General features: G+C 41.5%; 92 protein-coding genes, 1 tRNA gene and 1 other RNA gene (1 of these 94 only partly in view). 51 read left to right on the top strand and 43 right to left on the bottom strand.

Annotation, left to right across the window (positions count from 1 at the left end; genetic code table 11):
* Positions 1-156 carry the end of a DUF6503 family protein gene (locus AC6JAD_RS17205; RefSeq protein ID WP_461305122.1) on the top strand. It extends 591 nt beyond the left edge of the window, so the window shows 156 of its 747 coding nt (coding positions 592-747); its start codon lies off the left edge, out of view; it ends in the stop codon at positions 154-156.
* A gap of 332 nt (positions 157-488) precedes the next feature.
* Here the strand turns inward: AC6JAD_RS17205 and AC6JAD_RS17200 are convergent, their stop codons facing one another.
* Complete coding sequence (locus AC6JAD_RS17200) at positions 489-2,225, bottom strand: redoxin domain-containing protein (RefSeq protein WP_461305121.1); 1,737 nt, start codon at positions 2,223-2,225, stop codon at positions 489-491.
* A 132-nt stretch (positions 2,226-2,357) separates the two neighbouring features.
* Positions 2,358-4,958, bottom strand: a complete 2,601-nt coding sequence (gene clpB, locus AC6JAD_RS17195) for an ATP-dependent chaperone ClpB (protein WP_461305199.1) — start codon at positions 4,956-4,958, stop codon at positions 2,358-2,360.
* Between the two features lie 171 nt (positions 4,959-5,129).
* Between clpB and ytxJ the strand changes: the two genes are divergently transcribed.
* Both ytxJ and AC6JAD_RS17185 read left to right on the top strand, forming a co-directional pair.
* Positions 5,130-5,522 (top strand): bacillithiol system redox-active protein YtxJ, encoded by a 393-nt coding sequence (ytxJ, locus tag AC6JAD_RS17190; RefSeq protein WP_461305120.1) that lies wholly within the window; start codon positions 5,130-5,132, stop codon positions 5,520-5,522.
* A gap of 37 nt (positions 5,523-5,559) precedes the next feature.
* The gene (locus tag AC6JAD_RS17185; RefSeq protein WP_461305119.1) at positions 5,560-6,225 is read left to right on the top strand and encodes an NADase-type glycan-binding domain-containing protein; all 666 of its coding nucleotides are present in this window, start codon (positions 5,560-5,562) and stop codon (positions 6,223-6,225) included.
* A 217-nt stretch (positions 6,226-6,442) separates the two neighbouring features.
* Here the strand turns inward: AC6JAD_RS17185 and AC6JAD_RS17180 are convergent, their stop codons facing one another.
* From AC6JAD_RS17180 to fahA, 3 genes are all read right to left on the bottom strand, one after another.
* Positions 6,443-12,499 carry an FIDD domain-containing protein gene (locus AC6JAD_RS17180; protein WP_497865799.1) on the bottom strand — a complete coding sequence of 2,019 codons (6,057 nt, stop codon included), beginning with the start codon at positions 12,497-12,499 and terminating at the stop codon, positions 6,443-6,445.
* 151 nt (positions 12,500-12,650) lie between these two features.
* The gene (locus AC6JAD_RS17175) at positions 12,651-13,832 is read right to left on the bottom strand and encodes a hypothetical protein (RefSeq protein WP_461303722.1); all 1,182 of its coding nucleotides are present in this window, start codon (positions 13,830-13,832) and stop codon (positions 12,651-12,653) included.
* 49 nt (positions 13,833-13,881) lie between these two features.
* Positions 13,882-15,162 carry a fumarylacetoacetase gene (fahA, locus tag AC6JAD_RS17170; RefSeq protein ID WP_461303723.1) on the bottom strand — a complete coding sequence of 427 codons (1,281 nt, stop codon included), beginning with the start codon at positions 15,160-15,162 and terminating at the stop codon, positions 13,882-13,884.
* A 104-nt stretch (positions 15,163-15,266) separates the two neighbouring features.
* On the opposite strand from fahA, the gene glyA reads away from it, so the two are divergent.
* The 3 genes from glyA to AC6JAD_RS17155 all read left to right on the top strand — a co-directional run bounded on the left by glyA (position 15,267) and on the right by AC6JAD_RS17155 (position 19,646).
* The gene (gene glyA / locus AC6JAD_RS17165) at positions 15,267-16,541 is read left to right on the top strand and encodes a serine hydroxymethyltransferase (RefSeq protein WP_461304009.1); all 1,275 of its coding nucleotides are present in this window, start codon (positions 15,267-15,269) and stop codon (positions 16,539-16,541) included.
* Positions 16,542-16,550: 9 nt separating this feature from the next.
* Positions 16,551-17,825 (top strand): hypothetical protein, encoded by a 1,275-nt coding sequence (locus tag AC6JAD_RS17160; RefSeq protein WP_461303724.1) that lies wholly within the window; start codon positions 16,551-16,553, stop codon positions 17,823-17,825.
* A gap of 90 nt (positions 17,826-17,915) precedes the next feature.
* Positions 17,916-19,646, top strand: coding sequence for an FG-GAP-like repeat-containing protein (locus tag AC6JAD_RS17155; RefSeq protein ID WP_461303725.1), 1,731 nt, complete (start codon positions 17,916-17,918; stop codon positions 19,644-19,646).
* Here AC6JAD_RS17155 and AC6JAD_RS17150 read toward each other — a convergent pair.
* The gene (locus tag AC6JAD_RS17150) at positions 19,635-19,793 is read right to left on the bottom strand and encodes a hypothetical protein (protein WP_461303726.1); all 159 of its coding nucleotides are present in this window, start codon (positions 19,791-19,793) and stop codon (positions 19,635-19,637) included. The two genes, AC6JAD_RS17155 and AC6JAD_RS17150, sit on opposite strands and share 12 nt — an antisense overlap.
* A gap of 112 nt (positions 19,794-19,905) precedes the next feature.
* On the opposite strand from AC6JAD_RS17150, the gene AC6JAD_RS17145 reads away from it, so the two are divergent.
* The gene (locus AC6JAD_RS17145; RefSeq protein ID WP_461303727.1) at positions 19,906-20,427 is read left to right on the top strand and encodes a GNAT family N-acetyltransferase; all 522 of its coding nucleotides are present in this window, start codon (positions 19,906-19,908) and stop codon (positions 20,425-20,427) included.
* Between the two features lie 34 nt (positions 20,428-20,461).
* Here AC6JAD_RS17145 and AC6JAD_RS17140 read toward each other — a convergent pair whose 3' ends face one another.
* The 3 genes from AC6JAD_RS17140 to AC6JAD_RS17130 all read right to left on the bottom strand — a co-directional run bounded on the left by AC6JAD_RS17140 (position 20,462) and on the right by AC6JAD_RS17130 (position 24,466).
* The gene (locus AC6JAD_RS17140) at positions 20,462-22,006 is read right to left on the bottom strand and encodes a hypothetical protein (protein ID WP_461303728.1); all 1,545 of its coding nucleotides are present in this window, start codon (positions 22,004-22,006) and stop codon (positions 20,462-20,464) included.
* Between the two features lie 147 nt (positions 22,007-22,153).
* On the bottom strand, positions 22,154-23,314 hold the full coding sequence (locus AC6JAD_RS17135; RefSeq protein ID WP_461303729.1) for a carboxypeptidase-like regulatory domain-containing protein: 1,161 nt from the start codon (positions 23,312-23,314) through the stop codon (positions 22,154-22,156).
* A gap of 108 nt (positions 23,315-23,422) precedes the next feature.
* Positions 23,423-24,466, bottom strand: a complete 1,044-nt coding sequence (locus AC6JAD_RS17130; protein ID WP_461303730.1) for a glutaminyl-peptide cyclotransferase — start codon at positions 24,464-24,466, stop codon at positions 23,423-23,425.
* A gap of 89 nt (positions 24,467-24,555) precedes the next feature.
* Here AC6JAD_RS17130 and ffs point away from each other — a divergent pair.
* From ffs to fsa, 3 genes are all read left to right on the top strand, one after another.
* Positions 24,556-24,654: signal recognition particle sRNA small type (ffs, locus tag AC6JAD_RS17125), an RNA gene on the top strand.
* Between the two features lie 84 nt (positions 24,655-24,738).
* A complete protein-coding gene (locus AC6JAD_RS17120) occupies positions 24,739-25,548 on the top strand; it encodes an SDR family oxidoreductase (protein WP_461303731.1) in 810 nt (269 codons plus the stop codon).
* A gap of 101 nt (positions 25,549-25,649) precedes the next feature.
* Entirely contained in the window at positions 25,650-26,303 is a 654-nt protein-coding gene (fsa, locus tag AC6JAD_RS17115; RefSeq protein ID WP_461303732.1) for a fructose-6-phosphate aldolase, read from the top strand.
* Between the two features lie 47 nt (positions 26,304-26,350).
* Here the strand turns inward: fsa and AC6JAD_RS17110 are convergent, their stop codons facing one another.
* On the bottom strand, positions 26,351-27,763 hold the full coding sequence (locus tag AC6JAD_RS17110) for a TlpA family protein disulfide reductase (protein ID WP_461303733.1): 1,413 nt from the start codon (positions 27,761-27,763) through the stop codon (positions 26,351-26,353).
* Between the two features lie 163 nt (positions 27,764-27,926).
* On the opposite strand from AC6JAD_RS17110, the gene AC6JAD_RS17105 reads away from it, so the two are divergent.
* Positions 27,927-29,552 carry an ABC-F family ATP-binding cassette domain-containing protein gene (locus AC6JAD_RS17105; protein ID WP_461303734.1) on the top strand — a complete coding sequence of 542 codons (1,626 nt, stop codon included), beginning with the start codon at positions 27,927-27,929 and terminating at the stop codon, positions 29,550-29,552.
* Between the two features lie 18 nt (positions 29,553-29,570).
* On the opposite strand, the gene AC6JAD_RS17100 is transcribed toward AC6JAD_RS17105, so the two are convergent.
* Both AC6JAD_RS17100 and pheT read right to left on the bottom strand, forming a co-directional pair.
* Positions 29,571-30,290, bottom strand: a complete 720-nt coding sequence (locus AC6JAD_RS17100) for a hypothetical protein (RefSeq protein ID WP_461303735.1) — start codon at positions 30,288-30,290, stop codon at positions 29,571-29,573.
* Positions 30,291-30,356: 66 nt separating this feature from the next.
* Positions 30,357-32,783, bottom strand: coding sequence for a phenylalanine--tRNA ligase subunit beta (gene pheT, locus AC6JAD_RS17095; protein WP_461303736.1), 2,427 nt, complete (start codon positions 32,781-32,783; stop codon positions 30,357-30,359).
* A 107-nt stretch (positions 32,784-32,890) separates the two neighbouring features.
* Here pheT and AC6JAD_RS17090 point away from each other — a divergent pair, with 107 nt between their 5' ends.
* The 4 genes from AC6JAD_RS17090 (at position 32,891) to AC6JAD_RS17075 (ending at position 36,424) form a co-directional block, all read left to right on the top strand.
* A complete protein-coding gene (locus AC6JAD_RS17090; protein WP_461303737.1) occupies positions 32,891-33,094 on the top strand; it encodes a hypothetical protein in 204 nt (67 codons plus the stop codon).
* Positions 33,095-33,107: 13 nt separating this feature from the next.
* Complete coding sequence (locus AC6JAD_RS17085) at positions 33,108-33,923, top strand: hypothetical protein (protein ID WP_461303738.1); 816 nt, start codon at positions 33,108-33,110, stop codon at positions 33,921-33,923.
* An 86-nt stretch (positions 33,924-34,009) separates the two neighbouring features.
* Positions 34,010-35,221 carry a peroxiredoxin family protein gene (locus AC6JAD_RS17080; protein WP_461303739.1) on the top strand — a complete coding sequence of 404 codons (1,212 nt, stop codon included), beginning with the start codon at positions 34,010-34,012 and terminating at the stop codon, positions 35,219-35,221.
* Between the two features lie 96 nt (positions 35,222-35,317).
* On the top strand, positions 35,318-36,424 hold the full coding sequence (locus AC6JAD_RS17075; RefSeq protein ID WP_461303740.1) for a DUF2911 domain-containing protein: 1,107 nt from the start codon (positions 35,318-35,320) through the stop codon (positions 36,422-36,424).
* A gap of 46 nt (positions 36,425-36,470) precedes the next feature.
* Here AC6JAD_RS17075 and AC6JAD_RS17070 read toward each other — a convergent pair whose 3' ends face one another.
* Together AC6JAD_RS17070 and recG are read right to left on the bottom strand one after the other, a co-directional pair.
* Positions 36,471-37,064 (bottom strand): phosphatase PAP2 family protein, encoded by a 594-nt coding sequence (locus AC6JAD_RS17070; protein ID WP_461303741.1) that lies wholly within the window; start codon positions 37,062-37,064, stop codon positions 36,471-36,473.
* 115 nt (positions 37,065-37,179) lie between these two features.
* The gene (recG, locus tag AC6JAD_RS17065; protein WP_461303742.1) at positions 37,180-39,285 is read right to left on the bottom strand and encodes an ATP-dependent DNA helicase RecG; all 2,106 of its coding nucleotides are present in this window, start codon (positions 39,283-39,285) and stop codon (positions 37,180-37,182) included.
* Between the two features lie 46 nt (positions 39,286-39,331).
* On the opposite strand from recG, the gene AC6JAD_RS17060 reads away from it, so the two are divergent.
* Positions 39,332-41,380, top strand: coding sequence for a M1 family metallopeptidase (locus tag AC6JAD_RS17060; protein WP_461303743.1), 2,049 nt, complete (start codon positions 39,332-39,334; stop codon positions 41,378-41,380).
* Positions 41,381-41,462: 82 nt separating this feature from the next.
* Here AC6JAD_RS17060 and AC6JAD_RS17055 read toward each other — a convergent pair whose 3' ends face one another.
* The gene (locus AC6JAD_RS17055; RefSeq protein ID WP_461303744.1) at positions 41,463-43,484 is read right to left on the bottom strand and encodes a T9SS type A sorting domain-containing protein; all 2,022 of its coding nucleotides are present in this window, start codon (positions 43,482-43,484) and stop codon (positions 41,463-41,465) included.
* Between AC6JAD_RS17055 and AC6JAD_RS17050 the strand changes: the two genes are divergently transcribed.
* The 5 genes from AC6JAD_RS17050 (at position 43,483) to AC6JAD_RS17030 (ending at position 46,497) form a co-directional block, all read left to right on the top strand.
* Entirely contained in the window at positions 43,483-43,662 is a 180-nt protein-coding gene (locus AC6JAD_RS17050) for a hypothetical protein (protein WP_461303745.1), read from the top strand. The genes AC6JAD_RS17055 and AC6JAD_RS17050 overlap by 2 nt on opposite strands.
* 70 nt (positions 43,663-43,732) lie before the next feature.
* A complete protein-coding gene (locus AC6JAD_RS17045; protein ID WP_461303746.1) occupies positions 43,733-44,440 on the top strand; it encodes a hypothetical protein in 708 nt (235 codons plus the stop codon).
* Positions 44,441-44,453: 13 nt separating this feature from the next.
* Positions 44,454-45,125 (top strand): hypothetical protein, encoded by a 672-nt coding sequence (locus tag AC6JAD_RS17040; protein WP_461303747.1) that lies wholly within the window; start codon positions 44,454-44,456, stop codon positions 45,123-45,125.
* Positions 45,098-45,865 carry a sensor histidine kinase gene (locus AC6JAD_RS17035; RefSeq protein ID WP_461303748.1) on the top strand — a complete coding sequence of 256 codons (768 nt, stop codon included), beginning with the start codon at positions 45,098-45,100 and terminating at the stop codon, positions 45,863-45,865. The genes AC6JAD_RS17040 and AC6JAD_RS17035 overlap by 28 nt, the downstream gene beginning before the upstream one ends.
* Complete coding sequence (locus tag AC6JAD_RS17030; protein ID WP_461303749.1) at positions 45,862-46,497, top strand: response regulator; 636 nt, start codon at positions 45,862-45,864, stop codon at positions 46,495-46,497. The genes AC6JAD_RS17035 and AC6JAD_RS17030 overlap by 4 nt, the downstream gene beginning before the upstream one ends.
* Here AC6JAD_RS17030 and AC6JAD_RS17025 read toward each other — a convergent pair.
* From AC6JAD_RS17025 to AC6JAD_RS17015, 3 genes are read right to left on the bottom strand one after another with little or no spacing between them, the layout of a single operon-like run.
* Entirely contained in the window at positions 46,494-47,021 is a 528-nt protein-coding gene (locus tag AC6JAD_RS17025; RefSeq protein WP_461303750.1) for a DUF7935 family protein, read from the bottom strand. The two genes, AC6JAD_RS17030 and AC6JAD_RS17025, sit on opposite strands and share 4 nt — an antisense overlap.
* Before the next feature lie 17 nt (positions 47,022-47,038).
* Positions 47,039-48,616: an FMN-binding glutamate synthase family protein gene (locus AC6JAD_RS17020; RefSeq protein WP_461303751.1), complete on the bottom strand. Its 1,578-nt coding sequence runs from the start codon at positions 48,614-48,616 to the stop codon at positions 47,039-47,041.
* A gap of 15 nt (positions 48,617-48,631) precedes the next feature.
* On the bottom strand, positions 48,632-49,915 hold the full coding sequence (locus AC6JAD_RS17015) for an amidohydrolase (protein WP_461303752.1): 1,284 nt from the start codon (positions 49,913-49,915) through the stop codon (positions 48,632-48,634).
* A gap of 206 nt (positions 49,916-50,121) precedes the next feature.
* Between AC6JAD_RS17015 and AC6JAD_RS17010 the strand changes: the two genes are divergently transcribed.
* A complete protein-coding gene (locus AC6JAD_RS17010) occupies positions 50,122-52,440 on the top strand; it encodes an ATP-dependent helicase (protein WP_461303753.1) in 2,319 nt (772 codons plus the stop codon).
* Here the strand turns inward: AC6JAD_RS17010 and AC6JAD_RS17005 are convergent.
* Both AC6JAD_RS17005 and AC6JAD_RS17000 read right to left on the bottom strand, forming a co-directional pair.
* Positions 52,437-52,769 carry a hypothetical protein gene (locus AC6JAD_RS17005; RefSeq protein ID WP_461303754.1) on the bottom strand — a complete coding sequence of 111 codons (333 nt, stop codon included), beginning with the start codon at positions 52,767-52,769 and terminating at the stop codon, positions 52,437-52,439. The genes AC6JAD_RS17010 and AC6JAD_RS17005 overlap by 4 nt on opposite strands.
* A 17-nt stretch (positions 52,770-52,786) precedes the next feature.
* Positions 52,787-53,668: an alpha/beta hydrolase fold domain-containing protein gene (locus AC6JAD_RS17000; RefSeq protein ID WP_461303755.1), complete on the bottom strand. Its 882-nt coding sequence runs from the start codon at positions 53,666-53,668 to the stop codon at positions 52,787-52,789.
* Positions 53,669-53,785: 117 nt separating this feature from the next.
* On the opposite strand from AC6JAD_RS17000, the gene AC6JAD_RS16995 reads away from it, so the two are divergent.
* Together AC6JAD_RS16995 and AC6JAD_RS16990 are read left to right on the top strand one after the other, a co-directional pair.
* Positions 53,786-54,403, top strand: a complete 618-nt coding sequence (locus tag AC6JAD_RS16995) for an L-threonylcarbamoyladenylate synthase (protein WP_461303756.1) — start codon at positions 53,786-53,788, stop codon at positions 54,401-54,403.
* Positions 54,404-54,505: 102 nt separating this feature from the next.
* Positions 54,506-54,886, top strand: coding sequence for a phage tail sheath C-terminal domain-containing protein (locus tag AC6JAD_RS16990; RefSeq protein ID WP_461303757.1), 381 nt, complete (start codon positions 54,506-54,508; stop codon positions 54,884-54,886).
* A gap of 9 nt (positions 54,887-54,895) precedes the next feature.
* Here AC6JAD_RS16990 and AC6JAD_RS16985 read toward each other — a convergent pair whose 3' ends face one another.
* The 4 genes from AC6JAD_RS16985 to AC6JAD_RS16970 all read right to left on the bottom strand — a co-directional run bounded on the left by AC6JAD_RS16985 (position 54,896) and on the right by AC6JAD_RS16970 (position 57,838).
* Positions 54,896-55,309: a hypothetical protein gene (locus AC6JAD_RS16985; RefSeq protein ID WP_461303758.1), complete on the bottom strand. Its 414-nt coding sequence runs from the start codon at positions 55,307-55,309 to the stop codon at positions 54,896-54,898.
* A 100-nt stretch (positions 55,310-55,409) separates the two neighbouring features.
* Complete coding sequence (locus AC6JAD_RS16980) at positions 55,410-56,300, bottom strand: OmpA/MotB family protein (RefSeq protein ID WP_461303759.1); 891 nt, start codon at positions 56,298-56,300, stop codon at positions 55,410-55,412.
* Positions 56,301-56,382: 82 nt separating this feature from the next.
* A complete protein-coding gene (locus AC6JAD_RS16975) occupies positions 56,383-57,375 on the bottom strand; it encodes a glycosyltransferase family 2 protein (protein ID WP_461303760.1) in 993 nt (330 codons plus the stop codon).
* Positions 57,376-57,394: 19 nt separating this feature from the next.
* Positions 57,395-57,838, bottom strand: coding sequence for a type I restriction enzyme HsdR N-terminal domain-containing protein (locus AC6JAD_RS16970; protein ID WP_461303761.1), 444 nt, complete (start codon positions 57,836-57,838; stop codon positions 57,395-57,397).
* A 119-nt stretch (positions 57,839-57,957) separates the two neighbouring features.
* On the opposite strand from AC6JAD_RS16970, the gene holA reads away from it, so the two are divergent.
* Positions 57,958-58,962 carry a DNA polymerase III subunit delta gene (gene holA, locus AC6JAD_RS16965; protein ID WP_461303762.1) on the top strand — a complete coding sequence of 335 codons (1,005 nt, stop codon included), beginning with the start codon at positions 57,958-57,960 and terminating at the stop codon, positions 58,960-58,962.
* Between the two features lie 149 nt (positions 58,963-59,111).
* Here the strand turns inward: holA and AC6JAD_RS16960 are convergent, their stop codons facing one another.
* On the bottom strand, positions 59,112-59,486 hold the full coding sequence (locus AC6JAD_RS16960) for a DoxX family protein (RefSeq protein WP_461303763.1): 375 nt from the start codon (positions 59,484-59,486) through the stop codon (positions 59,112-59,114).
* Positions 59,487-59,697: 211 nt separating this feature from the next.
* On the opposite strand from AC6JAD_RS16960, the gene AC6JAD_RS16955 reads away from it, so the two are divergent.
* From AC6JAD_RS16955 to AC6JAD_RS16915, 9 genes are all read left to right on the top strand, one after another.
* A complete protein-coding gene (locus AC6JAD_RS16955) occupies positions 59,698-62,487 on the top strand; it encodes a choice-of-anchor I family protein (RefSeq protein ID WP_461303764.1) in 2,790 nt (929 codons plus the stop codon).
* An 86-nt stretch (positions 62,488-62,573) separates the two neighbouring features.
* Positions 62,574-63,530 carry a 1,4-dihydroxy-2-naphthoate octaprenyltransferase gene (menA, locus tag AC6JAD_RS16950; protein ID WP_461303765.1) on the top strand — a complete coding sequence of 319 codons (957 nt, stop codon included), beginning with the start codon at positions 62,574-62,576 and terminating at the stop codon, positions 63,528-63,530.
* Positions 63,531-63,608: 78 nt separating this feature from the next.
* Positions 63,609-64,289, top strand: a complete 681-nt coding sequence (locus tag AC6JAD_RS16945; RefSeq protein WP_461303766.1) for a metal-dependent hydrolase — start codon at positions 63,609-63,611, stop codon at positions 64,287-64,289.
* Between the two features lie 22 nt (positions 64,290-64,311).
* On the top strand, positions 64,312-65,352 hold the full coding sequence (locus tag AC6JAD_RS16940; protein WP_461303767.1) for an o-succinylbenzoate synthase: 1,041 nt from the start codon (positions 64,312-64,314) through the stop codon (positions 65,350-65,352).
* Positions 65,353-65,395: 43 nt separating this feature from the next.
* Positions 65,396-66,358, top strand: a complete 963-nt coding sequence (locus AC6JAD_RS16935) for a CPBP family intramembrane glutamic endopeptidase (protein ID WP_461303768.1) — start codon at positions 65,396-65,398, stop codon at positions 66,356-66,358.
* 11 nt (positions 66,359-66,369) lie between these two features.
* Positions 66,370-67,446: an AMP-binding protein gene (locus tag AC6JAD_RS16930; RefSeq protein WP_461303769.1), complete on the top strand. Its 1,077-nt coding sequence runs from the start codon at positions 66,370-66,372 to the stop codon at positions 67,444-67,446.
* 290 nt (positions 67,447-67,736) lie between these two features.
* A complete protein-coding gene (locus AC6JAD_RS16925; protein ID WP_461303770.1) occupies positions 67,737-69,872 on the top strand; it encodes a vWA domain-containing protein in 2,136 nt (711 codons plus the stop codon).
* A 161-nt stretch (positions 69,873-70,033) separates the two neighbouring features.
* The gene (locus AC6JAD_RS16920) at positions 70,034-70,774 is read left to right on the top strand and encodes a TonB-dependent receptor plug domain-containing protein (RefSeq protein WP_461303771.1); all 741 of its coding nucleotides are present in this window, start codon (positions 70,034-70,036) and stop codon (positions 70,772-70,774) included.
* 114 nt (positions 70,775-70,888) lie between these two features.
* Complete coding sequence (locus tag AC6JAD_RS16915) at positions 70,889-72,202, top strand: M24 family metallopeptidase (RefSeq protein WP_461303772.1); 1,314 nt, start codon at positions 70,889-70,891, stop codon at positions 72,200-72,202.
* On the opposite strand, the gene AC6JAD_RS16910 is transcribed toward AC6JAD_RS16915, so the two are convergent.
* The 5 genes from AC6JAD_RS16910 to AC6JAD_RS16890 form a co-directional block, all read right to left on the bottom strand.
* Positions 72,203-72,625, bottom strand: a complete 423-nt coding sequence (locus AC6JAD_RS16910; RefSeq protein WP_461303773.1) for a DoxX family protein — start codon at positions 72,623-72,625, stop codon at positions 72,203-72,205. It abuts the gene before it with no gap.
* Between the two features lie 57 nt (positions 72,626-72,682).
* On the bottom strand, positions 72,683-73,969 hold the full coding sequence (locus AC6JAD_RS16905; RefSeq protein WP_461303774.1) for an MFS transporter: 1,287 nt from the start codon (positions 73,967-73,969) through the stop codon (positions 72,683-72,685).
* Between the two features lie 101 nt (positions 73,970-74,070).
* Positions 74,071-77,325: a hypothetical protein gene (locus tag AC6JAD_RS16900; protein WP_461303775.1), complete on the bottom strand. Its 3,255-nt coding sequence runs from the start codon at positions 77,323-77,325 to the stop codon at positions 74,071-74,073.
* 117 nt (positions 77,326-77,442) lie between these two features.
* Complete coding sequence (locus AC6JAD_RS16895) at positions 77,443-77,847, bottom strand: VOC family protein (protein ID WP_461303776.1); 405 nt, start codon at positions 77,845-77,847, stop codon at positions 77,443-77,445.
* A gap of 558 nt (positions 77,848-78,405) precedes the next feature.
* Complete coding sequence (locus tag AC6JAD_RS16890) at positions 78,406-80,034, bottom strand: acyl-CoA carboxylase subunit beta (protein ID WP_461303777.1); 1,629 nt, start codon at positions 80,032-80,034, stop codon at positions 78,406-78,408.
* Positions 80,035-80,252: 218 nt separating this feature from the next.
* Between AC6JAD_RS16890 and AC6JAD_RS16885 the strand changes: the two genes are divergently transcribed.
* The 3 genes from AC6JAD_RS16885 to AC6JAD_RS16875 are packed head-to-tail and all read left to right on the top strand — an operon-like array spanning position 80,253 to position 82,843.
* On the top strand, positions 80,253-80,429 hold the full coding sequence (locus tag AC6JAD_RS16885; RefSeq protein ID WP_461304010.1) for a CAL67264 family membrane protein: 177 nt from the start codon (positions 80,253-80,255) through the stop codon (positions 80,427-80,429).
* 30 nt (positions 80,430-80,459) lie between these two features.
* Positions 80,460-82,151: an energy-dependent translational throttle protein EttA gene (gene ettA, locus AC6JAD_RS16880; protein ID WP_497865781.1), complete on the top strand. Its 1,692-nt coding sequence runs from the start codon at positions 80,460-80,462 to the stop codon at positions 82,149-82,151.
* Entirely contained in the window at positions 82,151-82,843 is a 693-nt protein-coding gene (locus AC6JAD_RS16875; RefSeq protein WP_461303779.1) for an HAD family hydrolase, read from the top strand. The genes ettA and AC6JAD_RS16875 overlap by 1 nt, the downstream gene beginning before the upstream one ends.
* A 34-nt stretch (positions 82,844-82,877) precedes the next feature.
* Here AC6JAD_RS16875 and AC6JAD_RS16870 read toward each other — a convergent pair whose 3' ends face one another.
* Positions 82,878-83,582 (bottom strand): phytanoyl-CoA dioxygenase family protein, encoded by a 705-nt coding sequence (locus AC6JAD_RS16870; protein WP_461303780.1) that lies wholly within the window; start codon positions 83,580-83,582, stop codon positions 82,878-82,880.
* A complete protein-coding gene (locus tag AC6JAD_RS16865) occupies positions 83,583-86,129 on the bottom strand; it encodes a VPS10 domain-containing protein (RefSeq protein ID WP_461303781.1) in 2,547 nt (848 codons plus the stop codon). It abuts the gene before it with no gap.
* A 159-nt stretch (positions 86,130-86,288) separates the two neighbouring features.
* Between AC6JAD_RS16865 and AC6JAD_RS16860 the strand changes: the two genes are divergently transcribed.
* Together AC6JAD_RS16860 and AC6JAD_RS16855 are read left to right on the top strand one after the other, a co-directional pair.
* Positions 86,289-88,319, top strand: a complete 2,031-nt coding sequence (locus AC6JAD_RS16860; protein WP_461303782.1) for a prolyl oligopeptidase family serine peptidase — start codon at positions 86,289-86,291, stop codon at positions 88,317-88,319.
* A 2-nt stretch (positions 88,320-88,321) separates the two neighbouring features.
* The gene (locus tag AC6JAD_RS16855) at positions 88,322-88,834 is read left to right on the top strand and encodes a hypothetical protein (RefSeq protein ID WP_461303783.1); all 513 of its coding nucleotides are present in this window, start codon (positions 88,322-88,324) and stop codon (positions 88,832-88,834) included.
* On the opposite strand, the gene AC6JAD_RS16850 is transcribed toward AC6JAD_RS16855, so the two are convergent.
* From AC6JAD_RS16850 to hutI, 4 genes are all read right to left on the bottom strand, one after another.
* Positions 88,828-89,625, bottom strand: coding sequence for an MBL fold metallo-hydrolase (locus AC6JAD_RS16850; protein WP_461303784.1), 798 nt, complete (start codon positions 89,623-89,625; stop codon positions 88,828-88,830). The genes AC6JAD_RS16855 and AC6JAD_RS16850 overlap by 7 nt on opposite strands.
* A gap of 49 nt (positions 89,626-89,674) precedes the next feature.
* Positions 89,675-90,613, bottom strand: a complete 939-nt coding sequence (locus AC6JAD_RS16845; protein WP_461303785.1) for a bifunctional helix-turn-helix transcriptional regulator/GNAT family N-acetyltransferase — start codon at positions 90,611-90,613, stop codon at positions 89,675-89,677.
* A 137-nt stretch (positions 90,614-90,750) separates the two neighbouring features.
* Entirely contained in the window at positions 90,751-92,442 is a 1,692-nt protein-coding gene (ftcD, locus tag AC6JAD_RS16840; protein WP_461303786.1) for a glutamate formimidoyltransferase, read from the bottom strand.
* A 73-nt stretch (positions 92,443-92,515) separates the two neighbouring features.
* A complete protein-coding gene (gene hutI / locus AC6JAD_RS16835) occupies positions 92,516-93,751 on the bottom strand; it encodes an imidazolonepropionase (protein ID WP_461303787.1) in 1,236 nt (411 codons plus the stop codon).
* A gap of 62 nt (positions 93,752-93,813) precedes the next feature.
* Between hutI and AC6JAD_RS16830 the strand changes: the two genes are divergently transcribed.
* From AC6JAD_RS16830 to AC6JAD_RS16815, 4 genes are all read left to right on the top strand, one after another.
* Positions 93,814-94,986: a trans-sulfuration enzyme family protein gene (locus tag AC6JAD_RS16830; protein WP_461303788.1), complete on the top strand. Its 1,173-nt coding sequence runs from the start codon at positions 93,814-93,816 to the stop codon at positions 94,984-94,986.
* Complete coding sequence (gene bshB1 / locus AC6JAD_RS16825) at positions 94,983-95,699, top strand: bacillithiol biosynthesis deacetylase BshB1 (protein ID WP_461303789.1); 717 nt, start codon at positions 94,983-94,985, stop codon at positions 95,697-95,699. Before AC6JAD_RS16830 ends, bshB1 begins: the two co-directional genes overlap by 4 nt.
* Positions 95,700-95,775: 76 nt before the next feature.
* Positions 95,776-95,851 (top strand) — tRNA-His (locus tag AC6JAD_RS16820).
* Between the two features lie 202 nt (positions 95,852-96,053).
* Positions 96,054-97,019, top strand: a complete 966-nt coding sequence (locus AC6JAD_RS16815) for a LamG-like jellyroll fold domain-containing protein (protein ID WP_461303790.1) — start codon at positions 96,054-96,056, stop codon at positions 97,017-97,019.
* A 238-nt stretch (positions 97,020-97,257) separates the two neighbouring features.
* Here AC6JAD_RS16815 and AC6JAD_RS16810 read toward each other — a convergent pair whose 3' ends face one another.
* The gene (locus AC6JAD_RS16810; RefSeq protein ID WP_461303791.1) at positions 97,258-98,271 is read right to left on the bottom strand and encodes a M28 family metallopeptidase; all 1,014 of its coding nucleotides are present in this window, start codon (positions 98,269-98,271) and stop codon (positions 97,258-97,260) included.
* Between the two features lie 291 nt (positions 98,272-98,562).
* Between AC6JAD_RS16810 and AC6JAD_RS16805 the strand changes: the two genes are divergently transcribed.
* From AC6JAD_RS16805 to AC6JAD_RS16785, 5 genes are all read left to right on the top strand, one after another.
* Positions 98,563-102,294: a T9SS type A sorting domain-containing protein gene (locus AC6JAD_RS16805; protein ID WP_461303792.1), complete on the top strand. Its 3,732-nt coding sequence runs from the start codon at positions 98,563-98,565 to the stop codon at positions 102,292-102,294.
* A 146-nt stretch (positions 102,295-102,440) separates the two neighbouring features.
* On the top strand, positions 102,441-102,746 hold the full coding sequence (locus AC6JAD_RS16800; protein WP_461303793.1) for a hypothetical protein: 306 nt from the start codon (positions 102,441-102,443) through the stop codon (positions 102,744-102,746).
* 64 nt (positions 102,747-102,810) lie between these two features.
* The gene (locus AC6JAD_RS16795) at positions 102,811-104,358 is read left to right on the top strand and encodes a SulP family inorganic anion transporter (RefSeq protein WP_461303794.1); all 1,548 of its coding nucleotides are present in this window, start codon (positions 102,811-102,813) and stop codon (positions 104,356-104,358) included.
* 1 nt (position 104,359) lies between these two features.
* Positions 104,360-105,175 (top strand): universal stress protein, encoded by an 816-nt coding sequence (locus AC6JAD_RS16790; RefSeq protein ID WP_461303795.1) that lies wholly within the window; start codon positions 104,360-104,362, stop codon positions 105,173-105,175.
* Positions 105,176-105,178: 3 nt separating this feature from the next.
* Positions 105,179-105,805 (top strand): carbonic anhydrase family protein, encoded by a 627-nt coding sequence (locus AC6JAD_RS16785; RefSeq protein WP_461303796.1) that lies wholly within the window; start codon positions 105,179-105,181, stop codon positions 105,803-105,805.
* A gap of 171 nt (positions 105,806-105,976) precedes the next feature.
* Here the strand turns inward: AC6JAD_RS16785 and AC6JAD_RS16780 are convergent, their stop codons facing one another.
* The 6 genes from AC6JAD_RS16780 to AC6JAD_RS16755 all read right to left on the bottom strand — a co-directional run bounded on the left by AC6JAD_RS16780 (position 105,977) and on the right by AC6JAD_RS16755 (position 112,111).
* A complete protein-coding gene (locus tag AC6JAD_RS16780) occupies positions 105,977-108,196 on the bottom strand; it encodes a TonB-dependent receptor (protein ID WP_461303797.1) in 2,220 nt (739 codons plus the stop codon).
* Positions 108,197-108,362: 166 nt separating this feature from the next.
* Positions 108,363-108,788, bottom strand: a complete 426-nt coding sequence (locus AC6JAD_RS16775; protein WP_461303798.1) for a hypothetical protein — start codon at positions 108,786-108,788, stop codon at positions 108,363-108,365.
* 80 nt (positions 108,789-108,868) lie between these two features.
* Positions 108,869-109,606, bottom strand: a complete 738-nt coding sequence (locus AC6JAD_RS16770; RefSeq protein WP_461303799.1) for a LytR/AlgR family response regulator transcription factor — start codon at positions 109,604-109,606, stop codon at positions 108,869-108,871.
* A gap of 1 nt (position 109,607) precedes the next feature.
* Complete coding sequence (locus tag AC6JAD_RS16765) at positions 109,608-110,639, bottom strand: sensor histidine kinase (RefSeq protein WP_461303800.1); 1,032 nt, start codon at positions 110,637-110,639, stop codon at positions 109,608-109,610.
* A gap of 26 nt (positions 110,640-110,665) precedes the next feature.
* Positions 110,666-111,013, bottom strand: a complete 348-nt coding sequence (locus tag AC6JAD_RS16760; RefSeq protein WP_461303801.1) for a DUF4907 domain-containing protein — start codon at positions 111,011-111,013, stop codon at positions 110,666-110,668.
* Positions 111,014-111,121: 108 nt separating this feature from the next.
* A complete protein-coding gene (locus tag AC6JAD_RS16755) occupies positions 111,122-112,111 on the bottom strand; it encodes a Kelch repeat-containing protein (RefSeq protein WP_461303802.1) in 990 nt (329 codons plus the stop codon).
* Positions 112,112-112,398: 287 nt separating this feature from the next.
* Between AC6JAD_RS16755 and AC6JAD_RS16750 the strand changes: the two genes are divergently transcribed.
* From AC6JAD_RS16750 to AC6JAD_RS16740, 3 genes are read left to right on the top strand one after another with little or no spacing between them, the layout of a single operon-like run.
* Positions 112,399-113,712, top strand: coding sequence for a DUF4270 family protein (locus AC6JAD_RS16750; RefSeq protein ID WP_461303803.1), 1,314 nt, complete (start codon positions 112,399-112,401; stop codon positions 113,710-113,712).
* Entirely contained in the window at positions 113,693-114,946 is a 1,254-nt protein-coding gene (gene bamG / locus AC6JAD_RS16745) for a BamG family beta-barrel-assembly machinery protein (RefSeq protein ID WP_461303804.1), read from the top strand. The genes AC6JAD_RS16750 and bamG overlap by 20 nt, the downstream gene beginning before the upstream one ends.
* 15 nt (positions 114,947-114,961) lie before the next feature.
* Positions 114,962-115,324 carry a hypothetical protein gene (locus tag AC6JAD_RS16740; protein WP_461303805.1) on the top strand — a complete coding sequence of 121 codons (363 nt, stop codon included), beginning with the start codon at positions 114,962-114,964 and terminating at the stop codon, positions 115,322-115,324.
* Positions 115,325-115,343: the final 19 nt, after the last annotated feature.

Genomic DNA, 115,343 nt, shown 5'->3' with positions numbered 1-115,343 from the left:
GTAAACGGTATTCGATTTGTGGACTACAACAATTATAAACCCAAATCCCTCAAAATTCAACTAACCCAGCTTGACTCCCTATTTCAGGCTAATGAATTGAAGTTACTTTCCAAGATTGAAACAGAAGAGGTAAGGGTGCAGCTACAGAAGGGGTAAAGAAAGAAATTTCCAACATTTAAAACCAAACCTTGACTTTTTACGTATATGTAAATGAGTTTGAGTTAGTTGTTTTGTGTTGGTTGTTTTTTGTAAGAAACCCTCTTTTGTGCCATACAAAGGAGGGTTTTGTCAATTAAAGATACTGTGTTAGGGTCAAGGCGGTATAGGTTACCATAAATGTTGAAATGCAAAGTATATAGACACCTAAAGCAGTATTTCGTTTTGTTTGTACGTTGGTTTTCATGATTTTGATTTTTTGATTGATACACTATTAAGACGATACTCTATATCGTTTTGTTACATAAAAACCGTAAAATTTTGAAAATCAGCTATTCATCAAGTGTGTAATTCATAAATCCAATGAGCATTTCGTCCGTACTTTGAATACCATAGTGCAATTCTTGGGAAGGATCTGGATTTAATGGATTTTGTGAACTATTGTCGTAGGTTCCTTCAACCACAAGTACAGTATTCTTAGGCAAGGAAATGGGTTCCTTCAATTTATAGATAAGTTGCCAATTAAAATTATAGTCGGGTACAGAAACCAAGGTTTGGGTAATTCCGGAAGGAAGTTCCGCCATGATTTTAATACTTTTTCCGCGATAATGCATATGCGGCCCCAAAAAGTGAATTTTAATGTCCTTGGTAATAGTATCCCTAGCCACTACTTTAGTGTCTTTTGAATACGGAAGAATGGTAAATTCAGCATTATACGGAGCAATAGAGTAGAATTCTTTAGTTGGCGGTGTTTCATGAAAATAGAGACCAATCTGCGTTTCGTCCTCTTCGGGCTTCCCGGTAGTGGTATAATGAATTTGAATGTTGAGGGAACTGTCCTTTTCCAAAAACACACCGGTATCTTCAGGAAATAGGGTAGATTCATCCCCACCTGTACCTACAGCCACATAATTGTCAATCCATGGGACGGCGGGCCTATTTACAATAGGGTTTTTTTTGTTCGAGCCTTTTTCAGCAATTACAAAGTGATGAACTACTTTGGGGTTTCCAGGCTTCATGGCAATACCCTTAATCCAAACATCACTATCGAGATCCAAACCAAACTCTTGGTAGCGATAGGGGATGACCCCTGTGGCTGGAATGCTTTCTTTCTTCAATGTTATGATCTTGTCTGGAGTACCCATAGACCAGATACTTGTATCGGGAACTATCTGGGTTAATGGATCTTCCCCCAACCCTTGTTGCATCCCCGAATCTATCCAGCGTACTACCTTTCTCGCCAATGAATCCGGTAAGGCAAAACTATTGGTGAAACTGCCAATGGTAGGATCTGCCTTCCAAGGGGGCATGCGCTTGCTGAACAATACTTCCTTAATCATTTCGGACCAACCCACAATAGTGGGATAGTCTTTCATTTGCCACGGTGCAATTCCGCCATCCTTATGGCAACGAACACAATGATTTTGAAGAATAGGAGCGATGTCTTGCGTGTATGTAAGAGAATCCTCTTTTTGTGTTTTCGAAAGCCTGGTCACTTTACATCCTTTGGTAACTTCAAAGGTTTTGGTGATTGGTTTGTTCGATCGGATAGAGGAGAGGGCATCCCTTAGGTAGGTTACGGTGGGGGCGTTTTTCTGACCTTCAAAATCCAAGCGATTATTAATAGGACCTCGATACAGGACTTCCCGAGTGGTAGGATGCAATACAATAGCCTCTGCAGTAGTGTTAATATCTAGCACATCCGTCAATAGTTGATTGGAATCCAGTAGTACAGGCACCGTAAAACTATAGTCTTTCGCCTCTTTTTGGACCGTTTCTTGGCTATCCTGAATGTTTGCGTTTAGCATGAAAAAAGTGAAAGATTCCTGAAATTCTTCTACAATCTTATGAAAATCGGTAAGGCCATTCCTTACTATAGGACAACCATTGCCTTGCACGAATAATACAATTGCCTTACTATCATTATAACGTGAAAAACGATGAAACCCTCCCTGTGCATCGTAGAAGGCGTAGTCGTTTTTTCGACTGTCTGAAATTGGGTGCGGAGTTTCCTTGCAAGCACTGAAACACCCCAATAGGACTGTGATTATAAGTAGTAAACGAATCATGATGCGAAAGTACTAAAAGCTAGAGAATCTGCTTCGAAAAAAAACCACCCAAAACCAAGCGGTCTCGGGTGGTCAACCAACCAAATATGAGGGTTTTCTGAGTCGATAGCTTCAAGGGAACCCTCCGCCCTTTTAATTGTTTACCAAATCATTTTGGTTTCTAAAGACTAAATGATCATCAAAGTTGTCCAGCAGAATGATACTATCAACGGTTACTTTTCCAGAAAGAATTTCCTTAGAAAGTGCATTCAGTACTTCTCTTTGAATGACCCGTTTCACTGGTCGCGCTCCATATTGGGGATCGAATCCTTTCTCCGCCAAATAGGCAATAGCCTCTTGTGTTGCGTCCAGGGTTATGTTCTGTTTGGCCAACATTTTGGTCACTCCTCTCAATTGAAGCCCCACAATACTGGTAATGTCTTCTTTTGATAACGGCGTAAACATGATTATATCATCTATTCGGTTCAAAAATTCTGGTCGAACAGCCTGTTTTAACACTCCCAGCACTTCTACTTTGGCCGCTTCCATGGCTGTATCCATATCCTTCATGGTCTCAAATTTCTCTTGTATGATATGGCTTCCCATGTTACTGGTCATGATAATTATAGTGTTTTTGAAATCGGCAACACGCCCTTTATTATCTGTTAGTCGTCCTTCATCCAGTACTTGTAACAAAATATTGAAAGTATCTGGGTGTGCTTTTTCAATTTCATCCAATAAAACCACCGAATAGGGCTTCCTTCTAACGGCTTCCGTCAACTGTCCCCCTTCATCATAACCCACATATCCTGGGGGGGCACCTACCAATCTGCTCACACTGTGTCGTTCTTGGTATTCGCTCATATCGATCCGGGTCATGGCATTCTCATCATCGAATAGATATTCCGCCAAAGCCTTGGCCAATTCCGTTTTACCAACCCCGGTAGTTCCAAGGAATAAGAAAGAACCAATGGGTTTTTTCACATCCTGCAACCCTGCGCGACTTCGTCGTATGGCATCACTCACAGCAACTATTCCTTCCTGTTGTCCTACCACTCTTTTGTGTAGTTCGGCTTCTAGATTAAGTAGCTTTTCCCGTTCACTTTGCAGCATTTTGGTAACAGGAATCCCTGTCCACTTTGCGACAACTTCCGCAATATCTTCGTGCGTTACTTCTTCTTTTATCAAGGCAGTTCCCTGTTGTTTCTGTAGCTCATCCTGAAACTGTTCCAGTGCTTGCTGAGCGTCCTTTATTTTTCCATACCGAATCTCCGCCACTTTGCCGTAATCGCCATCGCGTTCTGCTTGATCTGCCTCTAACTTGAAGGTTTCAATATCTTTTTTAGCATTCTGGATATTTTCGACTACTTCCTTTTCGCTCTTCCACTTCGCATTAAGTTCATTTCGCTCTTCTTTTAAGTTGGCCAGCTCAGCACCAAGTGATTTTAACTTATCCGAATCTTTTTCCCTTTTAATAGCTTCAATTTCGATTTCCAATTGCATAATCTTACGATCCAGGACATCTAGTTCTTCCGGTTTGGAATTGATCTCCATACGCAGTTTTGAAGCTGCCTCATCCATTAAGTCAATGGCCTTGTCCGGTAAGAAGCGATTGGTAATATAGCGTTGCGATAGTTCTACTGCTGCTATAATGGCGTCATCCTTTATGCGCACCTTGTGATGGGTTTCGTATTTCTCCTTAATTCCACGCAAAATTGAAATAGCGCTTTCGGTATCGGGTTCATCCACTAGGACTTTTTGAAAACGGCGTTCTAGCGCCTTGTCTTTTTCAAAGTACTTCTGGTACTCGTCCAAGGTAGTTGCCCCTATAGCACGTAATTCGCCTCGAGCCAATGCTGGTTTAAGAATATTTGCGGCATCCATAGCACCTTGCCCACCACCAGCTCCTACAAGGGTGTGGATCTCGTCAATGAACAACACGATATCACCATCGCTGGTGGTCACTTCCTTAATGACAGCCTTTAATCGTTCTTCGAATTCCCCTTTAAATTTTGCACCTGCGATAAGAGCTCCCATATCTAATGAAAAGACCTCTTTGCTCTTTAGGTTTTCGGGAACATCGCCAGCGATAATACGATGAGCTAAACCTTCTGCAATAGCCGTCTTACCAGTTCCTGGTTCACCTACCAGCATTGGATTGTTCTTGGTACGACGTGAAAGAATTTGAAGGATCCTTCGTATCTCTTCATCCCTACCAATCACTGGATCCAATTTACCATCACGGGCTAATTGATTTAGGTTACGGGAATATTTGTTCAATGAGTTATAGGTGTCTTCTGCGCTTTGTGATGTCACATTTTCTCCTTTCCGCAGTTCTTCTATGGCGGCTCGAAGTGCTTTTTCCGTAACCCCTTGATCTTTTAGTGTTTGGGCTATGGTGCTTTTCGATTTAAAGATGGCTAACAGCAAGTGCTCCACCGACACATATTCATCGTTCATTTTCTTGGCCTGAATACTGGCCTCATTCATGGCTTTTCCTGCATTCTGGGATAACATAAGTTGTCCGCCTGAAACCTTTGGATAGGATTCCAATTGTTTATCTAACACTTCCTTTAGAAGGTCGACATTAACATCCAATTTTTTCAACAAAAAAGGTGTTACGTTTTCATCGACAATAAAGATTCCCTTGAGTATGTGTTCGTTCTCTATTTGTTGATGTCCGAAACCTTGAGCCAATTGTTGGGCTTCTTGTATGGCTTCCTGACTTTTTATAGTAAAATTATTAAAGTTCATAGGTTCATTTTGGTTGTTATTGGTCAAAATGCAGGCCATGTTTAAAACAAGTCATTTTGACCGTTTTAGATGGTTTTTATCCGCCAAAATGGCGGTTTTTGTAAGGTTTTTTATCATTTTACGAAGAATATGTTGTAATTAGATATTATATATTTGACGAAAATTTAAGCTATGGGACTATTTGGTCTATTCAGTGGGAGTAAAGAAAACCACGACAAAGAGGAAAAACAGCTTCCTTGGAAAGCATTAACTACAGTTGAGCAGCTTACACAGATTGTCCAAGAATCAAAGACAAGACCGGTAGCTATTTTTAAACACTCTACGAGATGTGGTATTAGCCGAATGGTACTTCGGAATTTTGAAGGGACCTATGAAGTAGATCCCGAACAGATGCATTTGTACTATCTAGATTTATTAGCTTACAGAAATGTTTCTGATGAGGTAGGCTTTAAGTTTCAGGTGTTGCACCAAAGCCCTCAGTTGATCGTTATTAAAAACGGGGTCGCTGTCGCCCATGCTTCCCATCATGGGATACGGGCGGAAGAATTGGTTAATTTTGTTTGACAACCATAGGTTTATCCTTTAGTAAAATACAGTTGCTATGAAAACACTTCTCGCTTTAATTCTTTTTAGTGTATGTTCTTTATCTTATGCACAAGATATTATCGAACTGGAAGCGAAACAGGAAAAAGATGCTGATTTTTTCGATTATGAGGACTATACAATTGAAAATGGTAAACCTGTGCCATTAGGGGAGCTTGTGTTTTTGAAAGGTTGTAGTTGGTATTGCGGAGGGAGTGTTGATACTATTTCTGCTTCTTCGGAATTGAAAGGGAGCGGGGCAATAGATTACGAACCAGGAAATGCACATGATTTTGATGAAAAAACAGCTTGGGTTGAAGGTGTTGAAGGCAATGGTGTTGGTGAATACATTGAATATCAATTTGACTTTAATAAAGCTCCTATTTATAATACTAACTTAGGAATCAATAAACTGATTATCGCCAACGGATACAAGAAAAATAGATTGACTTGGGAAAACAATGCGAGAATTAAACAATTGCTCGTATATGTAAACGATCAACCTAAATTCCTAGTTAATTTAAAAGATTCCTTTGAAATTCAGACAGTAGAATTTGAAACGATAAAATTCTTTAATGATAGAACCCTGCGTTTAAAATTTGAAATTAAAGATGTGTATGAAGGAACGAAATACAAAGACACGGCTTTAAGTTTACTTATGTTTGATGGTGTAGGAGTTCATTAAAACATAAAAATCCCCGAAAAGTTGCTTATTCAAGAACTGAACAGGGCAGCAATCCATCCCTATATACGGTTGGTTTAACGGATACCGCTGCGGTGGATACCGTATTTTCCAATTTCCTGTTGACCCTGGGCATCGACCTTTAGGGGCCAATGCCCCGTGGCAAACCAAAAAGCCCCCTTTCTGGGGGCTTTTTATCGTTCGGGCGCGTTGGCCTGTGCTATCGTTTTAGGGTAAAGTGCCCTGTGAACTCTTTCCTTGCCTCGTCCTCTGTGTACTCCACCCTGAACCAGTAATCGCTCGAGGGCAGCGGGTTCCCGTTATAGGTACCGTCCCAGCCCGGCCCCAACGGGCTGATCTGCTTGAGAAGCTTACCGAAGCGGTCAAATATATAAATTTTTGCCGTAGGGTCGCCACTGGCGATCCCTATGATGTTCCATGTGTCGTGGAAGCCGTCCTGGTTCGGGGTCACGAACCTGGGGTAGTCTATCACCCCCACCTCGACCGTCACGCTACCGCAGCCGTTGGTGTCCCGTATGGTCACCGTGTGCGGCCCCGGCTCCACGCCGGTGAAGGTATGGGCCACCTCGCCCGCCCCCTCGAAGGGGCCGTCGTCGAGCTGGTACTCGTAGCTGCCCTCGCCCGTGGCGGTGGCCTCGATCATGTGCTCGCCGTCGAAGGCGTTGCTGGTCACGTCCACCGTGTACTCCTGTGGGGGGGAGGACAGTACCACCGTGGTGGTGGCCGTCGTGCTGCAGCCCGACTCCACCTCGGTGATGGTCACCTCGTAGCTGCCGCCCTCGGTGGCCAGCAGGAAGGGCTCAACGGCATTGGGGAGCACCTCCCCGTTGACCGTCCATGAGAATATGTAAAGTGCCGGGTCGAGGCCCGTGTCTATCAGCGGGGGGGACGGGTCGCCCGATTCCTCCGGGATGGCCACCCCGTTGTCAACGCAGAGCCTGTACTCCTCCTCGAGCTCCACGGTGGGGAGCCGCTCCACAGAGAGCAGTACCTCCACCACGGCGAAACAGGCGTCGGGGTCCTCAGGGTCCGCCTGGTTGGTCACCCGGGCGTAGATCACCTGGGGGTTGACCACGTTGGCGTACACGTCGGGAAGGGGATCGGTCCCCGCCTCGGCGTTCTCGAGCGTCTCGTGGTAGGTCAGTACGTAGACCGCCGGGTCCTGGCCCGCAAGTATCTCCGCCGCCAGCGCGTCGGCCTCGCCGTCGAGCTCCGTCGGGCTGGCGGGGTCGCTGTGCAGGGTAAAGGCGCCCACACCGTCGTTATCGCCGGTGTTGTCGCATATCTCGTAGGGCAGCGCGGGCTCCATGGCCGTGGCCGCCTCCTTGACCTCAAGGTCGAAGCTCAGGGACACCTCCCCGCTGTCGGGGTCCTCCTGGCTCGCGGCGAAACAGCCCGTGGCCGTGTCGGTCACCCTGATGTAGATCGTCTGTGGGTTGGACTCGTTGGCAAAGGCCGAGGGGTCCAGTATCGGCGAGGCGCCCGACTGGGCGTCCGCCAGGGAACGGTAGTAGGCCACCCCGAAAAGCAGCGGGTCCTGGCCGTTGAGCGCCTCCGCGTCCCGCTGGGTCAGGTCGAACACCGCAACGCCGTCGGCCGCGAACTCGCAGGCCACAAGGTCGCTGACATCACCGCTGCCGTCGGGCAGCGGGTTGACCACCAGCTCCAGTACCACCACCGTGTAGCAGGGGAGCTCCCCGGGGGGGACGTCCCTGGTCACGCGGGCGTAGACCGCCTGGCCGCCCGGCACCGTGTTCTGGTAGGCCGTGGGGTCCGCTATGGCATCCAATGGGTCGCCCACCTCGGCAAGGTCCGCGCCCTCGTAGTACAGTATGCCCACGTCGGGCTCACCGTTGATGATCTCGTCGTCCTTGGACGTCAGGTCGAACACCGAGAGGCCGTCGAAGGGCGATACGTCGATGTCCGGGTCCCCGTCGCCGTCGCACACCTCAAGGGGCTCGGGCTCGCTGGGGGTAGGGTTCGGGAGGACCCTAAGGGTCAGGTCCGTGCGGGCCTCGCAGCCGGGGCCCGTGAAGACGCTCACGAATATGTCCTGTGGGTTCACCGGCTGCCCGTCGGGGTCCACGTTGCGGTGGGACGTCGGGTCCGCGATGGCGATCCCCGCATCCTGGTCCGAGGCGCTCAGGTAGTACGATACGGAGTAGCTGCCGTTGCCCCCGGTGATCGCGTCGTTGTTCAGGGTAAGGTCGAAGGTCGATATGCCGTCGTCCAGCGTGCTGCCCCCCTGGTCGTCATCGCACTCGGCCATCTCGAAGGGGCCGGTGCCCAGCACGGGCAGCGGGTTCACAACCAGGTCGAAGGGCGTCGCAAGGTAGCAGCCCGTAAGGCCGTTCTCGGCACGGGCCCAGACCGTCTGTGGGCTAGAAAGGTTCGTGTAGGCGCCCGGGAGGGGGATCGCGTTGGTCCCAAGGTCCGCATCGAGGGCGCTCTCGTAATAGGTCACCTCCAGAAAGTCGGCAGGGCTGTCCTGGGTGGCCAGCACCGGGGCGCTGTTGAGCGTCAGGTCGAACACCGCAAAACCGTCCCCGTCGTCATCGCACACCTCCATCGGGGAGAGGAACGACCCGGGGTCCGGAGGGTTGGGCAACAGCTCCACGCGCAGCTCCATGGCCACGATCGTGAAACAGGGGTTCACCCCAGGGGGGGTGTCCCGCACCACCCGTGCGTACACCACCTGGCTGAAGGGCACTATGTTGGAGTAAGGGCTCACCAGCACATCCGCGGGGTCCGCCACCTGGGCGTCCACCAGTGTCTCGTAGTAGCTCACCGTGACGTCCGCCTCGCCGTTGGCGATCTCGGCGTCCTTGGAGGCAAGGTCGAAGGCGTTGAAGAACCCGTCGTTGTCGTCGTCGCAGGCGATCAGGGGCTCCGGCTCGATGGCGCCCGGGTTGGGCTCCACGTTGATGAAAAAGCTGCTGCTGGCAGTGCAGCCCTCGGTGCTGCGCACCGTGGCGAAGACCTCCTGCTGGGGGGAGGCCGTGTTCTGGTAGGCCGTGGGGTCCGCTATGGGGATGCCCGCGGCAAGGTCGGCAGCACTGGCGTAGTACTCCACCACAAGGGTGTCGTCGCCAAGGTCGATCAGCGGGCCGTTGGGCGTGAGGTCGAAGGTCGAAAGGCCGTCGTCAAGGGTACTGCCGCCCACCTCGTCGTCGCACTCGAAAAGGTCGGCACCCGTGCCGATGGCAGGGAACTCACCAACGACCAGCTCGAAGGCCGTCACACGGACGCAGCCCGTGACAAGGCTCTCAAGGCGAACCCAGACCGTCTGGCCCGTGCTCGGGAAGGCGTCCGCAGGGTCGATCGCGTTCACCCCGGCCTGCGCGTCGCCCTCAAGGGTGTGGTAGGTGATCGGGGCAAAGCCGGAGGCGTCCTGAACACCAAGGACCGAAGCGTCCTGGAGCGTAAGGTCGAAGACCGCCTGGCCGCTGCCGTCAGTGTCGCACGAAAGGAAAGGGTCCTGGAAATCCCCGTCAGGCACGTCAGGAAGGGCGATCACGTTAAGCGTAAGCTCAACGATCGAATAGCACCCCAGGGTGGCAGGGGGGACGTCACGGGTGACCCGTGCGTACACCACCTGTACATTGGGCGTGATGTTGGTATAGGGGCTCACGATCTCGGTGCCGGCCACCGCATCGATGGCGCCCTGCAGCGTCTCGTAGTACAGTACATTCACATCCGGCTCGCCGTTGATGATCTGGGCGTCGCGGTCCGTAAGGACAAAGCCGCCGACGATACCGTCGTCATCGTCGTCGCAAAGCTCCAACGGGTCGGGGAACGCATTGGGGGTAGGGTTAGGAAGCACCGTAAGGGTTAAGGTAACAATACGCTTACATCCAAATTCGGTGGTCACACGACCGATCACGGTCTGCGGCGTAGAGATATTTTGATACATTGTAGGATCGGGTATGGGATTATCCATGGCCTCATCTGCCAATGTTACAAACCACTCAACCGAAAGGGTGGGGTCTCCAAGTGTCGCGCCATCATTTTGTGTCGTCAAATCGAAAGTAGAAATTTCGTCGTCAGGGGCACTGCCATTTAACTCATCGTCGCACAGCATCATTTCGAATGGACCTGTTTCTGGAGGTAAAGGATCTACGATCAATTCCAGTTCCACGATATCGTAACATCCACTGGCACCATTTGGATTCGGCGGACTTGTACTGGTATCATTACCCACCATTAAAATGTATATGGTTTGAGGGTTGGAGGTATTGAAATAATTGTCCGGAGTAGCAATGGCTTGTGAAAAGTCTGGTGTTGTTATGGCCAGATCCCCAGCTATAATTGCCTCGGTCTCGTCTTCATAATAGTAAATATCGTATTCAGAGGTAGAAAGTGTTCCATAGACTTCCATTTCAACCACGGTTAAGTCAAAAATGGTGAATCCATCTTCAGTCCCATCGTCATCACACAAACGCAATGGTTCTGCTGGTTCTGTCGGTACTGGGCGATCCCTAACTTCGAGGGCCATCGGAACAATTTCAAAACACGTACTTATGGTGCTTTCAACCAAGGCCCATACACCACCTGTTCCATAGAGCGGATCTGTGGGGTCCGTAATGGGTTCGTCCAAGTAAATATCATCATTTGTATAAGGACTGGTAAGAGGTAGTTGTCCTAACTGCGCATCGATAAGGGTACCATGCCATGTTACAACCAAATCTGGATTATTCACAGTAATTACACCGTCAGCATCCGTTAAGGTAAACTCGGCAAATCCATCGTTATCTGCATCACAAACAACCAATGGTGGTGGATTGGAATTAATTGGAGCTGGAGGTAAGAAGCTAACATCTATCTCATCTTGAATGAAACAAAGACCCTTAGAGCCCTCAACTGCATAGGTACCCGCAACTGTTACAGAAAGTGTTGGACCGTCCTCACCTGGGATTGGAACACCGTTAAAGAACCAAACAAACGTAAAATTCTGATCTACAATACCTGTATTTAAAATAACTGGGGTTCCTTCACAGCCCACAATATCATCACCTAGGAAAAAATCAGATTCGGTCTGATTAATCTCAATACTAAATTCATTATTGTCTTCATTGGTTTCGGCAACAATTCCAGTACCGTCGCCAATATCATCTACCACTGCCCTCAAGTTGAAAATATTTGGAGTTGCCAACGGAATACTTAAGGTGATAGCACCAGCTTCTGATCCACCAATAGGAATTTCGCTATTGGTTTGTGATTGTCCCACTAGGACCGCATCTGCATAAAACGCTATAGGTGTGTTGGCTGGTAGTGGAGCCGTACTATTGGTATTGTATACTACGTAAGTAATATCTAAATCATTATTGTCGCAAATGACGCCTACATTTTGAATTTCGATGGTAGCATCTGGAATTTCGGAGTTTACGCTCGTAATGATATTATTCACCATTACAAAATCCTGACCAGAAGTAAGGTTTATTGTAATACTGGTATCTCCTTGCGTGACCACATCTTCAATGTCGTACACATCCATATCCATGTTATACAATTGATTAGATCCCGTATAACTATTGGTTCCGTTAAATGCATTATTCGCAGGATTTAGTGGAGGATTGCTTATAAGGTTTCCATTGATAAGCAATGTTTCATTTACTGCTAAACCGGCGTCTCCTTCCCATGCCAAGAAACCAATTTTGGCCAAATCTTCTGTAGTTACGTCGATGTTGTTCAGAATAATTTCCAGAGTAGGGTTGTTGGCCGAAACAAATTCAAGACCGTCGAATAGGCTTATTTGGTTCAGGGTTAATGATAAATCCTGAAAGATCACAATGATGCTCCATCCACCATAATTCGTACCGCCACCACAGTAATTGCCAATAACTCCAGTTAAATCCAATTCGGAAAGGGTATAGGTTCCTGGGCCTGTATTACCAACGATATCCGAAACGTCGGCATAAGCTGAAAAATAATCCAGTCCAGTACCTGCGGTCAAACTAAAAGTTCGTTGTGCGACTACTTCTTGTCCATTCAGTTCTACATTAAAATCTCCAGTTCCGGAACCGGACCAATAAAGGTGTGCAGAAATAAACGCTTCACCGGGTCCTAAACTATAATCGGCACTGCTTTCCGTAAGAATGGCACATGCGCCGCCCGCCCCATTCTCTTCGGTATTAAGTGTGTTACCGAAAGCGATAAAATCATATCTTCCGTTAAATTGCTGAAATACATCTACATTTTGCGCACTTAGTTGCATGGCACCAAGCGCCAAAAATAGAAGGGTTAGTCTCTTTATCATAGCTAGAGTAGGGTATTATTAAATGGTTGATTTCAAATAAATGTATTGATTTTATTTGATAAAGGCCCGAAGATCAAAAAAAATTCAATAAAACATGAGATTTCGATGAGATATTTGCCAAAACAAAAAAAATCCCCAAAAAGGGGATTTTTTATCTCAATGAGTTCTGTTTCAGTATGTCTTTTAACCGAATTTTTATGTCGGTTCCAGCATCCAACACCATTTGTTCATTGCTTGGAAAGGGAATAAAATCGTACTCTAAAAACTCTAGGTCTTCGTCTGTAAGTGCTCTTTCATCACCTCGAAATTTGGCAAACTCATTTTCAAAAACAAACTCTGTTGCCAAAGGATGCCTTCCCATATCCCTTGCTTGCATTAGGTTCCTGTAATGAACATCGCCACCTACCAAAACACTTTTCGTCTGCGTTGTATACATTACCCTTGCTGTAACCGTAATATAGTTTGGAATTTTAATATCGTTACCCAAACTATCTTTCATGACATTACCATCTCTGTCCAATTGGTATCTCCAACCATCTTCAATCTTCTTCTTTCTACGGTATTCTTTTTCTGAAATACGCTCTGGTGAAATTGCTATTTCTTCAAAATTCATTCGGATACCAAACTGATAATCGATATCGCCCCGCTGTTTTTCATGATATTGGGTCCAAAAATCATCCAAATCATAGGTATTGAAGTCCAAAAGGTCCCTTTCCAATCTTCCCGGAATAATCTGTCCACTTCTATTTCTGAGTTCCACGTGAACGAAATCGGTACCTAAAAACCTGGATTCCTCCTTCAGTCTTCTAACGTCCCTGTAATTCTCCTGTAATTCCTCTATTTCACAATAGATGTGATATGCGGTACGGGCATCGAGGGTGGTGTTTCGATTCAAGTATTGAGCAGCTTCATCGTAGCTATAGGCTATATAGTTTTCCTTGGCTTCAATAATATCACCTGAATAATCCATTAATTTAAACCGTGCCTGCTTTCCTTCCGAGTTTGTTAATGGCAATAATGGACGCAATAGATTTTGGCGTTCTTCCAAATCGAGATAACGGAAAAATATCTCTTTGCTATTTGAAGGTTGATTGTCCTTTTCCAAAAACTTGATTCGACGCTCATCGTTATCTACCGCTTTGTCGAATGCTTCTTGGAGCAAAACAATATGCACATCATTTTTGGAAGAAATTTTTCCTTTCTTCAACTTTTTGACCGCCAAGTATATGGCCTGGTCATAATTGCCCTCCGCTAAAAATTTCTGGTTGCGCTTTACACTATTACAACCCAATAGCATACTAGCTGCCAACACTAAAGTAATAGTTGTTCTCATAACAAATGGGTTTGGTTATGATAAGGGAAATACAAGGGTTATGCCAAAGTTACAATTTTCTGGCAGGCAGGACTTTACCACTGCAATTGCCAAACCCAATTCTCACTTCGTCGTTTTGGCAATAACCCCTTAGGGTAACCGTATCATTATCGTTAATGAACTTCCTTTCGGATCCATCTTTCAAAACAATTGGATTTTGTCCACGCCAAGTAAGTTCGAGCATGGATCCAAAACTATCTTTTGTCGGACCGGAAATAGTTCCACTTCCCATCATATCGCCACTACGAACATTACAGCCATTTACTGTATGATGTGCCAATTGCTGCGCCATAGACCAATACATATATTTAAAATTGGACTTTGCAACTATGTTTTCTTCACCCCCTTCTGGCTGAATAATTGCCTGTAGATGGATATCGAAATTTTTTGGCCCAGTTTGTTGTAAATAGGGCAGGGGTTTTGGGTCTTGTGCAGGCCCTTCGACCCTAAAGGATTCCAATGCATCCAATGTTACGATCCATGGAGAAATTGTGGAAGCAAAGTTTTTTCCTAGGAATGGTCCCAGAGGTACATATTCCCATGCTTGAATATCCCTTGCGCTCCAATCATTAAAGAGTACCAAACCAAATATGTTGTCTTCGGCTTCCTCTATTGGGACGTGTTTGCCCAAATGATTTGTAGCTGTGGTAATGAATGCCATTTCCAATTCGAAGTCCAATAATTTAGAAGGTCCAAAACCGGGGACTCCATCATCGCCGGGCTTGGTCTGTCCTACGGGTCTTCTTACAGGTGTTCCAGAGGGGATTATGGAAGAGCTTCTTCCATGGTAGCCGATCGGAATTCGAAGCCAGTTGGGGAGCAGGGCATTTTCGGGATCACGAAAAAGGGACCCCACATTGGTTGCATGTTCTTTGCTGGCATAGAAGTCGGTATAATCACCCACATCTACTGGCAATTGCATTTCAATTTCATCCAACCTAAAAAGGACTTTCTTTCTATGCTCTTTATCATCACGCAATCCGGGGGAAGTATGTAGGAAAATGTCTGAAATCCTATTGCGCACCAAACGCCAAGTTTTACGGCCGTCTGCAATAAAGTCGTTCAAGGAATCCTGAAGGAAAATATCATCGGTTAGATCAATTCCCTTGAAATATCCTAATTGGTGCATAGCGCCCAAATCTATAGCAGTATCCCCAATGCGGGTGCCAATAGTAATTACGTCATCACGGGTTAGAAATACCCCAAAAGGGATGTTTTGTATAGGGAAATCGCTATTCTCAGGAACATCGATCCATGATTTGCGAGTGGGGTCATTTGCGGTAAGTGGCATAGTGCGATTTTTTGTTAGTAAATATGTGAATCAAATATATAATTTCTGAGCAACTAACCCCAAGCTTTTACTATTTTTGATTCGAAATTAACGTAAGAAAAATGATTCCAAAAGACGAACAAATTTTTGAACTAATTGAAGCCGAAAAAGAGAGGCAATTAAATGGTCTTGAATTGATCGCATCCGAGAATTTTGTGAGTGATCAAGTCATGGAAGCCCAAGGATCTGTGTTGACCAATAAATACGCTGAGGGATATCCAGGAAAAAGGTATTATGGAGGTTGTGAAGTAGTAGATGAAGTAGAGCAAATTGCCATTGACCGTGCCAAAGCCCTTTTTGGTGCCGAATACGCCAATGTGCAACCACATAGTGGATCGCAAGCAAACACAGCGGTTTTTGCGGCTTGCCTAAAGCCGGGCGATAAGTTCTTGGGGTTCGATCTTGCACATGGAGGACACTTAACCCATGGTTCCCCTGTTAATTTTTCAGGATTACTGTATACACCGGTGTTTTATGGGGTAGAAGAAGAAACAGGACGTTTAAACTATGATACTATTGAGGAAATAGCGATAAGGGAACAACCAAAATTGATCATTGCAGGGGCTTCTGCATATTCCCGCGAAATAGACTATAAAAGATTTCGTGAGATAGCCGATAAGGTTGGAGCCATACTCATGGCAGATATCGCACATCCTGCCGGACTTATTGCCAAAGGCATTATTAGCGATCCTATACCACATTGTCACGTGGTGACAACTACTACACATAAGACGCTACGAGGCCCAAGGGGTGGACTCATATTGATAGGTAAGGATTTTGAAAACCCTTTCGGATTAACACTTAAAAATGGTAATCTTAAAAAGATGTCCATGCTGTTGAACAGTGCAATTTTCCCAGGGAATCAGGGAGGTCCACTAGAGCATGTAATTGCAGCAAAAGCCATAGCTTTTGGAGAAGCGTTAACCGATGATTTCCTGCACTACATGATTCAGGTAAAAAAGAATGCAGCTGTAATGGCACAGGCGTTTGTAGATAAAGGATATAAGATCATTAGCGGAGGTACCGATAACCACATGATGCTTATCGATCTTAGAAATAAAGACCTTTCTGGTAAACAGGCTGAAGAAGCCCTGGGAAAGGCAGATATTACCGTAAACAAAAATATGGTTCCGTTTGATGATAAATCACCCTTTGTAACCAGTGGAATTCGAATTGGAACTGCTGCGGTTACAACCCGTGGATTAGAGGAGAACGATATGCTGCAAATTGTTGAATTGATTGATGAGGCCATTATGAATCATGAAAACGATGCACAATTGGAGGCTATTGGGGGAAAAGTGAATGAGATGATGGCCGGGAGACCTTTGTTTAAAAATTAATTCTACTTCATGCTTACACGCCTACTATACCTACTGCCATTTATTTTACTATTGGCTTGTTCAAGTAATGATGATAGTCCCACCGAAATGGAACAGGAAATGGAAGAGGAGGAGGAAATGCTTCAGACCTACTCGTTTGGCATGAATGTTTCTGCCGATTACTTGGGTGATGCCGAAACAGCCAAAGTTTTTGTGAGTAACATTGCAGGAGTTGTTGTTTTTGAGGCAGAAATAGTCAATGGTGAAATGTATGATTTCTCTTTCGAAGCAGCCGAAAATCAACAGTTCGACTTTACATTATACCGGCTGCTAAGTACGGCAGGCGTCGGCCTCTATAGGGTCACTACTTTTGAAAACTTTGTTTTTTCCGACTATACCTTGGATAGAAAGGATGTTCCAGAAAGCTTGGAAGACGTGTCCTTGGACTATTTCAATTTCGGACAACCAGACCCATCGGAATCATCCCTGTTTTATTCCCAAACCAGTGGCTCTTATAGCTCAGATGCTGGCGGTACCATTTCTGTGAATGGTGAAATGGTTAGAAATGGTGGTAGTTTTTATATGGCCGTAAGAAACGATACGGAATCCTTTCCGAGACATTTTTGGGAAGAATCGGTTTCCGAAAACATTAGTGTATCAGATGATTACAATAATTTACCCTTTGCCGATGATATACTATCTATTTCTTATCCCACCAATGAAAGTGCACGTGCTATCGTAATGGGGCATAAGAATTATGATACCAATAGCGGAGCCAATGTTCTACGTGACCAAATCAGTAATTCCGAAGTGGTGAGTATGAACGTATTTATGAAAGATAACCTCTTCGATTTTTATGAAGTGGTTTGTTCCTACTCCTCGGGTAACCGAAATTATAGCTATGAGGAATTAAGTGAGGGTCTTAATTTTGAAATCAGCAATCCCAGTTTTGATTTTTCCGTACAGGACAATGGCATTAACAGTTTTTCGGCAAGTACGTCGGGAAACTATGATACGTTTGGAGCCAGTTATCGATTTACGGATGACGTTTCATTTAATGTGAGCTATACCATTGTAGGGGAGGCTAATCCCAATATCGGTTTTACAAAATCGGCCCTTTTCGATGCTATATTTTCCGATATACTTCTTATTGGCTCAGAGAGTTTGGAGTCCATTGGATTTGGGTTGTCTGGTAATAATTCGGTGTCGTCCTATCAAGAAGCCATTCAGGACAATTTAAGCGTGTCAATCAATACAGATGTTCTAGGGCATATCGAGCAGTCTGTTTCCGAAGTGTTTCAGTAACAAGCCTTTGTGCCGATTTCTTTAGTTTTTGTACATTTAACTATACGAAACCTATAGGGTTTTGGTTTTGTCGAACTAACCATTTGTAAGATGCGAGTAATTTATGTCATACCCATTTTATTGATTTGTTGTATTTCTTCCATTCATGGCCAAATACTTTTTCAGGAAAACACTACTTCCATAGGCCTTGATAATGTTACGTATGGTTCTGGATTACTTGGAGGGGGTATCTCCTTTTTTGATTTTGATGGTGATGATTGGGATGATATCACAGTAAGTTCGGGCGCTGGATCACCCGTACGTTTTTTCAGAAACACAGGGGGTTCATTTCAAGAGGTTTTTCTACTTAACTCCGACCCACTTTTTGAAACAAAAACGGTACAATGGGTAGATTTCGATAATGATGGGGATTACGATTTTTTTGCTTCAGGGAATACTGATAGCAATCGTTTGTATGAGAATACCGGAAATTTGAATTTGGTAGATATCACTACTTCCGCGGGGCTAATAACTACCGATCATAGAACCTTTGGAGCTTCATGGGGTGATTACAATAAGGATGGCTTGCTAGATCTTTTTATTAGTTCCAGGAACACAGAAAATCTTACAATACCCAATATCTTATACAGGAATAATGGAAATGGCACCTTTACCAATGTAAATGCCAGTGCAGGAATTTCGGGCGAAAATCATTTTTCATTTTGTGCTGCCTTTTTCGATTACAACAACGATGGCTGGCAGGATATTGTTATTGCCAATGATAAGGATCCGAAAAACCTTTTATACCATAATAACGGCGATGATACTTTTACCGAAGTTGGGCAGCAAACCAACACTAATGTTGTGATGGATGCCATGAGTACAGCAATTGGCGATCCCAATAAAGACGGATGGCAGGATTTTTATGTCACAAATACTCCAGCGGGGAATGCCTTTTTCGAAAACAATGGAGATGGAACCTTTACGGATATTGCTTCGCCTAATGGTACGTTGTTCGAATCGGTTGGATGGGGCGCGGTGTTTCTTGATGGCGACAATGACACAAATCTCGATCTGTATGTAAGTGGAATGTTAGATGGTACCACCGGAATGCTACCATCCGCTTTTTATGAAAATGATGGCAACGGAAACTATACGATCCCAACAGATGCTGGATTTGAAAATGATACTGCTCAGAGTTATGGAAATGCCATTGGAGATTTGGATAATGATGGATATCCAGATATCGCAGTTCTCAATTATGCCCCAGATAATATTTTCTTATGGCAAAACGATTGCCCTGCCGGTAACAATTGGTTTAAAGTAAAACTGCAGGGAACGGAGAGTAATAGCATGGGGATTGGTTCTACCGTTGAGATCATGGTAAACGGTGAAAAACAATTTAATTATACCTTATGTGGAGAAGGGTATTTGGGCCAGAATTCGGCCTATGAGTTCTTCGGAATTGGAACAGCCACCGAAATTGAATATGTAAAAGTCACTTGGTTGAGCGGTATTGAGGATATGATCGAGAATCCTGATATAAACCAAGCGATTACCATTATAGAAGGGAGCACATTAGCATCTGAAACTTTTCAAGAGGAAGACGGAGTTGTTGTTTATCCCAATCCCATGTCATACAGTGCGACCCTAAAGGTTGGATATCATTGGATAGGTGCCCAGGTTACGATTTCAGATATTACAGGTAGAACAATTTTCACTACCAGCCTAACATCTGAAGAAACCCAATTGAAATTAAATCAATATCCTTCAGGAATCTATTTTATACATGCCATTAATGGGAAAACCACTTTTACCAAAAAATTGGTCTTAGATAAATAGGAATCCGTCGAAATTTTCGTCAACTGGGAAACCCATTTCATCGTACATGTCTTCCAAGCTTTTTTTGAACGCAGCTTCATCGTAGTATGCTGGTTTCTTTTTTGGTTTGATTACCGGTCCATCTACTGGGGTCATTTCTAAATTCATTTTTGCATATTTTAAATTGGTGATTACAAAGCTATGCGCATACCTAACTGTAATCAAGAGGTTTAAACCGTAAAGTGAAAGGGGATTTTTCCTGTATTCCAAACATGAAAAAATGTATATTCGTAGTTCTATGATGCTAACAACCCAACGTCTTATACTAAAACAAATCACGATCGCCGACGCACCTTTTTATGTGAAGCTATTCAACTCCGAAGGTTGGCTTACGTATATAGGTGACCGTAAAGTTCATACGGTAACAGATGCCGAGGCATATATTGAAAAGAACTACTTACCGAGTTATGAAACCCACGGCTATGGCTCTTACACAGTAAATTTAAATGAGACAGGGGAAACGATCGGGGCATGTGGTTTATACAAACGTGATAATTTGGAGCATCCAGACATTGGTTTTGCGTTTCTACCAGAGTTTATCGGAAAAGGGTACGGGTTTGAAGCTGCCAGTGCTATTATGAATTATGCCAAAGAGGAATTGGGTATCACTACGGTATTGGGCTTTACTGTAGATTATAATGCATCCTCTATTGCGCTTCTAAAGAAACTGGGACTTAGGGAAACAGGAACCTTCAAGTTTAAGGATGACCCTGAAGAATTACTGTTATTTTCTAACGAATAATTTTGATTTCAACAACTGGAAAACGGTTTCAGGATTAGGGTAAATCCCCTCCATCATCAGGAAACACAGTGGCTTCATATGCACCAGCATCTGGCGTATTGCCATCTCGAGTAGTTCCGTTAAGATCTACACCAGGGGCCACACCACCTAACCCAATTCCTTCTGCACCAGAAGACCCTTCTCCAATATTGAAATTGTTCAGGTTGGTATTCTGAAATACAGGATCTACATTTAAAATACTATTGGTATAAAAAGTAGCGTTCGAGAAGTCATAATTGGGATCATCTTCAAAATCTCCCTGTGGATCCTCAAAACGGAACAGTGTATTGGTAAGGTTAAAATTAAATTCCTTGCTAGGGTCTTCTCCGCGGAAAATGCCCAGCTCCCTTTGTTCATTTCCATAAATGATACAATTGGTGAAATTGGCCTCAATTAAATCAGCTTCTTCAAAACCAGGAATAAAATTATCTATTTGCACGGTAGGGAATGACCTAAAACTGTTGGTCCAGTAATTGGCGAACGTACTATGATTAAAATTATATACACCGCCTAGCGAACATGCTAGGGAAGACTGACCGCTATTGTTGATTACCATATTATTTCCGGTAACCACTGCATTCCTTCCCAATAACCCTACATTCGAGCTATTGTAAATCTGAACGTTATTGAGGGTAACATCGGAAGTCTGATCTACCAATAACCCTACAATGCCATTTTTAATGGTCGTATGATTAAAGATGTTGTTTGTGCTACCAATGGTTAACCATATCGTACCCCATTGTCCTGGGATATCTGAAAAGTCCGGTTCTAAACGGTCCCCTTCAATAATAATTTCATTCTCCAATAATTCTGGATCGGTACTCGGGGCGCCTAAAGCTTGTATAGATCCCTGATTAGCCACCAATATCCCACTATCCCTGTGAAAGTGAATTCTTGCGCCAGCATCTATGGTAAGGGTTTCATTATTGGGAACAGCTGCATAACCATAGATAACATAAGGTTTTTCGTTCGTGAAATTGAGTTCATCGCCTTCCAAAACAAAACCTTCGATGGTTACATCTTCGCCATTTTCATCCTGGCCCAAAACGATGGTTCCTACCATTCCGTCAGCATCTAAATCTGGAAAAAGAAATACGGCATCCTGAACCAAAGTAACTAACTCTACATTTTGCTGATTTCCTCCAGAATCGAACTGAATCTGGTCTGTATATAAAAACTGCAAGTCATTGGTCTGATCTGCAATGTCTACTGTAGTCTCAACAAATATGAAAATACTATCATTAGCCAATACCTGAACATCTTCGAACACTTTTCCAGCCAATCCGTCCACATTCAAGCGATAATTGGAATCCTCGCCTCGCCCCAAACGAACCGTGGGAATGCTAATATCCTCATCGCTTCGGTTATATACCCTTAAGTTATAGGTACTAGATCCAATATCCGTAAAAACAGTATCGAGGTAAACAGTATCTTGTGAAAACTCTAAATTTCCGGAAGAAGCAACAGTTTCAAAGTCGTTTCGGCACGAACTCCATAACACAATAGCACAAAGTAATGCTAGGCCGTAAAGGTATCTCATCTATATAGTTATAAATTCTCAGTAAAAATATAACTTTTTATGTTGTGGATTATTGTAAAGTGAAGTTTTAAAAAAGACAGCAGCAGTAGCAGTGGCTTTGATCCCTCCTCGCACCAACTGCTACTACACACCAAACGGTACTGTCCATTATTTTTTACGCCTGCGTTCCCTTTTTAATTTTCGGGCTTCCTTTGCGCGTTCCATTTGTATTTTTTTGAAGGCATTTTCCTTGGCAGCGTATTCCCTGCGTTTTTGCTGGTTATCCCATTGCTCGTTATCCCAAGATGCTTCTCTTTCCAGTGGGCTTTCAACCACCTCCCTTTCGCTAATTGTCGCCACCATTCCTACTGTAACCATACCACCAAGTACCATGTTTTCATCCGGATCCATTGAAAAACTGATTTCATTGGGAATGTTTGATAATGTGACCTCTCGGGTTACGTAGCTTATGTATGAGAACACCAAAGTTTGATTTGCGTCGACTTCAATGGTATAATTTCCGTCGAAATCGGTAATTGTGCCCTCAGAGGTTCCTTTAACCATAACATTGACTCCGGGAAATGGATAGTCCATCTCATCGGTAATGGTTCCATTAATTATAATTATCGTGCTGTCCTGTTTTTTCTCAGTAATTTCCTCAGTTACCTTAACAGGAGCAATTTTTCCAACGATATATGGCCTTATAAGGATTTCTTCAGTTGCTGGCACTTCCCCATTTAATAGTGCATGTACCACACTGTTTTTAGTGCCCACGGTTACTTCGTATGGGATTTTATCTTCATAAATAAAGGATAGGGTAGAACCGCTAGGGCATTGTAACGTATAGTTACCATCAAAATCGGTCCATGCACTGATGCTGGTTTCCAAAACCATTACCTCTACTGCCGGCAATGGTGTTCCAAATTCGTCCGTTACCTGCCCAGTGATAGTTACGATCGACTTTTCTGTGTGGGCATTGATGGATAGATCGATTCCTGGTGTGTTGTGTAGGGATACCCCACCTTGGGCTTTTGTTTCCTGAGGACTCAGAATACTTAATGGTAATAGAAGTGAAGCTGCATACGGGAGTATACTATTTTTGGATTTTCGCGCTAAAGCAATGGGTCTGTTCAATTGGGTCTTTTGAAAACGGCCACATAGTTTTTCCCCGTTTTGAAGTCTTTTGAACAGGGCTTCATCGCTTGTTTGTGTAAAATCGATCACCTCTTTCGTACAGACCTTGCAAAACCTTCCTTTTTCAGTAGCGGTCATTTTGCCCCAATCTTCATGACAAGGTTCTGGGATGGAAATGGTGATCGATTTTTTCATAATGACTAGTGTTTTGTTACTTCAAACCACCAACAAATTATGTAAATAAAAAATGACCGTTGAGTGAACGGTCATTATCATTGAGTGAACAATATGTTTCGAAAAGGTTTACTTTTCTACCACTTCTATTTTAAATAGTTTATCCCAGTTTTTTCCAGTGACATATAGAATATTGGGCTCGTCATTATATGCGATACCATTAAGAACATCTAACTGGCTGTGTTGTGTAACTTGTTCTTGCAATCCTTTCATATTAATGACTCCTTCTACAGCACCGTTTGAAGGGTTTACAATGGCTATGGCATCTTTCTGATAGATATTGGCATAGATTTTACCTTCTACCCATTCCAATTCGTTTACTTGGTCAATCTTACTTTGATGAGTGTAGATTTCTATAAATCCTTCCTCTGCAAGGGTGTTGCTGTTAAGGGTCCAGATTCTTTGCGTCCCGTCACTTTTAAAAATGGTATTGCCATCATTGCATAATCCCCAACCTTCCTTACTAGTTCCGTATACAAAGGTTCCTGTTTCATTCATGGTTCCTAGATCATAGATAAACCCTGTATTCTCCTGCCAAGTGAGTTGATAAATCTTGTCGTTTAAAATTGTGAGCCCTTCTCCAAAATACTGATCACTTAACTCCTTTTTCTCCAATACTTCTCCAGTTACAAAATTGGTTTTACGCAAGGAGGACTTTTTACGTTGTCCTGTGCTTTCATAGAGGGTGTCGTTTTCGAATTCTAACCCTTGGGTGTATGCATTCATGTCATGAGGGTAGCTTTCCAATATCTTATAAGTATATAGTTTTGGGGTCTGGGTTGCCGTAACCGTGAAGTCCTTTACAAGGGTGTATGTTTCGCCATCTGAAGTAACAATTGCCTCCAATAGATGTAAACCCATACGCTGACCTGTAAGCGGAATCTGGTTATTGGTTAACGAAATGGCTTTCCCATTCAGTTTATATGCAACACTTTCAATCTGCTTATCCCTTTTTGGGCTCAAGGAAATGGTAACAACATCTTCTTGTTTAAAAGATTTCTTAGAATTGGTGATGGAGAGATTAAAAAGCTGATTTGGATCCTTAATGTCTTCACCACAGCTTATCATTAACCCTAGTAATAAAGTGCAAATGAACAGTTTGTGCATTTTCATTGATTATGTAATTTTTTGGGCAAGATAGCCCATAAATAATTGATAGCAAAAATGCTTGTGTGAACATTAAAATGGGCGTATATTTGCACCGGCAAGTCCTACACAACTAGCTCCCGTTGAATCCCCCAGGGTGGGAACGCAGCAAGGGTATTCGGTCGTAGCAGTGTGATGTAGGTAGCTTGCCATTTTTTTATGGGCATAATCGAACATAAGACCCCTTCGATTTGGAATCCTAATATCTCCTTAGCATCTTTGTCCCCAAGTTTTTAACTATGCCAAAAGTTGTATTGATTACAGGAGGCTCCTCCGGAATAGGAAAAGCCATTGGAGAATACCTTCATGAGAAGGGATATACTGTATACGGGACCAGTAGAAACCCTTCCAAATACACAGCATCCCTCCCCTTTAACCTGTTAGCCCTCGATGTGACCAAAGAAGAAACCATAGAGAGCACTGTGAAGACCATTGTAGATAAAGAAGGTAGGATAGATGTATTGGTGAACAATGCGGGCGTAGGAATTACGGGCCCTATTGAAGAAACTCCAACAGATGAGATACGCAAGGCCTTCGAGACTAATTTTTATGGACCTCTTGGTGTCATAAAAGCAGTTCTACCCACGATGAGGGATCATGATGGTGGCCATATTATCAATATTACTTCTATAGCGGGATATATGGGGTTACCGTACAGGGGAATTTACAGTGCCACCAAAGGAGCTCTGGAATTGATAACGGAAGCCTACCGAATGGAAGTGAATCAATTCGGAATCCAGATGACGAATGTGGCACCGGGTGATTTCGCTACCAATATTGCCCAAGGTAGATTCCATGCACCGGTATTAGAAGACTCGCCGTATAAAGAAGCCTATGGTAACACCCTTGATATGATGAATGACCATGTGGACGGGGGCAGTGATCCAAACATTATGGCCCGAAAGATACATTCCATCATAGAGACTTCTTCCCCAAAAATACACTACAAAGTTGGTGCTTTTCTACAGAAATTTTCCATTGTACTCAAGCGAATTCTACCAGATAAAGTGTATGAGCGCATGCTTATGAACCACTATAAGTTGAAGTAGTCCCTTATTAACATTTTTATGTTATAAATTTTGCATGGATTGGTTCATGAAGGCTAATTAGTTATGTATTTTTGTCCCGACAAAAACATAAATCCTATACTATGAAATTCTTCATCGATACTGCTAACCTTGATCAAATTCGCGATGCACAAGACCTTGGAGTGCTAGACGGTGTTACCACTAATCCTTCCCTAATGGCGAAAGAGGGTATTACAGGACGCGAGAACATTTTGAAGCACTATGTGGATATTTGCAATATTGTGGATGGTGATGTTTCTGCTGAGGTAATTGCTACCGATTTTGATGGCATGGTAAAGGAAGGCGAAGAGCTTGCCGGATTGCACGAACAAATTGTGGTGAAGCTTCCTATGATTAAAGCAGGGGTAAAGGCAGCGAAATATTTTAGCGACAAAGGCATAAAAACCAATGTAACTTTGGTGTTCTCGGCGGGTCAAGCCATACTGGCAGCTAAAGCCGGAGCTACTTATGTTTCTCCATTTATTGGCCGTCTCGACGACATCTCTACCGATGGTTTAAACCTCATTGCAGAAATTCGTCATATCTATGATAACTACGGGTTCGACACAGAGATATTGGCTGCATCTGTTCGCCATACCATGCATGTGATCGATTGTGCCAAGATCGGGGCCGATGTAATGACTGGACCACTTTCTTCCATTGAAGGGTTACTAAAACATCCGTTAACCGATATTGGTTTAGAGAAATTCCTTGCAGACTACCGCAAAGGGAACTAAAGAAAAGAAGATAGACGATATGAAAAAGCCCCTGTTCAGGGGCTTTTTTATTTGTTTAGGTAGCTCAATAGCTGGTTTTCTATCCCTACATCAAAGATATTGGTATTACCATCCAAAATCTTACCTCGAGGGTCCAGTATCATGGCTTTGTTTACAGAGTTGATAACCAATTTCATTTCGGCTTCATCGAAATTCTCGAACTGGTATTCGGTGACTTCATTATAGCCAGAACTTTTCACGGTTTTTAGCCACTTCTTAAAATGAGTATCAATGTTGATCCCTATGAAGTTAAATTCAGGGTACTTCGATTTTAACTCGCTTGCCCTAAAATGAATCTTTTTATAATGTTTTATCGATTTATTGGACCAGAAGTAAATAACCGTAGGCTTTACCAAGGTGCTATGAAGGTCTTTTACGGTGTTGTCCGTGGTTAATAGTTTTAAATTGGGAATGGTATGCCCAGGCGTTAGTTTGATGGTGGCATCGGCCAAGAGGGCGATTTCCTTTTTATCCCCTTCGTGCGAACTAAACGTATTAAACTGATCCAGGATAATTCGTTCGTTGCTTTCATCTTCGGCATTTACAAAATAGCGGTGCGCATTTGTACGCAATAAACTATTTCGAAGGGAATCATTTACAACAAGACTATCAATCAGGATGTTTTTATGGTAATTATGTAAAAACCCATTTCTATTAAAATTCCCTTTATCCTTGTACATGTCATAAGCCAAATTGTCTAAATGAAAGCTTAAGAAACGATAGTACGGATAATAACTTCGCAGGTGTTCATTGCCGTAGTCTATATCCTTCCTGTATTCCAAAAAGTTGTCGGGAATCTCAAAACTTTCACCAAACATCTTCTTACGGGCATTTGCCGAAATATAAAGCTCTTTTTTTGCAGATAGGCTATAGCTTATGGCTGCTTCTGCAATTTCTTCAAAACCTCGAGAAGGTTTCTTGTAATTCAAGAAATCCTCGTACAAAGCCGCCCTAGTACTTTTAATAGAATCCAATTTTTCTTCGAACAAAGCAGGTTCCAGTAAATACAGTGCAGGTAAAGAGTCCGCTACTTCCTCATTCAATAAGAAAAGCTCCATGAGGAAATTATTATGGTGCGAACCTTTCCCTGTGTAGGAGAGAGATTCGTCGAACTCAAGTGTGTTAACGCGTAACATCAAACTGTCATTTGGCTCGACGTAAAGCGTTTGATATTCGTAATGGCTTATAAAATAAATACCGGGATCTACTTGCTCCATTTTATAGAGAAAGAAGTTGTTCTCATCCAATGGCACCGTGTCTATGATCATTCGGTTGCGACCAATAATCACATAATCCTTTTTAGGATTTACGATTTCTCCACCAATCCATGCCGTCCCACATGCGTTAGACGGGTTTTGTTTACAGGAAAAGGTGCACAAGGCAATGAGGGGGAGTAGTAGTATTTTTTTTATCAGATGCAAAGTATTTTCGATTCTTGGTGACAAAAATAACGTCTCTGACGACGTTTGCTGTTAATTACTAGTTAAAAGATTTTTGAATAAACTGTTAACTTCATTTGGCTTTCGTTTCTTCAATAGCAGTTATTTAGCTACTTTTGCGCAAAATTTATAAACTACATATCCTATGCTTTCAGTATCCAATTTATCGGTTCAGTTTGGGAAACGGGTGTTGTTCGACGAAGTGAACACACAATTCGTTCAGGGCAATTGTTATGGTATTATCGGTGCCAATGGAGCAGGAAAGTCTACTTTCCTAAAAATTATCGCTGGGAAGCAAGATCCAACTTCGGGTCATGTGCATTTGGAATCGGGTAAGAGAATGTCTGTGTTAGAACAAAATCACAATGCATACGACGACTTTTCTGTGTTGGATACAGTAGTTAGGGGAAATAAGGAGCTGTATGCCATAAAAACCCAAATTGATGCCTTGTATGCTGATTATACAGATGAAAATGCCGAGAAAATAGGGGAGTTACAGGTACAGTTTGAAGAAATGGACGGATGGAATGCAGATAGTGATGCTGCTGCAATGCTTTCCAACTTGGGTATTAAAGAAGATTTGCATTATGCCATGATGGGCGACCTGGATGGGAAACAAAAGGTACGTGTGCTATTGGCGCAAGCACTTTTTGGAAACCCGGATGTGCTTATTATGGATGAGCCAACGAACGACTTGGATTATGAAACCATCTCTTGGTTGGAGACCTTTTTAGCTAACTATGACAATTGCGTCATAGTAGTTTCTCACGACCGTCACTTTCTGGATGCTGTTTGTACACATATAAGTGATATCGACTTTGGGAAAATCAACCATTTTAGCGGAAACTATACATTCTGGTACGAGAGTAGTCAATTGGCTGCTAGGCAACGTGCAAAACAGAATAAAAAAGCCGAAGAGAAAAAGAAGGAATTGGAGGAGTTTATTAGACGTTTTTCTGCCAATGTGGCCAAATCTAAACAAGCTACCAGTAGAAAGAAGATGATCGAAAAGCTCAATGTTTCAGATATCAAGCCTTCAAGTAGACGTTACCCTGCAATTATTTTTGAAAGGGAAAGGGAAGCTGGGGATCAGATTTTAAATATTGAAGGATTAGCCTCTAGTTTAGAAGGGGAAACGCTTTTTAGGGATGTGGATATTAACCTTGCGAAAGGGGATAAGGTAGTTTTGTTTTCAAGGGATTCCCGTGCAACTACGGCGTTCTATGAGATCATTAATGGAAACCTAAACGCAGATGCAGGTAATTACCAATGGGGTGTAACCACCAACCAGAGTTATTTGCCATTGGATAATAGCAATTTCTTTGAAAATGAAATGAGCTTGGTTGATTGGTTGCGTCAATGGGCGAAAACCGAAGAAGAAAAAGAAGAAGTGTACCTACGTGGATTCTTGGGTAAAATGCTTTTTAGCGGTGAGGAAGCCTTGAAACAATCGAATGTACTTTCCGGTGGGGAGAAGGTAAGATGCATGTTGAGTAGAATGATGATGATGCGTGCCAATGTGGTAATGTTGGATGAGCCGACCAATCACTTGGACCTAGAATCAATTACCGCTTTTAATAATTCCTTGAAAAACTTTAAGGGAACGGTTATTTTTACCACGCATGACCATGAGTTTGCACAAACCGTGGGTAATAGGGTGATCGAACTCACACCGAATGGTGTCATTGATCGCTATACTACATTCGATGAATACATGAGCGATAAAAAGATCAAGGAACTTAGGGAGAAAATGTACGGGGTAACTGTATAGACATTTGCCTATCCAGTATTATCCATTGTAATAACGACTATCCCAAATAGCCGTATTGAAGTTCTTTCCTTTGGCAAACCCATAAAAAAGAACGGTTCCTCCCACAGCTTTAAACATAAATAGAAACATCAGTAAATATTCTGTTTGGGTTACGACCCCTTTTGTGAACGCCTGCATAGGTGTTATAGCTGTAAGGAGAATACTCACCAAAAAAATGGTAAAAATCAAGTTTTCAAAAGTCTTATAAGGCCACATGAGCCACCTTCTCAACGGATGTAGATCATTACCCCATTTATGAATAAGGTAATGGTAGCCGTTTCCAATAGGTGCAAATAACAAAGGGTCGTCAGCATTTTCCAATTTCAATAATTTGGCCGGAGCCATAATTTTAAGTCCCTCTAAAGAAATACGATGTTCCTTCTCTAGCTGCCTAATTTCTGAAACGGCCTCTTCGGGAATAATACCTTTGAAAAAGTGCGATCCTAAAAAACGAAGTCGATAATCGACACATAGTTTTTTAATATCGTTAATGTGGAAGATTCGGTCCGCATCTAGTAGATCAATGGAGAAATCATTTTCTTTGGAAGGGGAGAATTGTGATAGTTTTTCTTTTACATGTTCCCGTTCGATATCATTTTCTTCGAAAATGGCTTTTACTTCCTGAAGGATTTGCTCAGAAGTCCTCTGCTTGTTACGATGTTGAATAAGTTTATGCTCAATATCTATTTTGGATAGCATAGCGCAATTTTTTTCATAAAAATACGAACTGCACTTTACTAATCCAACATTTTAACAGCTAGACGATTAACGAAGTTGAGCTCCAAAATCCTTTTCAAAACGCTGCTGGAGTTTTCCCATGATCTTATCGATTTGCTTATCGGTAAGTGTCTTGCGTTCATCCAAGAGCGTAAAGCTTAAAGCGTAGCTCTTCTTGCCTTTGGGAAGGTTTTTACCTGTGTACACATCGAAAAGGGATACTTCCTTCAACAGTTGCTTTTCCGTTTGTAGTGCGGCGGTTTGAAGTGCTTCAAACGTCACTTCGTTGTCCAAAAGTAAGGCAAAATCACGTTTCACTTTCGGGAATTTTGGAATGGCTCTTACCACGAAGTTCGTTGTTGGAATGTCTTCTAAAATCGCATCCCAATTAAAATCTGCGAAAAGCACTTGTTCCTGTATACCGAAATGTTTGGTGATCTTCTTGGAGATAACCCCGAATTCCACCAAATCCTTTTTCCCTTTGGTTAATCTTATACCTTCAGAAAACGCATCATTCTTTATTCCTTTTTCGCTGTAGCCTTGAATACCAAGTCGGTCAAGAATTGTACTCACAATACCTTTTCCATAGAAAAAATCAGATTTCTTACTCGGTGTTACCCACGAGTCCTCTTCGCGATTACCACTAATAATTAGGGATAAATGTTTCCTTTCTTCCCTGCCACTTGGGTAATTGTGGTAGGTTTTGCCAAATTCGAATGATTTGACAATTGAGGTCTTTCGGTTGTTATTATAAGCCACAGCCTCTAAAGCACCAAACAATAACGTCTGACGCATCACTTCCAAATCCTGACTTAGTGGATTCAACATTTGAACACTATGTTCTTCTTTAAGGCTATCAACAAGCGAAACGTAGCCGGCATTGGTAAGGGAATTACAAAGCATTTCATGAAACCCTAAAGCAGCCAATTGATCACCTACCCGATTTTGGATAAGATGATCTTCTGTTCTTTTTGTAGTAGCAATAGATGCATTGAGCTTAGTGGTAAAATCAATATTGTTATAACCATAAACCCTAAGTATCTCTTCAATAACATCCGCTTCACGCGTAACGTCATTTCGGTAAGCTGGAATAGTCATCCCGATACCGGTTTCGGTTACATTTTCGATTTTAATATCCAGTGAGGTCAAGATACCTTTGATAGTTTCCCTTGGAATTTCTTGACCAATTAATTTGGTGGTGTTATCGAAACTCAAAAATACTTGGTGGTCTTCAATTTTCTTGGGATAGATATCGACAATATCGCTTGTTATTTCACCTCCGGCTATCTCACAAAGTAGAATGGCAGCCCTCATGAGTGCATATTCGGTGATATTGGGATCTATTCCTCTTTCAAAACGAAAGGATGCATCGGTATTTAATCCATGTCGTTTGGCAGTTTTGCGAACGCTTACGGGATTGAAGTAGGCACTTTCAAGGAAAATGCTTGTTGTGCTTTCTGTGACCCCACTATGTCCCCCACCAAATACACCCGCAATACACATCGGTTTTTCCCCATCACAAATCATAAGGTCTTCTTCGTGCAATTCCCTTTCAATACCATCTAGGGTAACGAATTTGGTACCCGCAGGTAAGGTCTTTACTTCCACTTTATTTTGCGCAATTTTCACAGCATCGAACGCATGTAGCGGCTGTCCCAATTCGTGCAAAACGTAGTTTGTGATATCCACAATATTATTAATAGGTGCTAAACCAATGGCTTTTAACCTATTCTGAATCCAATCTGGGGAGGCAGCCACTTTAAGGCCGCTAATGGTAACACCGCAGTACCGGGGTGCCAATTCGTTATCGGCTACGGTGACATCCATCTTTAGGGTACGGTTTTCAATTTTGAAACTACTTGTGGATGGTGTAATTAGTTCTAACAAAACTTCATTCTGAAGTAAACCAGCTCTTAAGTCCCTCGCTACCCCCCAATGACTCATGGCATCTGCCCGGTTAGGGGTAAGACCTATTTCGAACACTTGATCATTTTCGATGTCGAACACCTCTGCGCCTGGCGTACCCACTTTTAGGCCATTGTCTAAAACCATGATACCATCGTGGCTTTCCCCTAGGCCTAGTTCATCTTCGGCACATATCATGCCCATGCTAACCTCTCCACGAATCTTACCTTTCTTGATTTGCCAAGGATTACCCTCATTATCGTATAAAGTGGTTCCAACGGTCGCTACAGGAACTTTTTGTCCTGCATCTACATTGGGAGCACCACATACAATTTGAATAGGTTCCCCATTTCCCAAATCAACCTTGGTCAATTTTAAACGATCCGCATTGGGGTGCTGAATACATTCCAGTACCTCTCCAACTACAATACCTTTAAGGCCGCCTGGGATGGACGTAAAAGGTACGATGCCTTCAATTTCCAATCCTAAATCCGTGAGGAGCTCACCCGTTTTTTCGGCGTTCCAATCTACATTGATAAACTGCTTCAGCCAGTTATACGAAATCTTCATGAGAGGTTCAATTTTAAGCCTACAAAGATAAAATATTGGAGGTAGCATTCAAATAATGCCCCATATTTTGTACATTTAAAAACCATTAACTAAAACAACTTATTCTTATGAAGATCGCAACAAGATTTTTATTAGCACTACTATTGGTTGGATTTATTTCCTGCCGTGACACAAAGGCCGAAGAAGAAGAGGCCCAAAAGGTAGTAGAACAAATTGAGGCTGTCGAGAGCGAAGCCGAGGAAATTTCAGAAAAAATTGATCAAGAAGCGGATGAGCTCGAAGAAGCCCTGCAAGAGTTAGACAGTATTTAAAAAAACAGACAACATGAAAAATTTAAAGTATATAGTATTATCTGGTTTGTTCCTTTTTGCCATCAGTGCATCAATGAACGCCCAAACAAGTGTGGGTGACGCCAAAGGAAATGTAGAAAAGAAGGCGGAACAAGTAAAAAAGGAAGCCGATAAGACCAAAATGGATGCCGAAGACCGTGCAGATAAAATGAAAAAGCACGGACAAGAAGAAGCCAATAAAGCAAAGGAAGACGGAAAAGATATGGAGGAGAAATACAACTCCATTAAGAAAGGGTACAAGGACAAAATGGCGAATGCCTCTACCGAAGCAGAGAAAAAAGAACTGGAAGCCGATATGATGGAAGAACTGCGTGAGGTTCGTGAAGAAGCATCCGAAGCTGGTGAAGTAGTTAAGAAGGGTGCGCCGAACACGGATGACGCCAAGGATAGAATAAAAAAAGAGGCTAACAATGCCAAAGACGAAGCTGCTAAGAAAATGAAGGAAGAAAAAAAGGCGGCTAGCGAAAATGTGAAAATGACAAAGGACTATGGTCTTTCTAAAGCCAAGGAGGCAAAGAAAAACTTATCCCAACGTGAAGAGGCCTTGACCCAAAAAGCACAACTTATTGACAAAGGTAAGTCTCGTATTAGAGCGGCTACCGATCGTGTTGATGCAGATCTGGCAAGCGGTACGATCACAGAGGAAGAAGCATTGGCTAAAAGAATTAAAATTAAAAAGGCACAAGAGCGTTTAGACAAGCTGCAGTCATCTATTGATGCTGGTAAAGCTTCTTACGAAAAGCAAAAAGCGACCTTAAACGAAATGTATAAGGAAGAAAAGGAAAACTAGGATTGTCGCATCCAAGAATTTGTAGAGGCGTTATTTTATAGCGCCTCTTTTTGTTATGTTTTAAGTACGAATACGACTTCTAAGCCATGAAATTAAAACACTTTGTTCTTCCACTTTTAGCTACTTTACTATTTTCTTGTTCCCAAAGTCCGGAAACACCAAAATTGGGTGATTGGCGCGTAGCTTTGCAAATACAAGATGGCAAGGAGATCCCATTTCTGATAGATTGGCAAGACGAATCACGTTGGGTGATTAAAAATGCAGAGGAACGAATAGAAATAACGGATATCCGAATAGTCGGCGACTCCATAACCATTGCTCATCCAGTTTTTGAAGGGGTGTTTAAAGGTGTTTATACTGCCGATAAGGTACAAGGGAGCTTTATTAAACCCAGTTTGGGCAGGATGGTACCCTTTGTTATGAATTATACCAAAGACCCACGGTTTGAAACTACACAAGTGCCCACTCAAAATATTTCGGGCAATTGGGAGATGTTATTTAGTGCGCATTCCCCGGAGGATCGATACATTGCCAAAGGGATTTTTGAGCAGGATGGAGACAAAGTCTCAGGTACCATAAGAACAACAACTGGCGATTATCGGTATTTAGAAGGAATTATGGATGGCAGTACTTTGAAACTTTCCACGTTCGACGGCGCCCATGCATTCCTTTTTGAAGGAGAGGTGAAAGACTCCATACTTTATGGGGATTTTTATAGTGGAAATCATTGGAAGGAGCCTTTTAGTGGCAGCCGTAACGATTCCTATGAACTTCCAGATGAAAATACCCTGACCTTTTTAAAAGATGGATACGATCGCTTCGATTTTTCGTTCCCGGACACAAATGGGACTATCGTGTCGTTGTCCGATGAGCAGTTTAGGGGAAAGGTCGTTGTGGTACAAATTATGGGGACTTGGTGCCCAAACTGTTTGGAAGAGACCCAATACTACACAGAATATTTAAAAAAGAATCCGTCCGAAGATTTAGAGTTTGTTTCCTTGGCTTTCGAATATGCTCCAAAAGAGCGGGCTATTAGAGGAATTGAGAAATTGAAATCTTCCGTAGGCGTCCCTTATCCCATATTATTGGCCCAATATGGGAGCAGCAACAAACAAAAAGCCAATGATAAGTTACCCATGCTAAATCACGTATTAAGCTATCCAACTACTTTATTTATTGACAGGAAAGGTGTCGTTCGTAAAATTCACACAGGTTTCAACGGAAAAGCGACAGGGGAGAAGTATGTTCAATTCACCGAAGAGTTTGAAGCCTTTTTAACAGGTCTTCTTAACGAATAGTTAATTAACACCAATCCATTCCATTTAACACGCCCGTAACATATTGGGGTTGAGGTTGACCGTACTTTTAATGGAAACAATCTAATCCATTACATCATGTCAAACTTTTACACCCGAGTGGTTACATTTGTAGCATTATTGCTTGTTGCCACTTTTTCAGCTCATTCACAGATCAATACTCCACGAGGAAGTCAGATGGCGACCGTTTCTCAAACCATTGGAACCTCTACTGTCGAGATCGCCTATTCACGACCTAGCGTCAATGAAAGGGAAATTTGGGGAAATTTAGTGCCCTATGGACTTAACAATCTAGGCTTTGGAACTTCTACTGCCGCCCCATGGCGGGCTGGCGCAAATGAAAACACCACAATTACCTTTTCCCATGATATGGAAGTCGAGGGAAAGGCTATTAAGGCAGGAACTTATGGACTTCATTTAGAAGTAAAGGAAGGAAATGAGGCCACACTTATCTTATCGAACAATTCTACTTCTTGGGGAAGCTTCTTTTACGATCCCGCAGAAGATGCGTTAAAAGCGAATATTACGACCAAAGAGACACATCATACAGAGATGCTAACATTCGATTTTACGGAAGTTACGGCAACAACTGCCGTGGCCGCTTTGAAATGGGGGAAAAAGGCTTTTCCATTTAAAATTGAGGTGCCTGTAATCGACATAGTTTTAGCAGATATACGAAATAGCATGCGGGATCAGCCTGGCTTTAACCGTCAAACCTGGGAGCAAGCGGCTAATTATGCAGCCAATAATGGTGGCGATCTTAATGAGGCTTTGGGTTGGATAGATAATGCCATTGCAGGGCAATTTTTCAGTCAAAAAACTTTTGCGAACCTTCAGATTAAGGCGAACATTTTAACGAAAATGGGAAAACAGGTTGAGGCTGAGAAGCTTATGGACGACAATTTGGACATTGGCTCTGTTTTCGAAGTGCATCAGTACGGTAGGCTGCTTATTGCTGCTGGTAATAAAGCGAAAGCACTAGAGATATTTAAATACAACGCCAAAAAGAATAAGGATACATGGCCCGTAAATTACGGAATGGCTCGGGCTTATTCTGCTCAGGGTGATTATAAAACAGCCTTAAAACACTTGGAAAAAGCACATAATAATGCGCCTAACCAAGCTAGTAAAGGTCGTGTGGCAGCTAATATCGAGAAGTTGAGAAATGGCGAGGATATAAATTAGTTGTTGGTTTTTGAGTTGGGCCCCGTTTAGGGGCCTTTTTTTTTGCTTAAAACCGATAGCGCACTGTCAGCATATAACTATTATTCCCCGATGCAAATCCAATATCGAAATGATGCTTGGGATAGGGAGTAGTAAACAAATTAGTGGTGCCTATCCCGACGCTTGCCCCCGCTATCACATCCCAAATGTCATGATAACCATCGGGTCCTTCCATTCGGCTAACACCCACCAAAGTGGCCAGAACATAAGCAGGCCACCCATACTTCCATCCATATCGTTTTTGAATAAAAGACGCCCCGGAGAACGCGGATGCCGTATGACCACTGGGGAATGCATCATACCGATCCCTACCTTCGGGGCGCTGTTTATGAATGAGGTGTTTTAAGGAATGGGTGAGTATCATGGCGCTTCCATAGGATAGCGCAAACTGTTTTGTTCCTTGATAATCTTTTTCTATTAAAGTAACAGAGATCGCTGTTAATGGGAGTGCCAATTGCAATACGTCTCCTGTGTCCTCAAGAATGAATTCCCATTGTTCATGTCCCCCTGAATCGACTGCATCTTGTGAGAAAATGAATTGACTACACGCAGTAAGGCATGTAAGAAGAAGAGCACACATTCGTAGATACCCTAGTTTCATCTGAATTATATTGGTTAGGGTAATTTCGTCTATAAGCAATGGTTTCTCTTATAAACGGGGAAATAGTATATTTTAGTGTGTTTTAGTCTGATATTCAATATGGTACGATTACATATTAGGAGATGTAATTCCAGATGTTTTTGTATTTCGCCAATTGTTGATAGGTCTTTATAATAGGCGAATTGTGAGGTTGGGAAAGTTGTGGGTCTTCATTCAATAATTGAATCGCGCTACTCCTAGCTATTTTTAGGATCTCCCCGTCTTTTACTATATCGGCGATTCGAAGGTTTAGCACACCGCTCTGTTGCGTTCCCATGATATCTCCAGGGCCTCTAAGCTTTAAATCCACTTCACTAATTTCGAATCCATCGTTTGTCCTGGTCATAGTTTCAAGTCTGGTGCGGGCATCGGCGCTTAGTTTATGTCCTGTCATTAGGATACAATAACTCTGTTCGGCTCCCCGGCCTACCCGTCCACGGAGCTGGTGCAATTGGGAAAGTCCAAAGCGTTCGGCACTTTCTATTACCATAACAGAAGCGTTTGGCACATTTACCCCCACTTCAATAACTGTGGTGGCGACCATTATTTGAGTCTCCCCTTTTACAAAGCGTTCCATTTCATAGTCTTTATCTGCTGCCTTCATTTTGCCATGTACTATAGAGATTTGATAATTGGGTTTGGGAAATTCCCTTTCAATACTAGTATACCCATCCATTAAATCCTTATAGTCCATGGCTTCGCTTTCCTGTATTAATGGGTATACAATATACACCTGTCTGCCCTTTGAAATTTCATCTTTTAAAAACCGAAAAACCTTCAATCTGTTGGCATCAAACCTGTGAACCGTTTTAATGTCTTTTCTTCCCGGAGGAAGCTCATCGATGACACTTATATCCAAGTCCCCGTACACGCTCATGGCCAAAGTTCTTGGGATAGGGGTTGCGGTCATGACCAGGATGTGGGGTGGCTGTATGTTTTTGTGCCATAGTTTGCTTCTTTGCGCTACTCCAAAGCGATGTTGTTCATCGATAATAGCAAGGCCCAAGTTTCGGAATTTTACCTTATCTTCGAGCAACGCATGTGTGCCGATAAGCAGTTGCAAAGAGCCATTTTCAAGGTTTTCATGGATTTCCCTTCGTTTTGAAGCTTTGGTTGAACCTGCAAGTATGTTTAAACTGATATTCAATGACTTACACCATTCTAATAAGTTATTATAGTGTTGGACTGACAAAATTTCAGTTGGGGCCATTAAACAAGCTTGAAAATCATTGTCAAGTGCTATTAACATTGACATGAAGGCTACAATGGTTTTTCCGGAACCCACATCGCCCTGTAATAAGCGGTTCATTTGTGCTTTGCTACCTAGATCATTTCGCACTTCTTTGATAACGCGCTTCTGTGCTCCTGTTAATGGAAATGGTAAATGTTCTTTGAAAAATGTGTTGAAATAATCACCTACTCTATCGAAAGGATACCCTTTTATTTTGGATTTATGTAATCTATTTTTCTGAAGTAATTGTATCTGAATATAGAATAATTCTTCAAATTTTAGACGGTATTGTGCTCTTGCCAATTTTTCCTGACCTTGAGGAAAATGTATATTAAAGAATGCTTCGTTTTTAGGCATTAATTTAAGGGTAGTCAAGAGTGGTTGCGACAGGCTTTCTTCTATGCCCAGATTGAGTTCTTTAAAGAGGGTTTGCATAAGGGTATTAATTACCCTATTGGTGATACCACTATTGCTTAATTTTTCGGTAGAAGGATAAATGGGTTGCATGGCAGAACGGAGACTTTTTTCATGCATGCTCAGTAATTCCATTTCTGGATGTGGCATGGAATGCATTCCATTGAACCAATTTGTTTTTCCGAAAATAACATAGGGAACATTCAACTTTAAATTCTCACGAATCCATTTATGTCCCCTAAACCACACTAAATCCATTTTACCAGTTTCGTCTATAAAAGTGGCTACCAGACGTTTGTTTCTTTTCTGTTCTACCGTTTTTATATGGGTAATTTTACCCACAATCTGAATTTCCGAGGAATTGCGTTGCAATTCTGATATTTTGTAATATTTGGTGCGATCTAAGTAACGATGAGGAAAGAGATTGATAAGATCCTGAAATGTGTGTATACCCAATTCTTTTTTAAGCAGGTCGGCCCGATTGGGACCTACCCCTTTTAGATAATCTATAGGTGTCTGTAAAAATTGGGCATTCATACAACGAATTTACTTATTTTGGCAAAACAATTGCTGTATAACTTTTATGAGGATTTTCATTTTATTTTTTCTGCTTTCATTAAGTGCAATTGCACAACAAAAGGAGGTCGTCGATTTCACGAATATCAGTGCACTTCTTAGTTTTGAGACTAATGAGAATCAAGTAGAAGGCGAGTTTACGGTAGGATTCAAAATGATGAAAACGGCAGATAGTATATACTTGGATGCGGTATCATTAGAAATTACCGAGTACGATCCAACCCGCAATATTGAGGTATATAGTGGTGATGACAAGTTGTGGATGGTATCCAATTTCAAAAAGGATAGTACATACAAACTGAGTTTTAGCTATAAAATGAAACCCAAAAGGGCCCTTTATTTCACGTATGATCAGATTTGGACACAGGGACAGGGCAAATACACATCTAATTGGCTGCCCAGTATTGATGACATGAACGATAAGATAGAGTTTGATCTTAGGTTTTTAATTGCAGACCACATGACCGTTGTTGCCAATGGAAAGGGGCAAAAATTGTTTGCAAAGGATGGGCAAAGTGTTTGGCAGTTCTATATGGAAAACCCCATGTCCAGTTACTTGGTGGCTTTTGCGATAGGTGATTTTGTGAAAAAGGAATTGAAATCGAGATCTGGTGTGCCAATCGAACTTTATTTACGCCCTGAAGATTCCTTGAAAATGGAACCCACCTACCGTTATACCAAGGAGATTTTCGATTTTTTCGAAGATGAGATCGGCGTTCCGTATCCTTGGCAAAATTATAAACAAGTGCCTGTTCGGGATTTTTTATATGCAGGTATGGAGAATACCACCGCTACTTTATTTTCTGAAGCTTTTGTAGTTGATTCCATAGGGTTTCATGATCGGAATTATGTGAATGTGAACGCTCATGAACTAGCTCATCAATGGTTTGGAAATTTGGTGACCGAAACGGAAGGCAAGCACCATTGGCTGCATGAAGGATTCGCAACCTACTATGCGTTGTTGGCAGAACGACACCTGTTTGGAGATGATTATTATTATTGGAAGCTTTACAATACCGCCGAGCAATTACGTGCCATAAGTGAACAAGGTAAGGGGCAATCCCTTTTAAACCCAAAAGCTAGTTCCCTTACTTTTTACGAAAAGGGAGCTTGGGCATTGCACATTCTAAACGAATTAATAGGTGAATTGGCATTCAAGCAAGCGATAAAGAACTATTTGTTGAATCATCAGTTCAACAATGTGACCACAGATGATTTTCTTAATGAGGTAAGGGCAGTCTCCAGTGTTGATATTTCCGATTGGGAAAAAGATTGGTTGAAACAGTCAGCTTTTAAAGGGGAACAGGCCTTGAATTCTTTGAGCAAAAGTGAATTCTTAAAAACATATTTCGAATTAGTTGCACTTCGCCAAATGCCCTTACAAGAAAAAGAAACCCAATTGGAGTTGGCACTGCAATCTGGCAATGACTATTTAGGAGAGGAGGCTGTATATCAACTGGCTTTGGAAGATCAATTAACTGTTTCCTCTTTGTATAGAACTGCTTTTCAAGGTAATACAGCTATAAGGCAGGCTATTTCGATTTCCTTGGAACCACCTATTCCAGAGAGTCTTAGGGGAGCATACGAGACTCTTTTATACGACAAATCCTATGCGACCCAGGAAAATGCATTGTATGCCCTTTGGGCTTCTTTTCCCCAAGAAAGGATACCCTATTTGAATGCCCTTAAATATGTGCATGGTTTTCAAAATAAAAACATTCGATTGTTATGGTTGGCGTTGGCATTGAATACAGAGGGATACGAGAAGTCGGCTAAACCTCTTTTTGAAAACGAACTAAAGAATTATTCTAGACCGGATTATAGTTATGAAATTCGAGAGAATGCCTTTCAATACATATATTCCTTGGGAATACTTGACACGGAAGTGTTAGAGAACCTTATTAATGGATGTGTACATCATTATTGGCGTTTCCGTGATTCCTGTCGAGAACTGCTCAATGAATTATTGAAGGAAGATAGCTTAAAGCAATACTTACTTGAACGAAAAGATAGTTTTTCGGAAAACGAAAGAGCGTACTTAGAACGGGTACTATAAAAAGCTGCCCATATTGCTACGGACAGCTTCCCCACAATCAAACTGTATCCAAAACATACAATTTGCAATCAAAAGCAGGCAACTATTCTACGAGTAGTTTACTGGTATGCACCTTGCCATTGGTATCTTGAATGGTCACTAGGTACAAACCTGTGCTGAGCCCTGAAATATCAATACTCGCTTCTGTTTTGGAGCGTTGTAGATTTTCTGATAGCACAGTTCTCCCGTTGATGGTCGTGAATGTAATTTTACTTATTTCGTTATTCAATAATGAAATGTTCACTTCATCCCGTGTTGGATTGGGATATACACTTACAAGACTTTCGGTTTGTGTGCCTGTGTCCCCTAATATTCCTCCATAAGTTCCCAACCATGTATATATAAATTCTATGTCTTCATCACTTAATCCACCTTCTAGTGGTGTTAGCCCATCATTGTAGATAAGTTGGAAGGTAAATCCATCATCCGTACAATCCTCACAACAACTGGGTGTGCTCAATCCAATCAAGTACATGGTGTCCTGAGCGAATGGGAATCCGGGATAGGTTGTGGTTAAATCCCAGTTTGGCCCTGTAGTTGGAGGGTTAAACAAACTACTACCCATAGTATCATTACCCCATCCGTAAGGGGCTGCCCAATCGATGGTATACACACCGCCAGAAAAACTTGAAACCGTTAACACAAACCAGTAATAGGGTTCCTCGCAAATTTCTGTACTGTATGGAAGCTGATCGTCTCCAGTTGCAATGGTATTAATGGACCCAGTTACCATTTGTGGATTTCCTTGATGCTGAACCGTAATGCTCAACATGGGATCTGCCAATTCCTGAATGGAAATATCGTCTATGGCTAAGTCGTTTCCATCTCCAAGCGAGTCTTCATTGAGTAGGATTTGGAAATTCATTTCGTCCTGTCCCCTAAAACAAAAACTAATATTTTGCCAGTCACATGGATCTGTAGGATCTGTATTGATTACAGCCGTTTGGCTTACACCATTCGATAGTTGTATCGTAATTTCTGGAAGAACATCAAATGTGCATTGTGGCATGTTTTTAAAGTTTGCGCAGAATCTATATTCTTTTTCACTTTCGAAACCAGCCACTGTTTGTTCCCAAATTACACTTTGCGAACCAGATGGTTGATTGGTCAAACCATTCACCAATAAATACATATTGTTATTCGCATACGCGGTAGAATCGGCACAGAAAGAATGATCTGTAATGGTGGCTCCAAAGTTATTTGCATTATCGGTTACATCGTACTGACTGGGCAACGTAGCCGAATCCTGAGTGTAATTGCTGCTAAAGTCTACATTACCAAATTCAAAATTACCATTGGCAACCCTATTTTCGGATTCGTCACAGCAGTAGGCGCCTTCATTGGTTGGTGGATCTTCATTATACGTACTATCGCACTCTTGGCTAATACAAATATTGTCCAATCCAAAGATTTCGTTCCCACTACCAACGTCTACTAGGTAGCCCACGGAGCCAACGTTTGTTATTAAAGTATCCCAATCGGCAGCATTCCCTGTGTTTATGACCCATTGCCCATCTCCGTTACTCGGTAAATTACCACCGGAGCTCAATTCGATTGGCGCACAGATGCGAACCCATCCCCGAGAAACATCCAATGGAGCTCCCAAAACAAAAGTAGCCACGAGTGTAGAGGCTTGAGGATTAGGTCCGTCATACAATCTCAGTGAATTAGGGGTTAGGGCTCCAACCTGGATATAGAAGGTTCTGAAGTCGTAACAGAAACATCCAACCCCTCCAACTTGATCGATCCAGTTTCCAGCGAAATCGATAGAATTGTAGAAAAAGCTGGCTCCGTTACTACAGCCTAAATCATCTATGTGAAGGTACACATCGCCGGATCCATTTTGACTGTTCACGTCATTATAGCCTAAGTTGGTATTAATGACCCCCCAATTATCTAGCCAGTTATCTACAGGGGTTCCTGTACATCCTGGGCCCGAATAGGGTGTAATCGGAAAAGAATCGAAAGATTCGCAGCTCGACGTCTGCGCTGTCAATAAGCTAGCTGTTGTCAGGAAAAGACAAAATAGCCATGCTTTTTTAGTTAGTTGAGTAAAAATTTTCATGATTATATTAATTAGTTACCTACTCTTTTATTTGGGCTTTTCGGTGTACGCCCATGTGGTGATGTATTTCGAAATACAGGACAAAGATCATTGGAGGAGTCAGTATTTTCAAGGGTTTCTGAACGGAAACGTATGGGGTTCAGCACTTAAAATGAAGGGGAGTAGTGCCCTTTGGTAAAAGGGGTAAAGACCCCTTTTCCTACCGTTTTAATTTAGATACTTTTACACCCAACCTAAAAATTTCAATTATGAAACCTAAACGATTATCTATCAAAAAAGAGAAGGTTCAGTCCATAAAAATGGATGGGAATTCGATCGAAAATCCTGGGGAAGGCCGGAGTAGAGTGATTAAACGGTACGAGAGGTCGGGAATGCCTCTTTCACATGACAGGGCAAAGGATCTTTATGTGCGTTACAATATGGAGATTAAAAGTGATCTGGAAGCCAGTAGAAATGAACGTTTGCCGAATGTAGCAGATTTCAATGGAACCGAATATGTTTGGATAAGTAGAAAAAGGCTTAAATTGTATTTGCGATTTCTAAAGGAATTGGAGCAGTTGAATCCCGATGAGCCCGAAATTACAGGAGTCAGTCTTTATTTTGGGAGGATTGGGTATGAAGATGACAAGGTTTTTGAAGGAACCGGAGAACCTGAAAATAAAGAGGATGAACCTCAAAAGATTGGGGACTACCGAGGAAGGCATACCCTTTTTATGGCGCCTACTATCCGTAAGGAAGAGATTGAAGGTCCAGAAATGCTAAAGCACAAAGCCTTTTATATTGATTCGGAGTTCTCGGAAGGATTCGAACGGTATATAGGGAATTTCAAGGTATTGCCATTCTTGGAAGAGGTCCCATTTGCTGGTGGAGGGGGAACCGAGGGAGGCGATCCTGGCGATGAAGGTACTTCGGTTATTGGAAACGATTTGAATAATATGCCGCCTATGTCCAGTTAAAGGCAAGACGTAAATGACAGAATTATTAAGTGATATTTTTCGGGGAGTACATTTTATAAGCTATTTGCAATTACTCACGGCATGTATAGGTATTTTGAACTATAAGAAGTTCAAGAAGTCCCCCTTCAAATATTTTATTTGGGCTTTTGTATATTTCGCATGCAATGAGTTTTTTGCTACCTTTTATGGGAGAAGGCTTGGAGAAGGGTATAATGCAATTGTATACAATACGTATTATACAGTTTCCTTTTCCGTGTTATTGTATATTTTCCATACCCAGATAACCCATAGATTTTTCCAACGTTTTATCGTCCTCATGTTCGGTGTGTATTTAGGATTGATACTTTGGGATGTACTAGTACTTGATATAGATTACCATTTGAAATATCAGATTTGGCCCTATATCATTGCAGGGATTACGATACTCATTTGCATTCTGTTTTATTTCTATGAAGCTTTGAATTCTGAGAATGTAATAAAACTGGACAGGAATCTAATGTTCTGGATAGGGATCGGATACTTCTTTTACTATTTGGCCATGGTACCTTTTAAGGTTAGTAAGAATTTTTATGCCACAAGCCAAGAATTTTATTACTTGTTCAAGTTGCCGATCATTATGACTACCGTACTGAATGTTTCACTTATTATTGGATTCCTATGGAGCCGAACCGAACAGCGGAACTAGTAGTTTTTATCTCCATTCTGTTGGTAGCAGGGCTTTTTTTAGTGCTGCTTTTCGTTATTTTCATACGTAGAAAAAATGTACTTATTCGTAAGGGGCAGGAGGAGAAGGAAGCCTTCGAGAGGGAGCTTGCCGAAGCCCAGATTGAGATTAGGGAAGAAACCTTACGCAACATAAGCTGGGAGTTGCATGACAATATTGGTCAGGTAATGACTTTGGCAAAAGTTAAGGCCCAGAACGCTGGGGATAATCCAGAAAAAATGAAGCAGGCTGCGCGGCTCATCGGGGATGGGTTGGATGAACTTCGGGCTCTTTCTAAAATGATCAATCCCGAGACCATTCGTAAATTGAGTTTAAAGGAAAGTGTGCAAATGGAGATTGATCGGTTTAATAGAATGCGTTTCATAGATGCCAGTTTAACCATTTTTGGTGAGGTTGAGGATATTAATGTGAAAGATCAATCCATTTTATTCAGGATTCTTCAAGAGTTTTTCACCAATACCATCAAGCATTCCCAAGCTACCGAACTGAAGGTTGAAATGCATTTTAATGATGGGCAATTAGTGATTCAGGCATCCGATAATGGTGTGGGTTTTAACGAAACGGAATCTTATTCGGGTATTGGACTAAAGAACATGTCGAGTAGGGCACAACTTATTAAAACAGGTTTTTCAATTCAGTCTGAAGAAGACGTAGGAACTACCTTAACTTTGAAATATCCATTAACTAAAAACCAACTATGACCAAGAAAGTCGTAATAGTAGATGATCATTTTTTATTGGCGCAGGCCATTCAGGAATTGGTAAACAGTTTTGAAGGTTTCGAAACCCTTTATCTCTGCAAAAATGGGAAAGAACTTCTTGAGAAGATGAAATACCCTGCCAATGTGCCTGATATCATCCTCATGGATGTGAATATGCCCATTCTCAATGGGATTGCAGCTACCAAAATTATTAATGAAACGTATCCTAGCGTTCTAGTCTTGGCATTATCGGTGGAGGTAGATGAAGATATTATTTTGGGAATGCTCCGAGCTGGTGCAAAAGGGTATTTAATGAAAGATACCGAAAAGGAACAATTGCAGGAAGCATTAGAACAAGTTATGCGGGATGGTTATTACCATACCAACACCATTGCAAAACTTTTGGTAGGTAGTTTGGTGAAGCCAAAGGAAGGAATTCAACTAAAAGAGCGCGAATTGGAGTTCATAAAACATGCTTGTACCGAAATGACCTATAGGGAAATTGCGGAAGCGATGTTCTTAAGCCCCAAAACTATTGAGGGGTATCGGGATTCACTATACGAAAAGCTGAATATTAAAAACAGGATCGGGCTTGTATTATATGCAATAAGGCATAAACTGTTTGTGCCTTAGGTATACAATTCCCCAACTTCCTTTTTAATATAGGCAAGCGCTTTCTGGGAAGGGGTTATTTCCTCCATAAAGTTGCGTAGTAAATACTCGCGCAATTTGTCGGCATTTGCTCCTTTTTCGTGCATTACGGCCTGACGGATAATATGAATGGTCGCATTTTTAGCTGCACTAATCAACCCCCAACATTCTGGTGTGACATAGATTTGTTGTGTGACATTATGTTCAAACTCTTGCTCAATATTTTTAATAAGCAGGCTCTCGTATTCATCAATACTATCTGAAAAAGGTTTAACACGAATCAATATCTTATTGGGATCAATTCGTTCCAAAAGCAAGGTAAGTCGCTCGTATGCTTGCAAGCGGGCGGGTAGCATTTTGTTTTGTGCCTCTTTTTGCACCAAATACCGCCTTCTGCCTTCTTCGTTGGCAATGTGTCCTTTAAAAAAATAATAGGCAACAATACCTACCACTACAGCGGGTAATAGATATGAAGCATAACTTAAGATTTGGGTCATTTCTTCCATAAGTGTAGTAACGCAATTTAAGGGTTGTTCGTATGGGATTCAGTATAGTTTCCGCCTAAAAATACACAATCTTTTAAATCTTGCATGTTTGTATAGGCTACCTTGTCTTTTTCGTACATATAGGTGCGGTATAATTCTTTGGAAAGATTATGATCGTCTACATTCACTTCGATATCACTCATTTTAAACTGGCAGGGATGCTCATAACCAGCAGCGTGGGTGATCTCGACCAGTTCTTTTCTAAATGATTTAAAGTATTGTGCGAGCCTTTCGCTCTTTAATGGGATGTTTATGCCATTCTGAAGCCACTTGCTCTGGGTCGCCACGCCACTAGGGCAGCGATTCGTATGGCAAATTTGTGCTTGTATGCAACCAATGCTCATCATTGCCTCCCTTGCCACGTTGATACAATCTGCCCCCATGGCGAAAGCCATGGCAGCTTTGGCGGGGAAGCCCAATTTTCCGCTTCCAATAAAGACAATACGATCCGTAATTTTTCTCTTTTTGAAAAGCTTGTACACATCGCTAAAGCCATAAACCCAAGGTAAGGAAACATGATCGGCAAAGCTGGGTGGCGCGGCTCCTGTTCCGCCTTCTCCACCATCAACGGCAATGAAATCAGGCCCCTTTCCCCTTTCAACCATTAGATCTGCCAATTGTTCCCACTGATCCAATTTTCCGATGGCGGCTTTTATGCCTACAGGCAGCCCAGTCTCATTCGCAATGGCTTCAATAAAATCTAAAAGCTCAGGTACGTTGGAGAAGGCACTGTGGTTAGGGGGCGATAATACATCTTTTCCCACTTCAACACCCCGGATGGCGGCAATCTCCTTACTTATTTTTGCTCCGGGCAGTACACCTCCTTTACCGGGTTTTGCCCCTTGGGATAGTTTTATTTCAATGGCTTTTACAAAGGGATTGTCCGAAACTAGTTTTTTCATTTTCTCCATCGAGAAGTTCCCTTGATCGTCCCGTACCCCAAAATATCCTGTTCCAAAATGAAAAACCACATCACTTCCCGTGCTGTGATAGGGAGATAAACCACCTTCACCTGTATTGTGATAAGCACCTGCTATATGGCAACCTTTGTTCAAGGACTCTACTGCTTTGGCACTCAAGGATCCAAAGCTCATAGCAGACACATTAATTACGGAGGCCGGACGGTATGGCTTTTTCCGTTGGTTATAGGCGCCCATTACCTTGGCACAAGGAAGAAAACTTTTGTCCAATGCATTGGGATGATCCTTTTCAAACTTGAAAGGCATCATCGCATTATTGATGAAAATATGCTGATGGGCATAAATATCACGGTCCGTTCCAAACCCTTCGTAGTTGTTCTCCTTTTTGGCAGAGGCATAAATCCACCCACGCTCAATTCGATTAAATGGAAGCTCTTCTCTATTATTCGCTACGAAATATTGTCGCATTTCGGGTCCAATACTCTCAAATATATACCGAATATGACCTATGATCGGGAAGTTATGCTGAATGGTATGCCTTCTCTGAATGATGTCACGTAGTGCAATAATCCCCAAAACTAAAACTATCCAACCCCACCAAGGGATGGATTTCACTATCTCGATAACAGTGTCCATAAAAGTCGTCTTATTTTAATTGGCTAAATAATCTATGGTGACTTGTGTCATTGCCTTTACGCCTAAAAGCATTCCTGCATCGTCAATCTTAAAATCGGGCGTGTGATGCGGAAACGGTTCGGTATTTCCGGGTGTCATACCTCCTAAAAAGAAGTAAAACCCCGGCACTACTTCTTGGAAGTACGAAAAATCCTCTCCTCCCGTTGTTGCCTTCATTAGTTTTACATTGTCCTTTCCAGCCACACTCTCTAAAGTAGGTAGCATTTGAGCGGTGAGTGCAGGATCATTATAAGTTACCACCGTATTGTTTTGCCACTCTATAGTAGCACTTCCACCATAGGCCTTGGCAATATCGGCGGCCATTTCGTTCATACGCCGCATGATAAGTTCCCGCATCCTAGGGTCTAATGTACGTACTGTGCCTATCATCTCTGCGCTTTCCGGAATTATGTTGAAACGAACCCCGGCGGTGATTTTTCCAACCGTAATGACAGCTGCTTCCTCAACCAAGGGGGATTCCCGACTAATAATAGTTTGGAACCCATCAATTATTTTCGCAGAAATTAAGATAGGGTCAACTCCGGTCCAAGGTGCAGATCCATGGGTTTGTTTTCCATTTACCGTTACTACAAATCGCTCTACCGCAGCCATGGTGCCGCCACTTTTATATTTTATGGTTCCTACGGGGGTTCCACTATTAATATGCAATCCGAATATAGCGTCCACATCTGGATTCTTTAATACCCCTTCCTTGATCATAAGCTTGGCCCCTCCTTCTTCCCCGGGAGGTGGGCCTTCCTCTGCAGGTTGAAATATAAACTTGACAGTACCCTTAATTTTGTCTTTGTGATTTGATAATACCTCTGCCACACCCATTAAGATGGATATATGTGTATCATGGCCACAGGCATGCATTACACCCGTTTCAGTATCCAGAAACGTGCTAGTTACTTCACTTTTAAATGAAAGGTCATTACGTTCAGTTACCGGCAGGGCATCAATATCTGCACGTAGTGCAACTACTTTACCGGGTTGTTCCCCTTCCAGAATTCCAACCACTCCCGTTTTTGCAATTCCTGTTTCCACTTTCATTCCCAGGCTTCTGAGGTGATCAGCAATTTTCTCTGCAGTTTTAAACTCCCTGTTCGAAAGTTCAGGGTATTGGTGGAAATAGTGTCGCCAATCTATGACCTTAGATTCGATGGCCTCAATATCCTTAAGGACTTCCTTATCCATTTGCGCATAGCTGGGTATCACAAAAAAGAGGGCTAAAAGGGAAATAACAAATAATCTTTTCATAAAGTAACTGTAAATAATGATTGGTAATTGGTTTGCCGAATACCAATGGTTGGTTCATATGATTCGCTCTATTGTGCTAAAGATATTTAAAATTTTCAGCAACTACAACGTACAAGAGTTGTTTATAAATTCTCATTTCACTGGTATTTCATTCCCTGTAATTTCTGTATTTTCACACCTTATAATTACTTCATTCAAGAAAGGATTTGCAAGATTATTTGGAACAATTGAACGATGCACAACGAGCTCCTGTATTACAGAAAGATGGGGCCATGATTGTGATTGCTGGAGCAGGTTCTGGAAAAACCCGTGTACTAACCTTTCGCATTGCTTACCTTATGTCCCAAGGGGTAGATGCCTTCAATATACTGGCACTTACATTTACGAATAAGGCGGCACGTGAAATGAAGAAGCGTATCGCCCAAATTGTTGGAAATAGTGAAGCCAAGAACCTATGGATGGGGACTTTTCATAGTATTTTTGCAAAAATACTTCGGTTCGAGGCAGATAAATTGGGTTATCCGTCAAATTTTACGATTTATGATACGCAGGATTCACAAAGTGTGATACGGGCAATCATAAAGGAAATGCAACTGGATAAGGATATCTACAAATACAAGCAGGTCTATTCCCGAATTTCCTCTTACAAGAACAGCTTGATTACGGTAAAGGCCTATTTTCAGAACCCGGAATTGATGGAGGCTGACGCCATGGCTAAGATGCCAAGATTAGGGGATATCTATAAAAATTATGTGGATCGCTGTTTTAAGGCTGGAGCCATGGATTTCGATGACCTTTTGCTCAAAACCAATGAACTGCTTACACGTTTTCCTGCGGTATTGGCAAAGTACCAAGATCGATTCCGCTATATTTTGGTAGACGAGTACCAAGATACCAATCACAGTCAATACCTTATAGTGCGTGCATTAAGTGATCGCTTTCAGAATATTTGTGTGGTAGGGGACGATGCGCAGAGTATTTATGCCTTTCGGGGTGCCAATATCAATAATATCCTGAACTTTCAGAAAGATTATGAAGACGTACAGGTCTACCGTCTTGAACAGAATTATCGCTCCACGAAGAATATAGTAAATGCAGCCAATAGTATAATTGAAAAGAATAAGAACCGTCTAGATAAGGTGGTTTGGACTGCAAATGCAGAAGGGAATAAGATAAAGGTAAATCGCAGTATGACCGATGGGGACGAGGGTCGGTTTGTGGCAAGCAATATTTTCGAAACTGCCATGAACAATCAAATTGGCTATGGGGATTTTGCAATTCTGTATCGAACCAACGCCCAGTCCCGTGCCATGGAAGATGCACTAAGGAAAAAAGACATTCCATACAGGATCTATGGAGGACTCAGTTTTTACCAACGAAAAGAAATAAAGGATGTCCTGGCATATTTGCGGCTTATACTAAACCCTAAAGATGAAGAGGCTTTGAAAAGGGTCATCAATTACCCAGCCAGGGGAATTGGGCAGACCACTATGGATAAATTGATAGTAGCAGCCAATCATTACGATCGACCCATTATCGATGTAATGAAAGCCATAGACAAAATAGACCTAAAAATAAATAGCGGTACAAAAACCAAGCTTCAGAACTTCGTGACCATGATCGAGAGTTTTCAAGTGCTGAATCAGGGGTATAATGCTTTTGAGATTACCGAGCATGTGACCAAGAAAACAGGACTGGTACAAGAGCTTAAAAAGGACGGTACACCCGAAGGAATTGCTCGAATCGAAAATATTGAGGAACTACTTAATGGTATTCGGGATTTCGTGGAAGAACAAAAAGAACTTGCCGATACGACAGGATCACTCTCCGAATTCTTGGAAGATGTAGCACTCGCTACCGATATGGATAATGACAAAGGTGATGATGACCGTGTGGCTTTAATGACGGTGCATTTGGCAAAAGGGCTTGAATTCCCGTATGTCTACATTGTTGGGATGGAAGAGGATCTATTTCCCAGTGGAATGAGCATGAATACCCGTGCCGAACTGGAGGAAGAACGGCGACTTTTCTATGTGGCGCTCACCAGGGCAGAGAAACAAGCCTTTCTTACGTATACCCAAAGCCGTTACCGTTGGGGAAAGCTAATCGATGCGGAACCAAGTCGATTTATTGAAGAAATAGATGAATCATATCTAGAGTACCTCACCCCAGTAACCGAACATAGATACAAGCCATTATTGGATGCAGATATCTTTGGGGAAGTAGACAAAAGCAAACTGCGTTTGCGAAAGCCAACCTCCGGGACCCCACCCAAGGGACCTACTGAAGAACAATTGCGAAAATTGCGGAAATTGAAACCCGTAACTAGTTCGGCCAGTAAGAATTTCGATCCTTCTTCCGAGAACATTGAGGTAGGCAAGATCGTAGAACATGTACGCTTCGGGAAAGGAAAAATCCTGAAGATAGAAGGGGTAGGGGCAGATACGAAAGCTGAAATTCAATTTGAAAATGGCGGATTGAAGAAATTGCTGCTTCGTTTTGCCAAATTAAATGTGGTCGATTAAATTTCAGGGACAAACCAACTCCAAACCTTGAAAAATGGTAGCAACATGGTGATAAGGGCGAGCACCATCAAAATCCGGATCACTCCTTTATGTTCATTACGTCTGTAAGCTAGGAAAGCACATATAAAGCCTAAGATTCCACCGATACTAAGTAAAAGTTTGTTCAAATAAGCCAACTCGTTTATTCCAAATAATGCACGGGCCTTCCCAGAAGTTCGCATATAATCGTCATAAATTTGCCATTCTATCGAAAACAACCAACTAAGGCTACCGAGGCATATAATTACCCCAAAAATGCTATAATAATCCCTGCCCATGGTACCAGACATACTAAAAGACTCGTCTATTAATCGATAGGTAAGTATTGCTCGATATAATTGTTTATCTGTTGTTGGAGGTTGGCATAATCGGCATCGCTCCAGTCGTCTCCGTGCCCACCTTCATAGACTGAAAAGCCATAGGAAACCAAGCCTTCATTTAAAGCGGTTTCCATTGAAGTTCCATTGGTTAGTGGTACTAAAGGATCCTGATTGCCATAGAACATAACGACAGGACTTGTATTTCCATTCACATTATAAACCGGACTTACCGCCTCCACAGCATTTTCTGGATAGGTGTTTTCGTCTACGAGGAAACTAAATGCAAAGTTGAAGTTAGGATCTTCTGCGTAGAAGGGATCGGTAAAATCTGTTGGGCCTACAATATTGGCGACAAACTTCACCTGATCGTCCAAATCGTATATGGAGTCGTACATCAATGCCAAGTGGGCCCCCGCACTCGTGCCGATCATTCCAAATTCGTTTGTTATTTGAAGTTCTTCGAGCTCCGAATTCAACTTCTCTATAACAGCGTCAATATCTAGGAATTGATTGGGAAAGGCAGGAGTAGTTATGTTAGATAGCACATAGTTTATATTCACGATAGCATGATCTGGATGCAACAACTGAATAGTACCCACGAAGGAGTCCATATCCTCTTTATCACCTCCAGTCCAACCGCCACCATGCACTAACATGATGGTTTTAGTTTTATCCATGGACCTTCCTTCGGGCAGATACAGATCGTACGTTTGCAAGGGATGCGACCCATAGGAAACATCCATAAATGAAATGGCCTCTAATGAACCTGTGCCAGCATCATTCATCGTTTCATCATCTTCCGAAGAACAAGAACCCAATAAAAAAGTAAGACTGCAGAAAAAAACAAAAAAGAAAACTATTTTTTTCATAAAGGAGGGTTTACACATACAAACGAAATATTTGGCATTCTATTATGAGGTAAACTAAAAGTGCAGTATCTTTAATGTAATAGCTCATTTCTGTAATCCCCCTCAAAAATTAATGCTATGGCTGAATTCATAAAGATTTACGAAGAAAACCCCAACCCCAAAGAGGTAAAAAAGGTGGTGGATGCCCTTAAAGCAGGCGGGTTGGTTATCTACCCAAGCGATACAGTATACGCATTGGGTTGCGACATCACCAATAAAGGAGCATTAGAGCGTATTGCTAAAATTAAAGGGGTGAAATTGGAAAAGGCCAACTTTTCTTTTATTTGCGAAGATCTGAGTAATCTTAGCGATTATGTGAAGCAAATTGACACCAGTACCTTTAAATTGTTGAAAAGGGCATTGCCTGGCCCGTATACCTTTATATTGCCAGGGAACAATAATCTGCCCAATGTTTTCAAAAAGAAAAAGGAAGTGGGAATTCGGGTCCCGAACCATTCCATTACCCAAGCAATTGTAAGGGAATTGGGAAATCCAATTGTATCCACATCCATCAAGGACGAAGATGAGGTGATCGAATATACCACCGATCCCGAATTGATCTACGAAAAATGGGCGGACCTTGTCGATGTTGTGGTCGATGGGGGATATGGGGGAAACATCGCATCTACTGTAATCGATCTCACCTCCGGCGAACCTGAACTCATACGGGAAGGAAAGGGAAGTCTCGAAATTTAATTCAAATGGGTTACCCAATCCCACGCCCACACAGCTTGGGTCATTCGTCATACAGGGAAACACAGAGTGGGAAGGATCCATGTATGTTTATATATAGAAAATATGGGAGATACTACATCAAATTCAAAAGAGGAAAATCAACAAGAAAATCCAGATTGGAAATACTTATCGGTTCGCCGAACTCTGGAGTTTTTGGAACAATCATGCAAATTGGCCGCTCAAGCGTTTATATTTTCGCCTAATACCAAGAATACCTGGGAGACCGTGAAAATGGATATTAGTAGCTTTTTAACTACAGTATGGAAGGAAGGAGGACTAGTCGGGGCTAAAGCATCGGATGCATTTTCTGTAGAATGTGGATTGGGTACCACGATGACAAGCGATGATATCCTAAATGGCCTAATGAATGTTGTGGTGAAAGTAGCCATCGAACACCCAGCGGAGTTTGTGGTGCTCACGTTTTCTCAGGAAATGCCAACTTAAGATGGGAATTTAGTCAAACGGCAGCAAATCCGGTGCCAAGTAGTTCTTTCTCGCTTCCTGCGAACTGAAAAGATCGAACCCGTAATGTGCATCCATCAAATCCTTGAAGTTATGTTCTAACCGTGGGTTTTCTTCAATGAACTCCATAAATGTCGTGGCCTTCGATTTTAAGGTAAAATGGTACACGGCCCGAATGGCTGCAACCGTTACTGTTTCATGGTATTTGTCCGCTGCTCCCAAAGAAGTAGTATAATTTTTCAGTTGAGCGGAGATATGGTCAATGGCGGGATCAATACCGTAGTTGGAAATATGTATCCAAGCCAAGCGCAAATGTGCCTGGTGGTTAAAGAGCCCGGGGTCTAAGGAAGCCTCTTCGAATTGCTTTTCGAATTCGGCATCCGTCAATTGAAAATGAGTTTCCATGGTTTAAAATTACAAAAGTTTTCAAGTAAGCGTATTGTTTAAAAATAAAAGAACCCAGCAAAGTCGCTAGGTTCTTTTAATATATTCGAACGATCGGGGTTTAATTTCCTCCGCCGTCGCCTTCACCTTCACCGCCACCTTCATTGGAAAGTACTTCCAATTCATCCTCGATCATTTCATAGAATTGATCAATTTTAGGCAGGATATAAATTTTGGTTCTACGATTTGTCGATTTGTTCTCAGCCGTATCATTGGGAACTAATGGCACATATTCACTTCTACCAGCAGCAATCAGTTGCGAAGGATTGGCACCAAGTTCCATCAATTTACGTACTACCGCAGTGGATCGTTTCGCACTCAAGTCCCAGTTGTCAATTAATACACCTTTAGCGAAAGGCACATTATCGGTATGTCCTTCAACCAAAGCTTCGAAATCTGGCTTACTATTGATTACGGTAGCCACTTTTCCAAGAATCTCATTAGCCCTTGAAGACAAATTATAGCTTCCACTTCTAAATAATACTTTATCACTTAGGGAAATGAATACGACTCCTTTTTCAACGTTGATTTCAATATCTTCATCATCTAATCCTACCTCTTTCTTAAGACTGGTGACCAAAGCAAGGGTAACACTGTCTTTTTTGTTCAAGGCATCTTGCAGACGACTAATCTTTAAATCTTTTTCCTTCAAACTTTCCAATGACTTCTCTAGGTTCGTAGCCCCTTGTTTGGTGAGAATTGTTAAGTCCTTAGAGCTTTGAATTAGATCGGTATTGGTTTTGCGAAGATCTGCAATACGCTCTTCCAATGATGCGATGCGTGCATTGGCTGCTGCTCTGTCTGCTTCGCAAGCATTAAGTTTAACGGTTGCAGTATTTAGTAAATCTTGTGTTTTCTTTTGTTTAGCTTCTAATTCGGCATATGTTTTTTTCGACACGCAGGAAGTGAAAACAAGCCCAACAGAGACTAATAGAATAAATAGCTTTTTCATTTTGTTACGAAATTAGGTGAGTCAAAATTATAAATTCATTCAGTTGCCAAATGGCACTTAACATTATTTTAGGTAAAGTTTATTAGAGGTTGTTAAAGTTACGTTTTTTTGCAATATAGTACTTCCAAACCACAGAATTTATTGTGGCGTAAGAAAGCCCCGACGCCCATTTTTTACGCTTTTTTAAGTACTTGGGAATAAGGCGGTAAAAACTAAAATGTGCTTTTAGGATGGCGATGAAATGCCTAGGCTTTCCCTGTACGAGAAACATGAGACCCGCGATACCATCCCAAATCATTCTAATAAATATGCGACGCCAAGCAACAAAACCCATTACATTCTTTAAAAGGATGAGTAATGAATTTCTGAAATTATAAAAGGTTTTTTTAGGATCGGCTGCCGATAAGGTAGCGCCGCCTAAATGGTAAACAGTTGAACTACCTATATACTTAATTTTACCTCCTTGTGACTGCATACGCCAGCAAAGGTCTATCTCCTCCTGATGCGCAAACAAATCTTCATCTAACCCTCCGACATTCCAAAAAGCTTCCCTTCTTACAAAGAGACAGGCTCCAGTGGCCCAAAAAATAGTGATAGTATCATTGTATTGCCCTTCATCCTTTTCTAAGGTGTTGAAAATACGTCCACGGCAATATGGATATCCCAATCTATCTATAAACCCACCACCGGCTCCTGCATATTCGAAATACGCCTTGTCCTTATGATCCAGGATTTTTGGTTGGGCAGCCGCCAAACCATTATCTTTATCGAATTCCGAAATGACGGGTATTAACCAGTCTTCGGTTACTTCTACATCGCTATTCAACAACACAAAAACATCTTCGGTAAGATCCTTAAGGGCATCATTGTGCCCTTTGGCATAACCGCCATTTTCCCTATTCTGAATGATTTTTACCGTAGAATAGGTTTCTTTAACAAATGCGATACTGTCATCTGAAGAGGCATTGTCGGCCACATAAATGGTTGCTTCGTTAGAATGTGCTATAACGGAGGGTAAAAATTGCTCCAATAGCAATTTTCCATTCCAATTCAATATGACGACGGCAACTTTCACAGGGCAAAGAAAAACATTTTTAGTCAGTTGCTGGAAGATCTTCCAAGAAGACATAACGTTCGTTGGTATAATCCATTCTGCAGTAATAATGATCTACCCCATTAGTAACCATTAAATTACTTGCGTGGGTTACTAGATTATACCTGGCAATTTGATCAAAAGTTTCTTGGGTAATAGGAATATGGGGTGCTTTGCATTCTACGATTAGGAATATGGATCCATCGGTGTTAAAAACTACGATATCATATCTTTTTTTGGTATCGTTGAGCAGTAATTGCTTTTCAACGTTTATTAAATGTGGTGAATATTCCTTTTCAGAAATCAAGAATTGAACGGTATGCTGCCTGACCCATTCCTCGGGAGTGAGGACCACAAATTTTTTTCGAATGGGATCGAAAATCAGTCGTTTGTTTTCCCTATTTTTGAAACGGAAGGAGTACTCTGGAAAATTCAATTTCAGCATCAAACAAAGAAACACTTTCCAACGCTTATTTCATAATTTTTAGGTAGAGCTTGTTTCCTCAGGTGCAGTCAAGGTATGAGCTAAGTAATGGACTGCGCCTAACCAACAAACGAATTCTTTTGGCACTAGACCAAGTACGGCAGATCATTGGGGAGATTAAGCAGGGAAATGCTGCTCCCATCTACTTTTTAATGGGGGAAGAACCCTACTACATAGATGGTATTAGTGATTATATTGAAGACAACCTTTTAACCGAAGAGGAGAAAGGATTTAATCAGATGGTACTGTATGGAAGGGATGTGTCCATAGATGATATTGTTAGCAACGCCAAACGTTACCCCATGATGGCCGAACGCCAGGTGGTCATTGTAAAGGAGGCCCAGGATTTGGCCCGCACTATAGAAAATCTGGCCTCATATGTCGAAAACCCACAGCCCACAACAGTTCTTGTTGTTTGTTACAAGTACAAAAAATTGGATGCCCGGAAGAAACTAACGAAGATTCTCAAAAAGAACGGAATCCTATTCGAAAGCAAGAAACTCTATGAAAATCAGGTTCCAGACTGGATTCGAAGGGTCATGGGAGGTAAGGGATATACCATTAGTCCAAAAGCTGCACAAATGCTTACCGAATTTTTGGGTAATGATTTGAGCAAGGTAAACAATGAATTGCAAAAGTTGCAATTAATAGTAAAAGAGGGAGAACAGATTACGCCACAAATCATTGAAGAAAATATTGGGATCAGTAAAGACTTTAATAATTTTGAGCTACAGAATGCCATAGGGGTACGGGATGTGAAAAAAGCCTTTGGTATCGTACAATATTTCGCTCAAAACCCTAAAAACCATCCCCTTGTCATGACCGTTGCGTTATTGTACAGTTTCTTTTCAAAATTATTGAAGTATCATTCCCTTTCCAACCCTGCACAAGCTCCTAAGGTATTAGGGGTAAGTCCATATTTTATAAAGGATTATGAAATCGCTGCTCGAAATTATCCTATGAAAAAAGTAAGCAAAATCGTGTCTGCCATTCGTGAGGTCGATATGAAAAGTAAAGGTGTGGGTGCGTCCAATGTATCGCAGGGTGATTTACTCAAAGAACTGCTCACTAAAATCTTCGATTAAACTTTCGTTTCTTACCTCATCTCGGAACTGGGTATCTAGGGACCCCATGGAATTCCTTATCCCTATAAAAAATCGCTAGAAACTTTTAGGAAAAAGGTCCTAGCGATTATAATTAAAACATTTTCGGGATTAAAAGGTTCCCGGAGGTGTTATTTTTTGTCTACTGAAAGTCGTCCAGCTCCCATAATGGCAATGGCTAAGAAACCTATGAGATATAGTAATGCCTTTTCCTTGGTTGCGATGGGATCTGCCGCATGAACAATAAATGCTGCAACAGCCATCGTAATCATTGCTACCAGAGCTGCAGGGCGCGTTTTAATTCCAATAATGATTAAAACGGGAGCAACAAATTCGCCAAGAAGAGCTAAAATAGATGAAATGAGCCCTCCTAATCCGATAGGGTCTCCTACGATTGAAGTGTCTCCATTAATAAATGCCAATAATTTGGGGATTCCATGTGTAAGCATTAAGGCGGAAATGCCTACCCGTAAAATAAGTAAGCCTAAGTCAGGGTTTCTTTTCATTTGTTGTTTGTTTTTGATGGGTTATTTGTTAAAAATATGAAATTTATACTATCTATCGATAGCGCTAACATTTACTTTACTTTCTCTTAATTTCTAAAAGAGTATTTCTTCAATAAAACAATATTCACTTCATTATTACTTAAAGATTAGCTAAAACCCATCGCAAACTACCTCGGTAATTTTGTATTGCTAATTAATAAATGAATATCAAATGAAGAAAATTACCTTTTTTACCCTGGCATTTTTTGGATGCTTTAGCATACTCCAAGCTCAAATAGCTGCAACCAGTTTTGAAGAACCTCCTGTACCTGGAGGGCAATATACAGATAGCGGCGATGCTGGTACCGCCCATGATTTGATTAACAATGTCGGTGAACCTGAAGTTGATTTCACCTCAACAGGTGGAGAAATGGGATACAATGCTACATATGTTCCCTATGACACACCTGGTAGTGGTCTTACCGATGGTGACTTTGTAGGAACTACGGATTTTACAGGAGATGTAACTTCATACACAGATGGGGCCAACGGATACCAAATGTCTGATCCGGACGGAAACATGATCTTGGAATTCGACGTAGTAGATTTCGCTGGATTTTCAAACAACGTTGTTTTTGTAGATTATTTTGTTAACGGTACTGGATGGGAAGGTGACGGAACTGTTAATGACGATGCAAATGATCGCATCCGTATATATGTTCGTGATCTGACTAACGCTACTGAAATTGATGTCCTAAATACAGAAGGGAACGATATCGACGACTTAGGAATCGAAGATATATGGCAAACTGTGAGTGTTTCTGTACCGGATAATGCTATAGTACAATTGGTAGTGGAATTGCGTTCCAACTCTGGAAGTGAGGCCTTGTACCTAGATAACATACGTTTTGAGGCAGATCCTATTATCATTGCCGATGTTGAGTTCGAAAATGCCTTTATTTCCGTAGATGAAAATGATAGTTCCATCGAAATTTCAGTGGTGCCAGATCAGGCCCCGACCGAGGAAGGATCTGTTGATGTGGTCTTGATTTCGGGCGGAACTGCTGTGAATGGTTCCAATTTTAATTATGTTTCAACCGAAACACTGACCTTCCCAATAGCTCAGTCAGGACCACAAACGATAACCATTCCTATTACAAACAATTCTGATGACGAAGGGGATACGTTTTTCGTACTTCAACTTCAGAATGAAGATAATGTAACGCTAGGGGCCAATGATACCATCGGCATTTACATTTTGGATGATGATACTGCCGTTCCTGCTGGCGACGACAGCCAATTGGACGTAACTTACCTCACAAGTTACTTGGTAGATGGAGATGGTACTGCAGAGATTGCTGCTTATGATGCCGATAGTCAGCAGATTTTAGTAACCAACGCTACAAAATTGGAATTCATCGACTTTTCCGATCCTAGCAATATGTCCACCAACTTGTCCATCGATTTTGCTGCTACAGGGGATGGTGTACAGAGTGTGGCAACTTATGGAGGATTATATGCCTTGGCGATTTCAGGGATAGAAAAAACCGATAACGGAACCGTCCTTATTGGTGATGTAGCAAACACATTCGGAGTATACCTAGAAGTAGGTGCTTTACCAGATATGGTAACTTTCACGCCCGATGGAACCAAAATAATCGTGGCTAACGAAGGTGAGCCCAACGATGATTATTCGATCGATCCGGAAGGGAGTATTTCCATTATCGATGTAAGTGGTGGTTTGGGTAACATCTCGCAAGCAAATGTTACTACCTTAGACTTTAATGCATTCGATTCGCAAGAATCTGAACTGGAAGATGCAGGAGTTCGTATCTACGGACCAGGAGCAAGCGTTTCCCAAGATCTTGAGCCAGAGTACGTAGCTGTTTCCGACGATTCACAAACAGCGTATGTTTCCCTTCAAGAAAATAATGCATACGCTATAGTAGATTTAGTAAACATGGAAATTACCGATATTTTACCCTTTGGATTGAAAGATCACAGTCAGTTCTCAAATACGATCGACGTAAGCGATGAAACCGATTTCATCTTTGATGCAAACTGGCCTATCTACGGAATGTATATGCCTGATGCCATTACTGCCTATGATGTAAATGGAACAACCTATGTTGTTACTGCCAATGAGGGAGACGCAAGGGAATACGATACGTATGAAGAGGAACGAAAGATCGATGATGACGATTACAACCTGGATCCCGCTTTATTCTCAGACATTGATGTCTTGGAAATGGAAAGCAACCTTTCAGAAATAAATGTTACAAATGCTTCTGGTGATATTGATAATGACGGTCTATTCGAGCAAATCCATGTATTTGGAGGACGTTCCTTTAGTATTTTCGAAGCTGACTCTGGCAACTTGGTGTACGACAGTGCCAATGATTTCGAGGTAATAACTGCCAATGACCCAGTATATGGCGGCATCTTCAATGCCAGTAATAGTAATAACAACTTCAAAAATAGAAGCGACAATAAAGGACCTGAACCAGAAGGCGTTATTGTTGAAGAAATCAATGGAGAATACTACGCCTTTATATTATTGGAAAGAATAGGAGGGCTAATGGTATACAATGTAACCGATCCTGCCAATCCAGTTTTCTTGGAGTACGAAAACAGTCGTGATGCCACCCCAGGAGGTGACGAAATGGGAGATTTGGCTCCAGAAGGCGTGATTTATATTCCTTTCGAAGATAGTCCAACCGACACCGGTTTGTTGGTAATCGCAAACGAAGAAAGTGCCACATTGAGCGTATTCGAAATCAATAACGACATTCTTTCTGTAAATGATTTCGAAACGGCTTCAACGAAATTGGTGGTATATCCAAACCCAGCAGATGATATGATTTTCTTAAATAAGCCAGGGGCTTATGAAATCTATGATATCACAGGAAGACTGATCGCTACCACTGGCGAAGTTGCCGTAATTAATGTTGCAACGTATACAAGCGGCACTTACATCATTAAGAATAATCAAGGGCAAATTGCCAGATTCATAGTTAGATAAATTTAGTTAGTAATGGAAGGTCCGTTTCTGCATTTGTAGGGGCGGATTTTCTTTTTTACCCTATTTTTGTGCGGTAATTTTCAAATATGTCACAATTGAAAGCTTGGCTAGGCGCAGCACGATTAAGAACCCTTCCTTTATCTGTTTCTGGAATTATTGTCGGTGCGGCCCTTGGAAATCCAATACTTGCCCATATAGAATACACTTCAATTTGGGAGAAATCCAATATCATAATGTGTTATCCACCGTATATAACACAAAGGCCATTATTCTGGTTGGCCATCTTAACTACCATTGGCTTTCAAGTCCTATCCAATTTTGCCAACGATTATGGCGATGGTGTGAAGGGAACGGATGCAAATAGGGATGGTGAAAAGCGAATGGTGGCCAGTGGCGTTATTTCCCCCAAACAAATGAAGCGTGGAATGTACGTAACGGCTGGAATTACCTTGCTTATTGCCAGTATGCTTATCTTCATGGCATTTGGCAATGAAAATATTCTCTTGGCATTCATTTTTTTCAATTTGGCCATAGCTGCCGTAATTGCAGCCATAAAATATACCGTAGGCAAAAGTGCATACGGTTATTCGGGTAAGGGCGATATTTTCGTGTTTCTTTTTTTTGGTTTGGTTAGCGTCTTGGGAACTTATTTTCTCTTCACCAAGTCCTTGACTTGGGAACTGCTATTACCTGCTACAAGTATTGGGGTTTTCAGTACGGCAGTCTTAAACCTTAACAATTTACGCGATATAGAGAACGATGCCAAAGTGGGAAAGAACACACTTGTGGTCAAATGGGGTAGTGTTAAGGCCAAGAATTATCACTATTTCCTATTGCTTATAGGAATGATCTGTGCCGTGCTTTATACCTTGCTAAAGTATCAGACACCTTTACAGTTTCTATACCTAATCACATTTATTCCTTTGGTTCTTAATATGATGACTGTGGCGAAGAATTCCGAACCTCGATTATTGGACTCCGAATTGAAGAAAGTGGCATTGAGTACATTCGCTTTTGCGATTCTCTTCTCCTTTTTACATTGAAACAAAATTGTTCCATAGGGAAAAGAACATTAAATTTACTGAAGTAATTAACTGCCCTTTTGGGTGAAAAATCACACTATGAAGATCACGTTTTACGGTCAAAACAGTCTTTCCATAGAAACTTCAGGAAAGCACATTATTATAGACCCATTCATATCCGGTAACCCATTATCCAAAGACTCGGTTTCCGTGAATGACTTGAAGGCAGACTATATTTTACTCACACATGCACATTTAGATCATGTACTGGATGCAGAAGCCATTGCCAAGAATACCGGGGCAACTATTGTTTCTAACTACGAAATAGCCATGCATTATCAAGGTAAGGGATACAAGGTACACCCAATGAACCACGGTGGAAGCTGGCAATTCGACTTCGGAAGAGTGAAATACGTAAACGCCATTCATACCAGTACATTCGATGATGGAACAGATGGTGGCTTTCCCGGAGGCTTTGTGATAGAAGGGGAAGACAAAAATATCTATATCGCAGGTGATACCGCATTGACCATGGATATGAAACTCATCCCAATGCGAACAAAACTTGACTTGGCCATTCTTCCCATTGGCGATAATTTTACCATGGGAGTGGAAGATGCTATCATAGCGAGTGATTTCGTTGAGTGCAACCGTATTTTGGGAGTGCATTACAATACATTTGGTTTTATTGAAATAGATACCCAAGTGGCGAAGGATAAATTTAGTGAAGCGGGAAAAGAGCTCATTCTTTTGGGCATAGGGGAATCAATCAATGTATAATAGCACATTTTAAATAACCACTTTGCACGCGTCGTATAAAAAACATCTTCTTCAATTCAAACGCCCAGCAGGAACCTCTAGGGGAGTATTGCAAACAAAGGAAGCATTCTATATCCTTTTGAGAGAAAATGACCAATGGGGCGTTGGGGAATGCGGTCTTTTAATGGGATTAAGTATAGACGATCGCCCGGATTATGAACAAAAACTTGCATGGGCTTGTGATCATATCTCTTTAGGACTGGATGTGCTTTATGAAGAATTAAAAGAGTTCCCTTCTATTCAGATTGGTTTAGAAACGGCCTTTAAATCGTTTAATGCTTCGGATCCGTTTCACATCTTTCCTTCTCAGTTTTCCGATGGCGAGCAATCAATACCTATAAATGGCCTTATCTGGATGGGCGAAGCGGCCTTTATGAAGCAACAGATTGCCGAACGATTGAAAAGCGGGTTTACCTGCTTGAAAATGAAAATAGGTGCGATCGATTTTGATTCCGAAATTCAACTTTTAAAGTCTATTCGCAAGGAATTTTCACCTAGTGAAATAGAACTTAGGGTCGATGCGAATGGTGCTTTCTCACCTTTGGAAGCCTTAGATAAATTGAAGTACCTTTCCGAGTGGAGCATCCATTCTATTGAACAACCTATTAAACAGGGACAATGGCAGGAAATGGCTCGCTTATGTGAAATGACCCCATTACCGATTGCCTTGGACGAAGAGTTAATTGGTGTCTTTGATGTTGAAAAAAAGAGTGAGATGTTAACAACCATTCAACCACAGTATATCATCCTTAAGCCGAGCTTTATTGGTGGTTTTCAGGGAAGTGACGAATGGATTTCACTTGCTGAAAATACGGGAATCGAATGGTGGATTACCTCTGCATTGGAAAGCAATGTGGGATTGAATGCCATTTCTCAGTATACATTTACAAAAAGTAGTAAATTGCCGCAAGGATTGGGGACTGGTAGTTTGTATACCAATAATTTCCCGTCGCCTCTAGAAGTAAGCAACGGGAAAATAGGGTACAATACCCAATTGGCTTGGGATGTATCTGAAATAATGTAACAAACAGGCTCAATGGTGTTCTAATCCGTTTTAAAGAGAATTTATGTTCATACAATTAGCTTACAAATACCTTCACGAAGGCTGGCGCTATATCGTTGGTTTTGGAGTTGTTTTTTTTATTTGGCAATTTGGTTCCTTTCCCTTTATTATTGCCGCAATGATGAAGGCAATTTCCGATGGGGGAGATGCCTTTACAATTTTAGAAGACCCCAATGCCATTATGCAGGTATTGGATTCTAATCTCACACTCTTTTTGATGCTCCTGGCATTTGTAATTGGCTTAATCGGTCTGTACATATGGCTTAAGTATGTGCATCGGCAACCTATGTTGCGAATTACCACTTCAAGAAAAAAGATAGATTGGGGACGGTTTTGGTTTGGCTTCATCCTTATCGCTGTTTTTACCATAGGTACGACGCTTATCGACTATTATTCCTATCCCGAAGACTATGTCATACAGTTTAATTGGGGTCCATTTTTAATCCTTGCAGTTATTGCCATTGTGATGATTCCGTTGCAAACCAGTTTTGAAGAATATCTATTTAGAGGGTATTTAATGCAAGGTTTTGGAGTCATGTTTAAAAGTAAGTTTGCCCCACTATTCATCACTTCGGTACTTTTTGGCGGTATGCACTATTTCAATCCGGAAGTAGATAAATTGGGACCCATTATCATGGTGTACTATATAGGAACTGGATTTTTACTGGGTATTATGACATTAATGGATGAAGGACTGGAGTTGGCTCTAGGGTTTCACGCGGGAAACAATTTGGTAGCAGCCCTTTTGGTAACAGCAGACTGGACGGCGTTCCAAACAAACTCCATACTAAAAGATGTTTCAGAACCCGCGTTGGGCTGGGATGTGCTAATTCCCGTATTGGTGGTATACCCCATCTTTTTGGGAATCATGGCATGGCGCTATAAATGGAAGGATTGGCAAGGAAAACTTTTTGGAAAAGTGCAGCCACCTCCAGATGAATCCTTGCTGGATATAGGAACAGAATAGATCGAACTAAGATGCCAACCTCACCAACCATACATCCAAAGTTCAAATTCAACGGACTGTCTTACACATCGGCCGAGGAATTGCTCAATTTTGTGGATAACCTAAAAGCCCATGGGGCGCCCTATGAGGTAAGTATTGCCAATTTCTTGGAAGAATGGTTGGATTTTGGTGATAGTATTGTCGTGAAAACATCTGGCTCAACGGGAACACCCAAAGACATTTTCCTTCTAAAAGAACATATGTTGCAAAGTGCGAAAGCCACTGGAGCCTATTTTAAAACAGGTGAAGGAACAAAGGCCTTACTTTGTCTTTCTGCCGATTATATTGCGGGCAAGATGATGTTGGTTCGCGCTCTTGTATTAGGTTGGGATTTACACGCTGTAGCCCCTAATAAAGATGCCCTTACCGAATATGACAATGATTATGATTTTGTTGCGATGGTTCCTTTTCAACTACACCATTCCATACATGCCTTGGACAAGGTTAAGAAAATGATCGTAGGTGGAGGGCCTATTTCTCCTGAATTGGAAGCTCAACTTCAAGATAAAACGACCGAAGTTTTTGCTACCTATGGAATGACCGAAACCATAACCCATGTTGCAGTAAGACGATTGAATGGATTTGCAAGGTCTGAGGTGTTTTCCGCACTTCCGAATGTACAATTTTTGCATGATGATAGAGGTTGCCTTGTTATTGAAGCTCCTAAAGTGAGTCGAAGAAATGTAGTGACCAATGACCTTGTAAGACTACATTCTCCTGTTTCCTTCACTTGGCTTGGAAGAATTGATAACATCATCAATAGTGGAGGGGTGAAAATTAGTCCAGAAGAAGTGGAAACCAAACTTTCCACTCACTTCGATTTCCCTTTTATTATTGCATCCGAAGATGATGAGGTATTGGGGCAACGAATAATTATGGTTATAGAAGGCGAACAAATGCCCAGCCAAGAGTTATATCAAGGTGCTTTTCAAGAACTGCAGAAGTACGAGCGACCAAAAAAAATATATTCCCTTTCCCAATTTCCATTCACCGAGACTGGCAAAATAAAACGACAGGATGTCCTGTCTTTGCTTCACAAGCACAAGTAACTACTTCCCTCAATGATTTGGGGGCTTCCCTCAATGTTGCTTTTTTACTTCAATTTTCAAATGTAGGTTTGAGTATGATTTTTTTTCATAAATAAGTCATCTTAGTTTTTTTGGTTGGTTTTTTTGGGAAAGGGGAGTCTCGAGTTGGGCTCCCTTTTCTTTTTTCTTTAAAATGCGATGTATCGACCTATGGACAGTTCCCTAATTGAAACCACCTTCTGCCTCAATATATATTTTATGGGTCACCTACCCATGCTAGTTTTACCCCATTAACATGAATCAAATTAGATATGAAAACAATTTTACTTTGCGTCGTATGCTTTTTTACACTAGGGATATTGAATGCCCAAGAGGTAGAAATAACAGGTGTGATCACCGATGAGTCCAACCTTCCGTTACCCGGAGTAAACATAGTGGTAAAGGGTACTTCAAAGGGGACTCAAACAGACTTTAATGGAAATTATTCCATTAAAACCGGCTTAGGCCAAATATTGGTCTATAGTTATATTGGTTACAAAACGGAAGAGCGAATCGTTACTTCTAAAAGCTCTGAATTTTCCTTTTCCCTAAAACCAGATGCCACAAGCCTGAATGAAGTGGTGGTAACTGGTTTTGCTGTCAAAAAGGAAAAAAGGGTGCTCGGATATTCCGTGTCCTCGGTGAGTGAGGAATCTCTTAGTGCGCCTCCAAGAACCGGTGTAGACCAATATTTACGGGGGAAAGCTGCTGGGGTTTCTATCACAACCCAGAACGGATTGTCCGGATCAGCCAATAAAGTGGTTATCCGCGGGACCAATTCATTCAAGGGTAATGATAAGGTATTGTATGTTATCGACGGAGTACCTATTAGTTCCGATGCTAACTCTTTAGATGGAAATATGAAGTCTAATCTTTCCTTTGATTTGGATGCAGATGACATTAAAATGGTAGATATTCTTAAAGGTACGGCTGCGACTACACTATATGGTACAGAAGGAAGAAATGGGGTTATCTTAATTACCACAAAAAGCGGTAACCATAATCCAGTTTCAGAAAACGAAAGCTACAAGTACATGCCAGAGAACATCTTTAAGAGTGTAGCGACCGAGCCACTGTCTACGTTTTCCATAGATGTGGACAAAGCAGGTTATAGTAACGTAAGAAGAATGATTAACAACGGTCAGGAAGTTCCACAAGAAGCGGTTAAAATAGAAGAGATGATCAATTACTTCTCATATAACTATCCAAACCCCGACGGAAAACATCCTTTTTCCATACACACAGAAGTTGCAAAGTCACCTTGGAACGAAGGTTCCAAATTAGTAAAGATCGGACTTAAGGGAAAAGACATTACCGCGGAGGAAGTACCCGCATCAAACCTAGTGTTTCTCATAGATGTGTCTGGCTCTATGAATTATAATAATAAACTTGGTTTATTGAAGTCGGCTCTCGATGTGTTGGTAGATCAATTACGCGAAAAGGACAAGGTGTCCATCGTGGTGTATGCCGGGGCAGCGGGAATGGTGTTAGAGCCTACGAGAGGCGATAAAAAGGAAGAAATCATGGCAGCCATCAACAATTTGAGCGCTGGCGGTTCGACGGCAGGTGGCGCCGGAATTGAATTGGCTTATAAAACGGCCGAAGCACAATTCATAAAAGGGGGTAATAATCGGGTAATCCTAGCCACAGACGGGGATTTTAACGTAGGAGCATCCAGTGATAAGGATATGGAGGAATTGATAGAGGAGAAGCGCAAAAGCGGAGTATTCCTTACGGTTCTTGGTTTTGGAATGGGGAACTATAAAGATTCCAAAATGGAAATACTTGCCGACAAAGGAAATGGGAACCATGCCTATATAGATACAATGCAGGAGGCCCAAAAGGTACTGGGTTCTGAGTTTTTTGGAACCATGTACGCCATTGCTAAAGATGTGAAAATTCAAGTAGAGTTTAACCCTGCCTTGGTCAAGGCACATAGGCTAATTGGCTATGAAAACCGTCTGCTGGAAGATGAAGATTTTAATGATGACACCAAGGATGCCGGAGAAATTGGAAGTGGTCATACCGTGACCGCGTTATATGAGATCATACCCGTTGGTGTAGAAAGTGTGTACGTAAGAAGTGTGGATTCATTAAAGTATACCGATCCTAATTCAAAAAGCAATCCAGATGAACTGCTTACGGTTAAATTCAGGTATAAGAAACCCGATGGCAACAGAAGCAAGCTCATTGTTAAAACATTGAAAGATGCGGATACAGAGTTTGAAAAAGCGTCACAGGATTTTAAATTCTCCGCCGCAGTAGCCCTTTTTGGTTTGCAGTTACGAAAGTCCATTTTTATCAACACCTTCGACCGAAAAGATGTGATTGATCTGGCATTGGCTGGAAAGGGTGTGGATATTGATGGGTATCGTGCCGAGTTTATTAGATTGGTTCGCAGTTATTAAAGAGATTAAACTAAAAGTGCAAAAAGAGAGAAGCCGTAATTAGGCTTCTTTTCTTTTCCTAAGACTTTCCCTCATCCAAAGGGGCAGTTCACTCATTCATACTTTCAAATGAGGGCTGTTCTTTCTAGCTTCAGACATCATTAACCATAAATCCAATTCATATGAAAGCATTCATTATTACACTAATGTTAGCCTTTTGTATTTCAAGCACTTTTGGGCAACAAATACAGGTTGAAGGCTATGTTACTGACGAGAACAACGAACCCTTTGCAAATGCAAAAGTATTAGTTGCTGAAACGGGTAACGAAACCCATACTGACGAAGAAGGTATGTATACAATTGAAGCCGAAGTCGGTCAGCACCTAGTATTTAGTCATGCGGGTTATCATTCGCTAATGATTAAAGTGGAAGATAAAAACCCTATAGATTTAAAAATGGAGAGGGACAACGCCTCCATTATAGCTAGAGTAACTGGTGGTTTTGCCGAGAAAAAAGCCCAGGGATATTCGGTATCCACAATTTGCGGATCCCAAATAGCCGAGAGCCCGCAAAGTGACTTTTCAAGGATTATTGAAGGTAAAACAGCCGGTATCAGGGTACGCCCCCAGACGGGATTCGTAGGCTCAACTAATTCGGTGGTTATACGCGGGTTGAGTTCAATAAATGGCAGTAATCATCCGTTGTACGTCATAGATGGTGTTCCTTATGATACGCAAATTACGAACCCCGGTAATGTAGTTTGCGGGGACTTGGGTACTAACCGATCATTTGATATTGATCCCAATAATATTGCCAGTGTCAAAGTATTAAAGGGGTTGGCCGCGACCAATATGTATGGCTCCCAAGGGAGGAATGGTGTAGTTGTGATTAGCACAAAAACGGGACCTTATGCAAATAGGTAAAGCTTGTAATTGAAAATGCGCTAGGCACTCCTAGCCATTGATTGGGGCGTAGGGAATCGTTTATGCGGTTCCCTATTTTTGGTTAATTGTGTATTTTTAGGAAAATTTACCTAAATGAGATACCTAGCGTTACTATTTGTCCTGGTTTGTACGACCCTATCCTCCCAAATACTTACCGAAAGGGAGCGGGCCACATTAAAAGATGAACTTTTGGCCGATCGGTTTAACAACGTATTACCGGAATTGATGGATCGTACAGGAATCGATATGTGGCTGGTTATTTCGAGGGAATACAATGAAGATCCAGTGATGCGTACGATGTTGCCCGCTAAATGGCTCAATGCAAGGCGCCGAACCATCTTGGTGTTTTACCGTAACAAGAGTGAAAACCGAATTGACAAACTGGCTGTGGCCAGATACGATGTAGGTGAAAACATTGTCTCAGCTTGGGATAAGGAGAAACAACCCGACCAATGGGCAAGACTCGTTGAAATTATTGAAGAAAGAAATCCCAATTCTATCGGCATCAATATTTCCGAGAACTTCGGTATAGCCGACGGTTTGGTGCATACGGATCTGGAAGAGCTGAAACAGGCATTGCCGCAACAATGGGAAGAAAAATTAGTGTCCGCGGAGAAGCTGGCCATAGGTTGGATAGAAACCCGCACCCAAAGGGAGATGGAGCTTTACAACACCTTGGTTGAGGTAACTCATACGATCATCGATGAAGCCTTCAGTAGTAAAGTGATAACACCCGGACAAACAACCACCGATGACGTTGTGTGGTGGATGCGTCAGAAAGTTACCGATTTGGGATTGGAAACCTGGTTTCACCCTACCATTGATATTCAGCGGAGCAACGAGGAACTTAAAAGTCATATTTATTCATTTTCCAAAGGGGAAAAGGACAAGTTAATCATACCCGGAGATTTGCTGCATTGTGATTTCGGTATTACCTATATTGGTTTGAATACCGACTGTCAACAACACGCATATGTATTAAAGGAAGAGGAAAAAGAGGTGCCGGACTTTTTAGTGAATGCTTTCGCCAAGGGGAATCGAATACAGGATATTTTCACGGGAAATTTCGAAACTGGAAAGACAGGGAATGAGATTTTGCTGAAGTCCTTGACCGAAGGGAAACAAGAAGGAATGCGTCCTTCTATTTATACACATCCTTTGGGAACCTATGGACATAGTGCAGGCCCGACCATAGGCATGTGGGATTCACAAGGCGGGGTACCAGGAACTGGGGATTACCCCTTATATCCAAATACGGTATATGCCATAGAATTGAATACGACGGTCTCCATTACCGAGTGGAACAAAGACATTCGCATCATGCTCGAAGAAGCGGGCTTCTATGGAGAAAATGGATTTAGGTATGTAAATGGTCGCCAAGAGGCCATAAAACCTATTTCCTGGTAATTACTGATACATTTTTAAGTATTTATCCATAGAGTGCCTTCCAGAACCATAAAAGGTAAAGAATACACATAATAGCAGTGCTACGCTTGCTAAAATGAGATTTCCAGTGTTCATTTCACCCGTAAAATTAATGAGTATTGCACCGATTAAGATAGGGAGTTGAGCAATACAAGCCCATCGGGTCAACAAACCAAACACGATTAATAATCCACCAATAAAATGAGCAGGTACCACAAAGTGAATGGCGATCATTTCTCCTACCAAACTTTGCATCGGTTTAATAAGTTCAAGCAATTCCAGTGTATTTCCCATAAAGTTGAAAGCTTTCACCACCAGAAAGGCTCCTAATGCAATCCGCAAAAAATCCAAGGGATAATAGGTATGGGCATTAGCCCATTTATTAAGACTTTTTATTGTTCCCATGATTTAAAAGTATTGATTTTAAATCATAAGATACTCATTTTTAGTGAAATACAGAAGTTAATTGTTTTCGCTTTTCGATTTGGCACTCCATCTCCAGAAAATAAATGAAGCTATTCCACCTACGGCTGAAAAGCATGTAAGCATCCAAAATACATTTTGATGGCCACCCATTCCGGGAGTTCCATCCAGTAAATAACCCATAGCCGCTCCTGCAAAGATATCCGGGGTATATCCTACTAGTGAGATAAGGCCTACTGCGGTTCCGGTCAAGACCAGTGGAATTTTTCCTTCTTTCATGGTGGCAAAATAGAGGGAGCGCGCGGCATAAATACCTGAGGCAGTAATTAATACGGATAGGAAAAATAGGGCAGTAGTCGTTGGGGCTATAAAGCCCATGGCAAAGAGAACTGCTCCAAATATACTTAAGAGAAAGCTAATGGTTAGCCAAAGAGTCACACGGCTTCGATCTGCTATAAAACCTATGAAGATACCGACAAAGGGTCGTATAAAGAGAAGAAAGGTACCCACCTTGGCAGAATCTACTTCATTGTAGTTCATCACCTCATTGGCATATTGTGAGAAGATATCGGTTATTTTATAGCCTACATAGGCGCATAAAATAATAATCATAAGCAACCATACCGAAGGTATTTTCAAAAGCATGACAACTTCTTTCATTGTGATACGTTCGACCAGTATTTCTTTTTCGTTACGATTGGATTTTAGAAAAAACCACACTAGAATTCCAACGAGAGCAACTATAGCGGCAGAAACCCATACAACATACTTGAAAGCTTCTTTCCTCTCTTCAAATTGAATGTCCTCAAGATTGCCCGTTGCGAATAAGGAAAAAATGATAACACCAAGGAGCCCAAAACAGGCACCCACTAAGCCCCGTCCTCCATCTAAAAACCCAAACGCCTTGCCCTGTGAATCGTTTCCACCCCAGACCCTTGTTGCTTTTATCATGGCAGCCCAGAATAGAAAAATGGTCGTGAGACCCCAATAACCATAAAGAAACTTTAAAACCGTGGTAGAGGGATATGAGGCATACACCAGTCCCCCCAGTGCTGTCGTCCATAAGGCTATGGCGATAAGTTTACGCGGTGGAAACCTATCGGCTAGCGGGCCACCCAATAAATAGGCGGGAAGGGCCACTAACCCATAAACTGAATAGCATAATCCTAATTCGGTATTTGTAAGCTGAAAAGCTTCCAATACCGTAGGACGAAATACCCGGGCAAGGACAAAAGGCAAAATGAAAACAGCCTCGCCTGCTATAATGAGCAACAATAAATAGTAAAAAGGAAGGGGTTTCGATGAGGTAAGGTTGCTATCGTTCATATATTGAGGGTGAGGATAGCAAGTTACTGACTTCCAAATAAAATCCAAATTAAAGCTTGGTATAATAAAAACGGCCGAAAATCTTCGGCCGATATCCTGTTTTATTGATTCTTTGCTTTTTTTAGATTATTCAATAATTGATCTTTCACCATATCCGGTGTAATTCGCAAGAGTTTCCACCATTGAAATTGATCGATCATTTTAATGGTAGGTGTTCCATTTGGGTTTATATGTCCTGCTCTCCCCATTTGTACCGTACCTTTTTCTATGGTAGAACCCCATGTACGGTTGGATTTGGAATCTACGGCCATCACTAACACATAACCATATCCTTGTTGTCCCGCACGTGTCCTACTTTGCACATGATCTATATCCATCCCTTCTGGTACTTCGCCATGTACGTCTTTATAGGCCTTTTTGTAATCGGTGTATTCTGGACGAACCCAGACTTGTTTCACATCAGACCCATCCGGACCTTTAGCTGTAACTACCAAGACATTACTTTCCTTTCTCCTTCCCAATTTCTGTACATTATCCGCACCAAAGAATTCTTCAAGAGACTTCTTGTCTTTGGCCGCCGTAGCCATATTGGTAGGTCTGGGCGTTCCAATATCGAACGCTCTACGGATCTGAGATGATTGAGAAGCCATGTTCTCCAACTCGTCCGCTTTTTTTGAAATGGCGGTGGCAATGTCCGAATTGGTTTCATTCTTGGCTGCAGTTCTCATGGCATCGAGTATTTCATCCACTTTTCTGCCTGTAACTGTGGAGGCTTCAACCAATGGTGTTCCCAATGTTCTACCACCCTTAACCACTCCTTTACCCGATGATCCTCCTGGCCATAGTTCTAAAGCGAGCATTGCCATATCAAATTCTGCTTGGTTTAGTTCCCACCAAGCTTGCATCCAATCACCTTTTTCAGCAGCTTCTAGTGCCTTGTCAAAGTGATCTTGAGCAGATCTAATATGATCTCCCAATTGTGGCATGGCGGCCATTTCGAAGGAAACCGTGAATTGCATCAATAGCAATACATCGCTAGGTATATCGATAACAATGGCGGGATTGTCATTTTCCCTCATATCTGTCATGAGTTCGTCGAGATAATGTTTCCCCAAGGATTCCGCACTATCTACCATTCGTGAAATCAGGTTTAATGGGCTTTTGGTAAGCGAAATAAGATAGATTGCATACCACAACTCCCCTTCAATTACTTCGCCTTTGGTAAAGTCGAAGAAAGAAACGGTAGTATTGGTCTCAGGATCTAATGCCGTAGATTTTTTCTCCGTCATGAAGTAGTAATCACCAACCTTGGTAATTCCTGCCTCAACACCACCCAAACGAATGGTAATGGTACGGTACGGCTCTACGTTATCCGATTCGAAAGCCCGTGTGATCCTTTCGTCCTTAAATTCGGGAGCGTCAGGATTTTCAATTTTTTCCTGAACTTCTTCTTGAATGGCTTCTTCTCCGTCTTCGGTACCGTCGTCATCCTTATCCTCATCATCCGGTGTTTCTGAAGCATTAATGGCTTCCTCTATACGCTTTTCGTTCTCAAGAAACTCTTTATATAGATCGGGATACAATTGAGACATTTCCCATAGCGCTGTACCGCAAATACCCTGATAGTTGCCCCACATTTTTTTATTTGCCTTGTAAATTTCGAGGAAATCTTCATCAATATCCATTTGTCCATCTACTTGATCATCAACCTTTTCTAACCATGTTTCTACCTGTTTTTCAAATTCCAAGAATTTGGCGTATCCTTCAGGGTCCTGTCTTGCCCATTCTAAAAGACCGCTTCCACAGATACCGGAATAATTACCCCAGATCTCTTTGTTGGCCTCATAGATTTCCCGCATGGCCTCATCGAATTCGAAATCATCATTTTCTTGTTCATCTCCTGTTTGATTTATAAGCTCCTGTAACCATAAACGGATCTGCTGCCTAACATCGGTAAGATTAGCATAGGCCTGAGGATCACTTCTTGCAATTTCCAGCAGTCCTGTACCGCATATATTGCCATAGGTGCCCCAAATACTCTCTTGTTCTTCGAGGATTTTTGCTAGCTCTTCTACCAACGCTTCATCCACTTTTAGAGGTTGTTCCTTGCAGTTCTGTTGAACATCCTCTTGGGCAAGGGTATGTCCTACAATCTGAAGCGGATAAAATGAAATCAATTCCTTGGAAATTTGCCCTGGGACTACCGTATTTATAATAACTGTCCCGGTTTCATGGGTTGTGGTCGAAATATATTCCACACCATATGGGTGAGTTAGAACACCGTCTACAGGAGTATTGGATAGGGGAGTTCCATTTTCGGAAATGATATCTACTTCTGAAGAAATAGTAGTTTCGTTATTTGCCTCATCATAAGAGGTTTCTATGATTGTTTCATTGATTGATACCTCGCCATTGTTCAGTGCTTCAGGTAAACTGTCCTCGGAATACATATTTGCTGTTACACTATATTGACCCACTTGTCGCGCCCTAAACGGAATCTTTATAGTTTTCCCGGCTTCTACCAAAATTTGATAACTACCATCTTCCAGGGGCCGTATGGCATCACTAATGGGGCGTAACTCAATTACCGGAAGGCCACCCGATAAAATGATGATACCGTCTACATTGGTTTTTAAGGTGATTTTTCCACGTTGTCCTACGTTTTTTAGCGCAGGCCCTTGCATTTCGATGGTCGGGTTTACCGATACCTCATCAGATAAATGAATTTCCCCAGAAGCATCTTGTGCTGAAAAATAATAATCCCCTTCAGGAAAATCGCCAGAAACCAAGTATTGCGATTCGAAATAGGAAGAGGAAATTTCGGTTAATGAAACGGTATTTCCTGAAGTACTTTCCAAAACTTCATTGGTTAGGGCATCCATGTTAGTACCTTGTACCGTGATCAATTCCCCTGACCTTACAATATCTGGGGTATTCCAGATTTCTATGTTAGGAGTTGCTGTGTTGGAGATCGGAATAAAAGTTGCCGCGTTAGACCTAATTGTGTACGTAGTGGGTGTGGTATTTCCGGCTAAGGAAACCAATTCTGCCAACAATGGGAAGGTGCCAGATGCTTCCTGACAACTTGGTATTTCCACTTTTCCTTGAGATCCCACATCCACGATGGTTCCCATTACTTGTATCTGACTCCCTTTTTTTAAAGGAATAAAGCCATTTTCGGTTTCTTCTCCTACCGTTCCTGTAAAGGACTGCCCTTGGGCGACCACTTCGGGAGTGATAAGTCGTAAGTTCAATTCTTTTTCTTGCGCATAAGCGCCAAACCCCATGAACAAAATAGCGATCATGAAATGTAGTTTTGCAAGTAGCTTGCTACTTAATTTTGCTGAATTTTTCATAACAATTGATTTAGATTGCTTTTCTTTTTTATAGATATATCCAAGCAATTGTCAATTGTTACCTATTGAAAATCAGGTGTTTTCGAATATTGGGTTGAGGAAGAAACGTAAATTGAATTAATTTTTCTCCTGATAGATGATGATTTGAAGCCCATCTGGATCCCTAAGATAAAGATACTGTGAACCCCATGGTCTTAGCACGGGCCCTCGGGCAGACCAATTCTCCTGTTTCAAGCGATCGGCCCAATATTGAACATCATCTGTTCGTATCTGAATTCCAGCTTTATTGCTGCCAAATTTTTTATCAAAGGCCTTTTGATGGTATTCATGAAAACCCTTGATTTCTGAAATTTCAAGAAGTGCATTACTGTTTTCATCTCCAATACGAAGAATGATACCACGTGAACCATCGCCATCATCATAAGATTCATACAGATCAAGTTGCATTATATCCATATAAAATGCTTTCGAGGCTTCAAAGTTTTTGGTGCGTATAACGGTTTTTGAAGATAGGAATTTCAAGTTTTTAATCTTTTCAAGTTCTTCTTGAAGATACGAAATATTAGTTGGACTATTCTATACAGGTTTTAGCAATTGTGCAACCCCTATACCTTTGACTTTCTTAAAAAAGAAATCAGGTGATACATATAATTCACGAAAAACAAAAGAACAATTAACAGCACTATACGAAACGCTATAAGTACTGGGAACCAGTTTAGTTCAATCATTGCAATGGCAATAAAAGCAGTTAATGAAAGGACGCCCAAAATACTCATCGGAATGAGAAATATACTTGTCCTTTCTTTGTGCTTACGAAGATAGAATCCACAGAAAAATAAAGCTATGCTATACATAACAACGCCAATTACAAATGGAGTGTAATATGAAAAAATAAAACCCCAAAGACTGTGTATAGGGTCGAAGTCAGGTCCTATAGTGAAGTTCATGCCCCAATCATCTGAATTTAGCTTCCAAATAAATAGCAAATTAACAGTAAAAAGAAGGACTGAGAAAACCAAAATTTCATTACCCCATTCCTTGGCGGTACGGGCTTTTCCCCTGTTCGACAAAGGCCACATATTATACTTGTATGACCCCCAAATTAAAAGGTTTTTCAATAGGTGCATGGTCCGCAGCTTCAATCCCCATAGAAATCCATGTACGGGTATCCATAGGATCGATCACGGCATCGGTCCAAATTCTAGAGGCTGCATAGTAAGGCGAAATTTGGTGGTCATAACGAGCCTTAATTTTATCGTAGAGTTCTTTTTCTACTTCCGGTGTAATTTCCTTCCCTTCCTTTTTCAATGAAGCTGTTTCTATCTGCAACAGCACCTTGGCTGCGCTGTTTCCACTCATCACTGCTAATTCTGCGCTGGGCCACGCTGCTATTAACCTTGGATCGTACGCTTTACCGCACATGGCATAATTACCAGCACCGTATGAGTTTCCTATAACAATGGTAAACTTGGGCACTACACTATTGCTCACTGCATTTACCATCTTAGCACCGTCCTTAATAATACCACCATGCTCACTCTTGCTTCCAACCATGAATCCCGTTACATCCTGCAAGAACACCAACGGAATTTTTTTCTGATTGCAATTAGCAATAAATCGCGTCGCCTTATCGGCGCTATCACTGTAGATTACACCACCAAATTGCATTTCCCCCTTCTTGGTCTTCACTAATTTTCGTTGGTTGGCAACAATACCCACTGCCCATCCATCGATACGCGCATAGCCTGTTAATATCGTTTTACCATAGCCTTCCTTGTATTCTTCAAACTTTCCACCATCGACCAATCGCTTTACGATTTCGCGCATATCATACTGATCGGCTCTGGATTTAGGTAATATTCCGAAGATTTCCTCGGGCTTGTCAGCCGGGTTTTCGGGTGTTATTCTATTGAAACCTGCTTTGTCATAATCCCCAATTTTTGAGATAATGTTCTTTATGGTATCCAATGCATCCTTGTCGTCCTTGGCTTTATAGTCTGTTACCCCACTAATTTCACAATGCGTAGTAGCTCCCCCGAGGGTTTCATTATCTATGGTTTCCCCGATAGCGGCTTTCACCAAATAACTACCTGCTAAGAAAATGCTTCCAGTTTTATCTACAATTAATGCTTCGTCGCTCATAATAGGGAGGTATGCACCTCCGGCTACACAACTTCCCATAACGGCAGATATTTGGGTAATTCCCATACTGCTCATTACGGCATTGTTCCTAAAAATACGCCCAAAGTGTTCCTTGTCCGGAAAAATTTCATCCTGCATGGGTAGGTAAACCCCAGCACTGTCCACCAAATAAATAATGGGTAATTTGTTCTCTATTGAAATTTCCTGGGCTCTCAGGTTTTTCTTCCCAGTTATGGGAAACCAAGCCCCTGCCTTAACAGTGGCGTCATTGGCAACTACAATACATTGTTTCCCTTGTACATAGCCTATTTTAACCACCACACCACCACTGGGACATCCACCATGTTCTTCGTACATTCCTTCACCTGCGAAAGCTCCAATTTCTATAGATGGTTTTTTATCATCTAAGAGGTATGCGATGCGTTCGCGGGCCGTCATCTTACCTTTGGCATGATGTTTTTCAATTCTTTTTGGGCCACCCCCTTGCTTTACCTTGTTAAGTTTTCTTCGTAAATCTGAGAGTAAGAGTTTGTTATGGTCTTCGTTTTTATTGAAGTTGATGTCCATTATATGCAATGTTTTTTCAAAAATACGAAAGTGCTATGGTTTCACTTCTCAAATAAAGGATTTATTAACGATATTTGCGTTAGGGATTGAAGTGGTATTCCTTTATGCAAAAAAGTTTATGTTATTGAATCATTGCACAGAGGATATAGCGGAAAGCCTGTCCTACTGAAGCTACTCAGGCATAGCAAAAGGAGGAATGCCAAAATTTTAAAAATATGATGAATAAAAATACGGTCCTTGCATGGGCCACCTTTATAATGATTGTTGTAGGCTGCGCTTTAATTGCCTTGGGAGCCTTTAAATATGACGATGTAGCCGGATGGGGCTTCGCAGCCGTGGGTATTGGATTCTTTGCTATTGCATGGGTGTTTAATGCTTTAAAAGGCCGCGTATAATTTCACTACTAACCACTAATTTACCTTACTATGTCCGACGATAAGAAAGTAATCTTTTCTATGTCTGGGGTTACCAAAACATTCCAAAATGCCCAGACCCCTGTACTTAAAAATATTTACCTGAGTTTTTTCTATGGTGCCAAGATTGGTATTTTGGGACTTAACGGAAGTGGTAAATCTACCTTGCTTAAAATCATCGCTGGGGTCGAAAAAAATTACCAAGGGGACGTAGTGTTTTCTCCTGGGTATACTGTTGGATATTTGGAGCAGGAACCGCAATTGGACGAGGAGAAAACCGTTATCGACATTGTAAAGGAAGGGGTTCAGGAAGTAGTGGATGTGCTGGACGAGTACAATAAAATAAATGACATGTTTGGCTTACCCGAGGTCTATGAGAATGCAGACAAGATGCAAGAGCTAATGGACAAACAAGCCAAACTTCAAGATAAGATTGATGCAACAAATGCTTGGGAATTGGACACTAAGCTGGAAATTGCAATGGATGCCTTGCGTACCCCAGAGGCCGACACACCTATAAATGTACTTTCCGGTGGGGACCGAAGACGTGTAGCACTGTGCAGATTGTTATTACAGGAACCCGACGTGTTGCTGCTGGATGAGCCTACCAACCATTTAGATGCCGAAAGTGTAAATTGGTTAGAGCATCATTTGGCTCAGTACAAAGGCACCGTGATTGCAGTAACGCATGACCGTTATTTCTTGGACAATGTAGCTGGTTGGATTTTGGAATTAGATCGTGGGGAAGGAATTCCTTGGAAAGGGAATTATTCTTCTTGGTTGGATCAGAAATCGAAACGACTGGCACAAGAACAGAAACAGGCCAGTAAACGACAGAAAACGCTAGAACGTGAGTTGGAATGGGTTAGAATGGCACCAAAAGGAAGACAAACCAAGCAGAAAGCCCGTTTACAGAACTACGAAAAATTGATGAGCCAGGACCAGAAACAACTGGACGAAAAACTGGAAATCTACATACCCAATGGCCCAAGACTGGGTACCAATGTGATAGAAGCCAAAGGAGTTTCTAAAGCTTTTGGCGAGAAACTGCTATATGAGGACCTCAATTTCAATTTACCACAAGCCGGAATCGTTGGAATCATTGGTCCAAATGGAGCAGGTAAGACGACCATTTTTAAGATGATTATGGATGAGCTAGAACCCGACAAAGGTTCATTTGAGGTAGGGGAGACGGCCAAATTGGCCTATGTAGATCAGGCGCACTCCAATATAGATCCCAACAAGACGATTTGGGAAAACTTTAGCGATGGGCAGGAATTGGTCATGATGGGTGGTCGTCAAATAAATTCTAGGGCGTATTTAAGTAGATTCAACTTTAGTGGTAGCGAACAGAACAAAAAGGTTTCTATGCTTTCTGGTGGGGAACGAAACCGTCTACATTTGGCTATGACGTTAAAAGAAGAAGGCAATGTGCTATTATTGGATGAGCCAACCAACGATTTAGATGTGAATACGCTTCGAGCCTTGGAAGAAGGGTTGGAAAATTTTGCTGGTTGTGCTGTGGTAATTAGTCATGATCGTTGGTTCCTGGACAGAATTTGTACCCATATCCTTGCTTTTGAAGGGGATAGCCAAGTATACTTCTTTGAAGGCGGATTTAGCGATTATGAAGAAAACAAAAAGAAACGATTGGGTGGGGATTTGTTGCCAAAACGAATCAAATACAAAAAATTGATACGTTAATGTCGTTCTCAAATATTAAAGCCATAGCCTTCGATGCAGATGATACCCTTTGGGTAAACGAAACTCTATTTCGCGATGCCGAATTGGAATTTTGTGCACTCTTGAAAGATTTTATTGATGAGGAGGAGTGCAATCGTCGTCTGTTCGACATGGAAATGAAAAACCTTCCCATGTATGGTTATGGTATAAAGCCTTTTACACTCTCGCTAATTGAAGCTGCCATTACGTTTTCGGATGGAAAAGTACCCAACGAAATTATTACGGAAATCATAGGGATTGGAAAACGCATGTTGGAAGCGCCTATCCAACTCATTGATGGAATAGAACAGACCTTGAAGTACCTATCGACTAAGTACCGACTGGTGATGGCTACTAAAGGGGATCTGTTAGATCAGGAGAGGAAATTGATTAAATCAGGCCTGGAACCCTATTTTCACCACATCGAAATTGTGAGCGATAAACAGCCTAAACATTACCAAAAGCTTGTAAATCACTTGGATATATTCCCTGGAGAGTTTTTAATGATCGGGAATAGTGTGAAAAGTGACATTCTCCCGGTGTTAGAAATTGGAGGGCATGCATTTCACATTCCATTTCACACTACTTGGGAACATGAGCGGGTATCCGATCCTGTAATACATCCCAACTTTAAGGAGTTAAAGGAAGCTTCAGAAATGTTACAAATATTATAGGATTCCTTTTTCAGTCTTCCGTTATTTCAAATTCTTAACCCTCTAACCACTCTAACGGTTTGTCAAGAGCACGAGAGCAAAACTCCAAATGAATCACTCTTCGTCGTTTGCCATTGGTTGTTCTGTGCGAGGCATGCATGGTTAAGGGTTGCATTAGCATGACACCACCTTTAGGAACTTCGCAAACCACTTCGCTTTCCTGACTTATTCCTAATTTGTCGCTCCTTTGGATTCCTTTGAGATGGGATTTTGGAAGAACCTTTAAAGCTCCATTTTCGGAATATGTATCGTCCAAATGAATGCGAACGGTTAAGGTATCCTCTAAAATAACTTGGGGAGGTATTACCCCATACTGGCCTTTTTTGAAAGTCCAATTGGTATAACCATCCAGTTCTACTTTATTTTTCACGGAGATGCTTAAATCTTGATGGTAAGGAACAAACCAATTAGAAGCTTTTGGCTTATCGAAATAAATAGCTTTTGTTAAATAGAGGGGCTTTTCAGAGAATTCTGCGAGCAATTTCTTCAGGTTGTTAGTAGATAACAAAGACTTTAGCTCTGGGATGTTATGCAGCAATTGCCTAATGGCAAATAGACTTTTTGAATCTTCATGAGTATTTTGCTTCCCCTTGCTTTTTAAACAATCGGCAACTTTCTTTAATTCTGAATCGGAATAGAATCCCGGTATAATGGCAAACCCATGCCTTTTAAGGGAAGTTATAGCCGCAGATACATCCATTTATTGCTTTACAATCCTCCGTGAAACTTTCTGATTTCCAGACCGAATTTGAACAAAGTAAATTCCACTGGGCAGCTCGGCTATCGAAAATGAAGTGCCTGCAGATTGTGAAAGATCCCCATGGTACAGTTGTTTCACATTTCTTCCAGACATATCGAATAATTCGATACTACCGTTTTGAGCTACGGAATGCTGAAGTTTAATTTCGTTCGAGGCAGGAACAGGGTATGCGATCACGGTATCTTCAAAACCAGTAAGGTCTTCGGTGCCTAATACTTGGGTAAGATCGAAACTATGCATGGAACGGCCATACGTACCAGCATAGAGGGTGTTTGTGGGCTCATGCAGTTTGAGGTCCCTCGTAAGCGTGAGGGGTAAATTATCACCTAGGATCGTCCAAGTAGTACCGTCGTCTTCGGAGTACCAAACATTGAGGTCTGTTGCCGCATATAATGTGGTTTCCGAACTATTCACTAAAATATCATTTACAGGAATACTAGGTAAGTTTCCTGCCACAGGGACCCAATTCTGCCCGCCATCTGTAGTCTTAAAAATGTGAGGGTCGTAATCCAACAACTGATAACCCGATAGCCCCACATAAGCGGTTAGATCATCGGATGGGGAAACGGCAATGGAAGTAATATACCTATCTGGGAGACCTGCGCTAATATTGTTCCAAGTGGCTCCTCCATCGAAAGTTACATTTACATTTCCGTCGTCGCTTCCGGTATAGATTGTATTTGTGTTTAAATGAGAGGGGCCAATGGACGTAAGGGTTCCGTAACTCGTAGCACCACTAGGATGGGGCCCATCGGTTAAATCAGGGCTAATAGCTGACCAGAATACAGCTCGGTTCGAACTATAGAGTCGATTGGTTCCATAGTAGACAATTTCATTGTCGAATGGGGAAATAATAACAGGGGTGTTCCAATTGTTACGATCATTAAAATCGATACCATCCAATGCTCCTTGGAAACTGGCTCCTCCATTTGTGGAACGTCCTAGGTTACCAAATTGTGATTCCACATAAATAAAATTGTTGTCAACGGGATCCACATTTACATGGAAGCCATCCCCACCCCAAATAGAGTTCCAATCGCTTAGACCTCCGGTAATGGTGCGTATGGTATTATTATCCTGCGTTCCGCCATACAATCGTTCCGGTTGCAAGTAGTCTACTTCAATGTTGTAAAACTGTGTAATCGGTAAGTTGGTATATTGTATCCAGGAAGCCCCTCCATTTTCAGACTTATAAAGTCCTCCGTCATTCCCGGCCAGAATAAAATTAGCGTCGTTGTTCGAAAATTCCATGGCATGATGATCTACATGCATTCCACCCACTTCATTCCAAGAATTCCCGCTGTTGTCTGTCCTGAATAATCGTTGCCCTAAGACATATACTTGGTCAGGATCGGTAGGATTTACACGAAGGTTTCCAAAATACCATCCGAAGAAAGAATCTACAAAGTCAATTTCCGTAAGGGTTACCAGTGTCCAATTGTCTCCATTGTCTGTCGATTTATAGAGTCCATTAAATGTATTGGTAATTTCATTGGTGGTGAACCGTGCATAAATAGTAGAAGGATCTGACTGTGAAACAGCCAATCCTATACGTCCAGTTTGGGCGTCTGGTGCTGGCAATCCATGGGCAGCTCCCAATTCTTCCCAAGTATCACCTCCATCCATAGATCGATGGATGGCTGAAGTAACCCCGCCATAATCCCTTTGCCAAGGTTTACGGGTGCGCTCCCACATAGCAGCAAAAATAATATTGGTATTCGAAGGATTCATGGCTACATCTATCGCAGCAGTAGAATCTGTAATATGTAATACTTGTTCCCAATTATCGCCACCATCTTCTGTTCTGTAGACTCCGCGCTCGGCATTGTAACCATATAATTTACCAGTGGCGGCCGCAAAAACCCGATCTTCATCGTTCGGATCTACGACAATGCGACCAATATGATTACTTTCTGGAAGCCCTACATTGGACCAGGTAGCACCAGCATCGGTAGTTTTATAAACTCCATCTCCAAAGAAAGCTCCAGTGTTCACACTCGCATTGGCTTCTCCTGTTCCTACATATAAGGTATTGGCGTTAGAAGGGGCAATGGCAATATCACCTATTGAAAGTTTCGATTGCTGATCGAAAATAGGGTCCCAAGAAACACCTCTATCTGTTGTTTTAAAAATTCCACCAGTGGCAGCTCCTGCATAAAAGACATCATCATTATCGGGTGAAATTGCAATATCGGTTATTCTTCCACCGGTATTTAATGGGCCGTTAAGCTCCCAATTTCCAATGGGCTGCCGCGTGGCAAGAATTTCTTTTGCTTGCAATTCTGCCTTTTTAATAGCTTCCACGTTTATAATTCCATCGGGATAGGCACGTTCATTGTAGAACCATTCCCCAGGGTATTGTTTGTTGAGTTCTTCCCAGTCATTTGAAAATTCGGTCTGGGTTAATTCATCCGAAAAATGAAGCACCACAGAGAGGGTGGCTCCAAAGATCCATAAGAGATGTATGGGTTTTAGCTTATAGCGCATTTTTTTGTTTTTTTGGACACCTAAAAATACTACAAATAGCGCTTGTATTTGTTAAGGGTCTCCTATAGTTTATAAAAACATGAGAAAATTTCGAGAATATCCAGCTCTTTATTATCCCATTTTCAATTCGTACTTTTAGCTTTCTGAAAAATTTATTTTATGAACAAGTTCCTACTTTCCCTTTTTACAGTCCTCCTATCCCTATCCCTATGGAGCCAACAAACACAACCAAAATTCGATTATCTGGATGTATTCGATCTGGAGTATGCAGGTGATCCGCAGATTTCCCCGGATGGAGAATATGTCGTTTACCGACGTACGGGATTTGATATTATGAAAGATCGAAGCGCTGGATCGCTTTGGTTATTAAGTACAGATGATAGGAAGATACACCATAAGTTGACCTCACGTGAAAGTGGAGAACGACAGGCCAGATGGTCTCCCAATGGTGATAGAATTGCCTTTGTAAGCAGTTCGGGACAAGGCAGTGAGATTTATGTGTATTGGACGGCAACAGGAAGTATAGCCAAGCTCACACAGCTGGAAAATGGACCTTCTAACTTAGCTTGGTCGCCTGACGGCACCCAAATTGCTTTTACTATGAAAGTGAATACAAGTGCTCCAGTGATTGCCAAAATGCCGGCAAAACCTAAGGGGGCGAAATGGGCCGAGAGTCCTAGAATAACGGATCGATTAAAACATGAAGCAGATGGTGCTGGGTATCTAAAACCGGGTTTCACCCACATTTTTAATATTTCGGCAGAAGGCGGGGCCGCAAGGCAGTTGACTTCGGGTGACTATAATCATGGTGGTGGTTTGTCTTGGAGTCCAAATGGTGAGAAAATTTATTTTTCTGCAAATAGAAGTGAGAATTGGGAATACGATTTTCGCAATAGTGAGGTATATTCGGTGCATACGCGTACGGGTTGGATAGAGGCATTGACGTCACGTTCGGGTCCGGATGGAGCACCAAAAGTATCCCCAGATGGACGTATGATTGCCTTCATTGGTTTTGAAGATAAGGTGCAAGCGTACCAGACCCGAAAGCTTCAGGTGATGGCGGCTAATGGAGAAAACAAGCGGGTAATTTCAAAAGGGATAGATAGGAGTATTTCCAGTGCCAAATGGGCATCCGACAGTAAAGGCATGTACATTCAATATAATGATTTAGGATTGACCAAAATTGGTTATTTGGACCTCAACGGGAACCTACAGGTTATAGTAGATAATGTAGGAGGGACTACCTTGGGAAGACCTTATGCCAGTGGAAGTTTTTCCGTGTCAAAAAATGGGAGTATAGCCTACACGGTATCCAAAACTGATCGCCCTGCCGACGTGGCAATTACTTCTCGTAAGACGAAACAACCCAAATTGTTAACAGCGCTTAATGACGATCTTATTTCTTTCCGGAAAATGGGAAAGGTAGAGGAGATTTGGTATAAATCTACCTATGATAATCGCGATATTCAAGGATGGGTGGTATATCCGCCTACTTATGATGCCAACAAAAAGTACCCACTTTTGGTAGAGAACCATGGAGGTCCTATCCTCAATTATGGGCCGCACTTTTCGGCGGAGATTCAGTTGTATGCAGCTGCAGGTTATGTGGTATTTTATCCTAATCCCCGCGGTAGTACCAGTTATGGTGAAGAGTTTGGTAATCTATTGTACAATAATTACCCGGGACAGGATTACAACGATGTAATGGATGGGGTGCATGAGTTGGTTAAAAAGGGAGTCGTAGATAAGGACAAATTGTATGTTACCGGAGGTAGTGCTGGAGGAATCATGACAGCATGGATTATTGGTAAGACTAATGAATTTAAAGCGGCTGTAGTTGCCAAGCCCGTAATGAACTGGATTAGTAAGACATTGGTTGCAGATAATTATTATGGATATGCCAATAGTCGCTATCCAGGACAACCCTGGGAGAATTTTGAAGGATATTGGAAATTTTCACCCATATCACTTGTAGGGAATGTGGAAACGCCCACCATGGTTATGGTAGGGATGAACGATTTACGCACTCCGCCAAGTGAAGCGAAACAATTGTACCACGCCCTGAAACTTAGAAAAATTGAAACCGTGTTGGTAGAAATCCCTGAAGCCTCACACGGCATTGCTGCAAGACCTTCCAACCTAATAACGAAAGTGGCTCATACGTTGGCTTGGTTCGAGAAGTACCAATAGCCATGTGGTATTTAATTTCGGCGTTAGGCCTGCTTTTACTTGTGTCTTCCTGCTCCAAAACGAAGAATGACGACGTTTTTGTGTTACCTGAAAATGCTGAATTCTTAATTGCATCGGATTCGCTAAAGACTTGGAAGATCGCAAAACGATATAACGGGAAAGTGCGAATGAATATGGAGCCAGATGGCTGCTTTATTAAGTATAAACAGACTTTTTTTACGAACGATTCGGTAATCGATAATAATGAGCTTAATTCCAATTGTGGCCCCAGTTTAAAGGGTACGTGGGAAATTACGAAAGGATCTAATGGATTTTCCTATATAAAACTTTCCAGCAGCCTATTACCGGAATTATTGGGAATTGAAGAAGATTATAAATTCTTCAAAATAGTATATCTATCCAAGGATTCTTTAACCCTTTCCTTTTCACATAATCAATATGGAAAAAAGAGAACGATAACGGATTATTTGGTGCGGGACGATCTTGATGTAGGGAACCGAACCTTTCACTATTGATACCAATCTAGGGCGACGACTTGGGTTTGTCCCTCGCTAATACTCTTTAAGCGGGCCTTGAATACTTCAATATTACTGAATCCACTTGCTCCCCTGTAGTGATATGGATATACAATTTTCGGTTTAAACGTGGCCACTGCATTCGCAGCTTGCACCTCGGTCATGGTGTATGGTAGATTCATACAGACAAAAGCAATGTCAATATCTTGTAAGGCTAACATTTCCGGAACATCTTCGGTATCTCCTGAAATATACACCCGTTTGCCATTCTTTTCCATAACATATCCATTTCCCCTGCCTTTTTCATGATATTTCAATGACTCGGGACGTAAATTGTACATTGGAATGGCCTCGACAGCAAAACCTAAACGTTCTTTAATCTCACCATTGTTTAAAACATCAATTTGAGTGGCGAATTCCGATGGCATTTTATCCGCTACCGCTTGAGGTACGATGATTTTGGCATTGGAAGTGTCCAGTGCTACTATGGTCTCAGGGCTAAAGTGATCTTGATGAATATCTGTCACCAAAATTAGATCGGGAGCAGCAAAGTTTTTGAAGGCTTCCGAACCGCCAACAGGATCTACGTATATGGTGGTATCATCCCATGTAATTACCATGGTAGCATGCTGAATTGGGCTTACTCGAAAACGACTTTTTTGAGCCTCTGTTTCTTTTTCTACAGTTTCGGTTTCTTCTACGGTTACTTCTTCAGTTTCTTTTTCCTTAGTATCGTTCTTGCAACTTGCAAATGCTAATACGGCTAAAAGTAGAATGGTCAATTTGTTCATGGAGTGTATTTTGAATCAAAAATACAAATTCCCAAATCCCTGAAAAAATCTATTTGCGCAACTCCATTTTAATATTGCTCCTTACGTAAGGACTATCGGGGTCTACGGGAACTTCCACAAAACCGTATTTTCTATAAATATGAATAGCGTTCTCTAAAAGAGTGTTAGAGTAGAGGAAGAGTTCATAGTTGTGTTCTTGGGCAAAATCCAAACAATATTGCATGAGCTGTTGCCCAATTTTCCTTCCTCTGGCATCGGGATGTACCGCCATTTTCGTCAATTCGAATACATTGCCTTTTGCTTTCATTAAGGCCACTGTGCCTAAGGCTTTGCCGTTTTCAACAGCGAAAAAGATGTGCCCTCCTGGATTTAGGATGTACTGTTCAGGTTTACTGAGTACTTCACGATCCAAATCCTCTACGTAAAAATAGGTTTCCAACCATTCAATGTTGAGGTCATGAAAGGCTTTTTTGTGGATATCTTGGTATGATATGATTTCTATTTGCATTTCAATAGCTATGTATTCGTTTACGGTATCCAGAAATTCTCCAGATTGCAATACCGCTTCAAAGTTGTTTAAATGTTCTATTAAGGAATTTGCAGGATGTTGGGTGAATTTTTTTACCGCACGTTCCATACCCCGCCATATGGGACGAACTTTTTGATGAAATTCGCGACCCTTTTGTGAGAGTACAATGGCTTTTTTACGTTTATCGGTTGCATCTGTTTTACTCTCAATAAGTCCTTTTTTGAGCAGTTTATTTATGGTTTGTGTTACAGCTGGCTGCGATGTTTTTAAGGATTCGAATAATTCCGCATTGGTCGTAGAACCCAAATTGGCAATGTTATGAAAGGCTGGAAATAAATACGGGTCAAAGTCTATGTTATGCTTGTTGTATGCACTCTGTATGTTTTTCATGCATTGATCACTTAAACGTTTTAAGCGGGAGCCCATACTCAATTCCCCTAATGATTTTATTGTATCCATAAGTATTTATATAAGTGCTTATGCAAATTTACATAATTCTACTTTTATTTCCAAAAAAGGGACGTGCACTTAAAAAGTATACGTCCCTTAACTATTTGTTCTGTTCTGAATCCTTGAAATTTATTCGGGGTTCTTCCTTACATTTTCGAATCTATATAAGCAATGGTTTCACTTTCTATTTCCAGCGTCTTCTCGTATATTTTTGAAGCCTTCGAAAGGATGTCCTCTGCAAACTCTCGGTCCTTAATATCCTTAGCATTTATGCGAACATTAAAATATGCGCCTAAAACCGCTGCTCTTGCACATAAAATTCCCACACCCGCATCCGAAAGTGAACTTTGCAATCCATCCTTAAGCATGGCCTGGGAGACTTCCATGGACTTAAAGGATGTTTCCATTACCTGAAAAGGAATTTCGGTAGCATATTTTGTAGCGTTTTCTATTGCTTCTTTTCTTGCGGCAATTTCTTGTTCTGAACCTTTCGGCATTCTAAAGCCATCGATTATTTTATTGAAAGCGTTGGTGTCTTCATCAACTAGGTATAGCAGACGATTTTTGTAGACTTGCCCTTTTTGGGCCCATTCCGAATAGAACTCCCATTTATCGTCCCATCCCGCTTTGTGACCAGATAGGTTGGCTACCATTGTACCAAGGGCAACTCCAAGTGCACCCACATACGCAGAGATAGACCCTCCGCCTGGTGCCATAGATTCACCGGCCGTTTCATCGGCGAAATCATCTAATTTGAAATCGATCAATTTCTTGGTTCCATCCCTTAACAAATATTCTATGATTCGTTCTTCTGGATTAAAAGGTTTTAGATCGTCCAATCCCAAGGATTTTACCGCGATATTAATTTTTTCACTTTCCGCGATACCTAAGGAACGTTGTTGCTTCACTAGGTAATAATCTGCAGCGTCCAACATTGCTTGCAATGGCACCAAGCCAACCAATTCTGATCCGGTTACCCTCAAACCTCTAGCAGTAGCCGCCTTGCAGCTCTCATCAAAAGCCTCGTGCATAGACGTGATCGAAATATTCGTAAGGTTGTATGAGATTTGTGCAATTCCATATTCTTCGATAAACCATCCAATTCCCTTAACCGCTTTTAATTTTCCCGGAATTCGCACAGGTTCTCCGTTTTCATCCAGAACTTTTTTTCCCGTAATAGGATTGCCTTCCCGTTTCACCCTTCCGGCTTCTCGAATGTCGAATGCAATGGCGTTGGCCCTTCTGGTCGAGGTAGTATTAAGATTTACATTGTAGGCAATAAGAAAATCGCGAGCCGAAATGGCGGTAACCCCAGTTTTAGCTACACTGGCACTGAATTCGGCTGGGCCGAAATCTGGCGTCCATTCTGGATCTGAAAGTTTCTTAGGTAAGCCTTCGTATTCACCCTGTCTACAGTTGGCAAGGTTTTTCCGTTTTTCCTCTTTTGCGGCATTTTCGTAAAAATAACCGGGAATACCCAGCTCTTTCCCCACTCGTTCACCCAATGCGTGCGCATACTTCGCGGTTTCTTCCAAACTAATGTTCGCAATGGGAACCAAAGGACATACATCGGTTGCACCAAAACGGGGATGCGCACCAGAATGCAAACTCATATCGATGAGTTCTGCAGCTTTTTGAATAAGAAGGAATGCCGCTTCTATTACGGGTTGTGGTTCCCCCACAAAAGTTATTACGGTCCTATTGGTAGCCTTTCCTGGGTCTACATCCAGCAGTTTAACGCCTTCGACCGTTTCGACAATTTTTGAAATGGCATTTATTTTTGCCATATCCCGCCCTTCACTAATATTGGGTACGCACTCAATTAATTGTTGTTGCATTGTTTCGTTTTTTGGAGAATCAAATGTAGGAATGTTTTATATCTGAACCGAATAATTCATGGCAAAAACCTGCTTAAATTTCTTGACCGTTTATAAGTACCTTATCAATCAAATTACTGCCAAAGGCATAAGGTAAATAGCCATAAGAAGGAATCTCTTTGGTAATAATTACACTAGCATACTTTCCTTTTGTAATACTTCCGTGTGTTTCGCTAAGGCCCATGGCATAAGCGCCATTGATTGTGGCGGCATTGATGGCCTCCTCGGGCGTAAGTTTCATTTTAATACAAGCTGTTGCTACAACGAAATTCATATTTCCACTGGGAGTAGAACCCGGGTTGTAATCGGTAGCCAATGCCAATGGTAGCCCTGCATTTAAAAGTTGGCGTCCTGGGGTATAGGGAATGCCCAGGAAATAAGAGCAGGAGGGAAGTGCCACAGGCATGGTATCCGTTCCTTGTAAAGCATCAATATCCTCTGGTGTTACAACTTCTAAATGGTCAACGCTAAGTGCTCCATGTTTCACACCTTCATTAACTCCACCTATGGCTTTAAACTGGTTTACATGAATCTTAGGGATAAGTCCATATTCCTTTCCGGCAGTAAGAACCCTATTGGTGTCAGCAACCGAGAAATAACCCTCTTCGCAGAAAATATCTACATATTCAGCCAAATTTGCCTCGGCCACTTTGGGGATCATTTCTTCGCAAACCAGATCCAGATAAGCGTCTTTATTATGCTTAAAGGATGCTGGGACCGCATGTGCCCCGAGGAAAGTCGTTTTTATGCTCACAGGATAGTTAGCCCCTAATCGTTTGGCTACACGGAGCATTTTCAATTCAGCTTCGGTAGTAAGGCCGTATCCACTTTTAATCTCTATGGCACCCGTACCTAATGACATAACTTCTTCGAGTCGCTTTGCCGACTGCTCATAAAGCTCGTCCTCGGAGGTTTCCTGTAACTTTTTCGCACTATTAAGAATGCCACCTCCTTTTTCAGCTATTTCTTGGTAACTAAGACCATTGATTCGGTCTACGAATTCTTGTTCCCGGTTACCCGCATAGACCAGATGCGTATGGCTATCGCACCAAGTAGGCATAACCATTTTGTTTGCACAGTCCAGAATTTCTGTTTCGGATACATTAGGCACTGTACCCATATCACCAAAATCGGCGATCAGTCCATTTTCTATTAGGAGCCATGCATTTTTTAGGGTAGGTAAGTGGTTCATTTCGGAACCACTTACTTTATGGATATTACTATCCCGAATTTGTAGCAATTCCTTGATGTTTGTTAGCAAAAGTTTCATTGGCTAAATATAGCAAACCTGAAAATGAATTAATACCTTAGGGGTTCAAAAATTTTAGTGAAATGAAATCCAATGAATTTGGGATGAACACCCTTTGTACCCATGCAGGCGGCATAGAGGATAAGCAATTTCAAGGGGCTGTTTCCCCTATATATACCTCTAGTTCATACGCCTATGAGAATGTAGATATAAAACGCTACCCTCGTTATTTTAATACACCCAATCAGGAAGCACTTGCGAAGAAAGTGGCTGCGTTGGAAAAATGTGAGGCTGGACTCATTTTTGGAAGCGGTATGGCCGCCGTAAGTCATACGTTATTGGCGTTTTTAAAGACAGGGGACCATATTGTAGTTCAGAAAACCATTTATGGAGGGACCTTTAATTTTATAATGGAAGAGTTCCCCAAATTGGGAATTGAATTCGATTTTACCGATGGATTTGCTGAAGAGGATTTCTTGGATAAGGTGAAGCCGAATACGAAGATAATCTATGTCGAAACCCCATCCAACCCATTAATGCTGATAACAGATTTGGAGATGATCTCACGTATTTCTAAGGAACGGGGATTGGTAAGTATCATCGACAATACATTTGCCTCTCCCGTAAATCAGAATCCAGCGGATTTTGGTATCGATATCATGATTCACAGTGCTACCAAATATATGGGAGGACACAGTGATATTTGTGCCGGGGCTGTAGCAGCATCGCAGGAACATATACATAGGATATGGAACCTCTCGAAGAACATTGGGGGAAGTTTGAGCGATTATACCGTTTGGCTTTTGGAACGAAGTATGAAAACGTTGGTGGTTCGTGTAAAAGCACAGAATAGAAATGCCAAAAAGTTAGCGAAATGGTTAGCTAGACACCCTTTGGTCGCGAAAGTGTATTATCCTGGGTTAAAAGATCATCCAGATCATGAGATTGCCAAAAGACAAATGCGGGGATATACAGGTATGCTTTCTTTTGAATTAATTGAGTCTGTCGATCCCAATGCTTTTATGTCTTCCTTAAAACTCATAAAGCAATCCATGAGTTTGGCGGGGGTGGAATCCACTATTTTGTCACCTGTAAAGACTTCGCATGCTTTGCTTTCTCCCGAGGAACGAGAAAGACAAGGAATAGCCGACGGATTGTTGCGTTTTTCGGTAGGTATTGAAGACAAAAAGGATTTGATTTATGACTTGCAGCAAGCCTTCGAGGCAGTTGCGAAACAACAACTTGAGACAATATGAAACTAGATATATTGGCCATTGGGGCTCACCCGGACGATGTGGAAATGAGCTGCGGGGCTACCTTGGCAAAAGAAATTGCCAATGGTAGAAAAGCTGGGATCCTAGATTTAACGCGAGGGGAATTGGGAACCCGTGGTACTGCGGAAATCCGGGACAAGGAGGCTGCCGATGCAGCCAAAATTCTTGGTGTTTCCATTCGGGAAAATTTGGATTTGGGCGATGGTTTTTTTCAGAACAGTAAAAAAGAACAATTGGCGATTATACAAATCATAAGGAAGTACCGCCCAGAAATTGTTTTTTGTAATGCCATAGACGATAGGCATATAGATCATGGAAAGGGAAGTAGGTTGGCCAGCGATGCGTGTTTTTTGAGTGGACTTCGTCGCATAGAGACTACATTAGATGGTTCTGTTCAAGAAGCTTGGCGGCCTAAGCTTGTGTATCATTATATACAATGGAAGGAAATAGAACCCGATGTGGTTGTGGATGTTTCAGGCTTTATGGATAAAAAAATGGAGGCTATAGACGCATATAAGAGTCAATTTTATGATCCTAATTCGAATGAACCGTCAACGCATACATCGTCTAAGAATATGTACGAAAGCTTGCGATATCGGAACAGGAATTTTGGAAGGATCATTCAAACAGAGGCTGCCGAAGGATTTACCGTAGAACGGTATCCAGCGGTGAATTCCATTTTCGATTTGATTTAAAAATCTTAATTCAAGGTATTGCGCATCCTTTTAAAATGCTTTATATTTGCATCCGCTTATTAAGTTAAGCAAATATGGTGGTTGTAGCTCAGTTGGTTAGAGCGCCTGATTGTGGTTCAGGAGGTCGTCGGTTCGAGACCGATCTTCCACCCCTTAAAGCCTTCAGCAGTTGTTGAAGGCTTTTTTTTATGGTGTACATCGATATGTTACTCCAGGTGTATCCATTCTCATTCATTGCTTCCGGATATCAGGTTTATTCTAATTCATTGGCCAAGTTTTTTGTAAGCCCCTAAAAATCAAATTATAAATTTAAATTTTAGTAACTTCAAGGGCGTAATTTAAAACCAACCGATCATGAAAAAATTATTACTTTCAACATTTCTTGCCGTTTTATTTGTAGGTGTTTCCATGGCCCAGATTCCTGAAGATGGATTAATGGGGCGCTATGAACTGGACAATGGAACCTATGTAGATGCAACCACAAATGGCTATGATTTGGCACCTATAGGTGCAGGCACCTTATTGCCTGCCGATGATAGGTTTGGAGAACCCTTGAAAGCATTATTGTTTGTAAACGATTATCTAAATCTAGCTAGCAATCCGGGGGTATTCGATTTTGATTCTGAAAATGCCGTATCCCTCGCAGTTTGGATCAAAATTGATCAAACTGTTATAGACTGGACCGGACTTTTAAACAACTGGGGCGGTTTCGATATGGGTGGATATTATTTAGGACTTACCCCGACACAACAGGTACGATGGAATGTGAACGCTGCAGATGTTATTGATTCTTCTCCTGTTCCCACAGGAATATGGATGCACATCGTGGTGAGTTTTGATGGAACTTTTTCCCGATTGTATTTGGATGGGAACTTAATAAGTCAAGTAGAGCCAGGTGTCGCATTAACTCCTAGTGTTTATCCATTTACCGTAGGGGCTCAATCAGATAATGATACCAATAAATTCCCTGGAACCATGGACGAGGTGTTGGTGTATAATAGGGCTTTATCAGATCAGGAAGTAATGGATATTTTCAATAATGTCCCTCTGAGCATTGATGATTTAAGTGCCCTGTCTGAAAAAATTAAAGTTGCTCCCAATCCTGCGGCAGCTGAATTCAATATCACTTACGATAGTGCAATTCTTGGGAACATTACTTCATTGCAAATTACCGATATGAAGGGTAGGGTTTTGATGCAGCGCAGTATAACTGATACAAGTCAGGTTTTTGACGTAAGCAGTCTCAATTCAGGAGTGTACCATATTACTTTTAAGTCGGAGTATGGGGCCAAATTTACCAAACAACTTATTAGGAAATAAAATGACCTTTAATAGGGGGAAATGTGTTTTCGTTTAACACACATTTTTCTTCGATACCAGATTTGGAGCTTGTTGTATGTTTGCACAAAATCTTAAAAGGTTTTCAGGTCAACCATGACTCCTCAAATCGGCTGGCCTGTTTTTTTCTAGCATTAGGAGTTTTGGTTACCTAATAAAGGTATTTTTTTCATAATTATTTAGGATTGACAAAAAGCCTCTCGAATTCGAGAGGCTTTTGTTATTCCTGTAGTTTGTCTGCCGTAATCCTTCCATCCCTATTGGCCACCTCCCAAGCGGTTTGGAAAATCAACTTGGTCCGTTTGGTGAGAAGATCATATTCAATCTTATCTGGTGTGTCCGTGGGTTTGTGATAATCCTCATGCACTCCGTTAAAGTAGAAGATGATTGGAATATTGTTTTTTGCAAAATTGTAATGATCGCTGCGATAGTAAAAACGATTGGGGTCATTCTCATCATTGAATTTATAATCCAATTCCAAATCGCTGTATTCCTTGGCAACTGCTTCGGACACATCGTGTAGTTCTTGACTCAGCTTATCACTTCCAATTAAATATATATAGTTAGGACTGTCCTTTTTGTTAGGATCAATGCGTCCAATCATATCTGTATTAAGATTACATACGGTGTTTTTTAGGGGGAATAATGGGTTTTCCGTGTAATACTTAGAGCCATAAAGACCAATTTCCTCTCCAGTCACATGAAGAAAAAGAATGGATCGTTTCGGACCGTTCCCGTCTTTCACAGCTTTCTGAAAAGCTTCCGCTATCTCCAACATTCCAACTGTGCCACTACCATCATCATCTGCACCATTATATACTTTTCCGTCACGTGTACCCACATGATCATAATGGGCCGACAGCACGATAATTTCATCAGGTTTCTCAGATCCTTTGATGAATGCTACCACATTCTCAGATGGTTTGGGTTCGCTCATTCTTCCAAAATATTCGGCAGGAATCTCCTGAAAATAATCTCCCTTTTCAATTGGGGCATCAATACCCTGGGAGACATAAAAATCTTTCAGGTATTCAGCCGCCATTTTTTGACCTTCCGTCCCCGTCATTCTGCCTTGCATTTTATCATCGGCAAATTTGTACAAATGGGTTTTCAAATCTTCAGCGGTGATAGTGTTGGAATAATCACTTCTAGATGCGTTTTTTTTAGAAGTGGTCTGTGCTGTGTTACAGGAAATAACAAGAAGGCACAAACCTAGTAAAAGGGAATATTTCATGCTTTTTATTTTATGGTTTAAATATACATATAGTTGTATGGGACATTCTAAAAAAAATGTGAAAAATTAAAACTTAACGGTCTTAAACAAAATAAAGCAGCAAGTAGCTGCAATACAATAAAATATCACTTTTGCTTGAACACTTGTTTATGTAAACATTCTAAATGTTCATCTTTTGACTATAAATGTTAAACAAAAAGTTAAAAAAATATTAAAATATATTTTCTAGGTAGTAATTTTTGAAATTGGATTGTTTAATAAATGTTCTAAAAAATTAAACAAAAATCAATTATGAAAAAGTTACTACTTTCCCTTATCGTATTAGTGGCTGTTCAGTTATCCTATGCACAGACTGCTAGGGTGCAGATCATTCACAATTCGGCAGACATGGCGGCTGCCGAAGTAGACGTTTATGTAGATGGCACTTTAGCTATCGACAATTTTGCATTCAGGACTGCAACTCCTTTTATTGACTTACCGGCTGGAACTGCCTTCGACGTAGATATAGCACCTGGTAACAGTTCGGATGTTGGAGATTCTATTGCCACGTTCACTTACACTCTTGCCGATGGTGAAACGTATATTTTGGTGGCAGACGGAATTGTAAGCCCCACAGGATATGATCCGGCAACACCCTTTAATATTGAAGTATATGCTATGGGTCGAGAGGCGGCTACCAGTGGAACCAACACGGATCTTTTAGTACATCATGGAGCTACCGATGCTCCTACGGTTGATGTAGTGGAAGTAGGTGCTGGGGCTGGTACAATAGTTGATAACTTAGCCTATTCAGAATTTCAAGGATATCTAGAACTTCCGACTGCCAATTATGCGTTGGAGGTTAGGGACGAAACCGGAACAGTTACCGTAGCGGCTTATGAAGCGCCACTTGCCGATTTGGCATTAGATGGACAAGCTATCGTGGCAGTGGCTTCTGGATTCTTGGATCCTTCTGTAAACTCAGACGGACCAGCCTTTGGAATTTGGGTTGCCCTTGCCAGTGGAGGGGACATGGTTGAATTGCCAAGTTCTACTGCTCGTGTTCAGGTGATACATAATTCTGCAGACGCGGCGGCATCTGAAGTAGACGTATATCTCGGAGATGCTTTGGCTATCGACAACTTTGCATTCCGCACAGCGACGCCTTTTCTAGATTTCCCTGCAGGAGTAGGTATTAGTATCTCTGTTGCTCCCGGAAACAGTTCCGGAGTGGGAGATGCCATAGCGACTTTCCCATTAACATTAACTCGAAATGAAACCTATGTAGTGGTTGCCGACGGAATTGTAAGTCCAACAGGCTACGATCCAGCACCCGCTTTTGGATTGGAAATTTTTGCCGGAGCACGCGAAGCTTCCGTGGATCCAACCAAAGTGGATGTTCAAATTCACCACGGCGCTACCGATGCCCCTACAGTAGATGTGTATGAAACTGGAATTGGAATCGGTCTCATTGCAAATAATATTGGTTACACAGATTTCAGAAATTCCTACCTAGAATTACCTGGATTGAATTACTCAATCGAAGTTAGGGACGATAGTGGTACCGTAACTGTAGCTGCTTACGAATTACCTTTGGCTGACTTAGGTTTAGCAGGAAATGCTGTGACTGCAGTGGCCTCTGGATTCCTAGACCCATCAATGAACAGTGATGGAGCACCATTTGGATTATGGGTTGCTTTGCCTTCTGGAGGGGATTTGGTTGAATTGCCAACTTCCACTGCAAGAGTACAGGTTATTCATAATTCTGCCGATGCAGCAGCAGCCGAAGTGGATGTATATATAGACGGAGCACTAGCAGTCGATAATTTTGCTTTTAGGACTTCGACTCCATTTATCGACTTAAACGCAGGGGTAACTACAGAAATTGCGATCGCCCCAGGAGATAGTTCCGACGTGGGAGATGCCATTGCCACTTTCCCTGTTACATTAGCAGCTAATGAAACTTATGTTGTGGTCGCCGATGGGATTGTAAGCCCAACAGGATATGATCCAGCACCGGCTTTTGGATTAGAGATTTATGATATGGGCCGAGAGGTTGCTGTAGATGGCGCCAATACTGACTTATTGGTACACCATGGTTCTACAGATGCACCAACGGTAGATATCGTTGAGGTAGGTGCAGGAGCAGGAACAATAGTAGATAATATTTCTTACACCGAATTCGCAGGATACCTAGAGTTACCTACGGCGAACTACGAAATTGATGTAATGGACGAAACAGGAACGGTACGTGTGGCTTCTTACGGTGCTCCACTGGCAGATCTTTCGTTAGACGGTGCTGCACTTGTTGCCGTGGCTTCTGGGTTTTTGGATCCTTCACAAAACAGTGATGGTGCTCCTTTCGGAATCTGGGTAGCATTAGCATCGGGAGGGGATCTAATTCCACTTCCTTTGATCGAGAAGGCAAGGGTACAGGTTATTCATAACTCTGCCGACTTAGGAGCTGCAGAAGTTGATGTATATATTGACGATGTACTGGCCCTAGACAATTTTGCTTTCAGAACAGCCTCTCCGTTTATTGATTTCGATGCAGAAGTTGAAGTAAATATTGCCATAGCGCCTCCTACCAGTAGTAGTTCAGGAGACGCAATCGCAACCTTCCCGGTAACATTGGCTGCCGATGAAACCTATGTAGTAGTTGCAGATGGTATAGTAAGCCCAACTGGGTACGATCCTGCGCCAGCTTTTGGATTGGAAGTATATCCATTAGGACGTGAAGCTGCTACAGACCCTGCCAATACAGATGTTTTGGTTCACCATGGTTCTACAGATGCTCCAACGGTAGACATTGTCGAAGTAGGCGCGGGTGCTGGAACAGTTGTAGATAACCTTGCCTATACTGAATTTCAAGGGTACCTTGAGCTTCCTACGGCCGATTATTCTATCGAGGTACGAGATGAAACAGGAACAGTTACCGTGGCTGCCTACGAGGCTCCATTGGCAACATTAGGTCTTGATGGAGCGGCTTTAGTAGCTGTTGCCTCTGGATTCTTAGATCCTTCTGTAAACAGTGACGGTGCTCCTTTCGGAATTTGGGTAGCATTGCCTTCTGGTGGAGATCTTATAGAATTACCTACATCAACTGCACGAGTTCAGGTGATTCACAACTCTGCCGATGCAGCAGCTGCAGAAGTAGACGTATATATAAACGGAGCATTAGCAGTAGATAATTTTGCTTTCAGGACTGCAACGCCATTTATTGACCTTAATGCAGGTGTTGGAACTGAGATCGCTGTAGCACCTGGAACCAGTACAGACGTAGGTGATGCCATTGCCACTTTCCCGCTAACATTGGCTGCCAATACTACTTATATTGTGGTAGCAGATGGTATTGTAAGCCCATCAGGATACAATCCAGCCCCCGCTTTTGGATTGGAAATCTACGATATGGGACGTGAAGTAGCCACAGATGCAGGTAACACAGATGTACTAGTACACCACGGATCTACCGATGCACCTACAGTTGATGTAGTAGAAAATGGAGTTACGGCTGGAGTCACACTGGTAAACAATCTATCCTATACAGAATTCGCGGGATACTTGGAGTTGGCTACCGATGATTATGTACTTCAAATTCGCGATGAGTCTGGAACTGTAGGAGTAGCCGCTTACGGTGCCCCGTTAGCAACGCTAGGATTGGATGGAGCTGCCATTACAGTAGTGGCCTCTGGATTCCTTGATCCTTCACAAAATTCTGATGGAGCGGCATTCGGTCTATGGGTAGCGCTAGCTGCTGGAGGGGATCTAATTCCACTTCCTACAGAAACATTGGGTGTGGATGAAGCTGCATTAGAGAATGTAGTATTATACCCAAATCCAGCACGAGAGTTTATCAATATAAAAGGACTGCAAGGAACTTATACCGCAAGTATAGTAGACATGCAGGGAAGAATCTTGAGTACTTCCGAAATCACATCGGATAACCAAGAAATCGCTATCAATACATTGTCCCAAGGGATTTATCAGCTCACAATCTCACAAAACAACAAGGTAGTAGGGGCAAAGCGATTTGTTAAAAACTAATATATTTTTGGTTAGATTTTAGATTAGTTACTAAGGGTCCCGCGTTAGCGGGGCCTTTTTTATTTTGTTTCACAAAAACATTAAAAGATTTAACAAAAAGTTAATGTATAGTTCGGATTAGAAAATTATTTTTGTGTCTTCAAATTATGAATTTAAAAGTACTAGCACATAACATCATCTCGATTCTTGTAGTGGTTTCCATATTGGTTCCCTCGGTGTTGCCTTTTATGGATTGTGACAGTGATATCTTAATTTCCTTTGATATTTCTGAAGATGAATCCAAAAAGAAACACAAGAAAGAATTGGATGAGAAGGAGGTCTTCTTTCAGGACTTAGTACAAAATTCGAACTTTGATGAGTACCTTTCTTATCAGCTTTTTAAGCATTACCTAGAATCTCAAATTGAGGTTCATCAGGAAATATTGCTTCCTCCCCCAGAACACACAATTTAATTTTTTCGGATTTCAAAAAAATTAATCATCAATTTCCTCAAATTGAGGAATAAACTATTGTGTTATGTTTAAATATTTAAAAAACGATTTACCAGCAAGTATTGTTGTATTTTTTGTGGCATTACCCTTATGTTTGGGTATTGCATTGGCGAGTGGAGCGCCACTATTTTCAGGTCTTATTGCCGGAATAGTAGGAGGGATTGTCGTAGGATTTTTAAGTGGATCTCAAATTGGGGTGAGTGGCCCAGCAGCTGGGTTGGCTGCAATTGTTTTTGCAGCGATTGCAACCTTAGGATTTGAAAAGTTCCTTCTCGCCGTGGTGTTGGCAGGTGTGATTCAGATTCTTTTTGGAGTGTTTAAAGCAGGAGTAATAGGGTATTTCTTCCCTTCTTCTGTTATTAAAGGAATGCTTACAGGAATTGGTATCATTATTATATTAAAACAAATTCCTTATTTCTTTGGTTATATCCCTTCTAAGGGAGAAGGTACTTTTGGACCGATTATTACTGCATTTCAAGAGATAAGCCTTGGTAATACCATTATTGCAGTAGCAGGATTGGGTATACTTGTTTTGTGGGAACGTGTTCTTACAAAGAAGCATACATTTTTTAGACTGGTGCAAGGGCCTTTAGTAGCTGTAATCGTTGGAATTATTTTCTTCCTTGTTGTAGGAGATTCAGGTATTTTGGGAATTGCAGAAAAGAATCTTGTTAGTGTACCGGTACCCGAAGATGCGGCATCCTTCTTTGCTCAATTTAACTTTCCGGATTTTTCATCGATTACCGATGCTGATGTTTTGATAGCTGGTTTCACAATTGCTTTAGTAGCGAGTCTGGAAACCCTATTGTGCGTTGAGGCTACCGATAAATTGGATCCGCAAAAGCGCGTAACCCCAACCAATAGAGAGCTTATAGCACAAGGAGCAGGTAACGTTGTCTCTGGACTTATTGGAGGCCTACCCATTACACAGGTAATTGTTCGTAGTTCGGCCAATGTGCAGTCTGGTGGAAAAACAAAAGCCTCTGCGATTATTCACGGTTTCTTTTTGGTAGCTTCTGTAATCGCTATACCCACCTTATTGAATAAGATCCCTCTTGCTGTTTTGGCCGCTGTGTTACTTCTCGTAGGATATAAATTAGCAAAACCTTCCACTTTCAGGGCAATGATCAAAGCTGGTTGGACACAGTGGGTTCCTTTTATGGTTACTGTCTCTGTTATTGTATTCAAAGACCTGTTGTGGGGAATTGGACTTGGATTAGCGGTAGGTCTTGTGGTAGTACTTTATAAAAGTTTCAAGAACTCTCATTTCCTTCATATTGAAGATCAAAGTAATGGAAAGCATAAGATTAAGATGACTATCGCAGAAGAAGTTACCTTCTTTAATAAAGGTGCTATTTTGAAGGAGTTGGATGCTTTACCAGAGGACACATACCTTACACTGGATGTACGAAAAACACGCTTCCTCGATCCAGATATTGTTGAAATTTTAGAGGACTTTAAAGAAAAGGCCCGAAATAGGCGAATCTCTGTAATGCTCCTATCTGAAAGAGGAGAAGTGGAGAATCCACAGAGTTATATTGAATTCTTTAAACTTAGACCAAAATCTGCTTAATATGGAAACACAACACAAAGTATTGGCCTTAATCGATATTAAGGAACCTATAGAGACAGTAATCGAGAGTACAGTTAACTTGGCGCAGACATATCAAGCGGCGGTTAAATTTATCTATGTTAAAAAACCCATAGATCCGACCCGCACTGAAAATCAGCTTGATGTAATGCGAACCATGACAGAGCATAAAAGGGCAGTTGGAAAGTTCCGTAACCTCTTGGCGAGATTTAAGGAAAAGACTTCTTTACAGTTGGACTATTCCATTGAGGAAGGCCATGTTAAGAAAACACTGCAATCTGAAATGCAGGCATACCAGCCGGATGTTGTTGTTTTGGGAAAACGCCAGACTAACAAGTATCGCGTTATAGGAAATCAGGTAACAGAGTTCGTAGTTAAAAACTTTAACGGACCTTTGTTTATCATTCATCCTTCGAAAGTATTGGAAATAAAGGAAAGCCTATCTGTGGGTGTTCTTAATGATTTAACAAAGGTGGCAGACCACAATCTTGCCACTACGTTGCTTAAGCAATCCAATGAGCCTGTTAAGTTGTTTAAGATTGCAAATGATTCTGAGCCAAAACAATCGCCGGAACCTCATGGAACAAAGACTATAGATTATACCTTTGAAAACAATCCAAATGCATTGAATAACCTGACGAGTTATGTACATAAAAATAATGTACATTTATTATGTCTTGACTTGCCGGAAAAAGAAAGTTCAGGTAAAAATGTTAAATTGAAGGAAATTCTAAAGCGAATCAACACATCCATGCTGATGGTTGGAAATAACAATTCTAAGAACTTAATTAATACATAATTTATGAAAGCACACACGCAAGAAACACAAGCGGCTATGACTCCGCAATCTGCATTAGCGACACTTAAAGACGGAAATTCACGGTTCGTGAATGGAACGATGACCTCACGGGACCTTCAGGAACAAGTAGGCGACACAGCTTCAGGACAATATCCTTTTGCTACGGTGTTGCATTGTATCGATTCTAGGGTGTCCGCAGAATTGTTGTTCGATCAAGGAATTGGTGATGTGTTCAGTATCCGTATTGCCGGTAACTTTGTAAATGATGACATTTTAGGAAGTATGGAGTTTGCCTGTAAATTAGCTGGTACCAAGTTATTGGTAGTTTTAGGGCATACAGCCTGTGGAGCTGTTAAAGGAGCTTGCGATCACGCACGTTTGGGTAACCTTACGACTTTGATCAATAAATTGGAGCCAGCTGTAGATGCAGTTACGGAGCCAACAGATCCTGAGCAAAGAACTTCCAAAAACATTGATTTTGTAAACGAAGTAGCAAAGAAAAACGTTCACATGACGATGGATAATATCCGCTCTAGAAGTTCCGTATTAAAGGAAATGGAAGATGATGGAAGCATAGCTATCGTAGGTGGAATGTATGACATTGCGACTGGAAAAGTGGAATTCTATTAGTAAAAAACTTTCCAAACTTCTTATTGATGAAACAAACCGCAACCATGTTGCGGTTTTTTTATTTCAGCAGAATATGAGAGAGATCATTACTCGATTTACAAAAGTACTATCACGCTAGCTTTGTATGCATAAGTTCACTCGGCTGGGCTCTACTCTAAAATCTAAGGGATTTTAAAAATTGTACTGAATGGTTGTTTTAAGAAAAAATGGAGTTCCAGGGGTAAAATGTATTTCTTCTACTGGGTTTATCTCGTTTTGTAATCGTGATTCTGTAGCAAATTGTGTTTCATTCCAATCTGTATCGAATAAGTTTTGGATTTGAACACCAACACTGATTTTATTCCATTTGTATCCTAAATTCAAGTCGGTTATTGTGTACCCCTTAGCGATTATGGAATTATCTTCATTGGCAGGGCGATCGTTTAAATAACGAATATGTAAACCGCCAAACCATCCATTGGATTGATTAATACTTATACCACTGGCTAATGTAAAATCGGGTGCTAATGGTATATAATCTCTACCCGAAGGTTCATCAATGGCTCGCGCATGTGTATAGTTGGCATCTAGATTCCACGACAACCATGGCAAAGGTTGATAACGATAACTTAGATCTAAACCATTGCGCCTCGTTTTTCCACTAGGTTCGACAATACCTGCATCTCCCACATAGACAAACTCCTGTTCTAAATACAGATGCCAATATGCTAGATTCAATATCATTTTTGGAGAAAGTTTTGCTATGAATCCAACATCTAAACCATACGCCCCTGGCAGTGTTTTCGATTCTCGCTCTGCAACAACAACACGCGTGTCATTGGAGTGAAAGCCCTTACCTGATTTCACGTATAACTGCAGATTTTTTGTAGGGTTATATAGAATGTTGAGTTTTGGGCTTATGATGGCTTGATTTTCATCTTGTGGTTGGTATTCCGTCAATAACGCATTGGTGTATTTAAAATCGAAGTAATCTGCCCGTAAAGAAGGGTTTATAGTCCAATTGTCTAAATGTATTTGGGTTCCGAAATAAGCGCCCAAGTTGGTTTCGTTAATGTCACCCAACTGAAGTTGCTCAAGGGTTTCTGAACGGTTCAAAGTACGGGAAAGTTCGTTGTTATTGCTTTGATCATGCCGAAGGCTAATGCCAGCTTGCCAATTACCATTGAACTCTCCCAAAGAGAATGATTTGGTGTATTCGCTGCTAAGCCCGTAAATGGTTCGTTGTTCCTTTTGTTTAATTTGGTCCCCATTTATGGGGTCTTCGAGGAAAAAAGTAAAGTTTGAGAAAAGCTCAAAATCATACTTACTGAAGTAAATATTACTTTTTATAGAAGCACTGTCATCTACTCTCTTGTCATAATACATGGAAAAGTTACTTCTGGAAGTGGTACCTCCCTCCGTATCATCTATAGCTCCAAAACGAGTAATGGAACCATTATCTACTGCACGTTGTGGTATTTGGCCCGATGCATCCCATTCACTAGTGAAATGAGATAAGGTAATCCCAAAACGATCCTTATTCGACATAAAACCAGTGTATTTTCCAAACAGGTTTATTCTGTTGAAGTTTTGCGGACTTTCAAATGGGCCATTGCTGGACAAAAACTCTGAAGCGATGTATGCATTTTGCTTGGCATTTTTCAACAAATTAAACATCCCCAGTAAGCGAAATGTATCAAATTGACCTCCTTCAAGCTTCATATAGCTGTTTTCAAGTTGCTGTCGGGTTCTAAAATCTACATAACCGGCAGTAGTAAAATTACCTTTATCCTCATAATAGGGTCCTTTGCCAAAATCAATTTTTTCGAGGGTTTCAGGGATGACAAAATGTAAATCAGCATAGCCCTGACCATGAGAGTGTGACACCATGTTTACAGGTAGGCCATCTACTGTAATGTTAATATCCGTTCCATGATCAATATCGAAACCGCGTAAGAAAATTTGCTCTGCCTTACCGCCTCCAGCGTGTTGACCAATAAAAAGTCCCGGTACTTTTCGCAACACTTCCTGGGAAGAACCCACAGGATTTGTTTTAACATCTATATCGGCAATGACGTTTAAGGCGTTTACTTTTGGAGTTATAACAATTTCATCCAATTCAATGGACTTCGAAAACAACATCATATCCAGTTGTGTTTTTACATCTTCTATGATGACTTGTTCGCTCTCATAACTTATATGTGAAAATTGCAGCGTGTCTCCCACGGAAACATCTTGGAGGATGTAATAGCCAAGACCATCCGTATGGGTATGCTTGTCTGTGGATATATTGAAAATATAAACCTCATGAATGGGCTGTTGGTTCTCATTCACTACTTTTCCTGTAAGCGATTGCGCAGATAGTGTACCAATGGTTGAAAGTAAAATATTAATAAAAAAAATAAATTTCATAGCTGGTTTTTAGGTCATTTCTCCTAAGGGAAACACCTTGTTTTTGGGTCAAAAAAACCACATGCAAAATTAGATTTTAGCGTGTTTTTTTGTGTAAATACATTGTTAACTGTTGGGTTTCATAATGTATCTACGAAATTTTTGGAAGGATGGTTTTAATTTCACATCAGGAGCCATCTTTTTTCGTGGCACTTTCAATAGTCATGTTAAGATCTAGCCGTCTTGTGATCAGCATGGAGGCAAACCATAAAATCAATGCTATAACTATTAGGGATATGTTGATTTGAACATATGGATCGTTCCAGTCCTCGATAAGATTTTCAACAACCTCGTACCCAACCAGTAAAAAATAAACAATAAAAAAAAGTACTACTGCTTTTGTATAACTAAGGTTGTACTTGAATAACTTTAGCAAAAGAAGAATAATGGTAGAAATTACGATCGTAATCGCACAAACCATTAAGATTAAAATTGGCATCATTCCTACTTCACCACCGGGTAAACTTGAAAAACTGAGATAAATACTGAATAGAATCGCATAGGTGACTCCCAGTATCACATAGATTAGCAGAATACCAAATATTTTTTTCAAGGCAATTATTTATCACAAAATATGGAAAGTTTTTTAGCGCTGGTTAGCATTTTTTGCCAAAAAGACTATCATAGGGCATACTATAACCCAATTCGATTGTAAAAATCGCTTTTGTAGCTTTCCCCAATTGGGATGCGGATATCGTCAATAATGATCTTACTTCGTTGGATGGAATCTATACGGTGGATATTTACAATAAAGGATTTGTGTACCCTGAAAAAATTCTCGGTGGGCAAATGGGTTTGCATTGCTTTAAAACTCATGAGGGTAAGAATGGGTTTGTTACTTCTGGTGGTATGAATTTTTAAATAATCCTTTAACCCTTGTACGTATTTAATTTCCTGAAATTCAATCTTCACATTGTCATATTCGGACTTAACGAACATATAGGTTTTGGTCTCCACAGGCGTGGTTCCATAGGCGGGTGAGAAATTCATATCAAAATTCGGTTTAGCATTATTTTTTAAATGAAGGATTTCTTTGGCTCGGTTAACGGCCTTCAAAAACCTTGAGAAGGGTATGGGCTTTACAAGGTAGTCCACTGCATTTAGCTCGAAGCCTTCCAAGGCATATTGAGGATAGGCAGTAGTAAAGATGAACAGGGGTTTCTTATCCAATGCTTTTATAAATTCAATCCCATTAATTTGTGGCATCTCGATATCGGAGAAGACCAGATCAACCTCTTCAGATTGTATCACCTGTATGGCTTCTACAGCATTTGTAAAGGTGCCCACAATATCTAGGGTGCCCATATCTTCGCAATAGGATTTTATAACGTTAAGCGCCAATGGTTCGTCATCTATGATGATACACTTCATACTACGATAAAATTAATTCTAGGTCTACAAAATACCTTTTGTCATCCTTGGTAATCCTTAAACTGTGAGATCTAGGATAGAGCAATTCCAGTCTGTTTTTAATATTGTTAAGCCCAATCCCCGAACTTTTTTCGTCCTTTTTATAATTTCCCAAAAAATTGTTTACCCGAAATGATAACTTGTTACTTACAACTTCTATGGAAATGGCAATATCCGTAATTCCCTTGAAGTCGGTTCCGTATTTAAAGGCATTCTCAATGAATGAGATCAACAACAAGGGGTATATTTTACGATCTTCATAATTTCCCTTTATGGCAAGGGTGACATGTTCACTGTTAGAAAGACGGATCCGTTGCAGGGCTATATAGTTTTTAATATAGTTAATTTCCTTGGTCAATAGCACTTTTTCTTCCCTAGCTTCGTACAACATATAACGCATAAGCTCCGATAAAGTGATAACGGCCTCGGGTGCTTCGTCCGACTTGTTCCGAACTAAGGAATAGATACTATTAAGGGAATTGAACAGAAAATGGGGATTAAGTTGATTCTTCAATAACCGTAACTCGGTTTCCGTTTTCTGAATTTCCTTTTGTTTTACTTCCTTGTCTCTTCTATAGAAGTCCTTCACCAAAGCAATGGTCCCGCCAAAAAGGAAAAAGGCGAAAGATATCATTACGGCAATGACGTATCGAAATTGCCACATGGGTCGGGGAATATCCTTTTGGTTGATAAATTCATGAAATCCTCGATAGCCTGTAGGAATGTTAATATTAACGGTAATAAGAAGGGCTGCAGTGAGTAACACTATGGATAACGCAATGTAAGACGTCATTTTTTTTCTTAGGAGCAGCTTAGGAACCAGGACTAGGCAATTCATATAAAAAACCAGCCCATTTACGGTAAACCGCAGGATCATGTTCAGATCCAATTCCCCAATTTGTGCATACGAGTAACTTATTGGGAACGACAGAAGGCATACCCAAGCAATTACATGTATCCAAAACTCTTTTAGGGAAGTTGATTTATTGGTCAAAAGAACGGATTTTAGAAAGCATCAAATTACTGATTTTTAAAGGTAATACTTAATTCTTCAAGCTCTTGGGGGCTAATGGTTGGGAAATTACCGTTTTCTAGTTTTTCCATCACCTTAGATGCCACCTTTCTCGCCTCGTCTTGAGATTGAAACCCCTGAAGACCTTTGACTCCAGGAATGTGCTTTTGTTTAATGATAAGCTTATTATTTTCATAAATTTCATAATACCAATGTGGAGAATCCGAAAGCTGTGCTATTTCACTTCTATAGGTCGTTTCATCATCTTTAAGGTAATTTGTAGCAAGCAACGTCAAAGAAACCACAACCATAAAAATAATGGAAACCGCACGTACGTAGGATATATTTTTCTCCATAACTGAGGTGAAAAGAACTGACAAGAAATTATCGTCTAACAACCATAAACGTGACGTATAATCTCAATGCCAGCTCGTAATCAAACAAAATAATCAACAAAACAATAATTAATCGTCTTCGTCTTCTTCCTCAAATGGGAAGAACTCAAAGCTGTCATCCAAATAGAGCGTACCGCTTCTACCTAAAGCGATAAAGGCTCTGGAACCTGTATAGAATGAAATGGGATTTTCACGAGACGTTTTTTCCAGAGGGGTTTTTTCTTCCCAATTGTCATTGGAAGGGTCATACTCCCAAACTGTTTTACTGGCACCAGCACCTTGGTTTCCACAAGCTATGTATCCACGTCCGTTTATGGTGAATCCACTAGCTCCTGATCGAACAATTTCGTAATCGTCTTCCTCATCCAAGGGATCCAGTTCGGTCCAAGTTTCATTAGTGGTATCGAATGCCCAAAAGTCGTCTTCTAGGACTCCGTTAGAAATCCCTGTACCAATATAGACTGTAGTACCAATGGCAAAGGTTGTGGCGTCCCGTCTTTTGGAACCACCATAACCAATTAACTCAGTCCAGGTATCATTGGTTGGGTTATACCTCCAGAAGTCTTTTTTGTCATTGTCTCCATCGAAACCCGTTCCCACATAGCCAGTATTTTCAGAATTAAAACCAATGGCACTTCTTCGCAATCCACCACCAAAATCCGCAATTTGTGTCCATGTGTTGTTTTGGGGATTGTAACTATAAAAATCCTCAAGTTCATTATCACCATCAAATCCAGTTCCCATGTATCCGCGATTGCCTGCAACAAATGAGGATGCAGCGCTTCGCTCTAAACCGGGGAAATCGGCAAGCTGGACCCAAAAATTTCCTTCTATGTCATACGCCCAGAAATCCTTTAAATAGTCGTCCCCATCGTAGCCTGTTCCCATATACCCTAAATTTCCAATGGTAAATGCAGTCGCATTACTTCTGGGGGTACCATCGAAAATGGAACGGTCCACCCAGTTTCCTACCCTGTCATCGTCATCGTCATCGCCACAGCTTATGAGCGATAGGGACATCATAATCACTAGTGCAAAAGTTAATTTGTTTGCTTTCATTCTTTTGTAAATCATAAATTTATGCTTGGGTTTCACTTCTTCTTTTTACAGGATCTATCATCTTTATTCCTGTAATTTTCGGCAAAGTAGAACGAAGGGGGATCGAGAAAAAATGAACTCTACCATTATCCTATTTCACTAGACCAAGCGGGCTTTTTAATCTACCAACCCCGTTTCCCGTCCAGTTCTGTTAAAATGTTGGGTTGGTCTACAAATACGGCAGTTTTGTCTATTTCAGTTTCTTGGCTGTAAAGCTTCCTTTTTATTTGTGTCGAGTTAAGAATATCATGAAATACTTTTTTATCACTTTATTGCTATGTCTCGCAGTTGTGGCGTGTAGCACGGATGCCGAGGAGCGTCCTACTTTCGAAATTGGTCAGGAGTTTACCGATTCTAATGTTCGGGTACTATCTATAGATACTTTCGATGTGGAGCTTTCCACATTTAAATTCGATAGTATTATAGTCGACGGGAATGATAGGTTATTGGTTGGAAGTTACGGTGACGAATATTTCGGACAGGTTCGAGCTTCGAGCTATTTTGAAATGATTCCCAGAACCTTCAGTGTAGAGGATGAGGGTGAGTTAGATAGTATTGCGTTAATTTTGGGCTACGACACCTACTTTTATGGAGATACCACAGCGGTTTCTCAAATAAACGTACATCGTCTATTAGATGATGTAAAGCCCGAAGACGAGTTATTTTACAATACCTCAACGATTCCTTTCGACCCAGTTCCACTGGCAACCAAAACGTACCGACCTGAACCTAGGGATGAAGATTCCCTCCAAATCACGTTACCCCTTGCCTTTGGGGAAGAGATTTTTGAAGCCATTCGGGATGGTGGGATTGATGATAATACCGAATTCATAGAAGAGTTACACGGACTAACCCTGCAACCCGGGGCGGATGATAATTCTTCGGTGATTGGGTTTTTGAGTGATTTCGAAAGAACGTACCTCCGGTTTTTCTACAAAGTGGAGGATGAGTTTGGCGTGGAGGAATTTACCTATGACATACCTGTAAACCCCAATAACACCAATCAAAAAAAATTCAACAATATCAATACCGACTTCAGTGGAACCTTTTTTGAAAACTTAGACGATCCCGAAACCATACTCCTTTCTACAAGTTCAAATCATCGAAGTTTTACACAAAGTGGGAGTGGGTTGGCCATACGCCTGCAATTTCCAAGTATAAAAGAATTAAACAATATCCCCGGCACAGGCACCCTATTGGATGCAACTTTGCAACTTAGGATACCTTCAGAAACGCTGGATAGAAACTTGGCATTACCCGATTCCTTAAGCATTGGAAGATTGGATCAGAACAATGATTTTGTGGGCCCATTATCGGAAAATGCGGCACCCGTATATGGATTGCTTAATGATGAAGACAATGAGTTCAATGCCGATTTTTACGAAATCCCTGTACGGCCGTACATAGACGGTAAATTGTCGGAGGACTTTGAGATTGATGATGCTTTGGCCCTTTACCCCACAGGCTTCACACGAAGTGTAGATAGATTGATCATAAATGGGGAAGAGAGTGAAGACTTAACAGCCAAACTAATTATTATATATGCCATCTACGACGAATAACAAGATTCTTTTTGTAACACTATGTTGTCTTTGTGGATGTAGTGTTTTTTGTCAAACCAATAACCTTACGGGATCTCCCTATTCCCTGTTCGGCTTGGGAGTGCAGAGCAATTCCAATTTATCGGGATTCAATGCTTTCGCTCAAACGGGTATAGCCTATCAAGAAGGGTTTGTGGTAAATCCATATAACCCTGCTGCGGCCAGCGCTATTTCTATCAAGAGTTTCTTGTTCGATATAGGTATGAATACGGAGATTAGTTCGGTTGCCAATAGTTCTAATGACGAGAGAAGGATCGCAGCTAATTTTTCGAATGTTGCGATCGGTTTTAATCCCAGTGGGAGATGGGGAGTAGGTCTTACGCTTACCCCAGCAACTAATGTGGGGTATTCCTTAATAGGAATTGAGACCAATATTGAGGGAAGTGTTGGAAATTTTACCAGTAATGTGTTAGGGTCGGGTGGTATCAACAAACTTAGCCTTGATTATGGAAGGAGCCTGTCCGATAAATTTAGGGCTGGCCTTAGCGTTTCTTATTTATTTGGCAATGTGGAAGAAACAGAAAGCATTGAATTGGATGACGATTTTCTTTCCATAGATGAAAAAAGCCATTACAATGGGTTTCAGTTTGGTATTGGGGTACAGTACAACCCTTTTGAAAACCTTGCCTTTGGTGCCGTAATGGATTTTCCAGTAACATTAAAGGGAATTCAGGATCGAATTGTTTTAAAGACCCTAGACTTCAGCCCCATTTTGGTAGAAGACGAAACGCGTATTGAAATAGATAGTTTTCAGTTGCCACTTGAGTATGGTTTGGGAGCTACATCTACCCATATAAAAGGCCTTACGATTAATGCGGACTACACCCGTAAAAACTGGGGAGCAACCAATCAGGAGGATACCATTGGGGAATATGTAGATCAGGATATCTTCGGATTCGGAATGGAACTCATCCCTAACAAAAGGGGTTTTTCCTATTGGCAGCGTATCAATTATCGGGCAGGTATTCAGTACGATTCGGGTTACCTCAAGGTAAACGACTTTAATGTTTCCAGTTATACTTTTTCTGCTGGAATAGGTCTGCCGTTTGGCAAGAAAGGCTCCACATTCAACCTTTCTTATAGTTATGCCAACAGGGGACAGATAGATGGAATCCTTATTGAAGAAAACTCACATCTTTTCAATATAAACCTGACCCTATCCGATGTGTGGTTCTTACAACGAAAAATCGATTAATTTAAAATATAAACTATGAAACTTTACCTTTTAATAATGGCATTTATACTTCAAGGAACTGCAATGAGCTATGCTCAAGTTCAGAAGGAGGCCGATGAAATTGCTTTGGAGCAAACGGGGTTAATGACGGAAAAACTAGGATTGAGCGAAGCGCAGGAAATTCAGGTACATGCGCTCAATAAGTTATACGCTGAAAAAGAAATCAATCTTATGAATGAAAGTGGTTCCAAGTTTTCCAAAGTTGGACGCCTAAAGGACATGAATAAATCTAAAGCCCAAAAATTTCAATCCATATTGTCCGAAGAGCAAATGAAATTGTACAAAGACGAGGTCATACCCATTTTGAAAGAACAAATAAGAAGTAGATTCAAGTCCTAGTGTTAGTATGGACTGTTTA

The sequence above is a fragment of the Aureisphaera sp. genome (assembly GCF_059726885.1).
The sequence above is the reverse complement of the archived record's forward strand: the minus strand, read 5'-3'. Positions and strand labels throughout refer to the sequence as shown.

What these genes read in the sequence shown, in the direction of transcription:
- AC6JAD_RS17100 (WP_461303735.1), bottom strand. Translation starts at nt 30,290, where the DNA reads ATGCTATCCAAAATAGATATTGAGCATAAACTTATTCAACATCGTAAC.
- AC6JAD_RS16885 (WP_461304010.1), top strand. Translation starts at nt 80,253, where the DNA reads ATGAATAAAAATACGGTCCTTGCATGGGCCACCTTTATAATGATTGTT.
- AC6JAD_RS16875 (WP_461303779.1), top strand. Translation starts at nt 82,151, where the DNA reads ATGTCGTTCTCAAATATTAAAGCCATAGCCTTCGATGCAGATGATACC.
- AC6JAD_RS16980 (WP_461303759.1), bottom strand. Translation starts at nt 56,300, where the DNA reads ATGAAAAAGCTATTTATTCTATTAGTCTCTGTTGGGCTTGTTTTCACT.
- hutI (WP_461303787.1), bottom strand. Translation starts at nt 93,751, where the DNA reads ATGAAACTTTTGCTAACAAACATCAAGGAATTGCTACAAATTCGGGAT.
- AC6JAD_RS16935 (WP_461303768.1), top strand. Translation starts at nt 65,396, where the DNA reads ATGTTCATACAATTAGCTTACAAATACCTTCACGAAGGCTGGCGCTAT.
- AC6JAD_RS16945 (WP_461303766.1), top strand. Translation starts at nt 63,609, where the DNA reads ATGAAGATCACGTTTTACGGTCAAAACAGTCTTTCCATAGAAACTTCA.
- AC6JAD_RS17070 (WP_461303741.1), bottom strand. Translation starts at nt 37,064, where the DNA reads ATGAAACTAGGGTATCTACGAATGTGTGCTCTTCTTCTTACATGCCTT.
- AC6JAD_RS16930 (WP_461303769.1), top strand. Translation starts at nt 66,370, where the DNA reads ATGCCAACCTCACCAACCATACATCCAAAGTTCAAATTCAACGGACTG.
- recG (WP_461303742.1), bottom strand. Translation starts at nt 39,285, where the DNA reads ATGAATGCCCAATTTTTACAGACACCTATAGATTATCTAAAAGGGGTA.
- bshB1 (WP_461303789.1), top strand. Translation starts at nt 94,983, where the DNA reads ATGAAACTAGATATATTGGCCATTGGGGCTCACCCGGACGATGTGGAA.
- AC6JAD_RS16865 (WP_461303781.1), bottom strand. Translation starts at nt 86,129, where the DNA reads ATGCGCTATAAGCTAAAACCCATACATCTCTTATGGATCTTTGGAGCC.
- ytxJ (WP_461305120.1), top strand. Translation starts at nt 5,130, where the DNA reads ATGGGACTATTTGGTCTATTCAGTGGGAGTAAAGAAAACCACGACAAA.
- AC6JAD_RS17075 (WP_461303740.1), top strand. Translation starts at nt 35,318, where the DNA reads ATGTCAAACTTTTACACCCGAGTGGTTACATTTGTAGCATTATTGCTT.
- fsa (WP_461303732.1), top strand. Translation starts at nt 25,650, where the DNA reads ATGAAATTCTTCATCGATACTGCTAACCTTGATCAAATTCGCGATGCA.
- AC6JAD_RS17105 (WP_461303734.1), top strand. Translation starts at nt 27,927, where the DNA reads ATGCTTTCAGTATCCAATTTATCGGTTCAGTTTGGGAAACGGGTGTTG.
- AC6JAD_RS17040 (WP_461303747.1), top strand. Translation starts at nt 44,454, where the DNA reads ATGACAGAATTATTAAGTGATATTTTTCGGGGAGTACATTTTATAAGC.
- AC6JAD_RS16800 (WP_461303793.1), top strand. Translation starts at nt 102,441, where the DNA reads ATGAATTTAAAAGTACTAGCACATAACATCATCTCGATTCTTGTAGTG.
- AC6JAD_RS16905 (WP_461303774.1), bottom strand. Translation starts at nt 73,969, where the DNA reads ATGAACGATAGCAACCTTACCTCATCGAAACCCCTTCCTTTTTACTAT.
- AC6JAD_RS17120 (WP_461303731.1), top strand. Translation starts at nt 24,739, where the DNA reads ATGCCAAAAGTTGTATTGATTACAGGAGGCTCCTCCGGAATAGGAAAA.
- AC6JAD_RS17085 (WP_461303738.1), top strand. Translation starts at nt 33,108, where the DNA reads ATGAAAAATTTAAAGTATATAGTATTATCTGGTTTGTTCCTTTTTGCC.
- AC6JAD_RS16760 (WP_461303801.1), bottom strand. Translation starts at nt 111,013, where the DNA reads ATGGAGAAAAATATATCCTACGTACGTGCGGTTTCCATTATTTTTATG.
- AC6JAD_RS16805 (WP_461303792.1), top strand. Translation starts at nt 98,563, where the DNA reads ATGAAAAAGTTACTACTTTCCCTTATCGTATTAGTGGCTGTTCAGTTA.
- ftcD (WP_461303786.1), bottom strand. Translation starts at nt 92,442, where the DNA reads ATGCAACAACAATTAATTGAGTGCGTACCCAATATTAGTGAAGGGCGG.
- AC6JAD_RS17155 (WP_461303725.1), top strand. Translation starts at nt 17,916, where the DNA reads ATGCGAGTAATTTATGTCATACCCATTTTATTGATTTGTTGTATTTCT.
- AC6JAD_RS16750 (WP_461303803.1), top strand. Translation starts at nt 112,399, where the DNA reads ATGAAATACTTTTTTATCACTTTATTGCTATGTCTCGCAGTTGTGGCG.
- AC6JAD_RS17030 (WP_461303749.1), top strand. Translation starts at nt 45,862, where the DNA reads ATGACCAAGAAAGTCGTAATAGTAGATGATCATTTTTTATTGGCGCAG.
- AC6JAD_RS17160 (WP_461303724.1), top strand. Translation starts at nt 16,551, where the DNA reads ATGCTTACACGCCTACTATACCTACTGCCATTTATTTTACTATTGGCT.
- AC6JAD_RS17130 (WP_461303730.1), bottom strand. Translation starts at nt 24,466, where the DNA reads ATGAAAATGCACAAACTGTTCATTTGCACTTTATTACTAGGGTTAATG.
- AC6JAD_RS17080 (WP_461303739.1), top strand. Translation starts at nt 34,010, where the DNA reads ATGAAATTAAAACACTTTGTTCTTCCACTTTTAGCTACTTTACTATTT.
- AC6JAD_RS16855 (WP_461303783.1), top strand. Translation starts at nt 88,322, where the DNA reads ATGTGGTATTTAATTTCGGCGTTAGGCCTGCTTTTACTTGTGTCTTCC.
- bamG (WP_461303804.1), top strand. Translation starts at nt 113,693, where the DNA reads ATGCCATCTACGACGAATAACAAGATTCTTTTTGTAACACTATGTTGT.
- AC6JAD_RS16790 (WP_461303795.1), top strand. Translation starts at nt 104,360, where the DNA reads ATGGAAACACAACACAAAGTATTGGCCTTAATCGATATTAAGGAACCT.
- AC6JAD_RS17055 (WP_461303744.1), bottom strand. Translation starts at nt 43,484, where the DNA reads ATGAAAATTTTTACTCAACTAACTAAAAAAGCATGGCTATTTTGTCTT.
- AC6JAD_RS17185 (WP_461305119.1), top strand. Translation starts at nt 5,560, where the DNA reads ATGAAAACACTTCTCGCTTTAATTCTTTTTAGTGTATGTTCTTTATCT.
- AC6JAD_RS16850 (WP_461303784.1), bottom strand. Translation starts at nt 89,625, where the DNA reads ATGAACAAATTGACCATTCTACTTTTAGCCGTATTAGCATTTGCAAGT.
- AC6JAD_RS16915 (WP_461303772.1), top strand. Translation starts at nt 70,889, where the DNA reads ATGAGATACCTAGCGTTACTATTTGTCCTGGTTTGTACGACCCTATCC.
- AC6JAD_RS16780 (WP_461303797.1), bottom strand. Translation starts at nt 108,196, where the DNA reads ATGAAATTTATTTTTTTTATTAATATTTTACTTTCAACCATTGGTACA.
- AC6JAD_RS16740 (WP_461303805.1), top strand. Translation starts at nt 114,962, where the DNA reads ATGAAACTTTACCTTTTAATAATGGCATTTATACTTCAAGGAACTGCA.
- ettA (WP_497865781.1), top strand. Translation starts at nt 80,460, where the DNA reads ATGTCCGACGATAAGAAAGTAATCTTTTCTATGTCTGGGGTTACCAAA.
- AC6JAD_RS16770 (WP_461303799.1), bottom strand. Translation starts at nt 109,606, where the DNA reads ATGAAGTGTATCATCATAGATGACGAACCATTGGCGCTTAACGTTATA.
- AC6JAD_RS17135 (WP_461303729.1), bottom strand. Translation starts at nt 23,314, where the DNA reads ATGAAAAAATCGATCACCATTTCCATCCCAGAACCTTGTCATGAAGAT.
- AC6JAD_RS16985 (WP_461303758.1), bottom strand. Translation starts at nt 55,309, where the DNA reads ATGGAAACTCATTTTCAATTGACGGATGCCGAATTCGAAAAGCAATTC.
- AC6JAD_RS16795 (WP_461303794.1), top strand. Translation starts at nt 102,811, where the DNA reads ATGTTTAAATATTTAAAAAACGATTTACCAGCAAGTATTGTTGTATTT.
- AC6JAD_RS17005 (WP_461303754.1), bottom strand. Translation starts at nt 52,769, where the DNA reads ATGTCTGGTACCATGGGCAGGGATTATTATAGCATTTTTGGGGTAATT.
- AC6JAD_RS17150 (WP_461303726.1), bottom strand. Translation starts at nt 19,793, where the DNA reads ATGAATTTAGAAATGACCCCAGTAGATGGACCGGTAATCAAACCAAAA.
- menA (WP_461303765.1), top strand. Translation starts at nt 62,574, where the DNA reads ATGTCACAATTGAAAGCTTGGCTAGGCGCAGCACGATTAAGAACCCTT.
- AC6JAD_RS17090 (WP_461303737.1), top strand. Translation starts at nt 32,891, where the DNA reads ATGAAGATCGCAACAAGATTTTTATTAGCACTACTATTGGTTGGATTT.
- AC6JAD_RS16810 (WP_461303791.1), bottom strand. Translation starts at nt 98,271, where the DNA reads ATGAAATATTCCCTTTTACTAGGTTTGTGCCTTCTTGTTATTTCCTGT.
- AC6JAD_RS16845 (WP_461303785.1), bottom strand. Translation starts at nt 90,613, where the DNA reads ATGGATACAATAAAATCATTAGGGGAATTGAGTATGGGCTCCCGCTTA.
- AC6JAD_RS17000 (WP_461303755.1), bottom strand. Translation starts at nt 53,668, where the DNA reads ATGAAAAAAATAGTTTTCTTTTTTGTTTTTTTCTGCAGTCTTACTTTT.
- AC6JAD_RS17060 (WP_461303743.1), top strand. Translation starts at nt 39,332, where the DNA reads ATGAGGATTTTCATTTTATTTTTTCTGCTTTCATTAAGTGCAATTGCA.
- fahA (WP_461303723.1), bottom strand. Translation starts at nt 15,162, where the DNA reads ATGCCACTTACCGCAAATGACCCCACTCGCAAATCATGGATCGATGTT.
- AC6JAD_RS17175 (WP_461303722.1), bottom strand. Translation starts at nt 13,832, where the DNA reads ATGAGAACAACTATTACTTTAGTGTTGGCAGCTAGTATGCTATTGGGT.
- AC6JAD_RS16990 (WP_461303757.1), top strand. Translation starts at nt 54,506, where the DNA reads ATGGGAGATACTACATCAAATTCAAAAGAGGAAAATCAACAAGAAAAT.
- AC6JAD_RS16910 (WP_461303773.1), bottom strand. Translation starts at nt 72,625, where the DNA reads ATGGGAACAATAAAAAGTCTTAATAAATGGGCTAATGCCCATACCTAT.
- AC6JAD_RS17145 (WP_461303727.1), top strand. Translation starts at nt 19,906, where the DNA reads ATGTATATTCGTAGTTCTATGATGCTAACAACCCAACGTCTTATACTA.
- AC6JAD_RS16815 (WP_461303790.1), top strand. Translation starts at nt 96,054, where the DNA reads ATGAAAAAATTATTACTTTCAACATTTCTTGCCGTTTTATTTGTAGGT.
- AC6JAD_RS17035 (WP_461303748.1), top strand. Translation starts at nt 45,098, where the DNA reads ATGGAGCCGAACCGAACAGCGGAACTAGTAGTTTTTATCTCCATTCTG.
- AC6JAD_RS17180 (WP_497865799.1), bottom strand. Translation starts at nt 12,499, where the DNA reads ATGATAAAGAGACTAACCCTTCTATTTTTGGCGCTTGGTGCCATGCAA.
- clpB (WP_461305199.1), bottom strand. Translation starts at nt 4,958, where the DNA reads ATGAACTTTAATAATTTTACTATAAAAAGTCAGGAAGCCATACAAGAA.
- AC6JAD_RS17045 (WP_461303746.1), top strand. Translation starts at nt 43,733, where the DNA reads ATGAAACCTAAACGATTATCTATCAAAAAAGAGAAGGTTCAGTCCATA.
- AC6JAD_RS17020 (WP_461303751.1), bottom strand. Translation starts at nt 48,616, where the DNA reads ATGGACACTGTTATCGAGATAGTGAAATCCATCCCTTGGTGGGGTTGG.
- AC6JAD_RS16870 (WP_461303780.1), bottom strand. Translation starts at nt 83,582, where the DNA reads ATGGATGTATCTGCGGCTATAACTTCCCTTAAAAGGCATGGGTTTGCC.
- AC6JAD_RS17015 (WP_461303752.1), bottom strand. Translation starts at nt 49,915, where the DNA reads ATGAAAAGATTATTTGTTATTTCCCTTTTAGCCCTCTTTTTTGTGATA.
- AC6JAD_RS16900 (WP_461303775.1), bottom strand. Translation starts at nt 77,325, where the DNA reads ATGAAAAATTCAGCAAAATTAAGTAGCAAGCTACTTGCAAAACTACAT.
- AC6JAD_RS17025 (WP_461303750.1), bottom strand. Translation starts at nt 47,021, where the DNA reads ATGGAAGAAATGACCCAAATCTTAAGTTATGCTTCATATCTATTACCC.
- AC6JAD_RS16755 (WP_461303802.1), bottom strand. Translation starts at nt 112,111, where the DNA reads ATGAAAGCAAACAAATTAACTTTTGCACTAGTGATTATGATGTCCCTA.
- pheT (WP_461303736.1), bottom strand. Translation starts at nt 32,783, where the DNA reads ATGAAGATTTCGTATAACTGGCTGAAGCAGTTTATCAATGTAGATTGG.
- AC6JAD_RS17200 (WP_461305121.1), bottom strand. Translation starts at nt 2,225, where the DNA reads ATGATTCGTTTACTACTTATAATCACAGTCCTATTGGGGTGTTTCAGT.
- AC6JAD_RS16890 (WP_461303777.1), bottom strand. Translation starts at nt 80,034, where the DNA reads ATGGACATCAACTTCAATAAAAACGAAGACCATAACAAACTCTTACTC.
- AC6JAD_RS16960 (WP_461303763.1), bottom strand. Translation starts at nt 59,486, where the DNA reads ATGAAAAGAAACCCTGACTTAGGCTTACTTATTTTACGGGTAGGCATT.
- AC6JAD_RS16955 (WP_461303764.1), top strand. Translation starts at nt 59,698, where the DNA reads ATGAAGAAAATTACCTTTTTTACCCTGGCATTTTTTGGATGCTTTAGC.
- AC6JAD_RS16830 (WP_461303788.1), top strand. Translation starts at nt 93,814, where the DNA reads ATGAAATCCAATGAATTTGGGATGAACACCCTTTGTACCCATGCAGGC.
- AC6JAD_RS16785 (WP_461303796.1), top strand. Translation starts at nt 105,179, where the DNA reads ATGAAAGCACACACGCAAGAAACACAAGCGGCTATGACTCCGCAATCT.
- AC6JAD_RS16995 (WP_461303756.1), top strand. Translation starts at nt 53,786, where the DNA reads ATGGCTGAATTCATAAAGATTTACGAAGAAAACCCCAACCCCAAAGAG.
- AC6JAD_RS16970 (WP_461303761.1), bottom strand. Translation starts at nt 57,838, where the DNA reads ATGCTGAAATTGAATTTTCCAGAGTACTCCTTCCGTTTCAAAAATAGG.
- AC6JAD_RS17140 (WP_461303728.1), bottom strand. Translation starts at nt 22,006, where the DNA reads ATGAGATACCTTTACGGCCTAGCATTACTTTGTGCTATTGTGTTATGG.
- AC6JAD_RS16925 (WP_461303770.1), top strand. Translation starts at nt 67,737, where the DNA reads ATGAAAACAATTTTACTTTGCGTCGTATGCTTTTTTACACTAGGGATA.
- AC6JAD_RS16860 (WP_461303782.1), top strand. Translation starts at nt 86,289, where the DNA reads ATGAACAAGTTCCTACTTTCCCTTTTTACAGTCCTCCTATCCCTATCC.
- AC6JAD_RS16920 (WP_461303771.1), top strand. Translation starts at nt 70,034, where the DNA reads ATGAAAGCATTCATTATTACACTAATGTTAGCCTTTTGTATTTCAAGC.
- AC6JAD_RS17050 (WP_461303745.1), top strand. Translation starts at nt 43,483, where the DNA reads ATGATTATATTAATTAGTTACCTACTCTTTTATTTGGGCTTTTCGGTG.